This is a genomic window from Spirosoma profusum, from assembly GCF_014699005.1.
Taxonomy (GTDB): domain Bacteria; phylum Bacteroidota; class Bacteroidia; order Cytophagales; family Spirosomataceae; genus Spirosoma; species Spirosoma profusum.
Window position 1 is genome coordinate 1 of sequence record NZ_JACWZY010000027.1, and the last position, 115,343, is coordinate 115,343.

The window sequence follows — 115,343 nt, forward strand, 5'->3', positions numbered from 1 at the left end:
CACGACCTTTTGCTGTTCCAACTACGTCAACGAAGTCAGCTTCAACAAATATGTCGGCTACCGTGAGGGTTTCGCCCAGATTCAGCTCTTGCTCGAATTCTTTGAATTCAACCAGTTTGCGTTTAGGCGTAGTACCGGCCTTTTTGAAGTGGCCCAACTCCGGCTTGTTGCTGTGCTTTTCATTCTTTTCGCCATAACCCAGTTGCACAGCTTTGTAGCCATCTTTCTCGACGCTACGAACTTGTGTTACGACACAGGGACCCGTTTCAATCACTGTACATGCCAGAGCCTGCCCGTCCGCATTGTACACGCTGGTCATCCCGATTTTCTTGCCAATTAAACCAGACATTTGTGTTTGTTTAAAGTAAGCAGGTAAAAAAAAGGTACTTATTTCCAACCCAGACCTGCTGTCTGAATCGGGCCGCAAAAGTAGGAAATCTTTCGGACGATTCCTATATCTGCTTTACAATCAGACTCGAAAACAACATAAAAAAAGGTCGGGCGCGCTGCACCTGACCTTTCGTAGACAAACAATACCTTACTAATACAAGGCTTGTTTGCCAAAAGTCAGATGTGGTTTCCGCAGCAGCAGACCTTCACCCTCGTATGTCGTTAACTCGCGTTCCGAGTTTGGGAGTGCAAAATTAGAGAATTCTCGACAGAAATGAAAATTTTATTTTGAAGAAGTTTTTCTTTGTCATGCTGACGGAGGAAGCATCTTAAATTTTCCTTATTTGAGCATTAAGTAGCTTTAACATGCTTCCTTCGTCAGCATGACAAAAGTTACTCATTTTTGAATGTTTGAGCAGCTTTAAATCTATCCTATCCGCTCAATAATGGTTGCCACACCCATTCCACCCCCAACGCAGAGCGTAACCAAGCCAAATTGTTTATCTGATCGCTCCAGTTCGTCAATCAACGTAGCAGATAGGATAGCACCGGTTGCGCCCAACGGATGACCTAGTGCAATAGAGCCGCCATTTACGTTCAACTGACTGTGATCTACACCGAACTCATCCATAAATAATATAGGTACCGCTGCAAATGCTTCGTTTACTTCAAACAAATCGATGTCAGAAATTTGCATACCAGCCCGCTTAAGCACTTTTTTCGTAGCGGGAATAGGCCCTGTAAGCATAATGGTAGGTTCTGAACCGACCATTGCAAACGCTTTGATGCGAGCGCGAGGTTTCAACCCTGTTTTTTCGCCAAACTCTTTGTTGCCAATTAATATAGCTGCGGCACCATCGACAATCTGCGATGAATTGCCAGCGTGGTGAACGTGGTTAATAGCCCCAAACTGGGCGTATTTCAGTAAAGCAAGTCCATCTAAACCCATTTTTCCCATCGCTTCAAATGCGGGTTTGAGTTTACTAAGGCTTTCAACGGTAGTACCGGGCCGAACGCCTTCGTCACGATCAAGCAACGTAACGCCGAGGTCATCGAGTGCTGGTATAAGTGTGCGCTGGAAACGTTGATTAGTCTGTGCGTCGACGGCCCGACGGTAGGATTCAGCGGCAAAACGGTCTACGTCCGAGCGAGAGTAGCCGTATTTAGTCGCAATAAGGTCAGCGGAAATTCCCTGTGGCACGATGTTGTGACGGGCGACAATCTGCGGATTCATAAATAATACACCACCATCAGAGCCCATCGGTACCCTCGACATTGATTCCACCCCACCAGCTACAATCGCATCGACCTGCCCCGACATTAGGTAGGCACTAGCCATGTTAATAGCTTCCAGCCCCGACGAGCAAAATCGATTCAGTTGAACACCCGCCACTGATTCAGCGTAACCAGCTTCAATTGCCGCCGTACGAGCAATGTCAGCGCCCTGTTCGCCGATGGGCGTAACACAGCCCATTATTACGTCATCTATGAGCGACGTATCAAATTCGTTGCGATCGCGTAGGGAACGTAGCACGCTGGTGAGTAGCTGAATTGGCTGTACGTCGTGGAGAGCACCATCGCTTTTCCCACGCCCTCGGGGTGTTCGCACGGCATCATATATTAATGCTTCTTGCATGATCAAGGAATTAGGATTCTTTTCTTTGAACTCAAATGTGAGGGAGATAAAACTAAGAGTAAAGAGTTTGGGTTAATTTTCTCTACTGAAATGCAAAAGCGGATGAACTTCTACGTTCATCCGCTTTTTGAGTAATGCGGACAAAATGTCCGCATTACGTTAATTTTAATTCAATACGCCCATTCTTCCCGCTTGGAAGTCATTGAAAGCTTCAATCAACTCTTCTCGGCTATTCATCACAAAAGGCCCGTAAGCGGCCAAAGGCTCCAGAATGGCTTCACCAGCCAAAATCAGCAGTTTAGCAGCGATTGTGGTTGAAATTGATACGGAATCACCGTCAGCATTCAGTAGCGCAATTTGTCCTCGATTCAGTTTTTCGCCAAGCAGGGTTGCTGAACCAGCCAGTACGTATATCATTGCATTGTTATCAGCCGGAATCGAAAGCGTTTCGGTTTGATTTTCGGTTAAAGTCAAATCAGCCACGACAACTGGGCTGAATGTATTAGCCGGGCCTTTACTTCCATTCAATTCGCCAGCTATCACCCGTAACTGACCGCCACCTGGTAATATCGTTGTCGGAATTCTTGACGAAGCAATATCCTGATAACGGGGTGGCTTCATTTTGTCTTTTGCAGGCAAATTCACCCAAAGCTGTACAAAATCCAGTTGACCGCCCCGGCGCGAAAATTCCTTTTCGTGTTTCTCTTCGTGAATGATCCCGGATGCAGCCGTCATCCACTGGACATCGCCCGCGAAAAGTTTCCCATAGTTGCCTGCCGAATCACGGTGTTCTAGGGCACCTTCATAAACTATAGTTACGGTTTCAAATCCACGATGCGGGTGTTCATCGACACCTTTGGGCCGTTCAGACGGCTTCACCTGCATTGGACCATGATGATCCAGCAGTAAAAACGGATTGAACGGACGAGACCCTTGAGGGTGAAAAGAATTCAAACCAATAAAACCGTCGCCTACACTGTTAGGTGTTGCGTTACGTATTTCGGAGATAGTGCGTAGCGTGCCCATAATTCATGTATCTACATGTAATTTTTAAACGAATCAACGTAGCAGTAAGTTCATTTGAGCGTATTATATTGTCTATCAATACGTTCTCCTCAATTCTAAAAAAATAAACCTCACTGAAAAATTGTATTCGATGTCGCTATTACAGAAGAACTTGCTCTTCAGGACAGTAGAATGTGGTACGTCCACCTATAACTGATCGTTCGATACGTGTTTTACAGCGAGGGCAAAACTTGTGCGCTTCTACGTCGTCGTAAGGCGAATCGTCCCACTCACGAACGTGGATAAGGAAACCAATAGGGAAGTCGCGGTACGTTGCTTCGTAGCGAATAGCCGTTTCAAGTACAAACCGAAATGCGTCGTGCAACTGGCTCATTTGCTCATCTGCCAACGTATCGGCTCGTTGTTCGGGATGTATATATGCCTGAAACAAAACTTCGTCAACAATCCAGTTGCCCAACCCAGCCACTACGTTCTGGTCGAGCAGAACTGGTTTGATTAAGGCTTTTTTTCGGCGAACGCGCTCTGTCAATTCTTCTAACGTAATCGCTAAACCATCTTTGCCAATTTTCTTCCGTTGCAGGAACGTATCAATATCATCGATTAAACCAACCCGCTCGAACTTACGCGGACACAGAAAACCAAGGTTAAAGCCGTTTTCAAACTCAAATACAATCCGGGCAAACCGCGGCCGGTTGATCGAATTATGGTAATATTCCAGATCACCAGTCATGCCGAAATGCATGTGTACAATAACGTCCGGCTGGTCGGTTAGTACAAATAGATTCTTCCCAACTCGTTGTGTTCCGATAAACTGACGGTCAACTAACGTAGTGAGCAACGTAGCATAATTCGTGGTCAGCAGCTTATTGTCTTCAACGTCAATGTGGCTAATTGGCTGATAAAGAGAGGATGTTTCGAGGTATTGGCGTCTAATTTCGACCTCAGGTAGTTCTGGCATTCGTAACAGATATTTGAGCAATAACTATGTGTGGGTGCTGGTTGTTATTCTATTAGATTTAATCTAGCTGATGAATGGATTATCATTCGTGAAATTTAAAAATTTATTTTATGGTCTATATTATTGATAATCAATGGCGATTTTTGGGTCAGTTAGAGAGGTCAAAAAAAACCTTTTTTTAATCACATTAGTTCTTTGCTACAATACCACCGGTTTAACTAGCGTTCCGATAAATAGTACAAGTCATACTGTTCATTCAGGTAGACATATTATCACTTTACATTCACTATTAAAACGTTCAATGCAACAACCTCTACACAACCGCGAAAGCGGCTTATTTACAAGTTTGTGCATGTTAAATTGTTAAACTGAAAAATTGAAATGGAAAATAATTCGCAAAAACCAAAGACAAGTGGTGCTCTTCTAGCGGCTTTAATCATCATGACTGGTCTGGCCGGCGTATCAAGTTATCTATACTTCGATCAGAAGAAGGTTTCAGAAAATCAGGAAGTAACTATTTCCGAACGTGTTGAAGAACTTTCAACAACTCGCGTAAAACTAGATTCGATCTCGACAGCACTCGACGCTAAAATTGCCGAAGTTCAGAAATTGGGTGGCGACGTTACCGAGCTCACGAAAATGAAAGCTCAGTTAGAAGACGATAAAGCCGCTTTGAAAAGAGGCAATCGGGTTTCGATTGCCAAATACGAAGCTAAAATCAAGCAATACGAAGCGTTTCTGGTTGAAAAAGATACGCTTATCGCTAATCTTCAGCGCGAGAACGTAACACTGGCTACGAACGTAAAAACGCTGGATGAGGAAAATTCCACGCTGAAAGTAAAAGGTCAACAGTTCCGTGATTCAATCACAACGGTTGTAGCGGATGTGCAAACCAAGAACGAAGACCTGGCAAACAAAGTTACGCGGGCCTCTGCCTTGAAAGCACAGAACGTGAAAGTGTTTGCGGTTAACGCAAAGGGTAAAGTAAAAGAAGACGATTCGTATAAAGCAAAACGTCTTGACAAAATCAAACTGGTTTATACGCTGCTGGATAACCCGCTGACTAAAGAAGAACCAAAAGACGTATTCGTTCGGGTTCTTGACCCATCGGGCGCTGTAGTTTCGGATATGGCTAATGGTTCAGGAACGTTTACGGTTGATGGGAATGAAACCATTTACACCACCAAACAGACTGTAAACTACACCGCCAACGGACAAAATGTTGAATTGCTGTATAGCCGTGGTATTCCTTACAAACCAGGCAAATACACTGTAGAACTGTATTCAGAAGGTTTCCGGATCGGTTCTGGTGAGTTTGCAGTACGTTAATCCAACTGCATAAAATCTAAAAAGGGCGGCCTTTCCAATGAAGGGCCGCCCTTTTTGCTACGCTGTAAACCATACTACAGCGATACGTAATACGCTTATTCTTTGGAACCTGTAAAATTCAGGGAGTTCTGCGCATCGATTTGGTAATTCAGACGTAACAACTTTCCCTGTTTCTCCATGCCATTATTGGTAAATACCCGGTCGGTTTGTAACGTACCAATATCGGTGTTTCCTAATCGCAAGAGCACGCCATCGTTCTGACGAATGACAATTACATGGTTCAGCGATAAATTGACCCTGGAAGAAGCTTTTGTGTAGGTAATCGTTACGTTACTATCTGTCTCTGCCTTTATCTGGATGTAAGGCAACTGCCCGATTGGAGCCGCTACGTTGGAAGGGTCAAGAAAAAAGTTGGTTTGATACATACCATCCAGTTCTCCGGCCGTTGTCACGAGCGAAGGTTGGATATCACCTTCCTGCTGACAGGCCGACAACGTACCCAGAAAGGCACAGAACATCAGTTGTTTTTTCATACTACGCCGTCGGTTTGTTGATTAGACCCAACTGATGCTGAAACAGTTGGAGCCTTCTCAGCTTTTTTCTCACTTTCGTTCATATCAGGTTGCGCCAAATCGACCCAGACTTTCATCTCATTGAGCTGCATTGGCCCAAACTGGGTCGTAAATGCTACGTCGGCGGCATCACGCCCGTAAGCAACCGTAATCCGATTTCCACGCGGTTGCTCCTGCGTAGCATCGAACGTAAACCAGCGGCCATCTACATACGCTTCGAACCAGGCGTGCAAATCCATTGGATCGAGTTGGTACAAATACCCAACGACCATCCGGGCCGGAATATTCAATGACCGGCAGAGAGAAATTCCCAAGTGGGTAAAATCGCGGCAAACACCGACACGTTTACTGGCCGTATCGACCGCCGACGTACTGGCATCGCTGGTGCCGTATTCATACTTTATATTGGTATGAATCCATTTGCGAATGGCTTCTGCCTGATCGTAGCCTGGTTCTACTCCATCCGTAATCTGTTCAGCCAAATCACCCAACTGGTCAGATTGACAATAGCGACTTGGCAGCGTATAATGTAATACGTCGTCGGGAAGCTCCTGAACGGGCGTATAAGGCGCACCAGGTGAAACATCGATCAAATCAGCCGTCTGAACAGTTGCCGAAAAATGGATGGAAAAAGGGCCTTCGGGAGCCAGAACCCGTTGACACAGATTACCATAGAGGTCGGTAAATTCGGTGACGTTAACGGCGGGTGTAATCTGATATTCTTCGCGGATAATCCACTGTCCGGCGCCGGAGCGCGGACGTAGCATGAGCACTAAAGGAGTAGGACTCTGAACGTCGAACGTCAGTTCACAGCCAGCATTGAGTTGCATAGTTTATGAGTTATTGATGGCGATGATGGTTGTATCAATCCATTAACTCAACGAGAAACTATTGGTTGAAGTATTTGCCGTTTTTGCAGAAAAGTCCTTACTTTTTTACAATAACAAACTCAACCCGACGGTTTTGCTGGCGTCCATCTTCGGTATCGTTGGTTGTTATAGGCTTGGTTTCGCCAAATCCTTTACTGGCAACACGGTCGGGTTCAATACCCTTACTGATAAAATACTCCCGAACGGCATCGGCGCGATCTTGTGAAAGCTTATTATTGATTTCGTTCGATCCCGTGTTATCGGTATGCCCACGCACCTCAATCGTCATCTTGGGCGCTTCGTTCAACGTCGTTACCAAACGGTCAAGTTCTGGCCCTGACTCAGGCCGCAGTTCTGACTTACCTGTATCGAAGAAGATGTTATTGAGACGTACCACACTACCGGGTACGATAGGAACCATTTTCAGTTGTTTCCCTGTAATTTCCTGATAACCTTGAGTTTTGGTCAGATCGATATTATCACCCTCAGCAATAAAATCTTTGGCTACAGCGCGCATGGTGTATTTCTGTCCATAAGGCAGCACTATTTTATATTCTCCCGTAATCGGGTCTGAGGTAGCTTCGCCAGCTTCAGCGCCGTCGGGCAACGTCTGGTAGATAATCCGTGCTTCAACAGGTTTGCCCGTTACCTGGTCAATTACTTTACCACTGATCAGTGCAACCGGATCTGGGCGGGTAACGTCGTTATTTTTCGCTACGTCGTCACCGCTACCCACTTTGCTAGGTTCATTCGTTGGACGGTCATCACTGAGTTTAACACGCACAATGTCTCCTTTACCCAATGTATTTTTGAACGTAGTGAGATACGCGTAATCACCTGATGCCGACAGCGAGTAATAAGCATCATAGCCATCGGTATTGACTTTCGTACCCAGATTGGTCGGTTTCGACCAGTGTTTCCAGGTTTTGTCGACCCGTTTGCAAACGTAGATATCATTGCTACCCAAGCCACCTTCACGGTCGCTTGAGAAATATAACGTAGCACCGTCGGGAGCCAGAAAAGGAGTGGTCTCTGTAAATTTTGTATTTACCTCAGGGCCAAGATCCATCGGTTTTGTCCACGAGCCATCTTTCTGTCGGAAACTAACGTAGAGGTCATCCTCCTTACTATTTTTCTTCTCGCTGAAAGCCATTATAAGCACCTTTCCATCAGCCGACATAAATCCACAGTCAAACTGACCTTTGCTCATGTTAACGTAGCCAGGAATGTCTATTTTCTGGGGTGGCGACCAGCCATTAGCCGTTTTTTTACTGAATGAGAATCCACGTGTTTCATAATTTCCGTTGCTGTACTGCCCTTTGATGAGCATCGTATTACCATCTGGAGTAATGCTGTATGCGCAGTTGTATTCGTCTTTATTCAGCGGAAAACCCATACGCCGGGCCGGGCCCCATTTGCCACTCGCTACGTCGACATCAGAAAACCAAATGTCCTGACTGCCTTTAGCACCGTGTGTATTGTTCGGATGGCTAATGCGGGCGAAATATAACGTTTTCCCATCCGGCGCTATCATTGGGTTAATCTCATTGTATTCTGAATTAACCTGATTTCCAAGGTTTTCAACGCCTGGCTTAGTAACTATGGCGGAATCTGGACGGGGCAAATTTGGGCTGGTTATACTACCTAACTCAGGCTGCTTTACGGCCGTCGTCGCGTCAGGCTTAGACTGCGCACCGACTGTCAGAGAAAGCAGCGAAAAAATCAGGCTGGTAGCTATAGCACCATTCATATTCATACGGTAAGGCAACAGCGCGTGGAATTTTATGTATTAAACGAGGAAATGATTAAGTTTTGTATCAATAGCTTTGACCTCAAACTTCGACGTATTGTTTCGCTGTTACTATTACTCCGCAACATTCACGCCACCACACGCAGTTTTGCGAAGCTTAAAAGTAATACCTTCTCTCCTGCCGTTTCAAACTGGATAGTCGCTTTACGATCAGTGCCATTGATATCTACCTGTTTCACCGTACCAAAACCAAATTTAGCGTGTTCAACACGTTGGCCAGCAGCCAGTTCGGCCGTACTGGTAGGCGCAAAATCGGGCGAAGGCGTATGTGATGCGGCTGTCTGTGGATTCTGCGTACGTGCCGTTCGCTGCGCTAACGACCGGACAAACGACATAGAACCTGTCGATGTACTTTCGCTACGATCTCGTTCAGGCTTGTCGAAATCCATTCGGCTGGGTGCCGAACGTAGCTTCGATAGTTTCAGATACCGCTGATCCATTTCCATCAGGAAACGACTCGGTTCACACATTTTCAGTCGGCCATAATGATAACGGGTTTCGGCATATGACATTGTCAGTCGTTTTTCAGCACGAGTGATAGCAACGTAGAACAACCGGCGTTCTTCTTCCAGGTCATTACGGCTTTCGAGCATCATCTGGCTGGGGAATAGGTCTTCCTCCATACCGACAATGTGAATATTCTTGAATTCCAGCCCTTTAGCCGCGTGAATGGTCATCAACGTAACTTTATCGTTGTCACCGTCATCTTCTTTTTCATCAGCTGTGGTCAGCAGCGAAACTGACTGTAGAAACGCGCCGAGACTTTTTTCTTCGTTATCCGGATTATCGACAAACTCTTTGATGGCGTTCAGCAATTCCTGTACGTTCTCGTACCGGGCAAGCCCCTCTACTGTTTTATCTTCGTAAAGCTCTTTCAGCAGGCCCGATGCTTTGGCAATATGCGAGGCTACTTCAAACGCATCTTTCTGGTCGAGCAGGAGTTTAAAACTCTTGATCAAATCGGCAAAGGCTTCAATGGCAAGTGCCGCCCGACCCGTTACGTGCTTGTTTATCTCGGCAACAATTTCCCAGACAGAATCCTCCTTTTCAGCCGCAATCACGCTGATTTTAGCAACAGTAGTATCGCCAATACCTCGTTTTGGGAGATTAATGATACGTTTAAAAGCCTCTTCATCCTGCTGGTTCACGGTGAAGCGCAGGTAAGCGATCAAATCCTTGATTTCCTTACGTTGATAGAACGACAATCCACCAATGATCCGGTATTTGATACTCATTTTCCGCAAGGCTTCTTCAAAAGCCCGCGATTGCGCGTTGGTTCGATACAGAATGGCGAAGTCGTTATTAGGTAGCGACTCGTTCATTTTCGTCTCGAAAATGGCAGAAGCCACCAATCGACCTTCCTCGTTATCTGAGGAAGCTTTAATAACTTCAATCAGCGGCCCGTCTTCGTTATCCGTAAAAACATGCTTCTCCAACTGATTTTTATTCCGTGCAATAATCGAGTTGGCCGCTTCGACAATGTTTTTAGTTGAGCGATAATTCTGCTCCAGCTTCACGATTTTGACATTTTCCTTGCCGTAATCTCGCTGGAAATTCAGAATGTTTTCAATGTTGGCGCCCCGGAATGCATAAATACTCTGCGCATCGTCGCCCACCACGCAGATGTTCTCGTGAACAGCCGCCAGTTTGCGGGTAATTAAGTATTGTGATACGTTGGTATCCTGAAACTCATCGACCATTACGTGCTGAAACTTGTGCTGGTATTTGTTTAGAATGTCCAGATGATCACGAAACAATACGTTGGTGTTGAACAGCAAATCGTCGAAATCCATCGCATTGGCCGCAAAGCAACGTAGCGCATATTGCTTATAAATCTTGCCAATGTGCGGCATACGAGCCGATTCGTCATCAGCCTGGATGATGGGATTATTGAGGTAATCGTCTGGGCCAATCAGTCGGTTTTTAGCGCCCGAAATCCGTCCAAATACGTGGTTAACCCGATAAATTTTATCATCGAGCGCCATTTCTTTAATGATGCTACGTAGTAGTGATTTCGAATCGTCGGTATCGTAAATCGAGAAGTTGCTGCTATAACCAATAGCTTTGGCTTCGATACGTAGTATTTTGGCAAATACCGAGTGGAACGTACCCATCCAGATGTTCCGGGCTTCTGTTCCAACCACTTTTTCGATACGGTTACGCATCTCACCAGCGGCTTTGTTGGTGAACGTCAGCGCCAGAATCCGGAAGGGATCTACGCCGTTTTCGATTAAATAAGAAATTCGATACGTTAAAACGCGGGTTTTCCCGGAACCGGCTCCCGCAATAATCATCAGCGGACCATTTCCGTGCATCACGGCTTCCCGCTGGGGTTCATTTAAACCAGAAATATAATCAACCATTCAGCTCGTCTCTATCCTTCTATAACAATCAAAAGTACAAAATAATTTGGTTGGGATGGGCCGAAAAAAGAGGGGATTATCTAGTTACTAATGTAGCTTTATGATTGTGGCGTTGTTATAACATCGGGCCTAAATCGACCCCCATCAATTCAGAAAATGAAGAAGCTGTGGCCACTCCTCCATCGCCTTTACGGTAACGAAACCACTCGTGAGTATAATAATTATAAACGAATCCCTCAAGAATCCCATAGTCATCATCTTCTATCAGACGAATAATTTTCGTTAAGTCCCGCTTAGCCGTTCGGGGATGAGTTATTTCGATAACAATACGAGACAACTGGGCCTCATTATCAAACAAAAGTACGTCTGAAACTTGGTGACCCGGCCCTTCACCCAATGGAGTTTCAGGAAGGGGTTCGAGCGTAATGGCTTGCTTATGATAAAAAAGAACGCCTAGTTCAACGGTTAGTTTGCTAATAACACGCTGATGATCAAGCGGAGAGTTGGTACCGTCGTCGTGAACCAGAGAGAGCGAAGAATATGGTGTCTCGTACATACTAAGTTGAGCGCTATATTGAGTGCGTAATGTAATGAAAAAGAACACTTTAAAACAGTGAAGCATACAAACGCCGACTTTTTCTACATTATTGTGCAACATTCGTTAAATTCCTGCATCTTTCTTTCAGTTACAACCTAAACCACCCCGAGTTGCTGAATCTGTTGGACTCGAACCAAAACGCCGGACCTACGTACCCGGATCGCCATGCTGACCTCGTCAAACGCTGCCAACAGGGCGAGCGACGAGCGCAGTATGAGCTGTATCAGCAGTACGTGAAGGCGATGTATAACGTTTGTCTACGGATTCTAAATCATGAGGCCGAAGCGGAAGACGTTCTGCAAGAGGCTTTTATGGACGCGTTTACGCACATTGGGTCGTTTCGGGGGCAGAGTACGTTTGGGGCATGGCTCAAGCAGATTGTAGTTAATCGGGCGATCAACCATTTGCGGGGCCGACGGTTAGAGTTAGTAGATATGGAATCGCATCGGTTGGGCGAAGATGATGGCCCCGACTTTGCCGATACGGAGCCGTACGATGAAGAAGGTGTACAATTTGAGGTCGATCGGGTACGACAGGCCATGCAAAAGCTTCCAGAGGGGTATCGGGTCGTGCTATCGCTGTATCTGTTCGAAGGATACGACCACGAAGAAATTGGGCACGTCTTACACATCAGCGAAACAACATCACGAACACAATACTTACGAGGAAAAAAACGATTACTTGAATTACTAAACTAATGGTGAATGCATGAATCTATAAGTGAACGAATAAATCCTTGAAACAGGATCAGCCGTTGCATCAATGATTTGTGACTTCGCGTAGTAGATAGTACGTATGAAAAAAGATAATCTTGAACGCTTCGTCCGCGATAACCGGGAAGCATTCGACGACAAGGAACCTTCGGGTAACCTCTGGCGAAAAATTGAAGCTGGGCTGGATAATTCTGGCCACGATGGAGGGGCAGATGGCATTAATGGATTACCAAATCCAATTATGCCGTTCCGCCAGATTCATACCAATATAGGTCGTGCCGACCGTCGGTCGACTGGCTGGCTGGGAAGTCGACAAATCGGCTGGCCTATGCTCGACTGGCGGATAGCAGCTTCCATCGCCGTGTTGTTACTGGCAGGAGCATTTCTATACATGAATGGGCAGTACGGCGTTACCCATCAACCCGAAATTGTAGCATCTTATCCAACCTATGCCAAAGAGGTTGTTCACTACACAAAACTCATCGACGATAAGCGAACCGAGCTGAAACAAATGACTGAAGATAACCCTGCTTTGTATAAGGAATTCGCAACAGATCTCGACCGACTCGAAAATTCGTACCGTTCGCTTAAAGCCGATTTACCGCAAAACCCGAATCAGGAAGTTCTGATTCAGGCCATGATTCAGAATTTGCAACTTCAGATAAACCTGCTCAATGAGCAGCTCCGTGTTATCCAACGCATAAAACAGCAAACAAATGAAACTACTCCTGTATAGCCTGGTGCTCTGCCTGTGCCCACTCCTCATGAAGGCCGAAGAGCAAATAGGCATCGGCGATATAGAAAAGAAAAAGACCATAATCAAACTGTTTGATGTGGACCCTAGCGATAATCTGGTTGTCGATAATCAGTTTGGTCAGGTGTCGGTTGGGTTGTGGGACAAAAATGAGATTCGGATTCAGATTACGATTGTTGCTAATTCCGATTCCGAAGAAAAAGTACAGAATTTCGTAGATGCCGTTTCTATTGAAGAAAAACGAACAGGCAACCAGATTACGGTACGTACTAACTTCAGCCAGAGTTCAATATCAAACTGGAGTCTGGGTAAATGGAAAAATGGGAGCGAGCGTAACTTCGTAAAAATCAATTATGAAGTGATGATGCCCCGCCAGAACGCACTAACTGTTCGTAATAAATTTGGCAATACGAATATTCCAGCGTTCCAGGCTCCTCTCACCGTGTATAGCCGATACGGAAATTTTAAAGCCGATGAATTATCCAGCCGTCAGAATGATATTGACGTAGCATATGGAAAAGCTGATATCGGAAACCTAGGTCAGGGGAAAGTAGATGTAAAATACGGCGACCTCGCCTTGACCAAAGCCAACGTACTGATACTGACCAATAAATTCGGAAAAATGACCATTGGTGATGTTGGCAAGCTCGATGCTGATATCAACTATTCGGGTGCCAAAATCGGTACGTTACGTGAATCTGGAAAGATCAAGCTCGAATTTTCGGGAGGGTTTCGGATTGAACAGCTTCCCAAAACGGTCGAAAATGTAAATATTCAGGCGGCTTATTCGTCAGTAGCTTTACCTTTCGATGCGGATAATGACTGCGATTTCGACGTAACGGTAAGCTATGGAAACTTCAATTACCCATCTAGCTCGCCCATGCACTTCCGGTCACAGCCGGGTGATGGTGATAACAATCGGGGCGTTCGCCTGACTAAACAGTACGTCGGTAAAGTTGGCACTGGTTCAGGAACGAAAGTGCGCGTAGTATCGAAGTTCGGAAATGTGAATTTTAGGTAGTCAGAACCGGGATTTAGCTGATTGATGGATTAAAAAGTCAACATCTCAATCACATCCCTATACTCCGGAAATTCGGCCAGCAATACGTTCCGATCGGCCATTTCGAAATCAGCAAAGTCGAAACCAGGTGCTACTGTGCAACCTACCAGTGAGAACGTAGCATCAGCTAACGTAGCGTTTGGAGCTGGTTTGGAGCCGAACCAACAACCTGCTGGTACCACAGCCTGAAACACCTCCCCCTGCGCCAGATTATTCCCCAAACGTATCACCGTCAACGTAGCGTCGGGTGCGATGACGAAAATTTCCAGTGGCCTGCCCGCGTAGAAATGCCAGATTTCATCGGATTTGATACGGTGTAGAGCCGAAAAATGATGGCTTTCGAGCAGGAAATAAATAGCCGTTCCAAATGAACGCTCCCCACCAAACCGACTATGCAAAGCCGAAGCCGTCACCGTCTCGTCAGCACGATACGTCTCCGCAAAATAGCCACCTTCCGGGTGCGGTTGTAGGTTTAGCGCCTTCGTGTAATCAGCCGCAGTCATGGGTAATTTTTAAAGAGCGAAAGAATGAGTGAAAGAGCGCAGAAATCACTCGCTCTTTCACTCATTCTTTCGCTCTTTTATTGATTTGCCTGTACAACAATCGTAAATTCTTTGGCTTTGAGCGACGCACCGCCAATCAAACCGCCATCTACGTCGGGTTGAGCGAAGAGTTCGGCGGCATTTTTCTCATTGGCACTACCGCCGTATAGAATCGTGGTGTCCTGAGCTACTTCAACACCGAATTGGCTGGCAATGTGCTGACGGATTTCAAAATGCATATCCTGCGCCTGTGCTGATGAAGCCGTTAAGCCCGTTCCGATAGCCCAGATGGGTTCATAAGCAATCACTACGTTGGCAAACGATTCGGCAGACAGATGAAATAAACTTTCGGTGATCTGATTTTTCACGAAAGCAATGTAATCGCCGTTTTCACGCAGGTCGCGCGATTCGCCACAGCAAAAAATTGGTTTTACGCCATTTTCCAGCGCGATGTTCACTTTCTCGGCTAGTTGGGCGTTGGTTTCCTCAAAATATTGTCGCCGTTCGCTGTGGCCCAGAATAACGTATTGAACCCCAATAGAACGCAACATAGGAGCTGAGATTTCGCCTGTATATGCGCCTGACGCTTTTTCGTGACAGTTTTGAGCTCCTATTGAAATTCGTTCGTAGGCCAGAGTCGATTGCACCGCAATCGGCAAATACAGTGCTGGTGGACAAAGTACTACCTCCACTTGACCCGTGACTTCGTCGTTAATTAGCGCTATTACTTCCGACAGCAGCGTTTGAGCTTCTTCTGCCGTTTTATTCATTTTCCAATTACCAGCAACAATTTTTTTACGCATGAGAAATTAGTAAGGTGTTCGAAATCAAATTTTTAAGCTAACTTCGTTTGGGCGGACAGGGTCATTTCGGGGCGAAATTAGGGCTTTTCATCCGAACGATTTCTGCTGTTGGACTAAATTTTGCCAGTAGGTTAGTATATACATTCTACAGTTCTGAAATTGAGACAATTACTAAACTAACCCACATATAATGAGACAAAATGCATTATCTGATAAATACGCAAACGTTAAATAAGAAACTTGTGTTATTCGGTTAAAAAATGCGTAATTTCAATGCTACAATCGCTGATGGAGGATGAAGACGCTGGTATGGGTAATCGGACTTTTATGCACTTTTCTGACGGCGCAGGCAGATACTCCAAAAAAGACGCCTGACAAAGATCGTTACGGTTTTTATATTGCCAATAACCGTAACTGGACACGTATTCCGTTTCAACTTCACTCAAATCTTATTATTGTACCCGTTCGGATCAATGAATCCGATACGTTGCATTTTATTCTGGACACGGGTGTTAGTAATACCATTATTACTGATCCATCGGCTTTTCGTAAGCAATTACTGACTGTAGGGCGCAAAGTTAAACTGTCAGGCGCCGGTGAAGGTGGTAGCCTCACAGCCTCGGTTGCCATTGAAAACAGCTTGAGCATGGGCGGATTGCGAGCCGCTCACCATAATCTGGTTATTTTAGATGAGGACGTATTGAAATTGTCGGAGTACGTCGGTACGCCGGTACATGGCATTTTTGGCTACGAGATTTTTGCCAACTTCGTCGTAAACGTCGATTTTCAGCGCCGGGAACTTACAATTACCAAGCCTGAAAAATTCAAGTATCGGAAAGGTAAAGGCGACCGCTATCCAATTACGATTCAGAATACAAAAGCTTACACCGACGCCTTTTCAGTGTTCGATGGTGAAAAAACGATGCCGCTACGTGTGGTGTTGGATACTGGAGCTGGGCATGCCCTGCTTCTCGACCGGTCACGTAGCACAGCTGCTATGCCCCTGCCGACTAAAAATATCCGGGCACAATTAGGCCGTGGATTAAATGGCATTATCAACGGCTGCATGGGACGTATCCAGAAGGTTCGATTTGGGCGGTATGAGCTTGATAACATTCTGGCTTCGTTTCCCGATAGTATGGCTTTTGGCATGAAACTGATCGATATGCCTGAGCGTCAGGGCAATGTGGGCTGCGAACTGCTACGTCGGTTCAACGTTACGTTCAACTACCCCGATCAATACGTTGTGATGAAGCCTATCAAGCGGCTTATGCGCGAAAGCTTCGAACACGACATGAGTGGCATGGAGCTAAAGGCTAAAGGCGAGCACTATAAAAATTACTACGTTGATAAAGTCCTCGAAAATTCACCCGCTGAAATGGCTGGACTAGAAGAGGGCGACGAGCTAATGTTTGTCAATAACAACTCGGTTAATGACATGACAATCAGCGATATTTACAAAATTCTTCAGAAGGGCGAGGGTCGGGAAGTATCCTTATTAGTACGACGTAACGGTCGGCTCATCGTTGCCAGTTTCATCCTCAAACGACTTATTTAGATGGCAGAGGGGTTGGGGCATAGGGAATGGATTTTCCCCTATGCCCTTTGCTACTCAATCCATGCGTTCGAGTTTGAAACGAAACGTAGTGCCTTTATCGACCTTACTCATTACGGTTATTTTGGCTTTGTGAGCATTCAGGATGTGTTTTACAATAGCCAACCCGAGTCCAGTGCCGCCCCGGTCTTTGGAGCGGCTTTTTTCGACCCGGTAAAAGCGTTCGAAAATCCGGCTTAAGTGTTCGGGAGGAATACCAGGACCATCGTCACGTACTGATACCATTACGTGTTTTTTGTCTTCTTCCAGGCTGACCGTAACGCGCCCATTCTCATTGCCGTATTTCACCGCATTTTCAACTAAGTTGGTCATTACCTGATTGATACGTTGCGGATCGGCTTTTACCCATACAGGCCCCCCGGGAGACGATTTGAGCTGTAGCGATGTACGTTTTGCGTTAGCGACTTTTTCCAATTGTTCGAAGACCTCCTGCGTTACGTGCGTGAGGTTGATACGTTCGAAACTCATTTTCACCTCGCCAGTTTCTAACTGCGACAGCGCAACCAGGTCCTTCACGAGCGCATCCAGACCATCGAGACTGCGGGCGGCTTTCGCCAGAAATTTATCACGTACCTGTTCGTCGTCGATAGCGCCGTCGATAAGTGTATGAATGAAGCCCTGCGCGGCAAAAATGGGCGTTTTTAATTCATGTGATACGTCGGCCAGAAACTCCCGCCGAAACTGCTCCAGTCGCTTCAGTTCATCGATTTCCTTTTGCTTCCGGGCGACATACACAAAAATCTCATCGTTCAGTTTCTTAAACGGATTGCTATTTTTAATGATCGATTTTCGCGTAATGGTAAAGTCGCGGATACGTAGCTTATGGATGGTTTTATACATTTTGTTTACCTCGCGGAAAACGAGGAGTTCAATAGCATAAAACACCAGAAAAAACGAAATAACGAACGACGAAAGCCCCACCACAAATACCATCGCATTCGTAACGCCTTCCACAAACGTCAGAAACGTTATGGTAAGCGCCGAAATGAGACTGGCCAATAAAAGAGCAATAATGCGGGGACTGAGGGACATGGGGCAAAATTAATGAGCGAAAGCGTGAATGAGTGAAAGAGCAAATGGCTGACGCAACCTAATTTCGCTTTTTCACTCATTCACGCTTTTGCTCATTCAGTACCATCGGTAAACATATACCCTACACCCTTAAGAGTCCGGATATGGGTGTCGCCGATTTTTTCGCGGAGCTTACGAATGTGAACGTCGACGGTACGTTCGAGGACGTAAATATCGGCTCCCCAGATTTTCTGAAGCAATTCTTCGCGACTGCAAACTTTATTGGGGTGCTGAGCCAGAAAGAAAAGCAGTTCAAACTCTTTCTTGGGTAAAATCACCGACTTGTTATTCTGGGTAACTGAGTAATTCTTACGGTTGATGATTAAGTCGGCAATAGTAATCTGCTCACCGGGATCGGCTTTTTGCGCTTCACGCCGGAAAAGGGCGTTGATGCGACTCATCAACGCACGGGGCTTAATGGGCTTGGTCAGATAATCGTCGGCCCCTACGTCGAAAGCAGCCACTTCCGAATATTCTTCCGAACGTGCTGTCAGGTAGAGAATATAAGTTTGCCGGAGTTCTGGAATTTCGCGCAGTTGCCGACCCGTTTCGATGCCATCCATAAGAGGCATCATGATGTCGAGCAGGACCAATTCAGGTAAATATGTCCGGGCTATATCAACAGCTTTACGGCCATCCGTGGCGGTTTTTACATCGTATCCCTCTTTGATGAGGTTGTATTCCAGCAGTTCTACGATGTCGGCGTCGTCGTCGACGACTAAGATGCGATGTTGGGGTTGAGCAGCTTTAGCAGCACTCATACGAAGTGTAGTTGGTGAAAATGTCTTGGCTTATTAGTAAGTTGCCAGTACGTTGGTTGACACGAAGTTACGTGGCTTAGCCACAACGTTACCAATCAAGTATGCATCCTTAACAAAAACTTAATAACACTTCCAGAAAAAAGTCAGGTTGTTTCACGCTGAAAATGAGCCTATTTCTGGCATGTATTTTTCGAACAAGGTTGAAATAAACGAGTTGTTAATACTTCTTACAAGTAATCTATTGATTCAAAAACTGCCTCAATAACATCCAAAACACAGCTAAAGAAATACCCTCTTCACTCACTTCTATGAATCGTCACCTGTCAGAGGTTGTACTTCCCGCTTACGCAAAACTTGTTTGCGTATTGCTTTCATTGGTTATCATCGTTTACGGCCTTCATGCGCTCGAAGGCTTACTGGTACCTTTAGTTTTTGCTATCTTATTTTCGGTCTTACTGTTTCCATTGGCTCGTCGACTCGAAAACTGGAAGGTACCGCGCGTTATTTCCATCGTAATATGTCTGTTGCTAACCTTAACGGTGTTGACGGGATTGTTCTACGCCATTTCCATACAGATCAGCAGTTTTGTTGAAGTTGTTCCGAAATTCACGCAGCGCGGGAGGGAGTACATTAAAAGTTTACAAACCTTTGCCGACGAACGATTAAATATTGACCGACAACGCCAGATTGATGAAGTAGGCAAATACCTGGATCAGGCAATTTCCGAAGCAGGTAATATTATCACCAGTACGTTATTAACCACCACCAACATCATCAGTAACTTATTGTTGATACTCCTGTTTGCTTTCTTCTTCCTGTTATACCGCGATTTTTTTCGATCATTCTTTTACAAAGTTTTCAACGATACGCGCCGGTCAGTTATAGACACGATTATGTCGGGTATTTATAACGTAGTGAAAGATTACATGGCCGGTTTGGTGCTGGTTATTTTGATCATTGGTACGTTAATGACCGTTGGTCTACTGATTCTGGGTGTCGATTATGCGGTTTTCTTTGGTTTTTTTGGCGCCTGTCTAGTCTTAATACCCTATTTCGGACTTTCGCTTGGCTCGTTGATCCCGGCGGCTTATACACTTGTTACACAGGACAATCCGCTCAAAGCGCTGGGCGTTATTGGCGTGTTTCTGTTTGTACAGGCGCTGGAAGGTAATTTCATTACGCCCTACATTATTGGGTCAAAAGTGAGTATCAATCCGCTGGCGGTCATTATTGTGCTGATCATCTGGGAGAACGTCTGGGGCTTGGCCGGGCTGGTATTAGCCTTACCAATGACGGCCATCTTAAAAGTAATTTTCGACGCCCTCGATGAGTTCAAGCCATACGGGTTCCTGCTTGGCGAAGCCGAGAAACCGCGTCCACCTATCAAAAACCTTCAGGAGTTGGCCGAACAATTACCGAAACGGGTAAAAAAAGTAGGCAAAATAGAAGAGAAAACGTAGCACGTATCAGGCAGGAAATTCCTGAGGTAGTGCTACGTTGAAAAGATGGGTAAATGCATACGTTCATACACTTTTGATGTATGCTAATCAGTTTTTTGACTCGGTGTTACGTATGCCATTACTTGGAGTTGGCATACGTAACACCGAGTCAAAAAACTGCCAATCCTTAATCCTTCACAGCATGACACCTCAGGTTAATCGCCGGGATTTCCTGAAACAGAGTAGCGCGGCTGCACTCAGTATGGCTCTGTTTCCCAGCATGAAACGTAAAGTCGCGCCCAGCGACAAGGTACGTGTAGCGCATATCGGCATAAACGGTATGGGTACAAATCACCTGAACTGGTTTGCCAAACTACCCGAAGTAGACGTAGTGGGTTTATGTGATCTTGACCAGACTCATCTCGATAAAGCCCTTGCTACGTTAAAAGGAATCCACCCCGATACAACAGCGAAAACTTACAACGATTTCCGCTATCTCCTCGACCGTAACGACATCGACGCCATCACCTGCGCCACACCCGATCACTGGCACGCGCAAGTTGCGATTATGGCGTTTCAGGCCGGAAAGGATGTGTATGGTGAAAAACCGCTCTCCTACAGCGTTCGCGAAGGACAGAAAATGCTGAAGGCGCTCAACCGCTACGACCGGATTTTTCAATTAGGCACACAAATTCACGCGGGCGACAATTACCACAGAGTGGTCGAAATTATTCAGTCGGGAGCGATTGGGAAAGTGCATACGGTACGTCTCTGGAAAACCGGTTTCCCGCCCGTGCTTGGCCCGGCTAATTACCAGACACCCCCCGCTACGTTGAACTGGGATATGTGGCAGGGGCCCGCACCGGTTTCGCTTTATACGCCTGAACGTTGTCATTTCACGTATCGCTATTTTCTGGATTATTCGGGCGGGATATTTCAGGACTTCTGGTGCCACATTGCCGACGTAGTGTGGTGGTCGATCAACCCGACCGGCTTGAAACGAATAACGGCCAAAGGAGAAGCGCCCGAAGGTATTGGCGACGCCCCAAAATGGATCGACATCGATTACGAATTTGACGGATTAAAACTGCACTGGACCAGCACGCCACCCAACGTAGCAGGTGCCGAAAAGCGAGGTATCGGGGCTTATTTCGAAGGCGAAAAGGGTACGTTACTGTGCGATTACAATACCCGAGAAATCACGATCAATGGCGTGGTTATGAACGACGTAGCAGAGGTACCTATTACGCTACAGCGGTCGCCGGGGCACCAGCAGAATTTTATCGACTCGGTAAAATCGCGCAAACAACCTGAATCGAATCTGGCTTACGCCCGCCAAATGACGATGCCTATGCACCTCGGCCTGATTTCGTACCGATTGGGCCAATCGCTGGAGTGGAATCCCCGAAAAGAGAAATTCAGGCATAATTCGGAAGCAAACGCTATGCTCTCGCGGCCCTATCGAAAGGGGTGGAATTTGATCTAGATGATATAAAAACTGATTAATTTCAAGACACTTAGTCCGCTACGTAGTTATTTCTGAAAGTCTGTGTACAGGCCAGGCTGGAACGGTCCGCCGTAGCGGCTTGGCCCGGCTTGCTAATTTCTACGACCAAGCTCCAGCTTGGCCCATACAACTATGAGCGACCAATCGAAAAACCTCGACCAACGTAGCATTGATACCATCCGGCTCCTGTCGGTCGATGCAGTTCAAAAAGCGAATTCCGGCCACCCCGGATTACCTCTCGGTGCGGCTCCAATGGCCTACGTACTGTGGTCGCGCTTTTTGCGCTTCAATCCAAAAGATACCCACTGGCCCGACCGCGACCGGTTTATTCTATCGGCAGGACATGGTTCGGCACTGTTGTACAGCCTTTTGCACGTGTACGGTTATCCTCTCTCGCTCAATGATTTAAAGAAATTTCGCCAAATCGATTCGATAACACCGGGACATCCTGAATCACACCTGACCGAAGGCATTGAAGTAACAACAGGGCCGCTTGGTCAGGGATTTGCTAATGGCGTGGGAATGGCAATGGCTGAAGCGTTTCTGGCTGCTACGTATAATAAGGAAGGACATAACATAGTCGATCACTACACGTATTCAATTGTCAGTGATGGTGATTTAATGGAAGGGATTGCGTCGGAAGCGGCTTCGCTGGCCGGGCACCTCAAACTAGGGAAACTGATTTATTTATACGACGATAATCTGATTTCGCTGGATGGCCCAACCAACCTGGCTTTCACCGAAGATCGAATGGCTCGCTTTGATGCTTATGGCTGGCACACCCAACACGTAGCTGATGGTAACGATCTTAACGCAATAGAAAAGGCCATTCGGGCGGCACAGGACGAAACCGAACGGCCATCCATTATTGCTGTACGTACCATTATCGGGTATGGAAGTCCGCAGGAAGGCACCAGTAAAGTACACGGCAGCCCGCTCGGGGAAGAAAACGTTCGCAAAACGAAAGAGTTTTTCGGCTTTGACCCCGACAAATCTTTTGTTGTTCCCGACGACGTAAAGGAACATTTGCATGAACTCGGTAAGCGCGGAGCCGAAACGCAGGCCGACTGGAAAAAGCGATTTGCTACGTATGCCGAACAATTTCCGGCCGAAGCTGCTACGTTCAACCACTCATTTTCCGGGAAGTTGCCAACCGATTGGGCCGATGACCTGCCTACATTCAAGCCAGAAGATGGGCCACTCGCGACACGACAGGCATCGGGAAAAGCGCTGACTGCTTTGAAGCAACGTATTCCGTTTTTGTTCGGCGGTTCGGCGGATTTGGCGTCCTCGAACGATATGCCAACTAAGGGAGATGTCAGTTTCCAGCCGGGGCATTACGAAAATTCGAACATCTGGTTCGGTGTGCGCGAACACGCAATGGGGGCTGCCATAAACGGCATGGCGCAGCACGAAGGTGTGCACCCCTACTGTGGTACGTTCCTGAATTTCTCCGATTACATGCGTGGCGCCATTCGCCTGACTGCTCTGGCGGAATCACCTGCTACGTTCGTTTTCACGCATGACAGTATCGGTTTGGGCGAAGATGGCCCGACGCACCAACCTGTCGAACAAGTGGTTTCGCTACGTACCGTTCCTAATCTGATTGTGATACGTCCGGCCGATGCCAATGAAACCGTAGAAGCCTGGCGGGTAGCCATGCAGCAACCCAGAAGTCCGGTTGCGCTGATTTTAGGCCGTCAGAAATTACCAGTCATAGACCAGACTAAATATGGCTCGGCGAAAGGACTTGAGAAAGGCGCCTACATTCTGAGCGAAGCCGACGGAGACCCTGAACTCATTCTGATTGCCACTGGCTCAGAAGTGTCACTTGTGTTGGAAGCACAAACTGAACTCAAAAAACAAGACATTGCCGCCCGCGTAGTTAGTATGCCATCGTGGGAGTTGTTTGATCAACAGAGTACGGCCTATAAACACAAAGTGTTACCTCCCAGCATTCGGAAGCGGCTGGCTGTGGAAGCGGGTTCGCCCCTCGGCTGGCATCAGTACGTAACAGACGAAGGTTTTGTAATAGGATTGAATCGATTCGGCTTATCCGGTCCCGGCGAAGAGGTAATGGCTTACTTCGGTTTCACCGTTGAGAACGTGGTAAAACAGGCCAAAAGCGTTTTGAAAGGCGTTAGTAGTGAGTAACTATGGCTAAGTCACCGGACCGCTGACGAAAAAAGTTGTGATACAGACCGGGCCGCCGGAGCGGATGCACAGAGGATAAGTGAGCTACGTAGAGAATTAGTCTTTGTGTAGCTCACTTATCCTCTGTTTGTCCAATTTTACCTGACGGTGTACAGCATATTGGCTATGGTTTCCAGTAACCGACTATTCTATGTAGGTATAGAGTAACCTGGAGAGGAAATTGTATATTTACAGGCTATAAATAATGTATTGTCAACTCTGCAAACGGTCGAATTAGTGTCCACATAGAATGGGTGATTTACCAAATAATGAGCGTTCGTTAGCTGAAAATAACCGAGCAATTGCCACAGGGAAGGCGAAATTCATTGTATTGAGTGAAGTGATTATTGATAAAATAAAACAGGGGGAATTACAACCCGGCGACCAGATTCCGTCAGAAAACGAGCTTATCAAAACCTTCAACATAAGCAATACCACCGCCCGGAAAACGCTGCTCGAAATTGAATCGAAAGGGTGGGCTCGACGCATTAAAGGTAAAGGTACGTACGTATTGAACCGTACGGAAGACCATCATCTGCTACGTACACTAGGCTCGATTTACGCCACCCGGCGCGGCTTTCACGATAGCCTGATTGCGGAGGGATTCACGCCCAAGAATATTGTTCTGGAGAAAACCGTTTTGCCAGATGGAATTTCGTCTGAAATTAACGGCCGCCATTTTATTATTGAAGGGCCGGTGTTGAAATTGCACCAACTTCGCTACGCTGATGAGCTTCTGATCAAAGACGAAGTCAAGTACATCTCCCTGACGATGTGTCCGAAAATCAACCGGATACCAACGGAAGTTTCCTATTTTAAAGTTTACGAAAATACGTATCACCTGAAAATTGCGGAGGTACAACAAACGCTGAGTGTAAAAATTCTGGAGCCAAACACTACCAATTTTGACCTCAGCAAACCAACGCCCGTTTTTGTGTTGGATAGTGCTGTAATCTGCACAGGTGATAAAATCGTTGAAATTGAGCAGTCGTACTATCACGGCGACAAATACAAATTCGCCGTTATCGCCAACCCTGAACACGCTCAACGGGAGAAGTAATAGCTATTTCTTAAGCCATTTTACAATTTCATCCGCAATGATTTCATGCCCCGCCTGATTCGGGTGATTGACGTGGGACATGTACTTTTTTAGTTCTCCCTGTTTGCCGACCTGTTGAAATTTTGGATACGGATCAGCCAGACCAATATGGTATTGCTGAGCCAGTTGTCGAATCTGTTGAATGTGCGGCTCAAGTGGATTCTTTGAATCGGTAATATCTATTCGCTGATCCGGTGAGGGAGTGAGCAAAATAATTTTTACACCTTTATTCAGGGCCGCCTGAATCATTTTCTCCCAGGCTTCGCGGACTTTGGTAATATCGGAAAAGCGGTCGTTCAGGGCGTAATCAATAAATAGTACGTCGGGCTTGTGAACGAGTACATCTGACTCAAACCGGGTTTGCCCTTTGATGGCGTTCTCTCCTCCGATAGCTGTCACAATTACGTTAATCACCGCGTAAGGATACTGCTTTTTCAACTTAGCCAGTACCAGATTTGGATACGATTCCAACGTATGTACTTCATGGTCGTGCCAGAAACCAGCTGGTACGGAGTGCCCATGAAACACCAGATTGACCGTGCGGTTTTTCGGCCAGACCGTGTTCAGTTCGTTCCTGACATCGGCCAGATACGTAGTGGAATCAGCCTGTTGAGCCAGACATACGCCTGAAAGATTGAGTAGGATCAGCGTCAGTATGGTGTTCATGGCTAATCTGTTTTAAGTTTTCGACAAGAAGTGGAGAATGAACACTTTTGTCATTCTGAGGAACGAAGAATCTTAAAGTATCCTTACTTGAGAATTAGGAAATCTTAAGATCCTTCCTGCGTCAGGATGACAAAAGTAACTACCCATAATCCACGTTAATAAAGCTATTTTTTCGGTAGGTATTTTTCGAACCAATCGGCCACTACGTTCAGGTCTGATTCCCAGGTTTCGTCCCAACCATGCGCTCCGCCTTTGTGGATGATTAACTCAGCCGGTACACCGGTTTCCTTTAATTTGGCAATGAATCGTTCTGACTGCTCGAGCGGCACAATGGGGTCTACAGTTCCATGTAAAAGCAGCGTCGGGGGCGTTTCTTTAGTGACAAAGTTGATGGGTGATAACGATTGCATCAGTGTTCGTTTCTCTTCCCTTGATTTACCGTCCACGCCAAACTGTGGCCAGTAGCGCCGTACCGTATCACACTCGACAAACAACCGGCCCGGATTCCCGTAATTGACCAGATCAGCAGGTGGGAAAAAACAGGCAACAGCCTGCACCCGACTGGAAACCTTATTGACCGGGTCAATGGACGTACTGGTTTTGGTTGTATCGGGAAAGGCAGGGCGACCAACACCAGTACCGATTGAAATTGACAAGTGGCCACCCGAACTCATCCCCGATACGCCTAGTCGATTCGGATCGACCCCGTATTCAGCCGCGTGATACCGAACGTAGCGCACCGCCCGATGGATATCCTGGATTACTTCCGCTACGTTGTACTTCGGTGCCGACCCATGCAGAATCAGGAAAACCGTTTGCCCACGATCGGTGAAATAGTGAAAATGTTTCTCCCGTTTTTCGATCATGCTAAAGTCGGAATGCCAGCCACCACTGAGTAAGTAGATGACCCCGATACCATTGGGTTTAGCAGGTTTCAATACGTCCATCGTCAGCGACGTACCAAACTTACGCCCATAAACCACATCCCGAATATGAGTGACACCGGTAGAAATCGACTGCCCTGTTGACTGACTACCCGAAACGGGCTGACTTACACGCGAACAGGCACTAGCGATAGCCAGCAGAAAGAGGTACCCGATGTACTTTTTCATAACTAAGATTAGTCATTTTTTGTCATCCTGAGGCACGAAGGATCTTAACGTATCCTGATTCTCTAGTAAAGACGCTTTAAGATCCTTCCTGCGTCTGGATGACAAAAGTATTCGTAAGGCATTGATGATAAATCAATTAACCTCAAATCGCCTTACTCACAATACTACGTTAGCGAGAAGTTTGAATCGTCACCGGACCTAACAAACCAGATTCAATCAGCGGTAATTCGCCCCAGGGAACCAAGTTTTTATTCGCTTTCGTGATGTTCGTTTTGGTGAATTTCTGGCCTGTGATGGCATCACCCGTCAGCCGGTTCGACCAGGTGTTTGCTACGTCAATTTTTAGTGAATTAGCACCTGGTTTAAGCGCATTTGTGATGTCAACACGATAGGGTGAAGTCCAGATAATGCCCATTGGTTTATTGTTCAGCCATACTTCCCCGATTTTTGCCACCGAGCCTAAGTCAAGATAAACCGGTTGATTTTTAGACGTATTACTTTCCGGTTTGTATTGAAAGGTTTTCTGGTACGTTGCAATACCCGAAAAGAATTTTATACCCTTCTGATCTGATTTTGTCCAGGAAATTAGCCGAGGCAACGTAGCAGATTCAGGTGCGCCCCAGCCTTTGGGGAACGTGAGTTGCCAGGAGCCAGTCAACGTCATTACGGGTTTTGTATTTCCTAAATTTATCCCGTCGACATTCGCTACGTTCTTAGTAGGCGACGTAGCGGTTTTGCTGAAAACCACAAAGTAAGCGCCATACGGTGGAAGTGTAACCGTCATACTGGTACGTCCCCCCGCCTGACTGTACCCGGTTATGGGCGTAACCTCTCCCGAAACTGGATTCCAAATCTCTGGCGTTTTGCCCTGCTGCCGGAATTGACATGGTTTGGAAACCCACTGATTGGTGGTGTTACGTATCAGGTAAAAATCCAGATCACTACGTTGGTAATGAATATAATCGATGGGCGTGTGTCGCTGATCAGCTTTTTGATCGGGATAGCTGAAATCAGGCGAAATTTTCAGCGATTGTAAAGTTTCCAACGGCGATGCTGTTGGTTCGACTAGTCGCGCGCCCTTTGCCATTAACTTCGCTAGTTTCGCCCGGACTTCCGCCGGAATCCGTCCCTCCCTACCCAGATGCAAAACCCCGTATCGACCCACGCCCGGCAATACCCACTGGCCATTTTCAACCGTCAGATCACGTAGCAGTACTTCGGTATTGATGACCTCGTAATCATAGCCCGGCCCGACAACGTAGCGTGTATTTTTCGGTGGAATCAGATTCGGAATGTTGTCCCCGTAATAATGCAGTACGTCGGCCACGAAGTCCGTTTTTTGCAGGATGTGCGAAATACGGCCAAGGTAGTCGTTGAACGGTTTGCTCTTGGGCCACCAGCCGTTCCGGTCATTGTAATGCGTACCCGCAAAGTAGGCAATTCCCGGATACCCCATGTTCGACGGATTATGCGTAAAACCGTGAATCACAAGTCGGTTTAGCCCTTCGCAGAAAGAACGGTCGGCCAGCGGTTTCAGATCGGAAGGGCCTTCCTGCCAGTCCCAATAGCTTGTAAATGACTCCTCTTCGACGATCCCGCGTTTGTAGATGTGTGACGCAGCGGCAATTTCCTTCACCAGATAAATCATATCGACCAGACTATCCTTATCATTCTCCATGAAGAAGGTACGATTATACCAGAACTCGCCACGAGGTACGTCCAACGCACCCAATGCTTTCAGCGTTTCAACCGGAATATGGTGCAAATGCCCCGGCCCTCCCGACTCCGAAATGATCTGTAAACCATAGCTGTTGCAGATTTCTTTCGACTTCCGATAATGATTGTTGATCATCAGTTCGGAAAGCGTTTTGTCGAAATCGAATAGAAAGCTTTTGGCCATTTCTGGCTGGTACCAACCTTTATTAAAAATAGCGGGCAAAAACTTGTACAGGTCGTAGCCGTGCAGTTTTCGGAACGTAGCAGGAAGCGTAGGCGTCCAGGTAAACTCTTTGGCTTCGTAACTGGCCAAGTACAGATTTTTGAGCGGACTCTTGCTGAAATCTCCGATGAGGGGCTTCAGCTTGTTAATGAAATACATCACGTGCATCCGCGTAGCTGTCGAATCAAAATGGTCGATGATGGGGCCAACCGAATTCGGCGTCGGACGTATCAACTGCTCGCCCGAATTGGAGCAGATGTAGCGGTAAATATCCCAATCGCCCGCTGGGGCTTTCCAATTTAGTTGCTCGGTTTTCGGATCAAAAAAGGCCGATACGTTCACAATTTTGGTCGTATCTAACTGCGATTGCTGGCCTGCTGGTAACGCGATGATGGCAATTTCTTGGTAATAAGCCGGTTTACCATCCGGCCCGTAAACAATCGGACGTTTATTTCCTTGTCGGTCAGGAGTAATAGCCGGAAACGGTAAGTTGACCGTCTGTTGACTAGCGCCCTGATGCGTCGTTTTTGAGAAATATATCGTTTTAGCGGCATGTTTGGGCGTAACCCACGTACCACCTGCATTCCAGCTACTAGCCAGATTCAAGCCCACTTCAAGGCCCAGTTTACCAGCTTCTTTTATCGCCATATGAATCGTTTTCACCGACGCATCGCTCATAAAAGCTGGTCCCGCCGGAATTACCTGATTTAGATCGCTGGCTGGTGGTAAACCAATCTCAAAAATATCGACCCCACCCAGCCCGGCATTCTTGATCGATTTCAGTTCTTCTTTCAATCGAACCGTATCGACGTAGCCATTCAGCCACCACCAATACACCTTGGGCCGAGCAGTGATGGGTGGATTTTTGAAAGCTGCTTTTAACGTAGCGTAGTTAATTGGATCGGCCTTCGGCCTGGTTCCAAGAAATGAAACTAAAGTAACTAACAGTCCAAGCCCTAACAAGTAGGATAAGAGTTTCATGGGAAGGGAAATTTAAGATCGGAGGTTTTTGTCATGCTGACGAAGGAAGCATCTTAAGGTTTCTAAACGTGTCAGTTAGGATGCTTTAAGATGCTTCCTTCGTCAGCATGACAAAAAAGTACGACAAAATCTACTACCAAAACACCACCAGATCGCCCGTTGCGTTTTCGACAACGTAGTGATTGCCATACTTTTTGTCGCCGGATTTGAAAGGTACTTGCGGCTTTTTACCCCACGGATAACCGGTATTGGCATACACGTGGAGTCGCTGTTCCGTAACGTCCTCATCGGGGTAGATACGTACCGTCGCGTTCTTCAAGCCCGTCAGTCGGACGCACCGTTTCATGTGCTGCACCCCCGACGTCATCTCCTGGCACGACACAATACCATCCTGTTGGTCAATGAAGAACCGACTTTCCCGGTGCCAGGCTTTGGGCATATGGTACACCGAATAGCCATTCTCCAATTCTGTTTCGTAACCAGTTAGAATCGGTGTCCCTTGCGGCATTTTGAACCGATGGGTGAGGGTCGTATTGGGGCAATAGCCCGAGAAGAAAAACCCGTTGCTGCCGCGCGAAATGGTGAGAACCGGGTTTTTGACAGATGGATTTCGTTTATCAATCCGGTAATCGACACCAAACTCTTTAAGAACGTACCGCATCAGTAATGGTCCGGTAAACAGTTGTTCGGGATCGTCGGGAGTCAGGAGTTTGCCGCCTGTAAACTTGCTCGAATTGGTGCCCCGCACGTAAGCTACTTTACCTCCTTTCCAGTCGGGTTTTTCGCGCACCCATACTACGTCACGGCTGTTAGTGCCCTGCGTCATCGTCGCCAGTACGTTGGTGTTAGCCGATTTATCCTTCACCTGAGTTGTCAGGCCACCACCCGAAAACAAAGCCCGGTGCGTGATCTTATCCGGGTAAGCTTTGGCTAGTTTATCGACATTAATGGAGGATTTTAATTGAAAATCACCTTCCAATGCTGAGGTATTCTGAAGATTTAACAGATTCAGAAAGGCGGTTCCGGCGTGATCGGCAGGTCCGTAGACGAGTAGTTTACCACCGTTCTGCACGAAATCAATTAGCGATTTTTCAAGGGAGGAATTAGCTTCAGGAACGATCGAAACCAAAATAGACTCGTTGAAATAAGCGGGTTTCGACGTAATGACTTTCTGGAATGAATTCGTAGAGACAATGGTATTCAGCGGAAAGCCGTTGTTGATCGCCTGTCGGATGAGCCAGTCGCCGTAGTAGATTTCCGGTAGCCGGTCGGGTTGTTTGTATGCCCAGCTATGGTATTCGTCGAACGGATAAACCCAGACGAGCGGGCCGGGTGCTGTCGGTGCATCGTAACGCGCTTTCAGAATGTGGGGTGTCACCTCATCGGGTACTTCAGCGGGCATTTCGCCGTAGGTATTGTCTGCGGTCAGAAAGTTCAGGTGCGTAGGTAGCTTGACTTCACCCTTAGCATTGATACGTGCTACGGCCATGGGCAGGTAAATATCGTGCGGTTCCTGCCCGTAACGATCCAGCCAGGGACTATTTACCCACCACGGATCGTGCGTGTAGTAACGAAACAGGTAACGCTCATCGGGAAGCTCCGCCATACGTGACATATACCCGACCATTTCCAGTCCAAAATCGCCATCCAGCGCAGCCCAAGGGGAATTAGGTGGCGGTAGCATGTTGTATTTACCGCCGTAAATCTGCTTCAAGTCCACACCATCACGCGCTAAATCGGCTCCGGTCGACAAATTGGTGCCCCGCGTCTGGATCTGAAAAGCAGGGCATTCTTTCCGAAACAGGTTCCAGAAGCCAGCAATCAGCTCTCGGGTATTCGCCAGTTTTTCGGGAGCGAAAGCCTTCCCGTTAAAGATGGCTCCAGTCGATGACCAACCTTCTACGCCAAAGCCAAAACCATTACTCAACCAGATGTAATCGTACCCCAAATCGGTGAGAAAATGCTGACTCTGCCGCCCCAGGAACGTACCAAAGGGGGTGCTGGCGGGAATACCTTTAGGGAAGCCCGCGTAGGCTTGATTATCCGCATTCAGTGTTGAATAACAGCTCACCATGGTTTTATGACCCATGGCGTTGCCGCCCAGAATTTCCGGATGTTTTTTGTACTTGAACTCTGATTTGGCAAACTCCGGCCCCGGATCGAACGTAGCACCGATGCGGATGGGTTTTCCCGTAACCTGTTTACCAGCTTCCTTCAGCGTTTGGATAATGAACTTCAGATCGCCGTACGTAAAAGCGGGTGGATTCTCCATGTACAACAAGGCGCGCTGATGCAACGAAAGATCGGCTGGCCCCGACCCGACTTCATGCTCGGTGTTTGGATTGCCCATGTATTTGGCCCATTCGAGCGGCTGACTCATCTTGCCGGTATAATCCAGAATTTCAGAGCCATCCGATGTCCAGAGCATCACCGAAACGGTATCCGTATGACGTAGCAGCGACGACCACTGCGTAAAGAGTTCGGTTGCTACCTGCTGGATGTAGGCTTTGTCGTTCTTTTTAAAGGGTTTGAGCGACAACTCCAGCGTGATGTTATTGAACGATTTGCCACGTAGCGTTGAGTTGTCCAGGTTCGGCATATCGGTACTGTTAGTAAAGCCGAAAACAGCTATACTCAATACACAGATAAAGGCTAGGAGTTGAGCACGCATAAGTTAAAAAGGTTAGGTACTTCCTTTTTTTGTCATGCTGTGGCACGAAGCATCTTAACGTGTCCAAACTTGAGGGTAAGGAAATCTTAAGATGCTTCCTCCGTCAGCATGACAAAAACGCTTCTAATATCCTGTATTCTGCTTTAGGGCGGGATTTAGGTCAATTTCGGTTTGTGGGATGGGGAATAGTAATTCGAAATCCTGCACCGAAAAATTGAGCTTTTGACTAGCGTAGTGAGCGTTCAGTACCGTTTGGGCCCGGCCAGTACGTACCAGATCGAACCAGCGGTGACCTTCGTACAGAAACTCGACCCGCCGTTCGCGCTCAAGTGCTAGTCGTGTGTCCGCCTGAGACAATCCTGCTAAAGCCGTTAGTTTAGACCGTTGTCGCACCTGGTTGAGGTAAGGCAGCGCATCCGACGTTTTACCCTGCTCATTCAGCACCTCGGCGTACATCAGCAATACGTCGGCGTAGCGAAGAATGGTGAACGCAACCGTGCCGTCTGACAAATCAACGGCTTTAAAATCAACGAACTTCAATCCGTAGCGACTGTATGATTTTCGGCCACCAATCAACGTAACGGAATCATTGACGGATATGGCTTTACGTGCATCAGCCGCTTCATACGAACGTATCAAATCAAGTGTAGGAACGATACGTCCGGAACCTTGCAGGTTGTTTGGGAAAATGGCCATGCTTGTAATCGCAGGGGTAAACACGGCTGAAAAGTTATTCCCCAATGATTGTCCCGACAGAAAATCAACTTCCAGAATCGTTTCGGCCAGATTCGTATTCCCATTCGTCGAAAGCGCTTTGTAATCAGCCACCAGCGAATATTGTTTGGCGTCGATCACTTCTTTCAGCTTCGTAGCGGCCAGATCGTACGATTTTTGCGTCAGGTAAACTTTAGCAAGCAGTGTTTTGGCCGTCATCTGCGACGCCCGTGTTTTATCCGCATTCAGCGCGACGGGTAGCAGACTTTCAGCGCTGGTCAGATCAGCGATAATCTGCTTATAGACTTCTTCCTGTGGTTTTAAGGTCAAATCGGCCGATGATACCTGAGCCGGACTACTGAATGTCTGATTGGTAATGGGCACATTGCCGAACAGACGTACCAGATAGAAATAACTGGAAGCCCGTAAAAACTGCGCTTCCCCCTTGATCCGGTTTTTAGCCGTTTGATCGAAGTTGACCGCGTCGATTCGATTCAGGATATTGCTACTCTGCGAAATAGTATACAGACAGCTACTCCAGACGGCCCGCACAAACGCGTTGGTTGGCGTTACGCCATTCTGATCCATCTGCATCTCGTCTGCCGAGGGCGATGACCATTGGATTTCCGCATTGTCGGTCGTCAACTCGGTCATGTATTGGATATTGCTGGAGCTGTACAAGCCTCGCGTGGTGCTGTACACACCGACCAAAGCTGTTTCAAAATCATTCTGATTCTGGTAAAAACTCTGGTCGCTGATCTGATACTCTGGTTTCAGGTTCAGAAATTCGCTACAGGAAGATAGGCTGGCTGTTAGAAATAATATCGCCAATAGTCGATTTTTCATGGCAGGTAAAGGATTTATAATCAACAGATTGATTAAAGAGTTATCCGTAGGCCAAGGGTGTAGGTACGTGGGTTCGGATAGGCAAAAAAGTCAATGCCGCTCCGAGCCAGGTTATCGCCACTCGTACCACCTTCTGGATCGTATCCCGGATATTTCGTGAAGGTGTATAGATTCGTTACGTCCGCATAAACCGAAAGACCCTGAAGTTTGATCTTGCTCAACGTAGTGGCCGGGAACGTATAGGATAGATTTACGTCCCGAATGCGCGTAAACGAGCCATCGAACAGATACTTAGTCGTACCCGCGCTGAAGCCAAAAGCGTAATCGTTTCGAATCGCTCGGGTATATAACCCTGCGCCAGGATTGTCGACTGAACGCCAACGATCGGCAATGACCGATAGCTGATTTTGTACGCCAGCATCGTTGAGCGAAACCTCACCTCCCTGAAAGTAAACCTGGTTTCCATACGTACCGTTAATGCTCACACTCAGGCTAAGATTCCGGTAGCTGAATCGGTTACCGAAACCCCACGTATATTTTGGCCAGGGACTTCCAACAATGGTTCTGTCGGACGTATTAATGGTACCATTTCCGTCCACATCCTGAAACTTATAATCGCCCGGCTGAACGCGAGGGTTTTGCAGAGGGCTTTTACTGATTTCTTCCTGCGTCTGGAAAATACCTTGAATATTGAGCAACCGGAAACTGGAAATTGGGTAGCCAACCTGCGCAACCTGATAATCGGACGTAACGATACGTGCCGCTTCGGAATTGAGTGCCAGTACTTTATTGCGATTCCAGCTAATATTAAAATCGGTGTTCCACTGGAAAGGACCTTTTACAATGTTCTGCGAATTGATGGTCAACTCCAGCCCTTTGTTCTCGACTTCACCGATGTTCTGCACCGAACTCCCAAAACCCGATGCCGAAGGTAACGTAACGTTCAGTAGCAGGTTCTTTTTATAAGCTTGATATGCATCGAACGTAACCGATAGCCGGTTCTGAAACAGCGAAAGATCTATGCCCAGATTCGTTTGTTGCGACTGTTCCCAGGTTAGTTCGTTATTCGCCAGACTGGTTGGTATAATCCCCGATACGATCTGTCCATTCGACACCGTACGTGATACGCCCAAAAGGCCCTGCGTAGCATAGTTCGGGATCAGGTTGTTACCGGCGATCCCGTAACTAGCCCGGATTTTCAGGTCACTGATGGCTGAAACAGATTTCATAAACGGTTCGTCCGACAATCGGTAGGCCAGTGAAACAGACGGGAACGTACCCCAGCGGTTTTTGGCACCGAACCGGGAGCTACCATCCTGCCGAATGGTTGCCGTAAGCAGGTATTTGTTCGCAAAACCATAATTGACCCGTGCCAGCCACGACATGATTGCCCATTCGCTGATGAAGTTTGTACCCGTCGAAACGGTTCCGGCAGCCAGGTAAGGGACATAATCTGTCGAGAAACCCGTAGCGCCAGCCTGTAAAATTTCATCCGAGTTTTTCTGAATGGTGTATCCCACCAACGCATCTACATCGTGTTGCCCGAACTTATGCCGGAAATTGAGCGTGTTTTCGTTCAGCCAGTTCAGGCTTTTGATTTCCGTAGCTCCAGCAGTTGCAGCTCCCGTTCGGCTGGTAGCTAGTCCTACTTTTGATGATTTCCACAGGCGTGTTACGTTGTTGGAGTAGTTGACACCAACGGACGTTTTTAGCACCAGACCTGGCATCAGTTCATACTGTAAATAGTTGTTAGTGAATACATTAGTATTGTTACGTTTATCTGAAAATTCAGCAGCTATCACCACTGCATTTTCGACTGGAATACCCGTTGGGCTGGAAAATTCAGAGTAGGGCGTACCGTCGGCGTTATACGCCGGGATTGTTGGATCACTGGCCAAAGCCGCTGAAATCAATCCACGGAATTGCAGGTGACCCTCCGCGCGGGCGAAATTGCCGTAAGAGTGCGCTCCCGAAAATGATGCACCGATTTTGAGTTTTTCTGTAAGGTGTGCGTCGATATTGGTACGTAGTGTAAACTTGTTGAAGTCGGAGCCAATGATGATTCCTTTATTGGTGAAGTAGCCGCCCGATACGTAGTAGCTGACATCCTTAGCCGTTCCACTGGTTGAGAGTTGATAGTTCTGCACCATACCTTTCCGGAAAATAACATCCTGCCAATCGGTGCCGTAGCCTTGATCGGCAAATTGGCTCAGGTTCCGAAACTCTGGCTTTACCTGCGTAGCCGTGCTCCGAACGCTGTTGGCATCCGTAGCTTTCCCTCCTCCATAGACCCAGGCATTGTCGCGCCCTTCTGCTACGTACTCTGCATATTGACGTGGGGTTAGCAGTTTCAATTTTTTAGCCAGTTCCTGCATGCCAACCGAATACTCGAAGTTGATAGTTGGTTTGCCCAGCTTGCCGCGTTTGGTTGTAATAATAATTACACCATTGGCCCCACGCGACCCGTAGATAGCCGTAGCTGATGCATCTTTCAATACCTGAATTGACTCAATATCAGCAGGATTGATCACGCTTAGCGGGTTAATTCGATTCGTTGTGCTACTGCTGGCGATACCATTGGCGGAGTACGAATTAGATGCAAAATTACTCAGATCAGAACCTCCTCCCCCCGTTCCAATAGCGTATCCATCCACTACGTATAGCGGTGAGTTCCCGCCCGTAATCGAGCTGATTCCGCGTACAATAACATTGACATTACCGCCCGGTGCCCCCGAGTTCTGTGTAATCTGTACACCAGCTATTTTTCCCTGCATCATCTGATCGACACTGGTGGCTGAGGGTACCGGAACCAGTTCTTTGGTCGTTAGGTTGACGATAGAACCCGTCAGGTCTTTTTTGCGCTGTGTACCATATCCTACAACAACGACATCCTGCAATTGCTGCTGATCCGTTTTTAGCGAAATGTTGATCGTAGAGCGACTCCCGACTGGAATTTCCTGGGGAGCGTAGCCAATAAAACTCACGACCAACCTAGCATTCGAATTGACGTTCAGTTTGAAATTGCCGTTTACGTCCGACGTAGTACCGTTGGTAGTGCCTTTCTCGGTTAGGGTGGCTCCCACTAAGGATTCACCATCTTCCGACGCCGTTATTTTCCCGCTGACCGTAACTTTTGCCGACTGAGCAAAGCTAGTGGTTACGGTAGCCAGTATACTCAACATACTGCCAATCACCAGGAGTCGCAGTCGATGAAATAAAAAATGGTCCATGATTAAAAATTAAGGTTTAAGATGGCTGTAATGGGTAATGAATAATGGACAATGTATAGGCAATAGAAGGCTGGTTTTCAATGAATAACTGAGCTAGGTGATCGCTGCATTATCCATTCTACATTACCCATTATTCATTAGATAATGACTGATTCGATTTTAAGGTAATCGGCAATTTTCTGGATCGTAGCGGCATGATGGCCCACACCTAATGCAAAATGGTGCGTTGGTCCGGCACTGATCCAGCGTTTCAGAAAGGTTCGAACGTCAGGTTTGAAGAAACCACGGGTGTTGGTGTTTCCCGTTGGCGGAATAGGGCCCGCAATGGATTCGCCCTCTGCAATGACAAATTTCATCTTCCCCTCGAACGTAGAACTAATACTCAGCATGGTAATCGGCCCTTCCTTAATCTTGAATTCGACACCAGCGCCAAAGCCTGGTTTGCCGTGATATTTTTTCAGACTACGTAGCACCGGCTGGCCTTCGGCAATGGCGATGTTGTGCGGCCCGTCGTGGCCAACGAGTACAAAATCCTCCTTGAAATCAACCGGGTGAAACTCCGCGAAACTGCCCCCGATGCCCAGTCGTTCCATGATGAGCATCGCAATACAGGTTTTCAGGTCCGATTCGCCACACATGGGGAAACCAGCTCCCTGAAGCAATGAATTACCCACGATCAGATTCGACATCACAACGCGTGTATCACTGCCGTCGGGACCATCGTAATAGTAGGCCAGGCCATCCAGTTTTTTCACTTTGATGAATTTCTCCAAAGCCACAGCCGCTTGAGCCGCAATGTGTAAGTCAGAGTCGCGGAGTTTTTCGGAAATAGGATCAGAAACCGGGTCTGGTGTATCGAAGAAATCCAGAATCCGCTCTTTTACGCCGTCAACCTCGTCTTCAGTAGCCTGCTGATATTGCGTTACTATTTCGTGCGCTTCGCACTGAACAATGTGTACCCCAAAGTGCGCCGTCAACATAGTCGAATCGGAGTGCATGTCGAGCATGGCTTCGATGGGGTGACCGATATGCCCAATTCGAGAGGTTTTCAGGTCATGAAGTACAGCTGCTATCCGGCAATATTCTTCGATTTCAGCGTCGGCGGCAGGGTCGTCATGTAAGGTACCAATAATCATTTGCGGCACTTTTTTCCCCATCCGAACGGCCACCCCGGCAAATTCAGGTAGCGAGCAAATGTCATCGTTGTACAATTGCATGTACGTCGATGCCCGGCTGTAATCCATCGCTTTGTCGGGTTGCAACGCCACCAGCACTATGGGTACATCAATACTTTTGATAATGACACCGAACGTACTGGACGTAGCGTAGGTGAGCATATCACAGAAAATCAGGTCAAGGTTAGCCGCGTTTAGCTTTGGTACCATTTCGTAGGCCTTCGATACGTCGTCTACCAACCCAAAGTCAATAATCTCTGCGGCATCGAGCGCTTCGATTTTCTGGATGAAAATGTGCTGTTTCTGCATCATGTCATCCAGTAATCCCTCGAACTGCCCCCAGTATTTGAAATAACCAACGCCGAATACGCCAATTCGCGGCCGAGTCTTTTTTCGTTTTACCAGTTCAGGCTGTTTGAGGGCCAATCCATTTAACGGTTGATCTTTCATATTTTTCAGTTTATGCCTTGATATGGTTTGCTTAGTGCACTAAGTTGATTTTTGAACAAACTCACCCTTAAACTTTCGGTAATCTAAAGGAGAGCGTTTTTGTCATGCTGAGGAACGAAGCATCTTAAGACATCCTAACTATTGAGTGATGATACGTTAAGATGCTTCGTTCCTCAGCATGACAAAAAGCTAGGAATAATCCGGTATGACTTTGGGAGCTTCTGTAGCCTGATTATCAGACAATAACAAAGGTTTGATTTTGGGAATCAAAACGATTAACAACACAAAAGCGAGTGGATATAATAAACCCGACGCAACCCATAATGGTCGATATGAATACTGTTGGATGACAACACCCATCAGTGGATTGAGCAACAAGCCAGACACAGCTCCCGCCGTTCCTGACAAGCCGACGACCGTAGAAGTCGCTTTTTGCCCAAACATATCCGATATGGACGTAATGTAATTCGTGATCCAGAAGCCATGTGCAAACATGAATACCGCCATAAGGGCAACTGCTACGTTAACCGACGATACCCATTCGATAGCTGGGGCCGCTAACGTCAGGAAAGCCGCAATGCCCATAACCGTTTTGCGAGCTTTGTTAACAGAATAATCACGTGCAATGAGTTGCCCTGAAAACCAGCCACCAATGATGTTGGCAATGCCTAGCGCCAGAAAGGGTATCCAGAATAAACCGCCAATCTGCTCAAACGAAACATGCCGGACAGAACTAAGGTATTTAGGTATCCAGAACATCATGAAATAGAAGACCGGATCGAGCAGAAAGCGAATAACAATAAATACCCAGGTCGCCCGTAGTTTGAGTAATGTCAGAAAAGGAACGGTTTCTTCTATCTCCGATTTGACAGCCGTATCAGCGGCCATTGCTTCTTTTTTCCAGGGAGTGAATACCCAAACCAATACCCAGACAATACCAATCAATCCTGGAATTAGAAATCCTCCTCGCCAGCCGTAATGTGCCGATAACCAGATAGTTAACGGAGGAGCTACTACCGCACCAATAGCTGAGCCACCAATGGCAATCCCGTTGGCCAAGGCACGTTCTTCTTTGTCGAACCAGCGATATACCGTCCAGGCTGCCCCCGGAAAGCAGCCACCTTCTCCAATTCCCAGAAAAAACCGGAAGGTTAACAATTGCGAAAAGTTAGTCATTACGGCGTGCAGACTGTTGGCTACGGACCATACACCAACTGAAATAGCCAGCCCAAGTTTACCGCCCACCCGATCAATCAACCAGCCGCCCAGCGTGAACATAATGGCGTAACTGATCAGAAAACTGGTGTTGATCATGCCATATTGGACATCCGTAATCTTAAATTCTTCCTGAATTTTAATAATGGCAATCGACAGTACCTGCCGGTCTAGGAAGCTGAGACCTGTAGCTATAAAGAGAAGGAAAACAATCAGCCAGCGTACGTGTTTTTGCATAAAGCTTAACGCACTAAGTTAACGCTTGCAAAGATATAAGAGCTGAGAGTAGAAAACCTATGATTATGGTACTTTTTTTTTGTTAAATAGAAATATCCCCTCGTATTCTCCTGATTACCATCTGGCTAATTACGGTGCCTGGTTTTCCAGCGTTCATACTTTCCCCGTAATAAATGTACCGCATTCATACCTCCACGCTTCTGACCAAAAAACTCCAGGAACAAAGTGGATTTATTAGGCTTCTCAGTAGGGATAGCCATTCGGATAAACGCGCAGGTAGCTCGTTGCTCACCACAACGTTTGTCGCCACCAGCTTCCGAACCTGCCTCCAGAGCCAGCATGAGAATTTCTGCCATCGGCATTTCCTGAGACTGCGCTTTTACCACCGCCTGCATCACAGCGGTTAATACAGCTTCATCAGCTAACGTATTGCCCTGAATAGAAACACCCGTCGCGGTTAAACTACCACCAGAAGGACTCGTTGCCGTTCCGGTGTAAGTTCTGGGTTGGCCCAGATGTTGACACGTAACGACAGCGTACTGTTGGTGTTCTGGACCAAAATCTGGGTGTTGCAATGCTTCTATAATCGCATCCGGAGAATAGCCTGCCTGAATCATCTCAGCCCCTTTGCGCCGGGCATCTGCATTACTCATTGCCTGGACAATGATAGCTCCCTGACCAGGAATGATTCTACCAATACCACTACAGTTGTGAGTACAGGACGCCCCAGCGATGCCGATTTCACCCGTTTTTTGATTAATAATGATGATTGACCAGGTGGCCCAGCAATAGCCAGACGTTAGAAGAAGAGCAAAACAGAGGAAGACGTATTTCATGCAAACATTTCAGCTTTTTCTTTCAGATGCGATTGATGGGCAACGAGTTGCATCCCACCTTCGTTTCGCGGGATGTCTGACCTAGGACCAGCACATCAGTTACCTGCTTAATTTTTCCAACGAAACCGAGTCCATTTCGTTATCTATTGAGGGTAAAGGCTGGCAGAAACTAATCGATTCGGCCGAGCCGCAGTGGCTGCTACGTCTGTCGACTCTATATCTATGAATGACTCAATGATTTTACCCACTGAAATGCTGATTATCTACTACCTATCTCATGAATAATCCGGTTGCTACGTATCGAATTCAATTTCATAAAGAGTTTACATTCAGTCAATTTGAACGTATCATTCCGTATCTGGATAAGCTTGGTATTCGAACGATTTATGCGTCTCCCATTTTGGGTTCGGTTGCGGGTAGCCAGCATGGCTACGACGTAGTGAATCCAGAGCGGATCAACCCTGAAATTGGCACCCAGGCCCAGTTGACCCGCATTCATAAGCAATTGTCGGAACGGGGCATTGGCTGGATACAGGATATCGTACCTAATCACATGGCCTTTGATCCGTCTAACGGCTGGCTAATGGACGTACTGGAAAAAGGAGAGCGGTCGATTTTCAACTGCTTCTTTGACATTGACTGGACCAGTCCGGTTTACGAAGGCCGACTGATGGTTCCGTTTTTGGGTAATCCGCTGGAAGAAGTGATTCAGAACGGCGAACTGGCTGTAGCCTGGCAGGATAAACGACTGGTAATGACGTATTACGACACCGCTTATCCGATCCATCTGCGCTCCTACACCAGCTTTTTGCAAGCGACTGAAGATAAATCCAGTAAGGCCATCCAGCGCCTGATGGAACAATTGCCCGAACTGGATCAGGTGAACGATGCCACTACGTACAGCCTTCGTAGCCAGGAATGGCAGCTAAAACTGGCTGAACTGCTCAACGATGCTGAGGCTAAATCCTACCTGCGTGCCTGCCTGAAAACCGTGAATACCGATTCTGCTTTGCTTCAGCAAGTGCTTGATGAGCAGGTGTATCGCTTATGCTTTCACGGCGAAACCGATTGGCAGATTAACTACCGACGTTTCTTTACGGTCAACAGCCTGATTTGCCTGAATATCCAGAACCCAGTTGTTTTTGAGCATGCCCATGAGCACACGAAAAATCTGCTGAAAACAGGCGTAATTCAGGGATTGCGCGTCGATCATATCGATGGCTTACACGATCCCAGCCGGTATCTGGAACAACTTCGGGAAATGGCGGGTGAGGATGCCTATATCGTAGTTGAGAAAATTCTGGAAGCAGGCGAAGCCCTTCCCTCCAACTGGCCCATTCAGGGTGAAACGGGATATCAGTTTCTAGCTCAGGTTAATAACCTGTTTACCCAAACGGGCAGCCAGCAAAAGTTCACCCAGTTTTATACGAAGTTATTGGGCGAAAAGCAGGTTATCTCACGCGAGTTGCACGACAAAAAAGCGTACATTCTTGATGAACACATGCGGGGTGAGCTGGCTAATCTTACTCGGTTGTTTCAGGAATTGAACCTAATCGAAGAGAAAGAGTTAGCCGCTTTACCCGATGATACGTTGAAAGGCGCCATCCGTGAGTTTCTGATTCAGTGCCCAGTCTACCGCTACTACGGCAATTGCCTGCCGCTGGAAAAAAGCGAAACAGACGCAATACAGGCCATTTTGGAGCGGGTTCGTACCCGTAAACCAAGTCTTAAACCAGCAGCTGACCTACTGGAAGACGTATTACTGACCAAGCCACTAGCGGGCGATGGCGACTACAACAGCCGGGCACTACGTTTCTATCAGCGCTGTATGCAATTTACCGGTCCGCTGATGGCCAAAGGAGTGGAAGACACGCTCATGTACACCTATACCCGCTTTATTGGGCATGACGAAGTGGGTGACTCCCCGGAGTTCTTTGGACTGAATGTCAAAGACTTTCACCAGCATATGCTTGATCGACTGACTAATTGGCCGTTGTCGCTGAACGCTACGTCGACCCACGACACCAAGCGGGGCGAAGATGTACGCAGTCGGTTGAACGTACTGACCGATTTGGCCGACGAATGGTTTACCGAAGTTGAAGCCTGGCAGCAACTCGCCCGCGATCTTAAGAAAAAGAACGTACCTGGAATGGATGGGACCGAAGGAGATGCCCCCGATGTGAACGATGAGTATTTCATTTATCAAACATTGGTAGGTGCTTATCCAATGCCTACGGTCAACTCTTCGGGTGACTCAGAACGTAGTGCTTTTTTACCCGGTCAGGACGAACAAAACTTCGCAGAGCGGCTGGGCGAATATTTGCAAAAAGCGCTACGTGAAGCGAAACGTAATTCGACATACACCGAACCCAATGAAGCCTACGAAGAAGCGACCAAAGCATTTGCCCGTCAGTTACTAGAGCAGAAAAAGCCTTTCTGGGAGCGGTTTGAGCCATTTTGTCGACGTATAACCGACCTGGGAATTATCAACTCTTTAGCGCAGGTGATACTAAAATTTACCTGTCCCGGCGTACCAGACGTGTATCAGGGCTGCGAAGGCTGGGACTTGAGTTTGGTCGACCCCGACAATCGGCGGCCTGTCGATTATGATCAGCGTCAGGGTTGGCTGGAGGAGTTGACAGGACGTGACACGGTCGATCAATGGGACGACTTATGGAAACATCGCTACGATTCCCGGATTAAACTCTGGCTGGTACATATACTCCTGAACGAACGGAAGTTACAGGCCGACCTGTTTGCGAATGGGCACTACGTTCCTCTCCAGATCGAAGGACGTTATAAACAGAACGTATTGTCCTTTGCCCGGCGCTATCAGCGAGACTGGTACGTAGTAGCGGTTCCATTAGGAATTGCTCAACTGTGTCAGGAGCAGAAAACCGACGTAGTATCGCTGAATTGGGGGAACACCCGAATCGTTTTACCCGACAAAGCGCCTGTTCAGTGGTGGCACCGACTCATAGACGTAGCAGGTAGTGCTGAAAACGGGATTTTATTGACCGACCTGTTTACCTTTTTGCCCCTGGCTATTATCAAACTAAACTAGCTACTTTCTGAACGTAGCGCTGGCACTCCGCGGAACACGCTCAAAATCGATTTATAATCCGATTTTCGAGTAGGGTATCCGAATTCCTTTGACCCGATAAAAATAGGGATCAAGAAACCCGTTCAGACATTCCTTGACTCCACAAGCTGAGTAATTTAGGCAATACGTAACTAGCAACTCGTTCCGACCATTAACTGCTTGTGGGTGAATAGCGGGTGTATAGTATCTGGCATACTTACCATATAGATACTCTTTAATACTATACACCTTTTTACGAGCTGTAAAGGGCCCTGTTGGACTGTTAGCTGTAGCGATATATATAGCGCGGGAGGAATCACAATTGAAACCTTGGTCCATTGTCACCAGGATGTATTTTCCATTCAGGTACGCCACATAGCTGCTACCCAAACCATCCGTTATGCGGGAAGTAGTGCCGGTAACCGGTTTGCTATCCCAGGTAGTACCATTCCAGAATGTCCAGGATTGAGGATTGCTTAGCGGAAAACGGGCTACATACAGGTTCGAGCTATAACCAAACCCTGTATAGTGCGAACCAAACGAATAGATATACCCATCGGTTGCTTTTACCATACCATTTGCGTAATTAATAGCAGCCTGGCCACTCATTCCGGCGGGCGTAGTTCGGATTACCGACCACTGGTTTCCAGTACTTTGAGTGAGAATATAAAGCGATTGATTGGTAGGATCCAGCCCTCTTCCTTCACTACACTGTAGGTACACGAGGTTATCTATTTCAACACCGGGACCGGGCCAGGCAAAGGTGTTGTTGGGCTGGATATTACAAATCTGTTTGGGGCGCCCCTGAGCGCTATTGTTGATCGTCATGCTGGGCGTGGCGGTGTTGTCCCAGTTCGTTGCCGATGGCTGAATCAAAATGGAGTTTCCATAACTAAAGAAATGATTACAGTCGAATTTTCCATTGGCCTGTAACGAGCTGCCGTCCCAGGCATCCTGAGTTACCCAAAGCACTTTTCCTTTGTTGGCACCCCAGGTAAGTGGTATGCTGGTGCCCTCGTCAAATGCGACGGCTCCCTGCGATTTCTGGTTCCGATTAAAGAACCGTACGATCTGGTCGTCGCGATACGTATCGGCTGTTTGGGGCGTAAATACCCATTTTTGTTTATCGCCGGTACCGGCGATTTCCTGGACAATAGCCTTACCGTTATGGGTCGAAGCGTCAGCATTGGTTATGGCCAGACCATTGCTTTTGTTGATAATACGAGTGCAACAGGTATCAATCCGCTCCAATCGCCAAAGCTGTTTATCGGCCACAGTAGACGATTCTGAAGCCTGCTGGAGTTGTGTGCCGACTACCGTTGTACCCTTAGGAACTTCTAAGACTTTTCCGCTGAATACATTGCGAATGTGGTAATACCTAACATCGCCAACGGTCAATTTGTAGATAACGTACCATTGCTGCCAGCCATCTGTTTCACCCGTTGTAATGGATGCGGCATTTTGCCCAATCTTGCGCTGGTCATTAAATTTCTCGTTATAGAGCAGATTACCTGTCACTTCCATGAATTTGCCACCGGTTACACAGGAAAGTGTGTACATGCCGTAATCAGGAAGTTGAACCGCTGTTTGGGCTGAAGCCGTGTTTTCTACCAGTGGAGCTGACTGAAAGCTATCTGAATTTTCATTTCCGGGCAGGAACAGCGGTATACCCGCAATTAAGCAGAGAAATAGACTTTTTTTCATAGCCAGTTAGGGTTACGGATTGACTAAATGACCTATTCTTAACCGAAGCCGGTGACTTTCATGAACTGCGAGCAACATTCTCTCAACTCTTCCATAGATAGTTACCCCTACTCTACGGGAGTTAGAGGTGAGTCTCTTTGGGGCTTAATTTACTAATTTCACCTAACCTGCGAAATATCCCGGTTAAGAAGCAGATACATGAAAACTCTTTCATTTTGAGGAGCATCATGTGAGAGTCTATAACCACCTGATAAGAAATAAAGTCTACTGAAGTTGCATCTATCATAGCAGAAATCGAAGAGCTGACGGAAGTATGTCCGCTCTTTTCGGTATAAATTGGCCTTTCTCCGACCAATTTTCGTCTCTTGAAACAGTAGTCCACCTTTTTGGCACCAGAGTCCACCTCTTTCTGTCTGCCGTCGGCTAGACTTGCAGAGTGGTTTAGCCTCACTTTGGTTAATCAGTTTTCGATGATCTGAAGCGGTTTCCCGAACTCCTCTTTTAACCTGATGCCTATGGACTCGTTTAACGTTACTGGCCAGTTCCACAGGCCCACTCTTGTACATTCATTCCCAAGTCGAAGAAACGACCAGTACCTGGTCGTAACGCTAGATGGACAATGGCGACAGTCAGGACCGGCTCATTTAGCCTCATCTCAAGTCTATTTACGATAATAGTTCCTCTTTCAGGCATGAAATCGACTCCTCACTTAAAACCTCATATACCCGATGGCACACCCCAGGTGAGCTGGCTGCTGGCAGAAGGCAACTATACCCATCTGCATTTTCATAACGGCAGTCAGTATTTGTTGGCCATCACCCTGTGCAAAGTCTGCCAACGCTATCCCTATCTGTTGCGGCTCAACAAACAGTTGGCGGTTGATCCTACATTGATCGTGGGTTGGCAAAGGCTTGCTGCTAAACAGATGATTGTGGTACTGGAACGCTGGGGCAATAGGCAGACTGTGGTGGTTTCACGTCGGCGCATCCGTGAGGTAAGACAGTTGTTACGCCAGATTAAAGGCTAATCCAGGTTTGGGCGATCAAGGATTTGTCTACCAGTCTAATAGAATGCAATGATCTTGCTCTGGCAGACAAGCCGTTGCGTTGCTAGCTGTATGGTACCATTCACTTTAGCCTTGACTAAATCCTAAAGACTTTTAGTCAGGGCATAAACTAACCCCTGGTAATTGTTGACTTTTTTTATGACTAGTCCCTGTTTGTTAACCAAACTGTCATTCGCTCCAGCGGTGATTTTACCTATCAATTTATCATTTTGACGCTTTGGATAACCTCATAAAGCAATTTAAGGGACTGGTATCAAAACCGAGATGACTGTATCCTCTCATTAATAAAACCAGGAACATCGCTGCTGGTAACGTATCGGCAGCGATGCTTTTTTATAGCCATTTGCAACAGAAAACACGTCGAAAACCGAACTTTTAGGCCATTCCTCTCCGTTGCCCGATAGTCCGATTAATCGTTTTCATTCGTCCTGCTTTCTTACGCTATTGACTAATTCTACACCTCCGTCATCCGATCAAAACTCACCAACTCCAGAACAGGCCTTACCCCGTCGGCTGACTTTATTACAGGGCACGGCACTGAACATGATTGATATGGTGGGCATTGGCCCTTTTGTGGTATTGCCACTGGTTATCAAAACGTTGGGCGGGCCGCATTTTCTGTGGGCCTGGATATTGGGGGCCGTGGTTTCGATAATCGACGCGTTTATCTGGGCCGAGTTGGGAGCAGCGTTTCCGCAGGCCGGGGGCAGCTATAATTTTTTGAAAATCTCCTACGGTGAGCAACGCTGGGGGCGACTGCTCTCATTTCTCTACGTCTGGCAAACGCTGATTCAGGCACCGCTGGTCGTGGCATCCGGTGCCATCGGATTTGCCCAATATGCATCATACCTGATTCCACTGGAAGAGTGGCAACGTAAAGCGGTATCGGGCGGTATCGTACTGGTAATCATCGTTCTGCTCTATCGAAAAATTGACTCGATTGGAAAAATAGGGCTGGTGATGTGGGGAGCAGTACTGCTCACGCTGGGCTGGATAATTGTTGGCGGATTGAGTAATGCCCGTATTCCGCTCGCTACTACGTTCGAGGGTATGAGTTCGGTGAGTGGCGGATTGCTGGCTACGGGATTAGGCCATGCTTCTGTTAAGACTATCTACTGCTATTTAGGCTACTACAACGTTTGCCATCTGGGCAGCGAAATCAAGCAACCGGCCCGTAACATTCCGGCAAGCATGTTTATTTCTATCGTTGGCATTGCGGGACTGTATCTGCTCATGAATATAAGCGTAGTAAGCGTAGTACCCTGGCAAATTGCTCAGAATAGTGATTTCATTGTCAGTACGTTCGTTGAAACGTTGTATGGACCTGGTGCGGCCCGACTGGCCACAGTACTCGTTTTATTAGTGGCTTTCTCGTCGCTGTTTGCCGTATTGCTTGGTTATTCGCGGGTGCCGTATGCGGCTGCGGCCGATGGGCAATTCTTTCCGATTTTCGCTAGACTACATCCTACCCGACAGTTTCCGTACGTATCACTGCTTTTTCTGGGCGGATTAGGCTTCCTATTTAGTTTGCTGTTTCGGCTGGGCGACGTAATAACGGCGATTCTGGCCATGCGTATCCTTATCCAGTTTATTGGTCAGGCTATTGGATTGCTCATGCTTCACAACCGTCGTGCCAATACTACGTTCCCGTTTCGGATGCCCCTTTATCCCTTGCCAGTGCTACTGGCTATCAGCGTATGGCTGTTCATTTACTTCTCAACCGGTATCGCGTTTATGACATCGGGGCTGATTGTGATCGGTATCGGAACGGGCGCTTTTCTGGTTTCATCAGCCATCCGAAAGCGATGGCCCTTCACAACAACGTAGCGGTATCAGGGAATTACCCGTAAATCTATCCAGGTCACATCGTCTTCGCCATTCAAATTATTAGCACTGGGATCGGCGGCTCCGGGTCGGGAATCAGGATCTGGCGTATCGACAGACCATATTTGAGCGGCATTTCGGATATAACCTTCAGCTTTGACGATCGCTCTAAATACGATGTCTACTTTCGAATTTGCGGCAACAGTATCGATTGCTGCTTCAATGATTGTATAGTTTGGCCCACTCCCCACAATAGATACATCCGCAAAACTAACCAGCGGCATTAAATCAAATAGCGTATCACGCACCACTACGTTCCTGGCCTCAACCCCACCCCGGTTACGCACACTAATTGTAAAGCTAACCCGTTGATTAACAGAAACAATCCGTCGATCAGCGGCCATTACCAACGATAAATCGGCCTGTGTTGAATCAGGTTCAGGCAGATTCGACATCACCGCCGGAAGGGGAGTTTGATTAGGGTTAGGCGACGTGTACAACGTATCGGATAAAGCAGCCGTTCGGAAATCAAGCGTAGCCGTATCATCCTGACCATCACCCGTTCCTGAACCAGGCTGGCTGTCGGGATCGGGCTGATCGCTGCTCAGAATCTGCACCGAATTTCGATACGTACCGGGCTGCGTAACCTGAACCTGATACGTCATCGTAATACCTTGCCCGGCTGCCAGCGAAATACTGTTGGCAGAACGTAGCACATTTGCTGAAGCCGTTACGTTCGGAGAACCGCTCAAAAACGTCATCCCGGGGGGTAGCTGATTCTCCCACTGAATACCTGTTGCGTTATCCGGACCATCGTTACGTATAGTTAACGAGTAACTAACTGGCTGATTGTCAAAAGCTATACGTGTATTTGTATTCAGCACCAAACTTAGATCGGCAACGGGTGGGCTATCTATTTTAAGCAGATAATCTTCGGTTTCGCCCCAGTTGTAGGCACCACATGGATCAGCCGGAATGGTATTATAATTCACCACAATGCGGAGTGGTATAGTACCGCTTGTCAGGCTGGCGGGTAAGGTTAGCGTTCCTGCAAATTGATTGCTTTGAGCGGCTATTAATATCTGATAGACTTTCTCTTCATTTGAATCGAATTTACCATTCTGATTGAAGTCGGCCCAGATGGTAACGCCTTCTTTATACGATGCCGATAACAACGTTCCCGAAAATGGATACGTTTGACCGGGCAATACACCCGTTACGGTTGTAAATGAGGTATAACTACCAGAATTACAGCCAGAATTTTGGCTCAGAGTGATGTTATTAAATCGAAATTTAGCCAGTCCATCACCCGACGAACAACCCGATGAAAAACTTGGCCGACAGGTAGGCGTTTTGATGCTGACAATCGTGCTAAAACCAGTTGTAGTATTATTGGATGGCTTAATCCGGTAATAATACGTAACAACGTTACCCGTCTTCGTGTCCGAAAAAGTGGTTATGTTAGCGGCCACTCCCCCGATTGGTAAAAAGCCACTCGTTGGCGACGTAGAGCGTTCGATAAAATAGCCCATTTCATTCGTAGCGTTATCCTGCCAGGTCAGCGTCACGACACCGTTGAGCAACGTAGCAGCCAGATTGGTTGGAGCGGCAGCGTTGGCGGGCGGATACGTCAGCGAGTAGGCCGTATGTCCCTGACGTAGCGCCAGTGCGATTTGCATTCGGTCGTATTGGCCGGGGGTGAAATCATGCGTGCAGGCAAAATAATAGGACATCAGGTTCGTAATCGACGGCGAGTACGGTTCATTATTGGCGTCACGCGCCGTACTGGCCGGGTCATATTGGGGGCAGCCATTACCATCGTAGATGACCCTGGCACCAGACGTATTGTTTGGGTCGGCAGGTGTATCGCAAAGCAAATCACCGGTTGCCGTACAGTTGGCTCCCTGACCTCTCGTGACCAGTTCGTTAGTGAGCGTAGTGCCGTCCGAATTTCCGAACGTATGAATCAGATTGAAGGTATGACCCAGTTCGTGCGGCACCAGCCGATACCCCATATCATCTATATTCGAGGGTTCGTTAAGCACAAATGAGCGGGTCGACTGGATGTTGTTGGCCGGGTAATAAGCGAACCCGCCTGCCCCAGACGCAAATTTGTTGACGTAGTACTGATTCAGTGCCGTAAAATCGTCGTGCCCCAGAGTAACAATCCGTTCGTCGGTGAAGCTATTATATTGGTCGGTATTATCGACATAATCGGGTGTACTGCCCGCAAAGTAAAATTGAATTCCATATCCATTGTAGAGATAATACCGATTGGTGATCGCAATAACCTGATTGATGGTGGCGATAGTGGCTCCCCCAGTTCCGTCACTCCGGCGCAGAATGTGCGGCCGGATGGGCACATACGTAATTGTGTTGAACGCATTATGCGTAGCCTGTTTTGCACGAAACGAAATGATTGCCTGTCTCTCAACCTCTTGCCGGACGGATGGTATTAATTCAACTACATCGCATTGCGCTATTGGCGACTGCTTCCGCTGAGCCAACAGTTGTCCATCGATTTGCGTGCATAGATATAAAACAAGAATAAGTAGCTGTTTAAGCATACGTAAATGTTACTATTATTCATCAAATAGCCCATAAAACAAGTTATTTATTATCAACAAGTTACGTATAGTTATCTAATCTGCATAAATACTAAAAATACTAAAACTAAAAGCTATCATTTATTATTAGGTACGATCTTTTTATAAAAATAAACTACGAACGTTTTAGCTGATACGATTCCTATTCTTTTCGCAACGTAGTGTCTCCTGTCGGAACAACTAGTAAATTCGACGTCTTAATCGCTTTTCATCAGGCAATTCTCTTAATCAAAATTTTCTATAGATATGACCAACGAATCGAATCAGGACCGGCGGGACTTTCTGAAAACCTCTGGTCTGCTGACGGGCAGCGCACTCCTGAGCAGTTTGCCCTTCCAGACAAAAGCTGCACCGGGCTATCATTTCTCGGCAAACGATACGATTAAAGTAGCCCTGATTGGCTGTGGGAACCGGGGAACCGGGGCCGCTCAGCAAGCTATGAGCACCAAACAGAACGTACAGATTGTGGCGATGGCCGATGCATACCGTGACCGTTTGGATGAGTCGTATCAGAACATGAACAATTTCCTGACGGCAAAAAACATAAAATCGCCGGATGGATCGCCGAAAGTGAACGTACCAGAAGACCATAAATTCGTTGGTTTCGATGCTTACAAACAGGCAATGGCGCTGGCCGACGTAGTGATTCTGGCAACACCTCCCGGTTTCCGGCCCAGCCATTTTGAGGAAGCCGTTCGGCAGGGCAAGCAGATTTTCATGGAGAAACCAGTTGCCACCGATGCGCCGGGCGTTCGTCGGGTTTTGGCCGCTGCTGAAGAAGCCAAAAAGAAAAAACTAAACGTAGTGGTTGGTTTACAGCGTCATTATCAGTCCAACTACCGCGAAATGATCAAGCGTATTCACGACGGTGCCCTGGGCGACATCGTTGGTGGTCAGGTTTATTGGGTGAGTGGTGGCGTGTGGCACAAGCCCCGCAAACCAAACCAGACCGAAATGGATTACCAGATGCGCAACTGGTATTATTTCAACTGGCTCTGTGGCGACCATATCAACGAGCAGCATATTCATAACATCGACGTAGCAAACTGGGTGAAAAAGGGGTATCCGGTTTCGTGCCAGGGTACAGGTGGCCGTCAGGTACGTAACGGCAAGGAAGACGGTGAAATTTTCGATCACCACATCGTTGATTTTACCTACGCCGATGGCACCACCATCAATAGCCAGTGCCGCCACTACGAAGGTACGTACAGCAAAGTCGATGAAATGTTTCTGGGTACGAAAGGCCGGGTCGATTCCTTTGGCCGGAAAAGTGTACTCATGGGATACAATGGACAGCCGATTTATACCCACAACGTTAAAGCTGACGGCGACCCGTACCAAATTGAGCACGACGAACTATTCGCAGCCATTGCCAAAGGCGAGTATAAATTTGCCGATGCCGAAAACGGCGCCAAAAGTACCATGACGGCCATTATGGGCCGCATGGCAACGTATTCGGGCAAGGTGGTGACCTGGGAAGAAGCACTCAATTCGCAAATCGACCTTTTCCCAGCTAAACTTAGCTGGGATGCCCAACCGAAAAGCCTACCCGACAAAGACGGTTTCTACCAGATTGCCGTTCCAGGTAAAACGATTGCGGTGTAGGGAATAAAATAAATTCCGTTAAAACGGGGCCGATTGCCATTTGCGCAGTTGGCCCCGTTTGTTTTCCAGGATAATTAGTTTAATTCCCGGAAAACGCTTCAGCAGTTTGCGGCTCCGACGTAGTCCCGCCACGCTAAACACTTTCGTGAGTGCATCGGCCTGATAACCTTCTGGCGCCAGCACTGTCGCCCTCACAAAATGCTTGAGTCCGAGTCCAGAACGGGGATTCATGATGTGCGAATACCGTCGACCGTTGATTTCCAGAAAACGATACGTATCACCCGACGTAGTGATGGCCGCATTTTTGAGTAAGATGGTCATCGTATCCGCATCTGCTACGTTCCCAGAACCAATCTGAACCCGCCAGCCTTCGCTACCCGGTGGTGGATCGCCCGCCAGAATATCGCCCCCAATATCGATTAGTGCGGCACGAATACCGAATTGATGCAAGGCACGTAGTGCTTCGTCAATCGCAAACCCCTGCCCAATTCCACCAACATCCAGCCGCATTCCAGCCCGGTGCAAACGTACTGAATGTGTTGTGCCATCCAATTCCATGAACTTATACCCAACCGTATTACGTGCCTTCCGGCGAACGGTCGCATCCGGGAATTCTTTCCGCCGAACAGCCCTTCGCCAAAGCAGAGAAAGTTGTCCAATCGTAGGGTCAAAATGGCCTCTGGAGAGTTGAGCAATGGTTTTGGCCTTCTGTAATACGTTAAATAAATCAGCGGAAACTGGCACCCACTTTCCTTGTCCTGCCGTTGCCGACAATCGATTGATTTCAGAACCATCCAGGTAATCGCTCATTACCTGATTGAGCGTATCTATACGTACCGAAACCGCTACGTAGGCGCGTTGTGCGATCAGGCTATCGGGTGCATAGAACAATACGTTAAACTGCGTTCCCATCAACCCTCGATGGAATGTGAACCGAGTTTGCCCTGTCGTTACGTTGGTGATCAGGATGCAAAAGGCGCAAAAAAACCGCTTGTGAAGGCACAAACGGCTATATATTCTGAAAGTTTGAATCAATTTAGGCGTTGAATAAATCGTTGATGGTAAACGAAAAATCAGGAGCAACGGGTGATGCCGAACAAACATCCTGCCCTTTGAAAACCTTGATATCATCCGGCGATGTGTAGGAAAAGATTTTCTGCTGCTTTGGCGCTATGTACCAAACCAGTTGTACGCCCGCATCGAAATAATCCTGCACTTTGTCGAGTACGTCGTTTTGCGATTCGGAGTCGGATAAGATTTCGATAGCTAATGGCGGCATGAAACGTTTACCATTTTTTGCTTCCCGAATTTGTTCATCCGTAAAAACGGCCAAATCCGGAATACGCTTACGAAACGTATCGACATAAGCATCCCCTTCTGACAGCATTTCGGCACCTTGTTTATATAATTGCGTCTTAGCAAAGGCTCGCATCAAAAATCGGGCAATAAATAACTCTTCCTGCTTCATGGGCGGTTTACGGATGATTCTTCCCCGAACGAATTCGTAGTTCGCATCCGTTTTCCGGCGAGAAATCCATTTCTCAAATTCAGTTACCGTCTGCGGGGCCGACCGGCTTTTTCGTTGAGCGGATGAACGTATCGTCGTGTCCATATTAATTGGCTAAAAAGAGGTTATTCCTGCCACAATTGCTTAAGTACTTGCGCATTGACTTCTTCATCAAACAATGCTTTTACTGGTAGTTGTAAGCCAGTAATTGCTACACATTGAACAATACCATCGGCAGCTTTCATTTTCAACTCATAAAACTCACCGTCCAGCACGTATTGTTCAAGTATCTGTTTTTCAGGATCAACAATCCAGTATTCTCGAACGCCGTGCGACTCGTAGTCCTGATATTTTATCTCCCGGTCGTTTTCGGCAGTCGATTCTGAGAGGACTTCAACAACAAAATCAGGAGCCGGAAATTGAGCCTGTTTTTGTTGAAACAGCTCAGCTTTCGCACTGTCCCAAAAACAGACATCTGGTTCGTAGTCGTTACGTGTTAGTGAGACCAGCAATTTCTCAATACCAACCTGTCCTAATTTTTTCTTACGAACATACGTGCGAAGCAGTTCGTAGATATTTCCGGTGATCTGATTGTGTCTGAGACGTACTGGTGAATGGTAATAGATTTCGCCATTAATGAATTCCATTTTCTGGTTTTCATCAATGATTTCGTAAAAATGTACGCGCGTCGCTTTCTCCAGCTCCAAAGCCGCTTGCAGGCGATCAATGAAAATGTAGGCATCCGGCATTTGTAATGCCTGTTTCAGCAAGGATGCTTGCATGGAGGTTTCAACAGATTGTTGGTACATAACAAATTTACAAAATTCTGACCTCCTTTTTTTCGGCCTGGGCCACTTTATTGCGGAGATACATATCGGCCAATACGAGAGCCGCCATCGCTTCCACAATCGGGACGGCACGCGGAACTACGCAGGGATCATGACGGCCTTTGCCCGAAACCGTCACCGGTTGGCCGTGAATATCTACACTGTCCTGATCCTGCATGATGGTCGCTACGGGTTTGAACGCCGTTCGGAAATAAATGTCTTCTCCGTTGCTGATGCCCCCCTGAATACCGCCCGACTGGTTGGTTTTCGTCCGAACGCGATCGTCGCTATCGGTGTAAAACTCGTCGTTGTGCTGCGAGCCGTACAATTCGGCTCCGGCAAATCCGCTACCGTATTCAAATCCTTTTACGGCGTTGATACTCAGCATAGCCTTCCCCAGTTCGGCGTGCAGTTTATCGAATACGGGTTCTCCCCAGCCAGCCGGTACGCCCGTCACTACGCAGTCGACTATACCGCCAATAGAATCGCCCCGTTTTCGGGTTTCGTCGATGTACTGGAACATGCGTTCGGCGGTTTCGGGGTCGGGACAACGAACGGCGTTTTCTTCGGCGAGGGCCAGATTCAGTTCCTGATACGTTTTGGCGAGTTTGAGCGTACCAACCTGCGATACGTATGCCTGAATCTGAACCCCCTGCTGAGCCAGCAATAGTTTAGCTACGGCACCAGCGGCCACCCGCGCGGCTGTTTCCCGCGCCGACGAACGTCCACCGCCCCGGTAATCGCGGGAGCCGTATTTGGCGTGATACGTATAATCGGCGTGGGAAGGTCGGAATTGCTCGGCAATGTGGCCGTAGTCTTTGCTACGTTGGTCCGTGTTCCGAATCAGGAGCGCAATCGGAGTTCCCTGCGTTACGTTATCAAATACGCCTGAGAGTACCTCAAATTCATCGGCCTCGCGCCGTTGGGTCGTAATGCGCGACTGTCCAGGCTTCCGCCGATTCAGTTCGTGCTGAATAAATTCAGTTTCGAACGAAAGCCCCGCCGGACATCCATCAATCACCACACCAATGCCCGGCCCATGTGACTCGCCGAACGTAGAAATTCTGAATATTGTGCCGTATGTACTACTCATGCTAACCGACGCTACGTAAATAAGACCTCAAAAATAGTGAAGTCTTACGAGGTAGTGGCTTAAAACGTACCGACTTCGTTCACTATTCCTGTTTTTGGTACGTATATGTGTTTACTACGTGTGCCGTGTTTTGCAGATTGGGCATACGTAGCACGTTTTCGGGAGTAGGCTCAACCGACGTAAATGCTACGTTACGTCGGTATGATTACCCATTCAAAATTAGCCTAAACAATACCAAGGCGGGCTTGCGCTACCTCCCGCTTCAACCCCCAGATGGCCAACCCATAGAGTAGGGCTACGCATAAGGGAATGAACGTAAAGCGATCATTCGGGAACAAATACCAAAGAGCCGTTGCCAGTAAAGTGCGACCGATGGCATGAATTAGGCAGGTGCGACTGTTGAACAGCCAGCCAATGACCGGCCAGTATAAACTCATCCCAATGGCTAATGCGAGTGGCACCAGCGACTTATTTACGCCCGACGCTGCAATCGTGACCGGCCAACTGAGCATCATAGCGATCAGCGCCGGACCGATTAAGCTTGACAAAGGTGATTTGGTTGTGATACTTGTTTTGAGGGGTTTTTGCAGCGCCAGCCCCAGCGGAAAAATGAGGCCGCTAGCTATGAAAGCCACCAGCATCCACCGACCGGGAGAAAGCCAGAAGCCGGCGATGCCAAGAGCAAGCCAGTAAAGGGCTCCTGCGGCCGGTAGTGAAATACCACCATTACTTTGAATAAGGAATCGTCGCCGTTCCTGATCGAGTTGTTGGGCAAAGTCCATGAGTGGGTGCGGTTAACGTACCTTGATGGGTTGTGGCGCATTTTTGAAATGCTCGTATTTATTCAGCAGTTTACCAATCCGATACACCACGGGCATAACTACTTTCTTCACAAAACCCGGTATCTCAGTCATATCGTACTCGCTTGCGTAGCGAGTCATCAGGTAAGCTCCGTCGAAGAGTTCGGGTTGAGGTTTGCCGGATTTGTTCTGAGCCGCGTAAATGCTGCTGAGGAAGAAAACAATGGTATTAGCCGGTTTCAGCCAGGCAGCGCAATGCAGTACGTCGGAGCCGGCGTTCCAGAACCGGTGCGGAACTCCGCGTTTGAACACCAGTGATTCGCCGGGATTCGCGTACTGAACGGGTTGGTCGGCTATCTGGTAGGCGATACGTCCTTCCAGCACCATAAATCCTTCGTCCTGTAGCCAGTGCGTGTGCATGGGTGGTCCGCTGCCAGGCTGCACAAAATTTTCTCCATACAATACGTCGCCGTCTGACTCGTGGCGGATGCCTTTGAAAATGATTTTTTCACCAGTGTGATTTTCGATGGTATGCGGCAATGTGTAGTTCATAATGGTAATTGATTTGTTGTTTCTGTTTTATTGACTGTCTGTTGAAAGACTAATTTGCCCGTTTTATTCTGAAATGGCCCTCAATACGTACGGTACCGACCGAACCCTGTTCGTTGAAACCTTCACCTTTTCCGATCTCAAACTTGCCGATAACATAACCGCCCGCTTTGCCAAACTGATAAAACGTAATGCCGCCAGGGCTAGGATAAACGACCTTCCCGACGTGATAAAAGTGCTTGTAATTCGTTCGGGCTTTCGCGTCAGCCAGATTGAACATGGCTCCTGAACCATCGGGTGTCCAGGGCATATTCATACCCGAATAGGTAATCATGGAAAGCTCATCCGACTCTACCGGCGGTTGAAGCGACTGAATGGTTACACCCAAGTTGTTTCCGTCGGCAGTTATTCCACTATTCATGTTCAGCAATTTACCGGCGGGTGTGTTTAGCACCTGAACACCCTGTGGCGAAATTGTATGTACCCATTTGCCGCCATTGATGCGATACATTAATCCTTCTTCACCAACGTAGATAGTCGATACCAGCCACAATTCTCCGAAAGGTTTACCGTCGATGGTGGTTGGACCGTTTAATTTGATACTCACAGCAACCGGATTTCGGGCAGGAACCGTCGCGGGAGCCAGATAAGACGCTTTCCAGATGGCAGGAGTTAACGTACCCAGGCCAGCCAGTTTCCAGCTACTCACGTCTACCAGTTGCGTGGGCGATTGATACGGCGCAGGCACTTCGGTATCCGTAGTCATGGGTACTAAAAGATTGTCGTCCAGCACCATCACCTCAAGACCCAGTTTCTCGCCGGGCTTCACAAAACCAATTTCGGGAAGCAGTTTGGCCCGTTCCAGTATGGCCCAGTCGCTGAAGTGCGTTGTTTCCACACTAACCGTGTGCGCCACGGTGTCTACCTTGCCTTTGGCCGCCAGCATCCAGATACCTTTCTCATTCTGGTAAGCCAGCGCCAGCACCTCGGCCACCGTTCCCGACAACGTAGCAGGGTCGTACGTAACACGAAGAGTTACAGGTTTTTTGAACGTAACACCGTGTGGTGAAAGTCGAAACGCGTTTCCCAACGACTGTGGTCCGGTGCTACTAATTGGCTGAATACTAAACTGCTGCGCCGTCTCGACCGCACCAGCCGGTACGTTGATGGTCAGCCGTTTGTCGGCAGAAGTGAGCATTCCGCCTGCCGGGCCGATGGTGGTTGTAATGGGGGTTTCCAGCGTTTTTCCTACTGGGTATACCTGACCGGGACGGTTCTGATTTTGGGTCGGTACGTTACCTGGCTGCCCAAGCGTTACTACGTCGATCGTTTTCTTGCAGGAAGCCAGCGAAAGCAAAATCAGCAAGCCAAAAAGTAAGGAAGCAGAACGTAGTGACTGATACGTATTACAACTTATCAGCCGAACGTAGCTAGTGAAAGTTGGGGTTTGTGTGATTGTTTTCATGACCGTTTGTTTAGCATTTGTTGCGCTACAAAGGTCCGAAGCACCTACCCCCAAAACTTGTATTTAACGGACATTCTCAAACAGGTGCCCGACAAGTTGACTTTTCCGGTTACGGTATTCGCGGGGAGTTAAACCGGTGAACGATTTGAAAGTCTTGTTGAAATGCGACTGGTCGGTAAACTGGCAGGTGTACGCAACCTGCGTGAGCGACAGGGGCGAATGGTGGATTAACTCAAGAGCGTGCAGGTATTTTTTGTACAGCAGATTTTCCTCAGTGTTCAATCCGGTCAACGCCCGAAGCTTGCGGGATAGCTGCCGGGGCGAATAGCACAGCAAATCCGCTACCTGAGCCACCGACAACGTACTGTTTGTGTAACCACTGATAAAGCGATTAAAAGCCTGTTCCTGCGCATCGATACGCGTCATTCGCCGGGTAAAAACATCGGACAAAATCTGTACCCGTTCTGCAAACGTCGATTGATCAGCGAGCTGGTGCCAGAGCGAATTGAGCGACGTATCAACCAGCGTCATATCGGTGCAGGAGTCGGCAAAATCGTCGGCAGTAATATTAAACAACCGTTTGACGGCTGTTGTGTGAAGCGCTACGCCAAAGAAAGTCTGATGGCCAGGAATCTGCTGTTCAATAGGCTGGGTATTAAATCCATTAATGAAGCAGCGGGGCAGCTGATAGTACTTTTCACCCACCTGCGAATGGATAGAAGCACTGTTGAGATTAAAAATGATTTCAACAACGCCCGTCGGAATGATGGTTTCGCTTACGGGAGCTGTGTTACTACGTTCAACCTGCCAAAAACCCTGAATCATATGGCCAAGGCCCGGCTGTGGTGTTGTATAGTTCGACTGTTCCATTGACAGGGGTAACATTTGATACGTAGCATGAAATTGCGCTACGTTTCAGACACGACCAGTGCCAAATCGGTTGAAACGGAAAAAGTTACCGTTGAAATGAGTTGTCAGGAATATAACCCACTCAACAGCAAGGATTACTTCCTGATAAAAACGACAATCATTCCCAGAAGCATTATGATAATCAGTACGTTCGCCACCGCCCGAATCAGTGCCGAAACAGGTATCGATTGCTGCGTACTATCCATCGTTTCGATACCGGCGTACAGCGAATTTCCGGAGGCAACTACTAGCGGAGCTTCCCCATTTATACCCGCTACGTTCGTAGCTGATACGTCCTTACCCGATGCTGCTACGTCGCCACCGCCCACCTGCAACCGGAACTGAGGAAGTAACGTATCGTAGCGGGCTTTTTTCGGATCGAAATAAATCCATTGAAAGCGATTAGCCAGCGGTAACGAGCCATTCTGATGCGGTACCAGAAAATACGTAAACGTCTTCTGACCAGTTATTTGATGCCCATTATGATTGATAGTGTGCCGCTCTTCGGGTGGAAATATATCGAGTTCGGCGTTCGGGTTCAGAAGTGTCGGAGCGGATAACGTAGCAATATTTCCTTCGCCCGCAATGGTAAAGGCGTAACGCACACTTTTGCCAATTGCCATATGTTGCCGCTCCAGACTTTCCTCCAGCCGAAATTCGCCAACCGGCACCCGACCACGTAGCGGATGTTTAGGCAATAATTTAACAGTAACCTGAACGGGTTTATTGGCAAACGTAACCATGTCGGTCTTTGGCGATGGTGGTCCGATAACTGGTCGTGGGCGAGCCAGTTGCAGCGACACCGACGGTATACGTAGTGACTGGTTAGACAGCGGAAAAAAGACCGATTGATAGAGTCGAAATTCCCGAAACTTCTTTCCTTTAATCGTTACTGGAATTGGTTTTAAGTCATTAATTGGCAGATTTTCTTCCCAGGCATTAGTCGGGCGAATTTTTTTGGTGATTACCTGCAATTGCCGGTCAAGCGCTACAAAATTGAGGACATAAGGGTAATTATCTGCCACGAAAAACGATAAAGTCATGGCAACGCCTTCGCCGGAGAAGATAGTATTCTTCGAGGTACGTAGCGACAAAAAAGCGGCTCCGTTAGGCGTAATATCCTTGGTAGTCAGCTGGCTACCAGCGACATTCTGGGTTCCGGCTGCCGGTTGTACAACCAGGATTGCTCCTTCAGATTCAACGGTTTTATCATTAACAGTAATCTTAAATGGAGGCAGCCGAAACCGGCCGGGAGCGCGGGCCTGATAGTTCTGCGTAATAACCTGAGACACTACGTTTTCTCCAGCCACTTCGCTCGACGTAGTACTCGTCAAAATCCCTTTTTTGGTGAAGCCATCGATGTCTGGAAAGTGGACCGTAGCCCGGGTTTCGCTATTGGGAATGATGACCGAAATCGCAAAGGGCCGTTCAATCGGAAAAGTAGTTGTTCCTAATTCGATAGATGGGCCATTATCAGACACTTGCGCCAGAGAAACTAGCACATTAAAAAAATATAATACAAATGTTTTGCGGAATATTACAAGAAACATTACTAATTTTGAGCAACAAAACAGGCCACAAATCGTTACGAATTAAAGTACCACACCAGGAATAAACCACTCAACCTCATTTAATATCCCTGGGTTTCTTTAACCAAAAAAATTACTAGTTTATGCTCTCTATGCTCGAGTACATCAAAACCATCCTTCAGAAGGTGAGTTTTGACAAAGGCCTCTTTGAGAAAGAACTAATCAAGGCGATTAAATTACTCATCCCTAAAGAACTAAAGCAGTTGAAACGTTGGTGTTACGCACAATTTGGTAAGATGTACCGGGTTGTGTTAAACCGATGCTTTACGCGCGTACCGCGTTTACGATTCACATGACAACATAACGTATCAAGCGAGCCCCGGTTGCAAAGCCGGGGCTTTTTTATTTTTAATCGATAGTCGTATCAGGCCCCGACAGCCAGAACCTGCCGGGGCCTAACCTTTTACATCACCACCTTCTCCCCCATCGCTGGAATTTCGACATGGCGGAAACCAGCGTTGTGCAGATGCTCTTTCCAGATGAGCTGTTTTTCGTATTCGCCGTGAACCAGAAAAACGGTTTTTATTTTCGTAGCGTCCTGACAGCTTAAAAACTGCAACATTTCCTTGTAATCGCCATGCGCTGAGAAAGAGTCCATGATTTCGATACGGGCAACAACCGGGTAACGTTCGCCGAAAATTGTCACCTCTTTGTCACCTCGTTTCAACGCACCACCTAAACTGGTTGGAGAGGCATAACCCACCAATAAAATAGTGGTGTTTGGCTTGGTAATGTTGTTTTTGATGTGGTGTTTGATACGTCCGGCTTCGGCCATACCGGAAGCCGATATGATAATGCACGGCTCTTTACTATCGTTAATGGCTTTCGAATCTTTTACGTCCGTTACGTAGTGCAGGTTCGGAAAGTTGAACGCGTCGCCATCTTTTTTGATATAGCTCAGAATGCTCGGATTGAAATCTTCCTCATGGTCACGCATGACATCGGTAGCCAGCACCGCCATTGGACTGTCGATGTAAACGGGCAGCACCGGCAATCGGCCTTCGCTCGATAGCTGGTCGAGCGCGTAAATCAACTCCTGCGTCCGGTCGACAGCGAAGGCGGGAATGATGAGTTTTCCGCGATTCTGGACACAGGTTTTCTGGACGATACGTAGCAAATGCGCTTTCACGTCCGGCTCGGCTTCGTGCAAACGGTCGCCGTAGGTCGATTCGCAGATGATGTAATCGGCTTGTGGAAACGGGTCGGGCGAGCGTAGAATCTTGTCGTCGGGACGACCAATGTCGCCACTGAAAAACAGTTTTTTCTCTCCACCGTCTTCCTGAATGGTTAAACTCACAGCGGCACTGCCGAGCAAATGTCCCGCATCGGTCAACATTCCCGTTACTTCATCACAGATGACAAATTTTTGACCATATTCAACGGGCCGCATCTGGTCGAGTGCCTTCTGTACATCGTCTTCGTTGTATAGTGCTTCGAGTTCAGGCTCACCCCGGCGGGTACGACGTTCGTTTACCCGTTCGAGATCGCGCTCCTGAATACGGGCACTATCCATCAGCATGACCTGGCAGAGATCAATGGTAGCCGAAGTCGTATAAATCGGGCCGTCGAAACCTTTACGTACCAATCGGGGAATCAGGCCGGTATGATCGATATGGGCATGCGACAGCACCATGTAATCGACCTGCGCCGGATCGAAACCGAATTGCTGGTTTAGTTCGTCGGTATTGATGCCCTGAAACAGGCCACAATCGAGCAGGATTTGTTTGCCGCTGGCGGTAGTGAGCAGGTGTTTGCTGCCGGTAACGGTACGGGCAGCGCCAAAAAATTGAATGGTCATCGTTTAACGTTTACCGGCGAACCGGACGGGTTTTGTTGAATGGCTTATTTTAGTACTGTCGGTCAAAAGTAACCGACCAATAAGTGACCCCACAGCTAACTATTTTTGATTACACATTTTTTATTACTTGCAGCCATGCAAGGGCCAATATTGGGAAACGTTCGTGGTATTATCAACCGGATGTGGAAATCACGTGTGGTTAAAACTCTGATTGGCATCGGATTGATTGGTTTTGCCCTCGATTTTTTCTTTCCCGTCCCAACCAACGTCCCCTACTCGACACTCATTGCCGCTCGGGATGGCTCTATTCTGCACGCTTTTTTGAGCCGCGACGATAAATGGCGCATGTACGCCGAACTGGACGAAATTACGCCCACGCTTCGCGACGCCATTCTGTTCAAAGAAGACAAATATTTTCGGTATCACCTCGGTTTCAACCCGGTAGCGATGTTGCGTGCTACGTTCCGAAACCTGCTCAAAGGGCGTCGTACGTCGGGTGCATCGACCATTACGATGCAGACGGTACGTTTGCTGGAGCCCCGCGAACGTACCTACGGCAGTAAATTTATCGAGTTGCTACGTGCCATCCAGTTGGAGTTGCACTATTCCAAAGACGAAATTCTGCAACTGTATTTAAATCTAATCCCATACGGCAGTAACATCGAAGGGCTCAAATCAGCCTCACTGCTTTATTTCGGTAAACCACCGGTTTTATTGAGTCTGGCCGAAATTACTACGTTGACAATCATCCCCAACCGTCCGTCGAGTCTGCGATTGGGGGAACGCAACGCGCTCGTCGTTCAGGAACGTAACAGGTGGCTGACTCGCTTTCGTACGGCAAATCTCTTTAATGAAACAACCATTACTGACGCCATCGACGAACCCTTAACGGTACGTCGGCGGGCGGCTCCGCAACTAGCTCCGCATTTATCGCGTCGGCTCCGGGCCAGTTTTCCGGGCGAGCCGGTTATTCATGCTACGTTACGTCCGGCGGTACAGGCGACGGCCGAGCGAATTGTCCAGAATTACGCGAATCGAATTCGGGCGCTGGGTGTCCACAATGCGGCTGTGCTGGTTGTGGATAATCAAACGCAGGAAGTGGTCAGCTACGTTGGTTCGGCCAATTTCAATGATGTATATGACGGAGGCCAGGTCGATGGCGTTCGGGCGGTACGTTCGCCGGGGAGCGCGCTAAAGCCGTTGCTGTACGGGCTGGCCTTCGACGCGGGATTCATCACCCCAAAAACCAAACTCGCCGACGTACCAACCAATTTCGCCGGCTACGAACCCGACAACTACGACCGACGTTTCAACGGCCCCGTTACTGCTGAGTTTGCGTTAGGGAATTCGCTGAATTTGCCTGCTGTGGCATTACTTCACGAAATTGGCGTGACTCCGTTTATTGCGACCCTCCGGCGCGCTAGCTTTTCGACTATAAAAAAGCAGGCAAAAGGGCTTGGCCTTTCGATGATTCTGGGTGGCTGTGGCGTTACGTTGGAAGAAATGACCCGGCTCTACGTTGGTTTTGCGAATAACGGTGAGGTGAAACCCTTGCAATTTCGGATGGCTGTTGATGCTACGTTATCACCCAAAAAACAGACTGGAGTTCCCATTCTCTCGCCCGCTGCGGCCTACCTCGTTACGTACACCCTTACGCAAATCACGCGGCCTGATTTACCAAACAATTTTGACAACAGTTACCATTTACCACGTATCGCGTGGAAAACTGGTACGTCTTACGGGCGACGAGATGCCTGGAGCATTGGCTATAATCAACGATACACGATTGGCGTTTGGGTGGGCAATTTTTCGGGGGCGGGCGTGGCCGAGCTGAGTGGTGCCAATACCGCTACGCCCCTGCTGTTTCAGTTATTTAATGCACTTGACGATAACTCATCGAATGGCTGGTTTCGGAATCCGAAAGGGTCGGCGGCCTTGCAATTGAGTTCACGGCTCATCTGCCCCGAAACGGGCGATATACCGGGTGAGTTTTGCCCAAATCCCGTAACCGATTATTTTATCATGGGCGTGTCGCGGTATCGGCGTTGTCAGCACCGGAAAGCCGTTTTCACGAACGCAGCCGGTACAATTTCCTACTGCGCTCACTGCCGACCCGATTCAGGTTCGGTACGTCGGTCGTATCCGAATCTGGCGCCTGAAGTAGCGGCTTTTTATCAGAGCAGTCATGTCCCCTTCGAGCGAATACCTCCGCATAATCCGGTTTGTGAGCGTATTTTCGGGGGTAGTGAAGGGCCGCTGATTACAAGCCTGAACGAAGGCAGCGAATATTTTATCAATCCGAAACAACCCGCTGAAATGGAGTTGGGTTGCCAGGCGGCTAACGACGTGCAGGAAGTTTATTGGTACTTGAATGATAAATTATATCGCAAAGCGCTGCCCACCCAAACCGTATTTTTTCGTCCACGACCGGGCCGTCTAAAAATCTCCTGCGCCGATGACAAAGGGCGTCATAGCGATATGCACGTAGTGGTAAAAAATGAGTAATTAAATGAATTAGTTTGTCCGGTCATATACTTATCGTTTATCAATGTTTGACCAAACGGATTGTGGTACCTGTCTGTGAAGAAGAGTCTATTTTGTAGTGGTATTGTATCTCGTCCGCCCGTCGTTCCATATTACTTAAGCCGTTACCCCGTTTTTGTTGATTCGGGTCAAAACCTGTACCATCGTCAGAAATATCAACTAATAGCTTCCTGTTTTTCCACACAAAGGAGAGAGTTATGTGCTTAGGTTGAGCATACTTTATGCTGTTATTAATGGCCTCTTTTATAATCAGATACAGGTTTCGTTTCTCTTCTTTCTGGAAAACATGATCTATTAAAACAGGATCAATAGAATACGTAAATAAAATCTTATTCACACTACAAAGAGGGCTGGCGAATTGATTGATTCGCTCAGCTAATTGGGTAATTGTATCTTTCTGATCATCCAGAATCCAAATAATATCACGTATACTGGCTATGGATTCCTGCGCTCCCTGTTTAATATTCGTTAAATAATGATTGGTACCGCTTTCCATAATGGCCATATTCGTATAAATATTAATGCTATTCATGGTGCTACCCAAGTCATCATGCAGATCTCTGGCTAAACGCTGACGGATGTTGTGCTCATGCTGCAATTGCCGAATCCGAAACCGGTAGAATTGATAAATAAGAATTCCAAGCAGCAACACTACCAAAAATCTGAACCAGATGGTTTGATACCATTTGGGTTGAAAGTAAAGCTGTAACTTTATCGGTTTGCTAAAAACGCCTTCTTCATTTGCTGCTTTTACTTCAAGCGTATAGTTCCCTGGTGGATGGCTAATAAGTGCTAAAGTAGCTTGATTACCATTTTCTATCCAGTTATTACTTTCCTCTATAATGCGGTACGCATAACTTGTGCGTTCAGGATTGGTATAATTAAGACCTGCGAAATGAATTGTTGTTTGGATTACATCATTTGGAATCTTCAATGCGTCCATTAATATATTACTTGTATCCGTTTTGCCGGTCGCGGTTTTCATTTCGACACCGGTAAAGTAAAGTTTCGGTGGCGTTGTATTTGTAGAAAAAGCGGCTGGATTAATAACTGTAAAACCGTTGACACCTCCAGCGTAAATTTTACCTTCAGCCATCAAACCGCTCACCTCTTCAAACGCATTCGAATGCAGGCCGTCACCGAGGTAATATCTGCTGATTTTGGACGTGTTAAGGTTAATTCGGGACAACCCATTATTACTCGTAACCAGAAGTTCATTACCACGTAGTGAATATATCTGGTACACGCCATCATTCGACAATCCGTTTTGGGTATTAAAAACACGCTTAACACTAAAATCTCTATTCACTTGCAAAATGCCGAAACCATAGGATGCAATAAAGTAAGAACCGTCCGTTTCACACATATCAAAAAATAGCCTGTAAGGTGTTCCGCTACTTTTGTCTTTTAATTCTATTTCTTTTTTTGAGCGTAAATCAGCAGACAGGATTGTAATTACATAATCGGATAGAACCCAAATACGACCCTGTGTATCCCTAAAAATGTTGTTGACAATGCTGGAGGCAAGTGAAGGTGATCCATTTACATCAATGCTTCTTACTTTCTTTTTTACCGGATTCCAAAGAAGTATCCCTTTGTTTATTTCTGTACCTAGAACGGTTAGTGTGTCGTTAATAAATAAGTGGCTGTTGATCGAATAGAACCTATAAGGCAGAAATTCAGAATATATTTCATGAATCGGAGTGATCTTACCTTTTTGATAAATAAACAAGCCATCCGGGCGCGAAATGTGTATCAATCTTTTTGAATCAGTAAATATGTGTTGATACAAATGGCCTTTATCAAACTGAATGTATCTACCATTATTTTTATTAATTTCCACTAGACCATTCCGTAAGCCAACCAAAATATTATTACCATCAATTGGGTTTACGGCAAAAACATGATCTAGTTTAATATTTGAAGTAAGTTCATATCCATAAGGGTTAAAAGGGGCTTTATTTTTATCTATGTAACCTAGACCTTCCTGACAACCAAGCCATGTATTGCCGGATTTATCTTTATAAACACACAATACTGCCGAGAGCCAGTTACCTTCACCAGTTCGTGATACCTCGTTAATTATTTGGCACTTATTTAATGCATAATTAAATCGATAAAGGTTATTGAACCCTGAAATAAGTAATGAATTTCCAGCGTCAACTGTAATCCAGTCAATATTCTCGTGATTCATTCTCGACACTGACTCACACGGAGAAATATTCACATTTATCTGATAATTTTTATTATAATATATTTTACGCAGCCCTTGAGTTGTGGCAAACAGAACTTCTCCACTTTTCAAAAATATACCCTTAGGAATGCGAATTTCCTTGATACCCTTTTGATGACTTAATTGTGGTAACCTTATCGTCTTTAAAATTGCTTTAGTAGAAGCCTGGTAGATAACAATACCATATCCCCCATAGCATACCCATACATTCTTATACTCATCCTGCTGGATTGAACGTGCGGCAAAATCAATAGTGTTATTGCGATTCTCGGGAAGGGGTAGATTTTGAATAAACGAGTTTTTTTGACAATTGTAAATTCGAACACCAGTTGAAGAACCAATCCATAGTTCGTCCCCATACTTCAGCATAGAGAGGTTATAGTCTTCCTGCCCCTGGGTTGGAATATGTATCGTCCGTTCTACTTTAGCGTTTACTGTACTAATTGCATCTACTCCACCCTCAGAGGACAAGGCCCAGATAACATGTAGACTGCTGTCTTCAATAACTTCCCTGACTTCGGACCCACTAATCTTTTTGCCGGGTGAACTATTTTTTGAGTAATTAATAAATGATTTCCCATCAAAACGACTGATACCATCCTGAGTAGCAATCCAAATAAAGCTCCATTTGTCCTGAATAATCTTTCGGATATTATAGCTGCTTAATCCATCTTTCTGTGAATTTTTTTTTACAATAACCGTATCTTTTGGCTGGCAAAATATATCTGCCTGAATAAAGCTCATAAAAATCACTAACACACAAAGGATATGTCGCATATAAAAGACAAATGGGTAATCGTCTTTCTAATCTATGCAGATTTTAGAAAAAAAGATAAGGATAAACCGAAAGATGCCTTAACTATGACTGAGCAGATGAAAGCGGAGCTTAACTCCATGTTCAAAGACATATTGACGGTACCGCTTGATTCAAACCGGGCACGGATGTATGTAATCATGAATACTATAGATTACAAAGAGGAAGGGAGTTGTAAAACGGAAGCTAAGACGTTGTTCTATGAAATTGGCAATCCCAATTATTTAAAGTATAATCAAATTACGGCTTGCAAGGTCATTAGTAATGAAATAGGTGATATAGATAGGCCTAATCCGGGCAATCCTGTTCAAAAGCCAGAAATTCTAAAAAAAATATTAAAAGATCATATACAAGTTCAAAGAGAAGAAGAAGTGTTCTTTATCACATGGGACCATGGATCTGCCTTTGGTATATTTCGGGAAGTAGACCACGGTGTAGTCATGGCAGAATTACGTAAACCGATTCATCATAACCTTGAGCGCTATCCCTATTTAGCAGAGTTCTGGAATAAAGCTTTAGAAAAAGACTTTGAGTTAACAGAACTAGTAGATCAGAACAATCATAAAAAAATTCCTGATGTTATTCAAATAGGCCATAATCTTTTTCGTCTGGAAAATATTTCCATTGAACAAGGTTTTCTTGAAAAGTCAAATTTAATTACACAAACCAAGCTCAAAGTGATTCATAAAGATAGCGTATTTAATGGTAACAAATTTCGTTTAGTCTATAATGAAAGTAGTGAAGAATTTGAAGTACATATCGATAACCCCCTTGATTCGCTAACATTTTCAAATAATGTTATTGCAGAATTAACCGATGTAGACGTAAGAGAAATATTAAGTAATGATGAATTAGCCACCGTTTTTAAAGAGTGGATAGGGGCCGACAAAAAAGTAGCAGTATTATTAATGATGAACTGCTGGATGATGAATTTACATACTATGTATAGTCTTCATGAAACAGTAAAATGCCTTGTTGCACCACAGGGTAATATCGGCACACCTGGTTATAATTATAGAGACATACTAAATTATCTATTTAACCCTAGAAGTATTTTCAAGTCGCCAGAAGAATTAGCCATTAGGTGCGTTTCCACTAGTGAAAATAAACGAATGCGAAGAAGATCTATAAAATTAAGGGCTGATAAGGAGGATATGATTGACAAGTGGAAAATCTTTGCTGTTGATTTGCAGAGAGAAGGAGACAACGGAATAATATTAATAGATCACTTAAATAAGATTAATCAATTTGTAGATAAATTAATACCTAAAGATATTAGTGCTCATGAGGTTCAAGAGTTAATTTCTTTATATAAATCCGTGCGTCTTGTATGTTTTGATTTCACTTTACAAGGCAGCTTTGGGGGAAAATCCTTTATTGTAGATATTATAAATTGGTTTAATATTTTGACTGATATTGGTCTAAGAAACCCTGAAATTCTACCTATTGATCACACTAATTTGTCAAATATAAAGAACTTAGTTAATACAGTTCGTCCTCAAAATGTTCGAAAGCACTTAGTTTTAAAGGAGTCAATAGGTAAAGATATTTATAATTATAATGGAACTCCAGCTGGCCTTGATCGAGCAGTGGTTGGATTTCATCCAACGGGTTATGGTTTATTTTTCCCTAACGAAATCAATAATAATCAAAATCTAATTAATAACGTTAAAAATGATTCTCTGTTGCAAGAGTTTCTTTTAAATTGGAAAAAGTTTATACAATCTGTATATGATAAAGAAATATGGAAAGTGTTTTTTGATTATAAATAATTATTCTTGAATTTTTAAAAAGATTTAAGAATATATTGTTTCAAGTAATGGAGAGTCGTACAATTGTACGACTCTCCATTACTTGAAACAATATATTCTTTTGCTCATAAGAACCTTATTGTCTTTCTTATATATTATATAGTTATTTGCCGGAAATTAAATTGGACAAAATTTCCCGTAATCGGCGATTTTCCGCTTTAAGTTGCTCCAGTTCTGATGCAAAACTTTCGCCATGTTCTCGCTTTTCACCGTCTGTGTCTAGCCTTAACAAATTCGCAGGGAAAATTCTTACTTCACCAGGCTCAGTACCTGTGTATAATATAAAATCCGTTATTTTCTCACCAGTAAAGTGATTTGAATCTCCTATTTTGAATACGCCTATTGGTGTAGGATAATCATCTCGCCCATCACCAACTATAACATTATCATTTTTGTTGAATGTCAGCGATAAATGCATAACCAGTTGATCGTTGATTAACTCGAAACGAAGATTTGTTTTCTTAATATCTGGAATGAGTGTACTAGCGTCTACAATGCCGAATTCGCCTTTTGCCAAAGGTTTTTTTTCCATGATAATTGATCGTTAAAATTTATTTATAATGAATGTTGCCAACTTGGCTTCTTACATACTTTCTATAAGCATGTATAGTTTTGTGTACTTCACCCTATATGCACAATCCGATTCTTAATCGCAAACAACACTAAACCAATCCTGCTTTTTACGTCCAACTTTTCAAAAAGCGTTTCGCGATAACCGTCAACAGTACGGGGACTTACGTACATTTCGTCGGCAATTTCTTTATATGTCAGTTCGGTGGAGGCTAGCTTTAAAAAATGGAGTTCCCGGTCGCTCAGGTTAGCTACTTTTCCTGCATCCTCATCCTGATAGTTAGCTCGGAATAACGTACCAGTTACCATCTCCGAATAGTGAAATCCTTTGGCGTACACATTATCTATGGCTCTCCTTAGGTCATCGGCTTCGGCAGATTTTAACAGATAACCACGGGCTCCGCTCTTCAACATACGAATAATAGCGCCTTCGTCGTCATACATACTCAGGGCTAATACCTTTATAGTAGGGTGATGCTTCTTTAACCAATCAGTAGTAGCGAAACCATCCATTTGTGGCATGTTGATGTCCATCAAAATCACATCAGGTAAGTTATCATTATTTAGGCTCTGTATTAGCTCTTTTCCGTTACTACCTTCAAAAAGAACCGTATAGCCAAGCATTTTAATAAGCAGGGCCAATCCATTGCGTAGCGCAACATGATCATCTGCAAGGGCTATTTTTATCGTTTCGCTCACGGTGGTGTAATTTAGAAAAATCATTTTTCATTAGGGAATAAACAAGAAGTAAGAGTTCTTATTTTGTAAAAATTCGATTTGTGGTAACAGCATAGCTGAATGCAAAGGTACTTTCGGTATGGCTACGGTGGGCCGAGTCGCCCCCGTAAGCAAGTGTTAGCCAACCACCCAAAGCGGGAACGTTAAGTTCGGCAATAGCAGCAAAATGTGTCCAAGTTTCATTCAGGCTGGTAGATTTACTATAATTCGCCCATAATTGAGCAGCTTCAACGGAAAAAGCCAAATTGTTGTTCATAAAAATACGGAATCTCCCACCTGCTACGTACCGGCTTGTTTCACTTTGTTCGGTCGTTGGTCGAATGCTGTGCGTAGCCTTACCGGTTACGTTAAACTGGGCATTTTCACCCAATGGTATACCTGTAGCTATCCAAACTCCCCATCGATCTCCTTTCAGGCTGTCTGAGCGGTAACTACCGTTGATGGCACGGGCCATGAACGCCACTCCCATGTCGAGCCGAAACTTATTCCAGCTGTTTTTATTGAATAATTTTCGTACACTATCAGCGCTAATCATACCTTTCTTATTCACCTGAGCTGCTCGTTGGGCTGCCTGCTCAAGTGTCATGCCTAAAGTAGGTGGGGGCAAACTAGCCAAACCTCTTGCGTAGGCACTACTTAAGCTATCGGTATACGCTTTATTAGCCCTTGGGTCGCCTTTGTCAATAATTGATGTCCGTAGGCCTGCGCTCAGAAAAGCATCGTTTTTTGTGGTGGGATCAGCGGCTGTCCCGATGGCGAGTACAGTGCGCCATAAAGCCTGTTTCCATTTCGCTTTACCCTGATATTCTGACAGGGATGCCTTTACCAGATAACTAAAGGGTCTGATGTCGGCGGCTACACCGGTTTTCACTCTATCCTTGCTGATAAAAGTCGGTACGCTTGCCATTATATCTTTAGGCGTGACGAGACTGGTTACTTCAGAAGGCTTACCGGGCAATAGTTCAAAGGCGGGCGACACAGGTACGCTATACCCAATGTTGTTCGCCAATTCTTCGGGCGTTACCTGTGAGAATACAGTCAGTGGCAGAGCCGTGCAAAGCACGGACATCCACCACCGCTGCGTGTGGATAGAAAGCACTTTCATTATGATACTAATTGAAATCGGTAGAGAAAAGGAACATTGTCTGTACCAATTTTGCCTGAACCATTTTCGGAGGGAACTTCTGTATGAATGATCTTACCATTCTGTGTTATGGTCACTACCACCTGATACGGTGTAGGCGGATTGTCATTATGATGAATCACCGCACCTTCTACAAGAAAGATTTTATCATCAACAACACTTGGTGCACCCAGCGGTACCTCCCCAGCCGTAGTGGTGAAAAGGCCTGCTTTTACATCGAAGGTCTTATCAGCATTAAACCGCCAAACCACTCCGCCAATACTTTGTGGGAAGTTAGGAATAGCAAGGGTTACGGATATAGGCTCCCCATTAGCGTTGATTGGAATAATTGTGATATTACTCATGAGTGTGGCAGTTAAATGCGTGAAAGCTCTAAATCAAACTGGGGAGGAGCCAACGTAGACATTCTATCCATAACAGTTCTGTCTAACGGGCGACGGGCCGCGTTGCCGCTGTCGAACGTGGTTAATCCTTCCTTACTTGCCTTTTGCCGATACGATAGACCCTCACTCGCTTTTCGCTGCGTTTGAACTTCTTTTACAGCTTTCGTATAACCCAACAGGTTACTCCAAAGGGAAGAGCCACCACTGGCTAAAAGGCCAACAAGCAGCACATTTAGATGTAGCCCTTTGGCTCGATCACTTCCTATTACTATAGTACCGTAAAGGTCATCAAGCCCCCAGTCGCTATCCACTAAAAAAGATGCGGTAAAACAGGCGGAAACAAAAGCTATTGCTAGTATTAGTAAACGTCTTCCTTTATCGGCCACAAGATCAACCTCCTGAGCACCCGTTTTCTTCTCATTTGCCAACCACACAGGAAATGCGGTTTTGGCTATAGTCACTATCCGTTCGCTTGCAAGACTAATCGCAAATAACGTAGCTGCCATTTCACTGAGATCATCGATATTCATGGATGCTTAAGTTTAAGTGGAAGGATGCGTAGGCGTAATTAATGGACTTCATGTTTTTACCTAAAGGCAACCCGCTGTTGTTTTACGTCATAAATTTCAGTGCTTAACGCCTGACTGACGCTGGGAAATTTCCCATGTTTTATACCGCTTTTTTCGGTCGGCCACTGTTCTGCCTATAGATTACTGCCATGCACATGCCGATGATTCTCAACCAGAACCGTTTATGATGGTAAAAAATAATTGCCATACTACGTAGCAAATCTATACCTGGCTGGCATTTCACTCCCCCGGGAAATCTCCCCCATTTTTTCAAGAAAAATCCCTTCGATTCAATAGTCAACAGTTGAACGTATCATTCGTGAATTAAAAAATTGACGTCACAATTGAAAACTGAACAGTAAAAAGGAGCGATTACTCTATCTTTCTGACAGTAAACAAATTAGCGTATCACTACCGGTTGCTATGTCCAACTGCCGCTCAGTAAGTTCACCCAGCGTCTCCACAATTTTGAATAGATATTTTCGTCTATATTCGGCTTCTCACCTTTACATACATGCAAACGAAACCACAGTTTTTTCAACGTCTGTTTCTTCTTTTTGGATTGCCTTTACTAGTATTATTCGGTTGTTCGCGCCTGTCGTTCAACGAAGTAGCCGTGGTTAGCCGCAACTTCGGCGACGAAATACAACAGACACAGAACCTGACGTTTACCTTCAACAAAAACATTGGTCCCGCGAATGGCCTGGATGAATGGGATTCGACCCAGTACGTTCGTTTTAAGCCCGCGATGCGGGGGAAATTTAAATGGGCTGCCCCCAACGAACTGGTTTTCTCACCCGCCGTCGCCTTTGATCCCGCTACCGATTACCGCGCCGAACTCACCGATGATCTGTTGAAGGAATCGGTGCAAAAAGATTTAAAAGTATCGGGCGACGACATTACGTTCCATACGCCCTATCTGCAACTGGCTTCGACCGAAAGCTGGTGGGGGCGTTCACGCGAAAACGGGCAACCCGTGGCGAAAGTCCGGCTCAATTTCAATTATCCGGTTAATTCGTCCGAAGTATCGGGCAAACTGGCTGCTACGTCCGAAGATAAAACGCTGACAACGCAGACGATTCAAAGCGATGCCCAGAGTGCCGTTACGTTAGCTCTGACCAACGCCCCTGCTGAGAAGAATGAGCAACCGCTGGCATTCAAAATTGACAAAGGGCTGAAAGTGCCGAATACGGCCTACGTGAGTCAGGAAGCTATTGAAGAAAACGCTACGTTGCCGTCACGTTATCAGGTCGATGTAGCGGACGTAGTGACCAGCTATGAAAATAATCAGGGTGTTGTTCGGGTCATCACGACGCAGGAGCTTCAGCCAGGTAATCTGGCGCAATACTATACGATTCAGCCGCAGGTTGAAACGACAGCCGAACTTACCGAAAACGGCTTCATAATCCGGGGCGATTTCAACGAAACCGATACGTACGTACTGACGCTCACCGACCAGATCCGTGGCGTATTAGGTACGAAGCTGAACGAAGCCATCACGCGAGATTTGTTTTTCGGCAAAATGCCCGCCAGCATTCAGTTTGCAGCTAAGAAAGCGCTGTATTTATCCTCGAAAGGGTCACGTAACGTCGGGCTGAACATTGTCAACGTACCGAAAGTGCAGGTAAAAATTGCCAAAGTGTACGAAAACAACATCCTGAATTATTTCCGTACCAACCGCTACGAAGAATATCGGGAAGATGCCTCAGGCAATTGGGGGCCGTCGGGCGCTTTCAGTTATGGCAACGACGAACAGGGCGATCTAAGCGACGTTCTGGTGAACAAAACCGTTGAAACAGCAGATCTGCCCAAAGTCAAAGGGGTTTCGGCGCTGAACCTTTCTTTGCCGGATCAGAATAACAATTTTCGGGGCGTCTATCTGGTGTCGGTCGATTCGAAAGATGAAGCGTATCTACAGGCGAATCAACTGGTATCCTTGTCCGACATTGGACTGGTAGCCCGCCAAACGAAGGATGAAGTACTGGTTTGGGCAAATTCCATCCGCACCGCCGAACCCATTCAGGGTGTCGACGTAACGCTGGTCAGCAGTAATAATCAGTCAGTATTCACACTAAAAACCGACGGCAGTGGCTTCGTTAAGTTCGAGAAAGTGGGCGAGAAAGCTCCGGGTTTCAAAGTGGCGATGCTGACGGCACGTACCGACGATGATTTTAATATCCTGTTTTTGCCCGATACCGAAGTTGAAACGTCGCGTTTTGAAGTAGAGGGGAAACGCGATAACGAATCTGGTTTCGATGCCTTCGTATATGGCGACCGTGACATCTACCGCCCTGGCGAAACGATTCATTTCAATACGGTCATTCGCTCGCAAAGCTGGAAAAGCGTGGGCGAAATTCCGGTGCTGATACGTATCCTGATGCCCAACGGCCACGAATACCGAGCGCTTCGCAAAACGACCAACGCGCAGGGAGCCGTCGAAACCGACGTAGCACTCGACCCGGCCGCCGTAACCGGTACGTACACCATCGAAGTCCTGAACGCCAATAAAGTTCTGCTGACGTCGCAGCCGGTGAGTGTGGAAGAATTCATCCCCGACCGTATCAAAGTCGACGTAATGACCGACCGTACTACGTATAAATCGGGGCAAACGCTGACCATTTCAGCAACGGCCATGAATTTATTTGGGCCGCCAGCCGCCGACCGTTCGTACGAAATCGAACTTCAGTTAAAACGTAAAGCATTCGCACCCAAGGGTTTCGAGGAATACGATTTCGATATTCCAAATCTTTCCGCCGACGCCAAAGACGCGTTCCCGAAAGACTTACGGCAGGGACGTACCAACGCCAACGGACAAGCTACCGAGCGATTCGAACTTCCGGCTTTGTATCAGGACATTGGAATGCTGGAAGGGAAATTATTCGTTACCGTTTTTGATGAAAACGGACGTCCGGTCAATCGGCTTCGACGATTCGACGTACGCACGCAGGAAACATTTTTTGGGGTTCGCCTGCCCGACCGCTACGTAACGACCAACGCGCCCATTGCCGCCGATCTGGTAGCGCTTGACCCAACCGGCCAGCTTCGTCCGTCGGCAACGGTGAACGTAGAAGTGATACGTTATGACTATCAAACGGTTATCGAGAAAAAAGACAACCAGATTAAGTACACAACGCGCAAGCGGGAGAAATCGGTTTATACCAATACGCTGACATGTAAAGCCGGAAAAGCCGGATTCCGCTACGTTCCGACAGTTTCGGGCGAATACGAAATCCGCACCCGTCGGCCCGAAGCCACCAATTACGCAGCCACTACTTTTTATGCGTATGGTTATGGCAGTACGTCGGCTTCGTCGTTTGATGTAAGTCAGGAAGGACAGGTTTTAATGACGCTCGATAAACCAGTTTACCAGACCGGTGACAAGGCGAAAGTCTTGTTCAAGGCTCCTTTCGATGGCAAGTTACTGGTAACGATTGAGCGAAATCGGGTGCTGGAATATCAGTGGCTCACGACCAGCAACAAATCGGCAGAATTGAGTTTTTCGGTTGGCGACGAGCACCTGCCCAACGTATACGTAACGGCGACGCTCATCCGGGCTATGGACGAACGGTCCGGCGCTCCGGCGAACCTGCCGTTGACCGTTGCGCACGGTTTCACGCCATTGGCTGTGCAGGACGATGATACCAAGATTCCAGTAACGATTACGGCTACGACGCAATCTCGCTCGAAAACCAAACAGACGATTCAGGTCAAAACGGCACGTAACGCGCAGGTGACAGTCGCTGTCGTGGACGAAGGGATTCTTCAGTTGAAGAACTTCAAAACACCCGACCCACACGGATTTTTCTACCAGAAACGGGCATTAGAAGTCGGCAGCCACGATTTGTACGCGCTCCTTTATCCCGAATTGTCGCTCAAATCTTCATCCAGCGTGGGTGGTGACGGCTATGATCTGGAACGACGGGTGAATCCATTGAGCAATGGTCGTGTACGGCTAGTCGCGCTCTGGAGCGGAATTCTGGAAACGGGTATGGATGGCGAAGCGGAATTTACAGTCGATATCCCACAATTTTCTGGTGATTTACGGGTGATGGCCGTTGCTTATAAAGACAACGCCTTCGGTTCGGCCAACACGAACATGAAAGTGGCTGACCCGATTGTGATTAGCACAGGCGTTCCCCGCTTCCTGACGCCCGGCGATCAGCTCGAACTGCCCGTTAACCTGAGCAATACCACGAAGAAAGTAGCCACTGTCACCGCCAAACTGAACCTGACCGGCCCGCTGCTGGTCGACAGCATCAGTACGAAACAGGTAACGATTCAGCCCGGTCGCGAAAGCCGCACTACGTTCCGGATTTCGGCGAAACAAGCTATTGGTACCGGCGCTATAACTATTTCGGTGAACGGTCTGGGCGAGACGTTTACGGAGAAAACCGACGTAACGGTACGTCCGGCGGCATCGCTGCAAAAACTCACGCAATCGGGGGTAGTGGCTGGGGGTAAAAATCAGGCCATTACGTTGGCGGGGAATAATTTTCTGCCCGGTACGTCGCGGGCCAGCATGACGTTGAGCCGGTCACCGGTGACGCAGTATGGTCGTGAATTGTCGTATCTGCTGGGCTATCCGCACGGCTGTATTGAACAGACGATTTCGAAAGCGTTCCCACAAATCTATTTCGCCGATTTGACCAAACAGCTCTCGGCCAATACGTACTTCGTCCGGGCAGGTGAGAGCGATTTCAATCCAGCCACCAATGTTCGGGAAGCTGTTCAGAAGGTAGAAGGATTGCAGGTGCCGGGCGGAGGTTTCACGATGTGGCCGGGTATGATTACGGCGACGCAGGATGGTAGTTCGCGGGATTACGTGGACGATTGGGCCAGCGCCTACGCCGTTCATTTCCTGACTGAAGCGCAGGAAGCCGGTTTCGCGGTTCGCTCGTCGGTGCTGAGTTCGGCTGTTGATTACCTCACTACGTTGACTAGTACACCCGCTACGGAAAATGCCTACATTTTCGATGAAACCGGCGGACGTACCGTTCAGAAAGTGGCCAGTCGCACCAGTTTGTACGCGCTCTATGTATTGGCGGGCGCAGGTAAGCCGAATCGGTCGGCGATGAACTATTACAAGCAAAATGTGAAACTGCTCACGCAGGACAGCCGTTACCTGCTGGCCGCTACGTATTTCCGATTGGGCGACACTCGCAGCTATACGGCCCTGTTACCCAAACGCTACGTCGATAATACGACAGGACGACAATCGGGCGGCAGTTATGCCTCTCCGCTACGTAACATGGCCCTCGTACTGGACGCCCTGGTCGATACCGACAAGGATAATTTACAGATTCCAGTCCTCGCCCGTCAACTTTCGACAGCGCTACGTCAGTCGGCCTACGTCAATACGCAGGAAGCCGCTTTTGCTTTCCTGGCACTGGGTAAGTTGGCGAAGCAAACTGCGAATAGTACGGCCACCGCTACGTTGCTGTCGGGCGGAAAATCGCTGGGCACGATGAGCAACGCGTTTCTGAATGTGAAGCGCGTACCTGTCAATCAGCCACTTCAGCTCAATACGCAGGGATCGGGCAATGTGTACTATTTTGCGCAGAGTGAAGGCATACCGGGCAGCGGCAAGATTGCGGAAGAAGACAACGGGCTAATCGTTCGGCGGGAATATTTGACCCGCGACGGACAGCCAGCAACCGATATTCGCCAGAACGATATGGTGGTGATAAGAGTCACGATAGAAACCGCGACGGGACTGAATGTGGAAAACGTAGTCGTAACGGATTTACTACCAGCGGGTCTTGAAGTAGAAAATCCCCGCCTGACTGAGCAACGCGATATGGACTGGATTAAGAAACCCAGCACACCCGACCACCTCGATCTGCGCGATGACCGAATTAATTTCTATACGACCGCAACAGGAACTCCGAAAACCTTCTATTACCTGGCCCGGGCCATTTCGAAAGGTCGTTTTGTGTTAGGCCCAGTTTCGGCAGATGCCATGTATAACGGCGAAATTCGGAGTTATAACGGAGCGGGCACAGTTTCGATTCGGTAGGTAATCTACTCCATAAATTTGAATTATGGGTAGTTAATTTTTGTCATCCTGACGCAGGAAGGACCTTAAGGTTTCATAGCACTCTAGTGAGGAAACCTTAAGATCCTTCCTGCGTCAGGATGACAAAAATTCTCAATAATACATTATCAATCAAATGTTTACCCCATCACTTCCAAATTAGGCAAGTTAAAGATGCTTCGTCTCTCAGCGTGACAAAAACGGCTCTATACTTCCTGCTCAACGTAGCGCCGTTGGATGATGACGACGAATAAAATAATCAAGGCAAAACAGAAACCCAATGTGGCCGAATAGCCCATGTGGTAATACTGAAATGCCTGTCGATAGATGTACATGACCGCCGAAAGCGTCGTGTTCATCGGGCCTCCACCGGTCATAATGTAAGGCTCCACAAACAGCGAAAATCCGCCGATGGTCGACAGAATCACTACCGTAAAAATGGTTGGGTTAATCATCGGCAACGTAATGTGTCGAAATTTCTGCCAGCTCGAAGCTCCTTCTAAATCAGCCGCTTCGTAGTACTGAATGGGAACTGATTGCAGCCCAACCAGAAATAGAATGGTGTAGAGTCCTACATTTTTCCAGGTTGCCATTACCGCAATCGAATACATCGCTACGTTAGGATCATCGAGCCAGGCCACACGCGGCAGGCTTAAATCGGTCAGCAGCCGGTTGAGAATTCCCGAATTGTAACTTAAAAGCTGCTGCCACAGAATTGTAACAACTACACCCGAAACAATGACCGGCAGAAAAAAGGCCGCCCGAAAAAACGACGCGCCACGTACCGTCCGATTTAGTAACTCAGCCAATGCCAGTGCCAGGCCAATCTGCAACGGAATATGAACGATTAGAAAACGTACGGTATTCCAGACGGCCTGCCAGAACAACCGATCCTTAAACAAGTGCTCATAATTCGCCAGACCAACGTACTTCATGGGCGAAATGATGTTCCAGCTGTGGAACGTCAGTACCACCGAGAACACAACCGGAAACGCAACAAATACCGCAAAATGCAGGATATAAGGCGAAACCAGCAAGTAAGGCGTCCATTTTTTCATAATGAGCGAAAGAGTGAAAGCGCGAAAGAGTGACCGGCTACGATAGCCATTCACTCTTTTGCGCTTTCACTCTTTAAAAGTACATCTACTGCCTTTGCTGCATCGGCGATGGCGGCTTCAGGTGTTTTTTTATTGAAAATGACACAGGCTTCGTATTCCTGCGAAATAATATCGAATACTTCCACAATTACGGCGCAGTTATCCACACCTTTGATGTAACGGGCCTGTTCGGCAAAAGGCTTTAATCGTGGGTTCTGCTTCAGGAACGTAGCGAAAAACGGGTCGGCATCCACGTTACGTCGGCGGGGGAATTGATTGGTCAATTCCATCAGTTTCAGATCACCAGGTTTATCGACCATCGTTTTTACGAACTCCCAGGCCGCCTGTGGATCGCGACACGTATTGAAAATCACAATGTTTTTGGGGTCGCCATACGTATAAACCGGCCCGCGATGGTTGTCGGGAACGGGCATGGCAAACGTACCATATTCGAAGCCTTTGTCTTTATATTTTTCCAGAAAAGAAACCGTCCAGGGGCCCGTAAACTGCGATGCGATACGTTCAGCCAGAAACGGGTCGCGGGTAGCCGAGAGACGTTCACGGGCAAAGTAGTTGTCTTTATAGAGCGTCTGTAAAAAACGAAATACCTCGATGGCGTATTGATTGTTGAAAGCCGCCCGGTTATTGGCAATCAGCGGAGCCCCATTGGAAGCTGCTAAATAGAGCGGGTAAAAATTGAAGAGCCGTTCGTACCAGATCGCCTTTACCTCCGTATAGCCCAGCCATCGATCAACGTAGCCGTCACCATTTTTATCTACCGTAAACTGGCGACCGGCATTCATATAACCAGCGTAGGTGTAAGGGGGTTGGGCGTTACGTAAACTATTGACCGCGCGCGTATTACAAAGCAACATAATCGGATTCACTTTCCACGGAACCTGATAAATATGCCCGTCGGACGACGTAATCTCCCGAATCACAGCACTGTCGCAGCGGGTCTTTATGAATTCCGTAAACCCTTTCAACGTATCGAGCGGCACCAGAACGCCCGCTTTGGCGTACATCTCCACACTTCCCTGCCACATGTTGGCGTAAATATCGGGCGTTGTTTTACCCACCACCGACGCCAGAATAATTTCTTCGCTCGACTGTCCTTCGGGTATCGGCTGGTAACGTAGTGGTTTATCGGGTCTGCTACGTTGCCATTGCTCTGAAAACGTTTTCGCAAAAGCAATCTCTCCGGCATTGTTTGAGCACCAGAACGTTAGCGGCCGATTGGCCTCCTGCTCACGGCTACAGCCTGCCACTAAAATGGCTAAAACCAATAATCGAAGAATCATGCAAAGCGAATTAACCTTTAATAATACAGATAAATCTATAAATAATGGTACGTATTAGTACATGAATTCTATGGAAGCGGATGGCTCTGGAGTTGCTTTTCTCTGTACGGAAATCCGTTTCAATCGGTCTGCTCCATTTGAAATCCAAGCCGACCTTGCTAACTTTGAGTATGGAAAATTTTGTGGTTTCGGCCCGCAAGTACCGCCCGGCAACCTTCGATACGGTCGTTGGTCAGGAGCACATTACAACAACCCTTAAAAACGCCATCAAAACCAACCATTTGGCTTCGGCGTTTCTATTCTGCGGGCCGCGTGGTGTGGGCAAAACCACCTGCGCCCGTATTCTGGCCAAAACCATTAATTGCCAAAACCTGACTGCCGAGGGCGAAGCCTGCGACCAATGCGAGTCGTGCGTGAGCTTTTCGCAGAGTGCTTCCTTTAATATTCACGAACTGGATGCGGCCTCCAACAACTCGGTCGAAGACATTCGTAATCTGATTGATCAGGTTCGGTATCCACCGCAGTCGGGGAAATACAAGATTTACATCATTGACGAGGTTCACATGCTTTCGTCGGCGGCTTTCAACGCGTTCCTGAAAACGCTGGAAGAGCCTCCCTCCTACGCCATTTTTATCCTGGCGACCACCGAAAAACATAAAATTCTGCCGACGATTTTATCGCGTTGTCAGATTTTCGATTTCAACCGGATTCAGCCACAACACATTGCTAATCACCTAGCTAAGATTGCAGGTAAAGAAGGTATCACGACCGAAACAGAAGCGCTTGATCTGATCGCCCAAAAAGCTGATGGCGGTCTGCGCGATGCGTTGTCGATGTTCGACCTGAACGTAACGTTTTCGACTGATCGGACCATTCGGTACAAGGAAGTGCTTGACAACCTGCACATTCTCGATTACGATTACTACTTCAAACTGACCGATTTACTACTGGCCGGAAACCTACCGCAAAGTCTGTTGACGGTGGATGAGATTCTTCGGAAGGGTTTTGACGCACATCAGTTTGTGGTTGGACTTTGCCGTCATTTCCGCGATTTGCTGGTTTGTAAAGATGCCGCTACGGTTCAGTTATTACAGGTCACTGAAAACGTTCGTCGGCAATACCTCGATCAGGCAGCGCGGTCGCCCATGTCTTTTCTGCTGTCGGCGCTGAGTTTAGGAGGGCAGTGCGATATGAACTACAAGCAGGCCAAAGATCAGCGGCTGCACGTAGAACTGTGGCTGATGAAGCTAGCGAACCTACGTAACGTATTGAACTGGGACTCGTTAGCTGATCTCCCGCTTCCTAAAGCCTCTGCCGGTGATGCGAATGGCAGTGCTACGTTAGCATCAGAAAAAAAAAACGGCACTCCACAACCTCAGCCTGAATCCAACGGCCAGCTAACCGAAAACCACCCAGTCACGAGCGAGCCCGTAAACGGCTACCATCCAACACTTACGCCAACCAACGTAGCAACGCCAAACGGAACTACTCCCAGCGAGCCTACTCAAGCGAAGCAAAACGGCGTTTCGACCACAGCTAACGTAGCAGACGTAGCAACTGCGCCACGTAATGGTACGTCGACCAAACCGGCTCCTATTCCGCCCAGTCGCCCAGCCACCAGCCGACTCCGTTCCACTATCTCGCTGACAACAGGCCCCGTCTCGGAATCGGCCAATGCTGATGAAACCGTAGCCGTAAAAACCATATCCCGTCCCGACAGGCCCTTTGGTCTGGAAGATTTGCAGGATGCCTGGAATACGTTCGCTCGTCTTCGTCGGCAGCAGAATGATATTACCACAGAGCAGGTCGTACTGAACCGGGAACTAGTGTTGGATGGCACCATCATCCATCTGACCCTCGACAACAAACTTCAAGTCGATTTTCTGACCGAACTGAAGCCCGACCTGCTGGGCTACCTACGTAACGAACTGCAAAACAGCCAGATTCAGATTGAACACAAGGTGTCGGTGCAGGAAGTGAAGAAGATGATTTACAGCTCGCAGGATAAATTCAACTACCTCGCCGAGAAGAATCCGGTGCTGCACGATTTACGGAAGGCGCTGAATCTGGAGGTAGATTATTAGAAAGATGTTTGAACCGGGATTTTAACAGGATTGAAATGATTTACAGGATTGTCTGAACCAAGATTTTAACAAGATTGAAAGAATTAGAAAGATTAGTTGCTAGTAAAGTAGTAAACAAATCCTATAAATCTTTTGAATCCTGTTAAAATCCTGGTTCAGAAACAGTTCAGACTACAACGTCAGCCGTTGTTTATCCTTGAGCAATACGTCCTTAAGCTTGTCGTAGGGCAGTTTTTGGGGTGTTACGTTGTTGTTGATTGCCAGGACTGCTGCTGTGGCCGCTGATTGGCCCAGAATCATGAAAACCGGCTCCATACGTATTGATCCGAAAGCAATGTGTGAACTGGATAAACAAACGGGTACCAGCAGGTTTTTGCATTCGTTTTCTTTTGGTAAAATTGACCCGTAGGCGATGGAATAAGGCTTGTCGGGGTGAACGCCAATATCACCTTCGTTTTGGACGAAGCCATCTGCTTTAACAAACCGTTGGGCGTTGTGCGCATCCAGTGCATACGACCCCATGCCGATGGGTTGTGGTACGTCGGTTTTCCCCAACGCATCGATTTCTTTCATGACAAACACACCCAGCATCCGCCGGGCTTCGCGGATGTAGAGCTGGTGCGGCCAGTTGCCATTGTCCTTGAATTCATCTTTGGGCAAACCCCACTGCTGCATGGCTTCGTGAACGTCGGCAGGCACACGCGGGTCATTTTGCAGGAAATACATCAACCCTTTCTGATACAGTTCATGATCCTTGATAATCGCTTTTCTGCGCTCATACGTAGCATCCGGGTAGTCGTAATTCTTGCCTAGATAGTCGGTGCTGAAAGGGCCGTGGTTGTTGGTATCCGTTTTTCGGTTCGGGATTGGGTCGTATTTATCGAAGGTCTCGCGCCAGCCGGTCGCAAATACGCGGGCTAGCAATTCATAGCGATCTGCATTGTAACCAGCGGGTTTGGGGAAGGGAATTCGATTGTCGGGGTGATTGCTGAGGCACATCCGAAAGCAGTATGCCTGTATTTTCGAATCGCCGGAGCCATTCACACCGGGTTTCTCGGCCGATACTTCAGGTAACAGACCACTACTGGGATCGCCTGGTTTTTTGTAGGGGCTCACGTCTTTACTGAAGTAGTGTCTGTGCTGAAAAACGCCTACCTGCAGGCCATTATGCGTTTCGTTGTATACGCTGTTGGCTTCGCGCCCGACGTGGTATTTTACGCCCGCAGCCGCCATCAGATCGCCCTCATACGTAACGTCGATGAACATTTTCCCCTGATAGACATTGCCACTTAGCGTTCGGATGGATTGAATGACACCATCCTTTTTCTGTACACCTTTGGCCGACCGGTCGAGCCATTCGTCGCGGTAAATGGTCAGTTTATATTCTTTGACAAAATCTTCGAAAACCTGTTCGGCGGCATGAGGTTCAAAAATCCACATGGTCCGGTTGTTTCCATCGATGGCGGGGGTTCCCTGGCCTTTGTTGCCGTACTCTTCCCGCTTCTGCCAGCGCCACGCATCCGGTTTCTGGTAATGCGCGTACAATCGCTGGTAAAACTCACGCGACAGTCCACCAATTACTTCTTTATTGCCCGTATCGGTAAAACCTAAGCCACCCGATGAAAGTCCGCCCAGGTGTTTATCCGGCGAAACCACGATGACAGATTTGCCCATTTTTTTAACCTGCACAGCCGCCGTAACAGCGGCACACGTACCGCCGTAGATAATGACATCCGCCTGTCGCACGGCGGCAGTTGGCGTATTTGTTGGCTGAAAGGAGGACGTAGTGCCCGTAAGCGAAACCAGGCCACTGAGGAGGCCAAGAAATAACACGTACTTTTTCATAGTCAGGATTTAGTCAGATTCTGGAGATAGGCCGGATAATTCTGACCATCGCTATCTCCTTTGGTAATACTGTCGCCGAAGCAGACGATTTTATTTTTGAGTAATTGGTTCTGATTCAGGAATGTATAAATAGCTATTGCCATCGTTCGATAGCCATTGGCCGTAGGATGAATGCCGTCCGTTTTGCCGCTGTTCGCTTCGTTTTTGATAAGGCTCGCTACGTCCAGGCCAATCAAGCCGACGGTATCAAAAATACGATGCATATCGAGCAACGGCAATCGGTTATCGGCTGCTACGTTCCGGATTACGTTGTTCATGGCCTGTTTGCGAGCTGCGTGTCCTTCGGGTTTATAAAAGGCAGGATCGTGGCGGGTCATCAGATAAGGTTCGTAAACGGGCAGAATGGTCATCAGCACCAACTGGCTTTTTATGGCGAGTATTTTACTGACAATGGTACGAAGATTTCGCTCGTAGTCGGGTAGTGGAACATACTTTTTGCTGTTGACATCGTTCGTACCAACCATCAGAATGGTTAATTCAGGCTGGTGCGCCAGACAATCCGTATCGATACGTGCCAGCAAATCGACCGTATTATTTCCACCGACCCCCGCATTGATAATGGTAGGCGATACTGCCGACGCTACATTAATAGGCTTCGGCAGGCCGTAGGACGTAACGGCTAGCGCGGTTTGCAGAAAACTCCGACGTTTCATAAAAGGGAGTCATTTATGGTTTTTTTTTGTCATGCTGACGAAGGAAGCATCTTAAAGCTTCTTTATTCACAGGTTGGGAAGCTTTAAGATGCTTCCTTCGTCAGCATGACAAAAAATACTAATAACCAGGATTCTGATCCAGTGCCGGATTTACGTCACGCTCCGTTTGTGGTATTGGGTATAGGTAATGGCGGTCCTGCACAACAATAGTCGGATTCTGCGCTTTCATGGCGCTGATGAGCCGTTTGGTACGTGCCAGATCATACCAGCGATGTCCTTCAAACGCCAGTTCCAGTCGACGTTCCAGCAGGATGGCATCCCGGAATTGGTCCTGTGTCAAACCTGCGAGATCAGTCAGGCCCGCCCGCCTACGTAACCGATTGACGACTGCGTAGGCATCTGCATTGCCCGCTGACTGCTCATTGAGGGCTTCGGCATACATGAGTAATACGTCGGCGTAGCGGATAAGTGGATAGTTGTTGGCACCATCGTTGTTGCCCGTAGCGGTTGGGTCGAGGTATTTGTAAACGTATCCAGGAAACACGACGCTGGCCGGAGCCGCAGGATTAGTGGTTGCGGAGTATAACTTAATCGTTACGTCCCGGCGTTTATCGGCAGCCGTGTAGGTCCGATATAGGTTGTCGGTGACCGGATCGTCGCCAAAACCCGCTACGCCATTCACACGGTCGAAGTTAGGGCGCATGTAGCCCTGCATCAGACTACCCTCACCGACGCCCCCGCCTAGGGCCTGTATTTCAAAAACAGCCTCTTTCCCGTTTTTATTGGCCAGCAAAAAGGCCTCGTTGAAATTGGCCCAGAGGTCGTACACACCCAAATCCATTACTTCCTTCGCCTTGGCCGACGCCTTAGCCCATTCCTGCCGAGTCAGATATACTTTTGCCAGATAGGCTTTGGCCGCTCCTTTAGTGGCCCGACCCAGATCGGCGCCCGTGAACCGCAACGGCAACGTCGTTTCGGCATCTGTAAAATCCTGAATTACTTGCTTATACACATCCTCAACCGACGCCCGCGGTACGTTCAGGTTGTTAAGCGACGTTGTTTCGTTCACAATCAGCGGCACGCCACCAAACAAACGTACCAGCGTGAAATAGTAAAAGCCACGCATGAATTTGGCTTCCGCTACGTACTGCGCTTTCAGGTTGTTGTCCATCGCAATGCCAGGCACGCGGGCTATAACCGTATTGGCGCGGTTAATCCCCTGATAAATAGTGGTCCAGAGCGACTGGAACGTAGCGGTAGCAGGCGTAAATGCAAACTTATCCAGATCATTCTTGGGCTGATTTGCTGTTGATCGTCCGTTGCCCCACTCGGCATCGTCGGTGGCCTGATCCTGAAGAATCCACATGATCTGCCCATACATATTGGCCGAATTCATGGGATCATATACCGTACTGACAGCCGCTTTGGCATCGTCGGCGTTCCGGTAAAAGTTGTCGGGTGTAAAGTTCGATTCCGGGATTTTGTCCAGCACTTCGCAGGCGGTGAGAACAAAGAGCGAAAGCGTGAAAGAGAGAATGAGCGAAAGGTTTCGCCGGGCTGTTGCGGTTAATGCGATAAGTAATTTCATATCTGTATCGTTAAGGTATCGAGGAAAGCATCAAGGGCGATTTAAGCAACGTAAGAAATCACTCATCCGCTCTTTTACTCTTTCGCTCTTTAATCAAAAGCCAACATTAAGACCAAAGAGAATAGTTTTTGCCGCCGGATAGCTGCCGTAATCGAAACCCTGACTACGACTGTCCTGCCCGAACCGGTTAACTTCCGGATCGAAACCCGAATAGCTGGTTATGGTCAGGTAGTTCTGCGCCGACGCATACACACGTAGCGATTGGATTTTCAGACTTTTCAGCACCGATTGAGGCAAATTATAGGCAAGCTGAATGTTCTTCAATCGCAGATAAGAACCGTCCTCAATCTGCCGGGTCGAAATCCGGTTAGCCGGACGCGTGGTCGACGCACGAGGGATATCGGTATTGGTATTCGTGGGCGTCCAGCGATTCAATACGTCCCGGTCCTGGTTGGTGGTAGCGTTCAGATATTCCAGCTCAAAACGGTTGGCATTCAGGATATTATTGCCATAAACCCCCTGAAAAAAAGCTGTCAGTTCCAGGCCCTTGTACGAGAACGTATTGTTCAGACCATACACCAATTTGGGTTGTGCCCGACCGATAATAGTTCTGTCATTATCGTCGATCTTTTTATCGCCGTTCAGATCAGCGTACTTACGATCACCCGGTCTGCGCGCCTGTGGGTCAACTATGGTGTTTAGTTCGTCGGTAGTTTGATAGAGGCCGTCGGTTACGTAGCCATAAAACGATCCCAGCGGTTCGCCGACACGGATAATCCCCGACGTCAGGTTCTGCCCGATATTGGCTACCTGCCCGGCAAAAATCTGGGGTGCTCCGCCAATATCCAGCACTTTATTTCGGTTGGCCGCCAGGTTCAAATCTGTATTCCATTTAAATGCTTTGTCGATGTTGCGTGACGAAATACTAAGCTCAACGCCCTTGTTCTCAACACGTCCCAGATTTTTAATAGCGCTCGAATACCCTGACGTACTGGGAATTGTTACGTTCAGCAATAGATCCTTGGTACGTTTCAGGTATAAATCGGCGGATACGGTAATACGGTTGTTCAACAGACCGACATCCACACCGAAATCAGCCTGCGTAGTGGTTTCCCACGACAAATCTGGGTTGGCAATCTGGGCTGGACCGATACCCGTTGAGACTACGTTGTTGAAGACATAGTTTTGAGTACCCAGCAGCGAGTAAGCCGGGTAATTGCCAATACCATCCTGATTCCCGGTTGAGCCATACGTAGCACGCAGTTTCAGGTCGTTCAGGACGCTGGAGTTTTTGAGGAACTCTTCTTCACTCACCCGCCAGGCCAACGCTGCCGATGGGAAATAACCATATCGTTTATTCGAACCAAACCGCGACGAACCATCAGCCCGGAAACTAGCCGTTATCAAGTACTTATCTTTATAACCATAATTGATACGTGCCAGATACGACTGCAAACCCCAAGTTCCTATACCCGATGAAGGCACCAGCGGTACAGAAGCCGCACCCAAATTGCCCGAACCCAGGTTGTCATTGACAAAGTTACGAGCAGCAGCGGTTACATTCTCCGTGCGGTTGGCCTGCTGCGTATACCCTATCAGGGCGCTCACATTGTGGATACTGTTGAACGTACGCGTATAAGTGAGCAGGTTTTCGTTCAGCCAGGTAACCGCTTGACCGTTAAAAATGGAAGCGGCTCCACCCTGCGCCAACCCACTCGAAACCGAGCGCGGCAGGTACGAATCCTGTTTCTGAAGAACGGCGTCGATACCCAGCAACACACGTAGCGTCAGGCCGTCAATAATCTGATAATCACCGAATACGTTACCAAACGTGCGAAAAGCCGTATTTCGGTATTTACTGTCGCGGGCCAGCGCTGCCGGATTGTCGGCGGTGAAAGGCAGAGCCGGACTAGTGAGCACATATGTACCGTCAGGGTTGTAAACTGGCAGGATAGGCGGGAATTGCAGTGCTGCTATCGTTACCAGACCAGCGCTGCCCAGATCGCCATCACTACGCGACTGATTGGTAACGGTTCGGTTAACAGTCAGGCTGTTGCCGATTTTAAGGCGGTCGGTCAGTTTGCGGTCGAGGTTAACACGGAATGAAAAGCGATCAAAATCTGAGTTTACCACAACACCTCCCTGCTTAAAATAACCGCCCGAAATAGCGTACTGAGTTTTTTCATCACCCCCGCTGAGCGACAATTGGTAATTCTGGATGGGTGCCTGTTGAAAAATCTCGTTCTGCCAGTCGGTGCCTTCACCAAAGGCGTTCACCTGATCCTGCGTGTATACAGCCGCCCGACCTTCATTCGTGTTGGCATCATTGACGAACTGGGCGTATTCGCGGGCGTTCAGTACCGGATATTTACGACGAACATTTTGAATGCCGTAGTAGGAATCGAACGTAACGATTGACCGACCTGCCTTACCGCGTTTGGTAGTAATAATAACAACGCCATTAGCCCCGCGCGAACCGTAAATAGCGGTGGAAGAGGCATCTTTCAGCACCGAAATGGACTCGATATCACTAGGATTTAACGTGCTCAATACGTTAAAACTGGAACCACTACCAGCACCGTCATTCTTAAATGGAATACCGTCGATTACGTATAACGGTTCGTTATCACCCTGAATGGAGTTCCCTCCCCGAATCCGGATGGTAGTACCACTGCCTGGTGAACCAGAGTTTTGGGTAATCTGTACACCAGCCGCCCGACCCTGTAGCTGCTGATCGAGCGACGTAGCGGCTACTTTGCGGAGTTCCTCCATCGATACGGTCGCAACGGCACCCGTCAAGTCGCTTTTCTTCACCTGACCGTACCCAACCACGACTACTTCGTTCAGCGTTTTGTCGCTGACAGCTAGTGCTACGTTCACTGTGTTCCGGTTGCCAATAGCTACTTCCTGTCGCTCATAACCCACAAAACTGAATACCAACGTAGCACTCTGATCGGGTACGGCTAATTGGTAATTTCCGTTGGCATCGGTGGTCGTACCGCGTGTGGAGTTTTTTACCAGTACGCTCACACCCGGCAATCCTTCTCCTTTTTCGGCATCGGTAACTCGGCCCCGTATCTGTATATCAGCTCTTTGTGCCTGTTGCAGCGAGGAAAGCGGGCTAACTTCCTGGGCAATTGCGTTATGTTCCGGTTCGGCTGGATTATTTTCTGACTCGGGTTCGTTAAACCCCTGATTATCAGACGTGTGTTTGCTATTCTTCTCCGCTTTACGTTCGGTTACCAGATACGTACCGGCCTTTATTTTCTTATACCGTAATCCGGTTGGTTTTAATACGGCATCCAGATTTCGCTCGAGGGCGGCTGAAAAGTTGATCGGCTGCGAAACAGTCCAACCATTTACGGCACGATCAGCAAACAGGATGTCGACATTATAATGTGTTTTCAAATCAATCAGCACATCTTTCAATTGCCGAACCGCCGGGGCCGACTGAGTTGCGACTCCCGATGGCCGAACAGTCTGCATTCGCGCCATTGCCAGCGGCTGGGCAGTACCTGACAGACCGGTAATGAGGCAAATGGTCAGTAAAGGAGTCAAACGAAGTAGGTACGTTTTCTTCATTTTATGAGGGGGTTAAAAAGTATTGTCAGTTAAAACTACCTGGTCATCGTGTCGTACTACGTTGATTCCCAGTACTTCCGAAATAGCCTGAAGTAATTCATCTGCGTTTTCGGCATGGAATGAGCCCGTGAGAGTTTGGTGGGCTAACGTATCGCCGTTAATCTGAACGTGAATACCGTAATTTTCGGTCAGTAACTGGCCCACATCACGTAGCGTTGTATGGTCAAAAACAAACTGATTGCGTTGCCAGGCCGCATGATCGCTGGGTTGGCGGGTTGTGGAGCGTTTCAATCGACCGCGTCCGTCGAGGGTAATCAGGTCGCCGGGTTTAAGCATCAACTGACCGATTTGCTGCGTGGCAGTTGGGTAGTTGACCAGCACTTTTCCTTTAGCGAGTACCACCTTTGTTTCGCGGGGGCGGGTGAACACCGTAAATTCCGTTCCCAATACCACTACGTTCACGCCCTTGGTTGTATGTACGATAAACTGCTGATCGTCAGGCGTATGAATGACTGAAAAGTTAGCTTCGCCAGCCAGGTGTACATCCCGACGGTGTGTGCCAAATCCAAAACGGGGTACGCGCAGGGATGAATTGGCATTTAAAACAACCTTGCTGCCGTCGGCCAGTGTCAGCGATTGTGTTTCCCCATAGGTAGTCGTGTAGGTTTGATTCATCAGTTGTTCCTGGAAACCAAAAATCCCGAGGGTAATGAGCAACGATGCGGCTACGGCCAAACTCCACCACGGCAATCGATTCAGGAAGCTACGAGATGGTTCAGGTGTTTTGTCGGATTCAGTAACCGTCGACTGATTAGTATTCGGTTGACCCGCAAACAAAAAACTGTGGTATTTCTCTAGTTTAACTGACTGATTGGCAGCGTATTGAAGATGGCTCTGCTCCCATTCATCGAGCCAGTTATAGAACTGTTCTTCGTTCGTGGGGTCGCGGCACCATTCGTCAATCTGCTGTTTCTCTAAGGCGGTTGCTTTCCCGGCGAAATAATCGAAAAGTCGTTGTTTATTGATGCTTTCGTTCATGGATCGTCGTAGTTTCCAGGGTGATACGTACCCTGAGTTGAGTAACAGATTATCGGATCAGAATAAATACTGCGAAATGCCCAACAGCAACATTAACAGCCATTTGTCTTTCAGCAGATTCCGCAATTGATGACTGGCCTGACGAATCTGCACTTCCACTGTTCGCACCGAAAGACTGAGTTCCTCGGCGATTTCCGCGTATTTTTTTCCTTCGAATCGGTGCAGCAGATAAATACGTCGCCGTTGTAGCGGCAAAGTTTGCAGCGCCTGTTCTACGTCCTGATAAAGTTCTTCGTAATGCGTAATGGCGTCGGGCTGCTGGGCATCTGCTACGTCCTGATAGTGAGCCGTCTCTAAATCGGTGTCACGACGTAGCGTTTGGCGGAGATAATTATACGCCCGGTGACGTACCGTTTTGTAGAGGTAGGCTTTGTACGACGACGTAATGCTCTGGAAAATCTGCTTCGAGTAGAACTGCTCGAAAACGTCGGCTACCAAATCTTCGCCGATGGCTTTGGCGCCAACAAACCGTACGGCGTGGCTGCACAGCGGAACGTAGTAGCGCCGGAAAAGCAGTTCACACCCCAGCCGGGCGTCAGTCAGGAAGGCCTGCCGAATAAATTGTTCGGTATCCGAAGCAGAAGGCTCATTCGGAACAGGTGACTCCATACGCTGGTCTGGATGTGACTCGGTGGTCGTAAAGACCCGCAAGGTACCATTTTGCCGCATGTTTAGGAATTGAGTGCCAATGGTTAGTAAAGCGTATAAAAACGCGAATACAGGTAGACACATTCACACCGCAAAAACCCTTATGCGATTTGTAATAATTTCAGAAAAAATTTCACGCTGTCTGAACCGTGATTGAGCTGATTTGAGGATTTACTGGATTTTGTTAATTGATCAGGCGCTTCGAAGAAGCGAAAAACAAAATCCAGAAAATCCTCAAATCAGCTCAATCACGGTTCAGACAAAAGGCTTCCGCCGGATTCTCCATCAAAATCTGTTTCCAGTCTTTATTGGTAAAGCCGCGCTTGTTAAGTGTAGGCATGAGTTGCCTGAACAAAACGGTATAATCGCGACCAATGGAGCCGCCATTGGGCTTATCGGGGTCGTACCAGCCAGCGTCGTGCGAGAGTAAGGTTCGGTGCAGGAATTTGTTTTCTTTCATCAATAACAACGTCTCGGCATACGTATCGACATTGCTAGTATCGAGTCCGTCCAGACTTACCCAGCCCCCTTCCCGAACCATGCGTCCGTAGTGAACCATGTTGCTCCCCTGCGCATGAACCCACACAAACGCATCAGGCCGAACTCCTTCCTGTTTCAGCAAATCGAGCTGTTCAAAAGCTGGTACGTATGGACCCGTATGTGAGCAGATAGTCAGGCCGGTACGTTTGTGTGTACGTGCAGCCGCAATCACAAGTTTCCGATGCAGTTCAGATAAAGAACCCGGATTTACGCCGATTTTGATAAATCCCGGCCGGATGCCCGTTCCGTCAATACCGTTCTGAAAATCGGCAATCCAGCGATCAGCCAGTTGATCAGCCGTTTCGGTATGGGCAAAAGCGGGCAAATATTTATTGTCCGACGCCCCATAATACCCTGTGTTGGTCAGGAGGTGAATACCACTACGTTCGGATAACTCTTTTAAAAGAAGCGTGTCTTTCCCAAGATAAGCCGGCGTACAGTCGAGCAGCGTTTGGCAACCTAACTGTTTCAACGTTTGCAAATAAGGCAGCATTTTCGCCACTACGTCCTCGCGTTTCCAGCGATCCGCCGTGATTTTGTCAGCTCCAATAAAATCCACCAGAATATGCTCGTGAATGAGCGTCAGTCCCATTTTCGATGCGGGCATTGGGCCCGTCACCGTATGCACGATACGTTCCGGTCGACGTAGTAAGCTACAAGCTGCCAGCGAACTCCGCAGAAATGACCGACGAGACAACATGATGAATGATGAATGATGAATGATGAATGATGAATGATGAATGATGAATGATGAATGATTTACAAAATCATTTTTATTTTTCTATTATTCACAGATCATTTTCAAATCATTAAATACTCAAGCAACTTCTATTAATCTCACTTTCCTCTCTTGAAAACAAAATCCAGAAAATCAATAAATCATATAAATCCAGGTTCAGACTATTTATACGCTTTCGCTTCCTTAATCAGCGACTTGTATTCGCCCACGGAAAGTGCTTTTTTATAATATAGTTTGGCCTGAGTTCGGTCGTTAGCGCGGGCGGCTATACGAGCTAAACCAGCATAGGCAAAAGCCTGATATTCTTTAGTATACCCTTCATTGAAAGGTTGTTTAAGAGCCGTCTGGTAATACGTAGCAGCTTCTTTGTCGTCTTTTTCGTCCTGTTCGGCCAGCATTCCTGAGAACGTATTAAACGCCAACGGCACTAATTTATTCGGCATTGTTTTAAGCCGCTGCACATACGGGCGGGCTTCAACGTAACGGCCAGCCAGCATGAGCGATTCGACGTAAGTCATAGCAAAAAGCGGATTATCCGGGTATTTATCCACCAGATACTTCGTGTATCCTATGGCCCGCCCAGCATTCGTCTCATGTTTCAACAAAACATGAGACAGGTAGTAATTGGCTACGGGTCGCATAAACAGGGCCTTGCGTGTTGCTACGTCCATCTGTTTAATACCCAGCGCGATATCGCCATCAGCAAAGAAAAACATGAACGGACGTACAATCGGGTGATCGATGGGGTAGCGTTCTACGTAGTAATTATAAAGTCCGGTGGTGAAGTAAAAATCCGGGATTTTTTCCATCAATTTGGAGCCGTCGCGCAGGTAGCTATACGCCTTTTTCGATTCGCCCACCGCTTTCAGTGATTCCCCCTGGTTGTGGTACTGTGCAGCCAGATAGCTATGGCAGGTCAGCATAAAAAATTTGGCTTCCGGATTGTTTTCGTCCTTGTCGAGCATCTTTTTGGTGAACTCCATAGCCTGCGCAACCGACTGCATAAACTGGGACGTAGCAGCCTTATTTTCGGCCAGCGGCAAATACTGAATATCAAGCTGCGTTGCCCGCAGGATAGGTCCGATAGGGTGTTGCGGATACTTGATCTGAAGCTGGCGAATCAGGATATCGGCCTCTTTAAATTCCAGGTTATAAATACTGTCCAGCACTTTCAGAATAGTCTGCTGTGTTGCCGGATCGTTGATCACCTGCGCTGGTGCCAGTAGCGGAGTCAGCATGACAACAAGAAACAGCAGCGTTTTTTTTACAATAGACAAAGCGGTATCTAACATTACGTCGTTTGATTCTATACGCCCGGAAGCGTACTTTTGTTCAATGTGCATAGTCCATATCGACTAGCTGGATTCTTTTTTATGATTCATTACGAACAGTTTGTATTAGACAATGGCCTCCGCGTATTCGTTCATGAAGACGAAACGACCCCGATGGCTGCCGTCAATATTTTATATAACGTCGGTTCACGCGATGAAGACCCGGCTAAAACGGGTTTTGCGCATTTATTCGAACACCTGATGTTTGGCGGCTCCCAAAACATTCCGTCTTACGATGAGCCGCTTCAGAAAGTCGGGGGCGAAAACAACGCTTTCACAAGTCCCGACATCACCAATTATTACATTACGTTGCCGTCGGCCAACCTGGAAACCGCATTCTGGCTCGAATCGGACCGGATGCTGAGCCTCTCGTTTGACCCGCAATCGCTCGATGTGCAGCAGAAAGTGGTTATCGAAGAGTTCAAACAACGATACCTGAATCAACCTTACGGCGATGTCTGGCTCAAGCTCCGCCCCCTGGCGTATCAACAACATCCCTACCGCTGGGCCACAATCGGCAAAGACATCAGCCATATCGAAGATGCTACGCTGGATGATGTGAAGTCGTTCTTTTTCAAATATTATCTGCCCAACAACGCCATTCTGGTGGTGGCGGGCAACGTAACGGTTGAGCAGGTAAAACAGCTGTGCGTCAAGTGGTTTTCAACCATTCCAGCAGGTGAGCCATACGTTCGCGAACTACCTTCAGAGCCAGTTCAGCAGGAAGCCCGCAAACTGGAAATTTCGGCCAACGTACCGTTGAATGGACTGTATAAAGCGTATCACATGCCCGGCCGTTTTGACCCCGATTTTCATATCGCCGACTTGATGAGCGATATGCTGGGACGTAGCAAATCGTCGCGACTGTACCAGAAACTACTACGTGACAACCCCATTTTCAGCAGCATCACCGCTTACCTTACGGCATCCATCGACCCCGGTCTGCTCGTCATTCAGGGGATGCTCAATAACGACGTAACACTCGAAGAAGCTAATGCCGCCGTTGAAGCACTCTTGCAGGAATTTATCGACAATCCGGTTTCGGAGGAAGAACTGGCGAAAGTGAAGAATCAGGCGGAGGCCACGCACGCATTTTCGGAAGTTGAGCTGCTGAACCGAGCCATGAATCTGGCGTTTGCGGCCAATGCCGGAAATCCGGATTTAGTAAATCAGGAAGTTGCGCAGATTCAGGCTATTACGTCAGCCGATATTCAGGCGATGGCCCAAAAAGTGCTACGTAAGGAAAACTGTTCGACCTTATATTACCGGCGTGCGGAAGAGGTTGCAGCTTAAATTGACCAGTCATGGCTACAGAAATCACCTATCAACCCAAACCCCTGACCAATGCTGAACTTCAGCAGTTATCACAGGACGTAAAGCTAGCCTTAACGGAATTGTATGGCGACCGGCTCGACCGGATAATTCTGTATGGTTCCTACGCGCGGGGTGATTTCCATGCCGAGTCGGATGTGGATTATATGGTGGTGTTGAAGGATGATGAGGTAAAAGCAGGGCAGGAAATCAGGCATATGGTTGATAAAATTTATGACGTTTTAGACGACCATTACATACTAGTTTCTGTAAAGCCAGCTTCGCTGAAAAAATATATGGAATCAGGTTTGTTTCTTTATCAGACTGTTCGGCGTGAGGGGAAACAGATATGAATGAAAATGTATCTGCTTACATGCTTATGGCAGAGGAGTGTTTGCGGGACTCTCGGTATTTATTACAAATGAAAAGTTACCGCAGTGCTGCCGGTCGGGCCTATTATGCCTATTTCGACGCGGTACGGGCATTACTTGCCAGTAAAAATATAACTACGAAATCCCATTCATCTATTAAAATGCTATTTGGCCAACACTTTGTTCAGGCAGGTCCATTCACCAAACCTGATGCAAAGGCCTTTCAGAGTTTATTTCTCTTACGCCAGAACAGTGATTACGAAATAGATGAGAATGTTTCGGAAGAAGATGCAACTGATGCGGTTGCAACAGCCACCGAATTTCTACACCAGGTCGAAGCATATTTACGGGATAACAGTTTTGCAGCATGAAAATTCGTGTAGGACAAGGTTATGACGTTCACCGGCTGGAAGAAGGTCGACCTTTCTGGTTAGGGGGTATTCAGATTCCCAGTACGTTTGGGCCGGTCGGCCATTCCGATGCCGATGTAGTGTGCCACGTGCTGTGCGATGCCCTGCTGGGTGCGGCCAACATGCGGAACATCGGGTACCATTTTTCGGATAAAGACCCGCGCTGGAAAGGTGTCGATAGTAAATTACTGCTGGCGGAAGTGCTACGTATGGTACGTAGCGAAGGCTACGAAATCTCGAATGTCGACGTAACGGTGGTGTTACAGGAGCCGAAATTGAATCCACACATTCCGGCCATGAAAACCTGTCTGGCCGACGTAATGGCCATTCCCGAAGAAGATATTTCCATCAAAGCCACTACGTCTGAACACATCGGTTTCGTCGGGCGTGGCGAAGGCATTGCCGCGCACTGCGTAGCCCTTATATTTAAGGATTAGTTTCATAAATACCACCTGACAATGAGAAGTCTACTGTACTTACCAGCTCTCCTGCTTTCGGGCGTTATAGCGTGCGGTCAAGGTCAATCCGCCAAATCGACCCAACCAGAAATGCCACTGGGTTTTGAAGAATACGACCCCGTTTCGACGCTGAAAGTGCCGGAGCACAAACTAACCAAGTCCAAATACCCGTTCATCGACGTCCATAACCATCAGTTTCAGATGGACAAGGAAGATTTGAACAAACTCATCGGGCAGATGGACGATCTGAACATGGGGTTGATGGTGAACCTAAGCGGTCGGGGGTTTGCCAATGACGAAGCCGAAAGCACAAAATTTTTGGACAATGCGCTGGCTAATGTCAAGAAAACCAGTCCGAAACGAATAGCTCTGTTTACGAACATTAACTTCTCGAACGTAAACGATAAAGGCTGGACGGAGCAGGCTGTAAAAACACTCGAAGAAGATGTAAAGAAGGGAGCGAAAGGACTGAAAATTTATAAAAGTCTGGGTTTCAGCGTAAAGGATGACAAAGGAAAACGCGTTCGGGTCGATGACCCACGTCTTGACCCTATCTGGGCAAAATGTGGTCAACTGGGCATTCCAGTGTTGATTCACACTGCCGACCCAAAGTCCTTCTGGGACCCGATGGACCGTTACAACGAACGCTGGCTCGAACTCAAGCTTCACGCCGGTCGCAAGCGCGGCCCCAATGATCCAGTGCCCTGGGAGCAACTGCTGGCCGAGCAGCACAGCGTTTTCCGCAAGCATCCGAAAACCACGTTCATTGCCGCCCACATGGGCTGGTACCCCAATGACCTGAAAAAACTGGACAGTTTGATGAAGGTTTTTCCGAACATCAACGTAGAGATTGGGGCCGTCATCGCCGAATTGGGTCGCCAACCGAGAGCAAGTCGGGCGTTTTTCGAGAAATACCAGGACCGGATTCTGTTCGGAAAAGATAGCTGGGTTCCATCGGAGTACGCTACGTATTTCCGCGTGCTGGAGACCAACGACGAGTATTTTCCGTATCACAAGAAATACCACGCTTTCTGGCGTATGTACGGCATGGGCTTACCCGATGAAGTCCTGAAGAAAGTGTACTACAAAAACGCGTTACGTATCATTCCAGGGCTAGACAAAAGTCAGTTTCCGCAGTAATTGGCCGTAACAGGCTCCGGCTGTTACTTAACTTGGTGTAAATATTGTAACAGCCGGAGCCTGTTACGGCCAGTCATGAAAATCACCGCGATCAACCTTTATCGCTTCGACATTCCGCTCAAAGCGCCCATTGCCATTTCGCTGGGTACGATTGAAAACGCCCGGAATATTCTGGTTGAAATACAAACTAACGAGGGAATTACGGGTTGGGGCGAAGGTTCACCTTTCTGGATGATTGTTGGCGAAACACAGGCGTCTGGAATGGCCGCTGCGGAAGACATGGCCCGGCTACTTATCGGCAAAAATCCGCTTGACATTGAAGGTTGTCTGAACGCACTGCTACGTTACCTGCCAGCCCATCCTACGACGCGTTCGGCCTTCGACATGGCGCTTTACGACATTGCCGCCAAAGCCGCCCGGATGCCGCTCTATCAGTTTTTGGGAGGTAGCAAACGAACACTCATAACCGATGAAACCATCTACATCAACACGCCCGAACGGATGGTTGAAGATGCGCTACGTATCCAGGAGAAAGGTGCCGACGCCATCAAGGTAAAACTCGGCACCAACCTGCGCGACGATATTGCACGTATCGAAGCGATACGTTCGGCCATTGGCCCGAATACGCCGATACGTACTGATGCCAATCAGGGATGGGACGTAGTGACGGCATCGGGCGTGCTACGTGTTATTGGCGGAATGAATGTGCAGTACTGCGAACAGCCCATTAAGCGGTACGACATTGCCGGTTTGCGGCAGATTCGGCAGCAATCGAACGTACCGATTATGGCGGATGAGAGCCTGTTCGATGCCGTTGATGCTATCCGACTCGTGCGTGAAGAAGCCGTCGATTATTTTAACATCAAGCTATCGAAAAGCGGGGGTATTTTTGAAGCGCTCAAGATAAATGCTATAGGTGAAGCCGCTGGTATTCCCTGTATGATTGGTTGCATGTCAGAATCGCGGCTGGCGCTGACGGCTAATGCTCATTTTGCTTCAGCCCGGCAAAACGTTCGTTTTTACGATCTAGACGCCTGTTTCGAACACGCCAACGACCCGATTCATGGCGGCATTACGTATACTGGTTACCAAATTGAATTACCCGAAACGCCCGGCATCGGCGCCGAAGTAGACCCGGCTTTTTTGAAAAAATTACCTGTATTAACCATTTCCTGACGATTCCCGCTTCCACGGATCAGCTAAAGTCTATTTAAACCGCTACGTATATTTGGCCACTACTACGCTTTATAAGTGGTAACTATTGCAATTCATGAAACTAACTGACTGCCAACCCTTTCAAAGTTTTTATCGCTTACTTCTATCGACAATCGCACTTCTGACATGCTCGTATTCCTATGCGCAGCATGAATCAAACGGTGAGAAATTATTTTCCCTGCATTGTGAGACCTGTCATACGTTTAAAGAGGATGGCATCGGGCCACAGCTTGGTGGTTTGAAAGGCGTACTTGACCAGAAATACTTAACGGCGTTTATCAACAGCCCTCAGGCAATGATTAACGCAAAGAACCCTCGCGCGCTGGAGAAGTACAAAAAATTTGGCACCATCATGCCGAATTTCAATCACTTAAAGCCCAAAGAAATTCAGGAATTAATCGCCTTTATTCTCGAAAAACCAGCGCCCAAAGTGACGGCGGCAGCGCAGAAAAAGGGATTGACTAACCCAATTCCTGCACCCATTCAGATGGCCACTATTAGCCTGAATCTGAAGAAAGTAATCCAGTTTCCGGCGACAAACACCATCAAGCCCCGTACCCGCATCAACAAAATGGGCGTCCATCCCATCACGAAGGAAAACCTTGTTGCCGATTCGCAGGGGAAAATTTATATTCTGAATGCCAACAATGAGCCGGATGTTTTCTTCGACGTAATGAATCACTTTCCCAAATTCACCAACGTACCGGGTCTGGCTACTGGCTTGGGCAGCTTTGCCTTTCACCCTGATTTTGCTCAAAACGGGCTTTTTTACACGACTCATACCGAGCCCAACAACCAGGTAAAAGCTGATTTTGCTTACGCCGACAGTATTCCGGTCAAGTTACAATGGATTATTAATGAATGGGTTATCGACAATAAAACGTCACGTACCGTAACCGGAAAACCTCGCGAGCTACTCCGCATCAACGTAGTGACGCAGATTCACGGCTTGCAGGAGATTGCGTTTAACCCGTATGCTAAACCCGGCGATGAAGATTATGGTCTGATGTACGTTTGTGAAGGCGATGGTGGTGCCGTTGAGCAGGGTTATGCGTTTATTCCAAAGCGTAAAAACCACGTTTGGGGTAAGGTACTTCGGATAGATCCTACCGGTCGCAACAGCAAAAATGGGCAGTATGGTATTCCAAAATCCAATCCGATAGGTCGTTTCGGGCTGGACGAAATATATGCTGCTGGCTTCCGAAACCCCAACCGAATTTCGTGGACGAAAGATGGTAAAGTCTTGGTTACCAATATTGGGCAGCACGAAATCGAATCGTTGTATCTGCTCAAACCCGGCAAAGATTATGGCTGGCCCAATCGGGAAGGGGCATTTTTGATCGATTCAACCGGCACTATAAATACCGTATTTCCGCTACCTGCCAACGATGCCCAATTTGGTTATACCTATCCGGTAGCCCAGTTCGATCACGACGAGGGCAATGCCATTATGGGCGGATTTGAATATATAGGTAGTCAGGTGCCCGAATTGAAAGGAAAATACATCTTCGGAGACGTAGTTAAAGGGCGCGTTTTTTATGTCAATTTGAATGAAATTAAGGAAGGTTCGCAGGCTACTATTCACGAATTTCCAATTATGCTCGACCACAAGCCCACTACGTTGAAAGAGCTTTGTAAAGTAGTTAAAGTCGATTTTCGTATTGGGCAAGATGCCAGTGGCGAGTTGTATATATTCACCCGCTCCGACGGAATGATGTATAAAATTGCCAAATAACGTAGTAGCCCATTTTCTTTCAGTTATTCATGCTCCATATTACCACCGTTCAATCTGAAGCTGACGTACAGGGAATTCTGGATTTACAGCAGGCCAATCTGCGCCGGAACGTATCGACAGATTTACAAGCCAGTCAGGGTTTCGTAACGGTTGAACACGACCCGGCCGTACTGCTACGTATGAACCAGGCCGCGCCGAGTGTTATTGCCAAAGATGGTGATACGGTAGTCGGTTATGCACTGACCATGCTGCCCGAATTTGGAAATGATATTCCTGAATTACTGCCGCTTTTTGCCTTAATCGATACGTTGTCTTATGAGGGGAAACCGCTAAAAAATTATACCTGGTACGTGATGGGGCAGGTTTGCGTGGCTGAAGGTTATCGGGGTCAACGGGTGTTCGACCGGATGTTCGAGCATCACCGCGAAGTGTACAGTCATCGGTACCAATTGCTGATTACGGACATTTCGGCCAACAATGTCCGTTCGCTACGTGCCCATGCCCGCGTTGGGTTTCAATCGATCCATGAATTCTACGACTCGGCCATTGGTGAAACCTGGGTCGTCGTGGCCTGGGACTTGCAGAAGTAATTATGTCTGGTACGTGGTAATTAGTGTATCACTACGTCTTGTTAATAAGCAAAGCTCGGTGTAAGCAGTCGACCAACTGCTGCGTTAGTTTTCCGGTCGGGTCTAATTTCGGATTAAAGATGGTAATGGATAGTCCGCAAGCTTTAGAGGTTTGTAGTAAAGATTGTAGAATCTCAGTGGCCTCGTCAAACGATATACCACCCGGAATGCGATAATCAACGGCCGGCATAATGCTATCAGCCAATACATCTACGTCAAAATGAACCCAATAGCCAGCTAGTTCAGTTACCGTTAACTGTTGAATCGCTTCGTTCAGGACCGCGCTTATACCCTTGCTCTGAATGGCTGCGAGATCGAAGCAGTGAATTGCAGAGTCTTCGATTCGTTGACTACCCGCCCGATCAGCTTCATCAGCGTCTCGCTGACCCAATTGCACTACATGATTTTCCTGTACATAGGGTTTTAATTGATGAATATCCGTTAATAAAGCAGGCCCCCGGCCTACTACTAACGCTAAATCCATAGACGCGGCTTCACCATAAGGTTCAGCCTCCGGTTGATAAAAGTCGGCATGCGCATCTACGTGTGCCAGCCCATAAACGCCGTCCTTTTTTAGCGCTAACATACAGCCCAACAGAATACTGCAATCACCTCCCAGCACTACCGGAAACAGCTTCTTTGCGCGAACTTGTCCGATAACCTCCGCTAGCTGAATCGTGTACTCAGCTATTTTGTCTGCGTTCAATACATCATATTTAGATGCGCGTTTATCAGAAAAATCAGTTACTTCGGTGGGAACTAACAGGGGAGTAGGTGACTCTTTCAAAAATCCGTTACGTTGCAGGGCATACGGCAACAGTTCCACGCCCAGCGGTTTAGGTCCCAAAATAGAAGGTGCCTCAATTAATTGATAAGTGTAAGTCATACTTTTAACAGCTTGTAGTTGAATAGACAAACCTAATTTTTATATTGTCCGGTTAAAGCAATTTCCTATTCTTCTATTGACAATCAGTCTACCATGCGTTTTCTCTTCCTTGCTCTTTTTGTTACGTCTTCGCTTCTTGCCCAGCCCCTACCCCAGTCGTTTACGCCTGCGAAATCAGCTGCCGACGCGGGTTTTTCAGCCGATCGACTCAAGCGTTTGGATGCCTGGCTTCAGGAAATTGTTGATAAGGATATTGCGCCGAATGCTGTTACGTTTGTGGCTCATCGGGGTAAAGTTGTTCATTACAAAGCCGTTGGCTACAGCAATTTACAGAAGAAAACGCCACTGAAACGCGATGATTTGTATCGGATTGCCTCGCAGTCGAAAGCCATCACGACCACTACGTTGATGACTTTGTTTGAGGAAGAAAAATTCCTGCTCGACGAACCCATTTCGAAGTATATTCCGGCGTTTAAGAATCCGAGAGTGCTGGTTAAATACGATAAAAACGACCCCGCTGGTGGTACGTTCGATACGCGACCAGCCAAGGGCGAAATCACCATCCGACAACTGCTGAGCCATAACGCGGGCATCCCCTATGAACATCCGCTAGATAAACGACCTGAGTTTAACGTACCGTTTTTCAATTCGACCGCGCCCGACAAACTCGAAGACGTCATCAACAAACTGGCCAAGCGCCCACTGCTACGTGATCCCGGTACTGACTCCACCGGCGCGGGTTTTACGTATGGCCTGAATACAGATATTATTGGCCGATTGGTTGAAGTTTTGTCGGGAAAGCCGCTCGACGTAGCCATGCGTGAGCGTGTACTCGAGCCGCTGGGCATGAATGATACGTATTTCTATCTTCCTGAAAATAAAGCTGGTCGGCTGGTTGAATTGTATAGCAAAGCGAAAATGGATCAGCCGCTGAGCCTGCATACGAATGAAGCGTATCGAAACTCTGCTACGTCGGGAGCGAAAGCGTATTTTTCGGGAGGGGCCGGCCTGATTAGTTCGGTGGAAGATTACGCCAAATTGTGCCAGATGCTGCTCAACGGTGGTACGTTCAACAACAAGCGAATTCTGGGACGTAAAACGGTGGAGATGATGCTACGTAATCAAATTGGTAACGCCGAAGTCTGGGATCGAAAAGACAAATTCGGACTTGGTTTTCAGCTAATTACGGAGAATTCACACTACGGTGATCAGGCATCTCCCGGCTCGTTTACCTGGGGTGGTATGTACTGTTCCGAATTCACCATCGACCCCAAAGAAGAACTTATTCTACTGATTTTCACGAACGTGCATCCGTATGCTTATTACTCAGATTTTGTAAAGAAATTCCGAATTGCTGTGTATCAGGCACTGGAATGATACGTTGAAAATCAGAATTTTACGGGCAACCCGTAAGCAACACTTACGCCAATCACGCCACTGCCGCGCTCGAAACTCGTTACGTAGTAGGCCATTACGTCCAGGAGTTTATCGTTTGGCAGCGGCAACGTAATGCCTGCTCCCGGCGATACGTGCAGCGACGTAACCATGATTCGCGAAGCCGCCAGATCGGCTCCTACGTTCAGATCGACGTGGGCACCGTTACGTAGTGCAGGCAAATACAGCCGTGGCCCGACGGCAAGAGGTATACTCACACCATATGTTTTTTCACCGGAAACACCACCCGGAGCGGAATAAAGCGTGTTAAAACCAAAACCGGAAATGGGATTATAACCATATCCCAGATACGTGGTGGTCATGTATCGATATGCGCTAATAAAGTAATACTCAATACCTGCCTTGGCAGTCACGGCCAACTGAGGAAGGATCGGATAATGCAACCGTATGTTGACGCCCGCGCCGTAGTCGATAGCGTTATACTTACCAACACCAAGTAGTACGTCCCCGGCCACATACAAAAGTTTCGAGTTCGCCTGCCCGAATACAGTTGGCAGCAGCGTTATACTAATCGTAGCAGTTATCAGGAGGATTATCAGTTGCCTTTTCATACGTCGATTCTTTTAGCGTGAGATCCGAAGCAAAAGTCCGCACACAACCACCCTCAATCAATACTGCATTTGTATGATTTTTAGCCTGCTCAGCAGTTCATTACTTTTGTAAAAACTTTGCGAAATACGCTTCCAACTAATGTTCAAAAAAATTGCTCTGGGTATTGTAGGGGTATTGGTTGTGCTGGTTGTCTGGCAATGGGAGCTGGTTCAGTACGGGTGGATGCAGGGACGTGGGCAGCTTCGCATTTTGTGGAATACGAAACCAGTTGCCGACGTATTATCCGACCCAGTGTATCCAGATTCATTGAAGCGAAAAATTGAACTTATCCGCGAAATCAAGCATTTTGCAATCGATTCGCTGAAGCTTGATGAATCGGGGAGTTACGAATCATTTTACGATCAGCAGGGAAAGCCAATTTTGTGGGTTATTACAGCCGCTGAACCGTATCAACTGATTGCAAAGCAGTGGCATTTCCCCGTAATTGGTACGTTCTCGTACAAAGGATTTTTCGAAAAAGATTGGGCTGACTCAACCGTTTCGGGGCTTAAAAGAGAAGGTTATGATACGCGAACCGGCGAAGTATCGGCCTGGTCGACGTTAGGATTTTTAAATGATCCGATTCTGTCGAGTTTTCTGAGCAGATCGGAAGGGAGTCTGGCGGAATTGATTATCCATGAATTGACGCACGGTACGTTGTTTATAAAAAATAACCTGGAGTACAACGAAAACCTGGCCGATTTCGTAGGGGAGTATGGCGCACTACGTTTTCTGGCGCAGAAGTACGGCAAAGACGCTGTACCCTATCGAAACTATCTGGCTACAAAAGCGTTTTATGAACGATACGATGACCATGTTTTGCGGGGTACAAAGTCGCTGGATAGTTTGTACAAGAGTTTTAAACCTACTACGTCGATTGTGGTCAAAGATTCGTTAAAGTGGCAAACCATCCGGCAGATTGTGGTTTCATCGGATACGATAACTGACCAGCGAAGCTCGAAACCGGTACGTTCAGTAAATAAGCGTCGGCTCGACAAACTAAACTTACCGAATAACGCGTATTTTATGGGTTATTTAACGTACCGAAAACAACAGAATCGTTTTCGGGAGGAATTCGAGAAAAAATTTGGTGGTGACTTTCAACGGTATCTAACGTATCTAAAACAAACCTATCCATCGTTTTAACGAAACGAAGTCTGATTATCAGGCGGCTGTTCTTATGAAGAAAGTAATTTTAGGCATTGGTCTCATTTCGATTCTGGTTGCTGGTTTCAGCACGATGGACACTTACCGACGGGTGGTGAACAACAGTTTTGGACCGGGCGAACACCTGGAATACCGCGTGCATTATGGTTTCCTGAACGCAGCCGAAGCCGTTGTGGACGTGAGCCCAACGCTTTACAAAGTGAATGAACGGCCCTGCTACCGGGTCAATGTCGATGGCCGAACCGTGGGCGCTTTCGACCTGGTAACACGTATTCGTGATACGTGGCGATCTTATATTGATACGTCGGCGATTCTGCCGCAAAAATTTTATACCAATCTTCAGGAAAACAGCTACCGAAAAGAAGAAAACGTTACGTTCAATCACGAAGCCAATACGGCGAAATCAGAAGAAAAAACGGAGAAAGACATAGTTAAAGTGCCTGATAATGTGCATGATTTAATTAGTGGTTACTATTTTCTGCGAACCATCGAGTTCGAACGGCTGAGCCCCGGCCAGATGCTGGAAGTACCGGCTTTCTACGACAATACCATTTATAATATGAAGATTCGGTATCGGGGGAAAGCGGTTATCAAAACCAAGCAGGGCAAGATTAACGTCTTTAAACTGAACCCCGTTCTGCCGCCCAACAAGCTTTTCAAGGAAGAAGAATCCATCCGCATTTTTGTGTCCGATGATGCCAACAAAGTTCCGGTTAAGGTAGAGGTTGACCTTTGGGTCGGGGCAATGGTGATGGATCTTAAAAAGAACAGCGGGCTTAAACAGCCGTTACGTTTCTTTTAGCAACAGTCAATTTCTTGACGATACGTAGCAAAGCCTGAACGATGGGATGTAGATGGTTCCAGCGCACTTCCCAAAACGTAGTTTCTATGGCGCCAAAGCTCTTATAAAATGATCGAATAGATTGTTTTTCAGGGCTTTCAAAATCCAGCAAAAAAGATTTACCACCGTAATATCTTCCGGTATATTCCTGAATAAGCTGGTCAATCAATAGCGTTCGGGCATTTCCTTTTCGTCCCACTTCCGAAGCCGCATTGAAGAGATAAATAATTCGGTTGCCCTCACACACAAACAAAGCCCCGGCTTCGATACGTTCGGCCCGCGTTGCGTAACGTAACACGGCTACGTTCCGCTTTTGCAAGACTTCCGTCAAATTCTGAAGAATTGCGTATGCCCATTCACCTACCCCGCCAGGAATGCCAGCCGCATGATATTCACGAAACAAGTTCAGCAATGGACCTGAATCTGTTGAATCTATTACGTGCCAATTAGCTCTTTGAGCACGTAATAGATTCATTTTTCGATCGGTAGTATAATTTTGATAAATCGTCTCATAATCAGGTGATAGATGGAGAATATGTGTGGATAATTGCTGGATACTGTTGATAAGTTTGGCATCTGGTTTCTGCTCCAGACGTAGCACGGCCCCATAGCGAAAATGCTTTATCAGCAGTTCATAAAATGGCTGAAAGCTGAACGTATCGTCGCGACTGAAAACTGGTAGAAACTGACAGAAAAAAGGTTGATGCACTACCCAGGCGAACGTAACGCCCGCCCAATGTTTCCGACGTAGCGGAACTGCCATAACTGCCTGATACGTATTGGATTCGTCTACGAACACAATGCCCATCCACTTCCACATGGGCGCAGGTAACACGGCATCCAGATACCACGAATATCCATAAACGATACGTTGTGCCGCTGCTGCTACGCAGTCGTTCCAGGCGGAAGCATCAATTTCGTGACGAGGAAGAATTTTCAGCATTACTCATGCTGACGCGGGAAACAGAGGAAAGTCTCAACGTAGTACTTGAAAACTATTTAAGTCAGCGAGTTTGGTTGTTTCAGGAATTTGCCCGAAAACAAATTAACCATTTACTCAGAAATTGCAATCCTCAAGCTAGTATTCTTGCTCATTGTCAGCCTATTAACTACTTTAAAGTTCAGAATCCGTACCCGAGCAACTTCTACTATTCCCCTGCCTATGAAAACTGCTTTGACTACCACGCTACTAATCTCGCTCCTGATTCTCGCCTGTGAACGGAAGTCTGGTCAATCTGAGTCAGCAAATTTAACCGAGGATTCCACAGGAAATGCGGTTTTGGCTAAAGACAAAGTGCCTCTTTGCGGTACGCCTACTAATGACAAAGCCTGGTACACCTCTTCTCAAAAAGCTCCTTTATTGAAAGGGCTCGATGGTATTCACTTTCCCATCACAACTAAAAGTGAGGAGGCTCAGCGGTATTTTGATCAGGGTCTTATGCTGGCGTATGGCTTCAACCATGCCGAAGCAGCCCGTTCCTTTTACGAAGCTACCCGGCTTGACTCTACCTGCGCAGCCTGCTATTGGGGGTTCAGCTACGTATTAGGTCCTAATTACAATGCGGGGATGGAAGACGACAACTATTCCAGGGCCTACAACGCCGTACAGAAAGCCCGACAGTTAGCCCCGAAATCTTCGCCCAAAGAACAGGCGCTCATTAACGCCTTAACCAAACGTTACCCCGCTCAGCCCGTCACCGACCGATCTTCGTACGACAAAGCCTATTCCGCGACAATGAAGCAGGTTTACGAACGCTTCCCGGATGATGCGGACATGGGTGCGCTCTACGCCGAATCGATTATGGACCTGCATCCCTGGGATTTGTGGCAAAAAAGTGGAAAGCCTCAATCGTGGACGCCGGAGATTATCACTACGCTGGAGCGGTTGCTTAAAAAGTATCCCCGGCACATGGGCATCCATCACTTCTATATCCACGCGGTAGAGGCTTCTCCCACTCCGGATCGGGGCATGGTCAGTGCCCGTTTTCTGGAAAAAAAGGTTCCTGGGGCGGGTCACCTCGAGCATATGCCTTCGCACATATACATCCGTACCGGCAATTATCACGAAGGTACGATAGCCAATCAGCGGGCAGTAGAAGCCGATTGTACGTACCTAAAACAACTTCATGCGCAAGGTGCCTATCCTTTGTCCTATTACCCGCACAATGTTCACTTTATCGCTGCTACGGCTACGCTGGAAGGCAATCAAAAAACGGCGCTGGAAGCGGCTCAGCAGATGGCTCGCAGAACTGATCGTAAGGTTATGAAAGAGCCAGGTTGGGGCACACTTCAACATTATTACACCCAGCTTTATTACGTAGCCATCAAATTTGGCCGCTGGGACGATATTCTGCGGATGAAGAACGAAGAGCCAGACTTACCCTATCCGACCGCCATGTGGCATTACGCCCGTGGTATGGCTTATCTGGGCAAACACGATAGTCAAGGCAGTAAAGCTGAATTAAAGCAGTTAACCACGCTGGCAAATGATACAACGCTGAAGCAGCTTACTATCTGGAACATTAATTCTTCGTACGATCTGTTGCAAATCGCTCGCCGAGTACTGGAAGGTGAAATAGCCGCTCAGGAGAAAAATTACATGCAAAGTGTGTCGCTGCTCCGGGAAGCTGTAGTGCTGGAAGACAAACTTAACTATAACGAGCCACCCGACTGGCTTTTCTCAGTGCGCCATCACCTGGGAGCCGTCCTTCTGGAAGTAAAGCGGTGGAAAGAAGCCGAACAGGTTTACAACCAGGATCTAAAGGTTTTTCCACGTAACGGTTGGTCGCTATACGGGCTTTACAAAGCGTACCAGGGAAATGGCAACGCCGTCGGCGCACAAAATGCCAAGGCAACGTTTGATGAAGCCTGGAAATGGGCTGATACCAAACTGGTTTCGTCAAGGATCATGTAAACTCCGCGAACTATATGGCTTTACGGCGTAGCCTTTAAAACTGCGCTTTCAGCTTTTCCATAATATCGCGCGTTTCAGCATTTTTGGCCACTAAGTCGCTGATTGTCTGGATGGCGTGAATAACCGTGCTGTGGTCGCGGCCGCCGAAATGATAGCCAATGGATTTGAGAGAAAGGTCGGTTTTCTCTTTAGCCAGATACATGGCAACCTGCCGGGGATGCACCAGTTCGCGCTTGCGGCTTTTGGCCTTTAAATCAGCAATTGTTACGTTATAATAATCGGCCACAATCTCCTGCACGGTATCGATAGTCACCTCGCGATCTGAATCGACTACGATGCTACGTAGCGTTTGTTTGGCCAGTTCCAGGTCGATGTCGCGCCGGTTGAGCGACGCCTGAGCCATCAGCGAAACAATCACACCTTCCAACTCGCGCACGTTGGTGTTCACGCTGTGAGCCAGGTATTCGATCACGTTAACATCAATATAAATACCTTCGGTTTGTAGCTTTTTCTGGATGATGGCAATACGTGTTTCCAGATCAGGCGTCTGTAAATCAGCCGACAAGCCCCATTTGAAGCGCGACAACAGACGGTCTTCAAGACCATCTAAGGCTCGTGGTGCCCGGTCGGAAGTCATGATAATCTGCTTACCCGACTGGTGTAAGTGATTGAAAATATGGAAGAAAATTTCCTGCGTTTTCTCTTTCTTCTGAAGAAATTGTACATCGTCGATCACCAGTACATCGACCTGCATGTAGAACGACGTAAAATCGCGGATGCCATCGGTACGTACCGCGTTCAGAAACTGGTTCGTAAACTTCTCCGACGTAACGTAAAGGACAAATTTGTTCTGGTTGTTATTCTTGATAAAGTTGCCGATAGCCTGCACCAGGTGCGTTTTACCCAGTCCAACCCCGCCATAAATCATCAGTGGGTTAAACGACGTAATACCAGGTCGCTCGGCCACGGCGTATCCCGCCGAACGGGCCAGTCGGTTGCAGTCGCCTTCTACGTAATTATCGAACGTATAACTCGGATTCAGGTACGAATCGAGCGAGAGCGAATCAAGGTCTTTGAGCTGAAACGGGCTTTTTAAAATATCAGGGTTAACGTTGTCGGGCTTCGACGTCTGGGGTGTTTTTGTGGTCGTTACGTTAACGGTAAGGGGTTTATTCTGTTCATTTCCTTTATCGACAATAATAGAATATTCCAGCTGCCCATCGCGCCCGATGGCCGTATCGAGTGCCTTACGCAGCGCATGTACAAAATTATCTTCGATGAATTCGTAGAAAAACTCACTCGGCACCTGGATTGTAAGCACATTGCCCGTTAATCGCAACGGTACAATTGGCTCAAACCAGATGTTAAAGCTTTGTTCGGGCACAATTTCCCGGATAACATTCAGACAGCGATTCCACACCGCCATTACCTCACGCTGCATGCCTGGCTGGAAAATTACACGTATGAAGATGAATTAAGCACATTCAAGGTTACGGTTGAGGTTGCCGAAAAAGGGAGGCAAATGTAGGAATTATCTAGCCAGCTCAGGCAGATTGTGCTACGTTTTTTTTACGGAAATCATACTTCAGGATTGGGCTGCGAGGTTAATGTTAAGTTAAAATTAAGTGATTCAACTTGAACGTCAAGAGCAAAATGAAATCCCTTTGAATAATGCAACGGCGAGTGCGCTGTACCGAAAAAATGCGGTTTGTCTCCCGAAAAAAGAAAAAGCGTACTTTTAGGCCGTTTGGTCGCGTACCGGTTTTCCGGATGACGTTGACTTAACAAATAGAGTAATTTGGCATAAAAAATTGCCTTCACAACACGTAACGTACCAATAAAACTATACTTAATCATATATCTGATGGAGCCGTTTTCGTCATCGACATTTCCTCCCGCCGATACGTCGACCTGGCAGAAGCAGGTTCAGCAGGAACTCAAAATCGACAACGCTTACGAAACGCTACGTTGGTATACGGCTGAAGGTTTTACGCTGGAACCGTATTACACTGTAGACGATCTGAAAAAGCTTCCGTTACAGACGATTCAGTTGGCGCAGAAACAAATACCCGGCTGGCTCAATACGCCCGAATACGTAGTGACTGACGAAAAAGCGGCCAATTTCCTCCTGCGTGACGCCATTACCCGTGGCGCCGATGCCTTGCTGCTTACTCTGAATACAAATACAGATTTATTGCGGCTTCTGAACGGCATCAAACTCAGTGATATACCTATTCTTTTCCGGCTTCAAACCGAAGCAATTAACGCAGCCGAGTTTGCGCAGCAGCTCAAAACTGTGGCTCCGTACCAACTCAAAGGCGGCTTGTTACTATCAGACGATAATTATATTGCTGAAGTAACTCGCCTGACGACCGATTCGCCACTGTTTCGCACGGTTTATGCCAGCAGTCAACCGTTTCATAACGCAGGGGCCAGCGCCACGCAGGAACTGGCTTTTACGCTGGCTTCTCTGGCCGATACATACGATAAACTCACGGATGCAGGTTTGCCCATTGAGCAATTAATTCCCAAAACAATTCTGTCGGTTTCAGTCGGGACCAGCTATTTTCTGGAAATCGCTAAACTCCGTGCGCTACGGGTTCTCCTTCAACGGTTTTTGCAACATTATTCATCAACCATTATTCATTATCCATTTATTCACGCCCAAACCTCTACGTTCTACGACGCTACTGCTACGCCCTATACGAATCTGCTACGTGCCACTACCGAAGCGATGGCCGCTATCGTCGCCGGCTGCGACGCACTAACGGTAAATCCGTATGATACCGTTCTCGGAGAACGTAGTGATTTTTCGGAACGTATCGCCCGGAACGTATCGCTCTTGTTAAAAGACGAAAGTCTGTTTGGTAAAGTAACTGACCCCTCGGCGGGTTCGTACTACGTAGAAACTGCTACGTATCAATTGGTCGAAAACGCCTGGGCATTGTTTCTGAACGTAGAGAAACAGGGCGGTCTAACGAAAGCATTCGCCAACGGATACGTTCAGGCTGAAATTGAGCAAGCATATCAGGCCAAAGTAGAAATGGTACGCCAGGGCAACGTCATTGTTGGCGTAACGAAATTCAGGTCGGATGAGCAAATCAACACGTTACCTAAATCAGTTTCTTCTGATATAACAGGCCAATTGCCCGACCGTCGACTGGCGGAGGTGTTTGAGTAAATTCGTAACGTAGCATGAGACCTGATTTC

At 47.4% G+C, this 115,343-nt stretch carries 85 protein-coding genes and 1 pseudogene (1 of these 86 running past the window's edge); 32 read left to right on the forward strand and 54 right to left on the reverse strand.

Annotation, left to right across the window (positions count from 1 at the left end):
• From IC229_RS25340 to IC229_RS25355, 4 genes and pseudogenes are all read right to left on the reverse strand, one after another.
• A pseudogene (locus IC229_RS25340) lies at positions 1–349 on the reverse strand (50S ribosomal protein L3); the annotation flags it as partial.
• 468 nt (positions 350–817) lie between these two features.
• Positions 818–2,026 carry an acetyl-CoA C-acetyltransferase gene (locus tag IC229_RS25345; RefSeq protein ID WP_190890202.1) on the reverse strand — a complete coding sequence of 403 codons (1,209 nt, stop codon included), beginning with the start codon at positions 2,024–2,026 and terminating at the stop codon, positions 818–820.
• Between the two features lie 165 nt (positions 2,027–2,191).
• Positions 2,192–3,052, reverse strand: a complete 861-nt coding sequence (locus tag IC229_RS25350) for a pirin family protein (RefSeq protein WP_190890204.1) — start codon at positions 3,050–3,052, stop codon at positions 2,192–2,194.
• A gap of 139 nt (positions 3,053–3,191) precedes the next feature.
• On the reverse strand, positions 3,192–4,010 hold the full coding sequence (locus tag IC229_RS25355; RefSeq protein ID WP_190890206.1) for an Fpg/Nei family DNA glycosylase: 819 nt from the start codon (positions 4,008–4,010) through the stop codon (positions 3,192–3,194).
• 381 nt (positions 4,011–4,391) lie between these two features.
• On the opposite strand from IC229_RS25355, the gene IC229_RS25360 reads away from it, so the two are divergent.
• Entirely contained in the window at positions 4,392–5,339 is a 948-nt protein-coding gene (locus IC229_RS25360) for a hypothetical protein (protein ID WP_190890208.1), read from the forward strand.
• 95 nt (positions 5,340–5,434) lie between these two features.
• On the opposite strand, the gene IC229_RS25365 is transcribed toward IC229_RS25360, so the two are convergent.
• The 5 genes from IC229_RS25365 to IC229_RS25385 form a co-directional block, all read right to left on the reverse strand.
• Positions 5,435–5,872: a hypothetical protein gene (locus tag IC229_RS25365; protein WP_190890209.1), complete on the reverse strand. Its 438-nt coding sequence runs from the start codon at positions 5,870–5,872 to the stop codon at positions 5,435–5,437.
• Positions 5,869–6,741 carry a transglutaminase domain-containing protein gene (locus IC229_RS25370; RefSeq protein WP_190890211.1) on the reverse strand — a complete coding sequence of 291 codons (873 nt, stop codon included), beginning with the start codon at positions 6,739–6,741 and terminating at the stop codon, positions 5,869–5,871. The genes IC229_RS25365 and IC229_RS25370 overlap by 4 nt, the downstream gene beginning before the upstream one ends.
• A gap of 97 nt (positions 6,742–6,838) precedes the next feature.
• Positions 6,839–8,536: an OmpA family protein gene (locus tag IC229_RS25375; RefSeq protein ID WP_190890213.1), complete on the reverse strand. Its 1,698-nt coding sequence runs from the start codon at positions 8,534–8,536 to the stop codon at positions 6,839–6,841.
• A gap of 122 nt (positions 8,537–8,658) precedes the next feature.
• A complete protein-coding gene (locus tag IC229_RS25380) occupies positions 8,659–10,953 on the reverse strand; it encodes an ATP-dependent helicase (protein ID WP_190890215.1) in 2,295 nt (764 codons plus the stop codon).
• A 115-nt stretch (positions 10,954–11,068) separates the two neighbouring features.
• The gene (locus tag IC229_RS25385; RefSeq protein WP_190890217.1) at positions 11,069–11,509 is read right to left on the reverse strand and encodes a hypothetical protein; all 441 of its coding nucleotides are present in this window, start codon (positions 11,507–11,509) and stop codon (positions 11,069–11,071) included.
• Positions 11,510–11,673: 164 nt separating this feature from the next.
• On the opposite strand from IC229_RS25385, the gene IC229_RS25390 reads away from it, so the two are divergent.
• The 3 genes from IC229_RS25390 to IC229_RS25400 all read left to right on the forward strand — a co-directional run bounded on the left by IC229_RS25390 (position 11,674) and on the right by IC229_RS25400 (position 14,039).
• Complete coding sequence (locus IC229_RS25390) at positions 11,674–12,249, forward strand: RNA polymerase sigma factor (RefSeq protein WP_190890219.1); 576 nt, start codon at positions 11,674–11,676, stop codon at positions 12,247–12,249.
• A gap of 97 nt (positions 12,250–12,346) precedes the next feature.
• Positions 12,347–13,000: a hypothetical protein gene (locus tag IC229_RS25395; RefSeq protein WP_190890221.1), complete on the forward strand. Its 654-nt coding sequence runs from the start codon at positions 12,347–12,349 to the stop codon at positions 12,998–13,000.
• The gene (locus tag IC229_RS25400; protein WP_190890222.1) at positions 12,981–14,039 is read left to right on the forward strand and encodes a DUF4097 family beta strand repeat-containing protein; all 1,059 of its coding nucleotides are present in this window, start codon (positions 12,981–12,983) and stop codon (positions 14,037–14,039) included. Before IC229_RS25395 ends, IC229_RS25400 begins: the two co-directional genes overlap by 20 nt.
• 29 nt (positions 14,040–14,068) lie before the next feature.
• Here IC229_RS25400 and IC229_RS25405 read toward each other — a convergent pair whose 3' ends face one another.
• Positions 14,069–14,581, reverse strand: coding sequence for a cupin domain-containing protein (locus IC229_RS25405; protein WP_190890224.1), 513 nt, complete (start codon positions 14,579–14,581; stop codon positions 14,069–14,071).
• Between the two features lie 77 nt (positions 14,582–14,658).
• Positions 14,659–15,423 (reverse strand): triose-phosphate isomerase, encoded by a 765-nt coding sequence (tpiA, locus tag IC229_RS25410; protein ID WP_190890226.1) that lies wholly within the window; start codon positions 15,421–15,423, stop codon positions 14,659–14,661.
• A 295-nt stretch (positions 15,424–15,718) separates the two neighbouring features.
• On the opposite strand from tpiA, the gene IC229_RS25415 reads away from it, so the two are divergent.
• The gene (locus IC229_RS25415; RefSeq protein WP_190890227.1) at positions 15,719–16,981 is read left to right on the forward strand and encodes an aspartyl protease family protein; all 1,263 of its coding nucleotides are present in this window, start codon (positions 15,719–15,721) and stop codon (positions 16,979–16,981) included.
• Between the two features lie 54 nt (positions 16,982–17,035).
• Here IC229_RS25415 and IC229_RS25420 read toward each other — a convergent pair whose 3' ends face one another.
• Together IC229_RS25420 and IC229_RS25425 are read right to left on the reverse strand one after the other, a co-directional pair.
• Positions 17,036–18,070 carry a sensor histidine kinase gene (locus tag IC229_RS25420; protein WP_190890229.1) on the reverse strand — a complete coding sequence of 345 codons (1,035 nt, stop codon included), beginning with the start codon at positions 18,068–18,070 and terminating at the stop codon, positions 17,036–17,038.
• A 92-nt stretch (positions 18,071–18,162) separates the two neighbouring features.
• Positions 18,163–18,870 carry a response regulator transcription factor gene (locus IC229_RS25425; protein WP_190890231.1) on the reverse strand — a complete coding sequence of 236 codons (708 nt, stop codon included), beginning with the start codon at positions 18,868–18,870 and terminating at the stop codon, positions 18,163–18,165.
• A gap of 308 nt (positions 18,871–19,178) precedes the next feature.
• Between IC229_RS25425 and IC229_RS25430 the strand changes: the two genes are divergently transcribed.
• The 4 genes from IC229_RS25430 to IC229_RS25445 all read left to right on the forward strand — a co-directional run bounded on the left by IC229_RS25430 (position 19,179) and on the right by IC229_RS25445 (position 25,069).
• A complete protein-coding gene (locus IC229_RS25430; RefSeq protein WP_190890233.1) occupies positions 19,179–20,330 on the forward strand; it encodes an AI-2E family transporter in 1,152 nt (383 codons plus the stop codon).
• Positions 20,331–20,511: 181 nt separating this feature from the next.
• The gene (locus IC229_RS25435) at positions 20,512–21,795 is read left to right on the forward strand and encodes a Gfo/Idh/MocA family protein (RefSeq protein ID WP_190890235.1); all 1,284 of its coding nucleotides are present in this window, start codon (positions 20,512–20,514) and stop codon (positions 21,793–21,795) included.
• A 153-nt stretch (positions 21,796–21,948) separates the two neighbouring features.
• Positions 21,949–23,970, forward strand: coding sequence for a transketolase (gene tkt / locus IC229_RS25440; protein ID WP_190890236.1), 2,022 nt, complete (start codon positions 21,949–21,951; stop codon positions 23,968–23,970).
• 289 nt (positions 23,971–24,259) lie between these two features.
• Positions 24,260–25,069: a GntR family transcriptional regulator gene (locus IC229_RS25445; protein ID WP_223834191.1), complete on the forward strand. Its 810-nt coding sequence runs from the start codon at positions 24,260–24,262 to the stop codon at positions 25,067–25,069.
• A gap of 3 nt (positions 25,070–25,072) precedes the next feature.
• On the opposite strand, the gene IC229_RS25450 is transcribed toward IC229_RS25445, so the two are convergent.
• The 9 genes from IC229_RS25450 to IC229_RS25490 form a co-directional block, all read right to left on the reverse strand.
• Positions 25,073–25,774, reverse strand: a complete 702-nt coding sequence (locus IC229_RS25450; protein WP_190890238.1) for an SGNH/GDSL hydrolase family protein — start codon at positions 25,772–25,774, stop codon at positions 25,073–25,075.
• A gap of 164 nt (positions 25,775–25,938) precedes the next feature.
• A complete protein-coding gene (locus IC229_RS25455) occupies positions 25,939–26,886 on the reverse strand; it encodes an alpha/beta hydrolase (RefSeq protein ID WP_190890240.1) in 948 nt (315 codons plus the stop codon).
• A 169-nt stretch (positions 26,887–27,055) separates the two neighbouring features.
• A complete protein-coding gene (locus IC229_RS25460) occupies positions 27,056–29,806 on the reverse strand; it encodes a glycosyl hydrolase (protein WP_190890242.1) in 2,751 nt (916 codons plus the stop codon).
• Between the two features lie 133 nt (positions 29,807–29,939).
• Positions 29,940–32,477, reverse strand: coding sequence for a hypothetical protein (locus tag IC229_RS25465; RefSeq protein WP_190890244.1), 2,538 nt, complete (start codon positions 32,475–32,477; stop codon positions 29,940–29,942).
• Between the two features lie 123 nt (positions 32,478–32,600).
• A complete protein-coding gene (locus IC229_RS25470; protein WP_190890246.1) occupies positions 32,601–34,037 on the reverse strand; it encodes a RagB/SusD family nutrient uptake outer membrane protein in 1,437 nt (478 codons plus the stop codon).
• Between the two features lie 32 nt (positions 34,038–34,069).
• Positions 34,070–37,267 carry a SusC/RagA family TonB-linked outer membrane protein gene (locus IC229_RS25475; protein ID WP_190890248.1) on the reverse strand — a complete coding sequence of 1,066 codons (3,198 nt, stop codon included), beginning with the start codon at positions 37,265–37,267 and terminating at the stop codon, positions 34,070–34,072.
• A 137-nt stretch (positions 37,268–37,404) separates the two neighbouring features.
• Positions 37,405–38,892: an L-fucose/L-arabinose isomerase family protein gene (locus IC229_RS25480; protein WP_190890250.1), complete on the reverse strand. Its 1,488-nt coding sequence runs from the start codon at positions 38,890–38,892 to the stop codon at positions 37,405–37,407.
• 189 nt (positions 38,893–39,081) lie between these two features.
• A complete protein-coding gene (locus tag IC229_RS25485; RefSeq protein ID WP_190890252.1) occupies positions 39,082–40,344 on the reverse strand; it encodes an MFS transporter in 1,263 nt (420 codons plus the stop codon).
• 125 nt (positions 40,345–40,469) lie between these two features.
• Positions 40,470–41,180 carry a DUF1028 domain-containing protein gene (locus IC229_RS25490; protein ID WP_190890254.1) on the reverse strand — a complete coding sequence of 237 codons (711 nt, stop codon included), beginning with the start codon at positions 41,178–41,180 and terminating at the stop codon, positions 40,470–40,472.
• A 277-nt stretch (positions 41,181–41,457) separates the two neighbouring features.
• Here IC229_RS25490 and treY point away from each other — a divergent pair, with 277 nt between their 5' ends.
• Positions 41,458–44,244, forward strand: a complete 2,787-nt coding sequence (gene treY / locus IC229_RS25495; RefSeq protein ID WP_190890256.1) for a malto-oligosyltrehalose synthase — start codon at positions 41,458–41,460, stop codon at positions 44,242–44,244.
• Positions 44,245–44,295: 51 nt separating this feature from the next.
• Here the strand turns inward: treY and IC229_RS25500 are convergent, their stop codons facing one another.
• On the reverse strand, positions 44,296–45,966 hold the full coding sequence (locus IC229_RS25500) for an RICIN domain-containing protein (protein ID WP_190890257.1): 1,671 nt from the start codon (positions 45,964–45,966) through the stop codon (positions 44,296–44,298).
• 691 nt (positions 45,967–46,657) lie between these two features.
• Here IC229_RS25500 and IC229_RS25505 point away from each other — a divergent pair.
• On the forward strand, positions 46,658–46,993 hold the full coding sequence (locus IC229_RS25505; RefSeq protein ID WP_190890259.1) for a LytTR family transcriptional regulator DNA-binding domain-containing protein: 336 nt from the start codon (positions 46,658–46,660) through the stop codon (positions 46,991–46,993).
• 483 nt (positions 46,994–47,476) lie between these two features.
• Complete coding sequence (locus IC229_RS25510; protein WP_190890261.1) at positions 47,477–48,859, forward strand: APC family permease; 1,383 nt, start codon at positions 47,477–47,479, stop codon at positions 48,857–48,859.
• Positions 48,860–48,864: 5 nt separating this feature from the next.
• On the opposite strand, the gene IC229_RS25515 is transcribed toward IC229_RS25510, so the two are convergent.
• The gene (locus IC229_RS25515; RefSeq protein ID WP_190890276.1) at positions 48,865–51,423 is read right to left on the reverse strand and encodes a GEVED domain-containing protein; all 2,559 of its coding nucleotides are present in this window, start codon (positions 51,421–51,423) and stop codon (positions 48,865–48,867) included.
• Between the two features lie 285 nt (positions 51,424–51,708).
• Between IC229_RS25515 and IC229_RS25520 the strand changes: the two genes are divergently transcribed.
• Positions 51,709–53,067 (forward strand): Gfo/Idh/MocA family protein, encoded by a 1,359-nt coding sequence (locus tag IC229_RS25520; protein WP_190890278.1) that lies wholly within the window; start codon positions 51,709–51,711, stop codon positions 53,065–53,067.
• Positions 53,068–53,085: 18 nt separating this feature from the next.
• On the opposite strand, the gene IC229_RS25525 is transcribed toward IC229_RS25520, so the two are convergent.
• The 9 genes from IC229_RS25525 to IC229_RS25565 form a co-directional block, all read right to left on the reverse strand.
• The gene (locus tag IC229_RS25525) at positions 53,086–53,979 is read right to left on the reverse strand and encodes an FAD:protein FMN transferase (protein ID WP_223834192.1); all 894 of its coding nucleotides are present in this window, start codon (positions 53,977–53,979) and stop codon (positions 53,086–53,088) included.
• 124 nt (positions 53,980–54,103) lie between these two features.
• Entirely contained in the window at positions 54,104–54,679 is a 576-nt protein-coding gene (locus IC229_RS25530; protein ID WP_190890282.1) for a Uma2 family endonuclease, read from the reverse strand.
• Between the two features lie 20 nt (positions 54,680–54,699).
• A complete protein-coding gene (locus tag IC229_RS25535; protein WP_190890284.1) occupies positions 54,700–55,356 on the reverse strand; it encodes a Uma2 family endonuclease in 657 nt (218 codons plus the stop codon).
• Between the two features lie 34 nt (positions 55,357–55,390).
• The gene (gene aroC, locus IC229_RS25540) at positions 55,391–56,494 is read right to left on the reverse strand and encodes a chorismate synthase (protein WP_190890293.1); all 1,104 of its coding nucleotides are present in this window, start codon (positions 56,492–56,494) and stop codon (positions 55,391–55,393) included.
• A gap of 224 nt (positions 56,495–56,718) precedes the next feature.
• Complete coding sequence (locus IC229_RS25545) at positions 56,719–57,276, reverse strand: DUF7010 family protein (protein WP_190890295.1); 558 nt, start codon at positions 57,274–57,276, stop codon at positions 56,719–56,721.
• Between the two features lie 12 nt (positions 57,277–57,288).
• Positions 57,289–57,846, reverse strand: coding sequence for a cupin domain-containing protein (locus IC229_RS25550; protein ID WP_190890297.1), 558 nt, complete (start codon positions 57,844–57,846; stop codon positions 57,289–57,291).
• A gap of 49 nt (positions 57,847–57,895) precedes the next feature.
• Complete coding sequence (locus IC229_RS25555; protein WP_190890299.1) at positions 57,896–59,308, reverse strand: hypothetical protein; 1,413 nt, start codon at positions 59,306–59,308, stop codon at positions 57,896–57,898.
• A 63-nt stretch (positions 59,309–59,371) separates the two neighbouring features.
• Positions 59,372–60,178: a helix-turn-helix domain-containing protein gene (locus tag IC229_RS25560; protein ID WP_190890300.1), complete on the reverse strand. Its 807-nt coding sequence runs from the start codon at positions 60,176–60,178 to the stop codon at positions 59,372–59,374.
• Positions 60,179–60,312: 134 nt separating this feature from the next.
• A complete protein-coding gene (locus IC229_RS25565) occupies positions 60,313–61,719 on the reverse strand; it encodes a BatD family protein (protein WP_317171634.1) in 1,407 nt (468 codons plus the stop codon).
• A 170-nt stretch (positions 61,720–61,889) separates the two neighbouring features.
• Here IC229_RS25565 and IC229_RS35445 point away from each other — a divergent pair, with 170 nt between their 5' ends.
• Positions 61,890–62,102, forward strand: coding sequence for a hypothetical protein (locus IC229_RS35445; protein ID WP_223834193.1), 213 nt, complete (start codon positions 61,890–61,892; stop codon positions 62,100–62,102).
• 107 nt (positions 62,103–62,209) lie between these two features.
• Here the strand turns inward: IC229_RS35445 and IC229_RS25570 are convergent, their stop codons facing one another.
• The gene (locus tag IC229_RS25570; RefSeq protein ID WP_190890304.1) at positions 62,210–63,604 is read right to left on the reverse strand and encodes an MBL fold metallo-hydrolase RNA specificity domain-containing protein; all 1,395 of its coding nucleotides are present in this window, start codon (positions 63,602–63,604) and stop codon (positions 62,210–62,212) included.
• Between the two features lie 135 nt (positions 63,605–63,739).
• Between IC229_RS25570 and pbpC the strand changes: the two genes are divergently transcribed.
• Positions 63,740–66,109 (forward strand): penicillin-binding protein 1C, encoded by a 2,370-nt coding sequence (gene pbpC, locus IC229_RS25575; RefSeq protein WP_223834194.1) that lies wholly within the window; start codon positions 63,740–63,742, stop codon positions 66,107–66,109.
• A 40-nt stretch (positions 66,110–66,149) separates the two neighbouring features.
• On the opposite strand, the gene IC229_RS25580 is transcribed toward pbpC, so the two are convergent.
• Positions 66,150–69,158 (reverse strand): ligand-binding sensor domain-containing protein, encoded by a 3,009-nt coding sequence (locus IC229_RS25580; RefSeq protein WP_190890306.1) that lies wholly within the window; start codon positions 69,156–69,158, stop codon positions 66,150–66,152.
• On the opposite strand from IC229_RS25580, the gene IC229_RS25585 reads away from it, so the two are divergent.
• Positions 69,150–70,967 carry a hypothetical protein gene (locus tag IC229_RS25585; RefSeq protein WP_190890308.1) on the forward strand — a complete coding sequence of 606 codons (1,818 nt, stop codon included), beginning with the start codon at positions 69,150–69,152 and terminating at the stop codon, positions 70,965–70,967. The genes IC229_RS25580 and IC229_RS25585 overlap by 9 nt on opposite strands.
• A 142-nt stretch (positions 70,968–71,109) precedes the next feature.
• On the opposite strand, the gene IC229_RS25590 is transcribed toward IC229_RS25585, so the two are convergent.
• From IC229_RS25590 to IC229_RS25610, 5 genes are all read right to left on the reverse strand, one after another.
• Positions 71,110–71,538: a hypothetical protein gene (locus IC229_RS25590; protein WP_190890310.1), complete on the reverse strand. Its 429-nt coding sequence runs from the start codon at positions 71,536–71,538 to the stop codon at positions 71,110–71,112.
• Positions 71,539–71,627: 89 nt separating this feature from the next.
• Positions 71,628–72,275 carry a response regulator transcription factor gene (locus tag IC229_RS25595; RefSeq protein ID WP_317171635.1) on the reverse strand — a complete coding sequence of 216 codons (648 nt, stop codon included), beginning with the start codon at positions 72,273–72,275 and terminating at the stop codon, positions 71,628–71,630.
• 58 nt (positions 72,276–72,333) lie between these two features.
• Complete coding sequence (locus IC229_RS25600; RefSeq protein WP_190890314.1) at positions 72,334–73,419, reverse strand: hypothetical protein; 1,086 nt, start codon at positions 73,417–73,419, stop codon at positions 72,334–72,336.
• Entirely contained in the window at positions 73,419–73,802 is a 384-nt protein-coding gene (locus IC229_RS25605; protein ID WP_190890316.1) for a hypothetical protein, read from the reverse strand. Before IC229_RS25605 ends, IC229_RS25600 begins: the two co-directional genes overlap by 1 nt.
• An 11-nt stretch (positions 73,803–73,813) precedes the next feature.
• Complete coding sequence (locus IC229_RS25610; RefSeq protein WP_190890318.1) at positions 73,814–74,371, reverse strand: hypothetical protein; 558 nt, start codon at positions 74,369–74,371, stop codon at positions 73,814–73,816.
• Positions 74,372–74,924: 553 nt separating this feature from the next.
• Between IC229_RS25610 and IC229_RS25615 the strand changes: the two genes are divergently transcribed.
• The gene (locus IC229_RS25615; protein WP_190890320.1) at positions 74,925–80,426 is read left to right on the forward strand and encodes an alpha-2-macroglobulin family protein; all 5,502 of its coding nucleotides are present in this window, start codon (positions 74,925–74,927) and stop codon (positions 80,424–80,426) included.
• 224 nt (positions 80,427–80,650) lie between these two features.
• Here IC229_RS25615 and IC229_RS25620 read toward each other — a convergent pair whose 3' ends face one another.
• Both IC229_RS25620 and IC229_RS25625 read right to left on the reverse strand, forming a co-directional pair.
• Entirely contained in the window at positions 80,651–81,502 is an 852-nt protein-coding gene (locus IC229_RS25620; RefSeq protein WP_190890322.1) for a carbohydrate ABC transporter permease, read from the reverse strand.
• 50 nt (positions 81,503–81,552) lie between these two features.
• Positions 81,553–82,842, reverse strand: a complete 1,290-nt coding sequence (locus tag IC229_RS25625) for an extracellular solute-binding protein (RefSeq protein ID WP_190890324.1) — start codon at positions 82,840–82,842, stop codon at positions 81,553–81,555.
• 170 nt (positions 82,843–83,012) lie between these two features.
• On the opposite strand from IC229_RS25625, the gene IC229_RS25630 reads away from it, so the two are divergent.
• Positions 83,013–84,926, forward strand: coding sequence for a DNA polymerase III subunit gamma/tau (locus IC229_RS25630; protein WP_190890326.1), 1,914 nt, complete (start codon positions 83,013–83,015; stop codon positions 84,924–84,926).
• 171 nt (positions 84,927–85,097) lie between these two features.
• On the opposite strand, the gene IC229_RS25635 is transcribed toward IC229_RS25630, so the two are convergent.
• The 8 genes from IC229_RS25635 to IC229_RS25670 form a co-directional block, all read right to left on the reverse strand.
• Positions 85,098–86,771, reverse strand: a complete 1,674-nt coding sequence (locus IC229_RS25635) for an FAD-dependent oxidoreductase (protein WP_190890328.1) — start codon at positions 86,769–86,771, stop codon at positions 85,098–85,100.
• Positions 86,772–86,773: 2 nt separating this feature from the next.
• On the reverse strand, positions 86,774–87,484 hold the full coding sequence (locus tag IC229_RS25640; protein WP_190890330.1) for an SGNH/GDSL hydrolase family protein: 711 nt from the start codon (positions 87,482–87,484) through the stop codon (positions 86,774–86,776).
• Between the two features lie 118 nt (positions 87,485–87,602).
• Complete coding sequence (locus tag IC229_RS25645; protein WP_190890332.1) at positions 87,603–89,072, reverse strand: RagB/SusD family nutrient uptake outer membrane protein; 1,470 nt, start codon at positions 89,070–89,072, stop codon at positions 87,603–87,605.
• A gap of 93 nt (positions 89,073–89,165) precedes the next feature.
• Entirely contained in the window at positions 89,166–92,654 is a 3,489-nt protein-coding gene (locus IC229_RS25650) for a SusC/RagA family TonB-linked outer membrane protein (protein ID WP_190890333.1), read from the reverse strand.
• A 12-nt stretch (positions 92,655–92,666) separates the two neighbouring features.
• Positions 92,667–93,692, reverse strand: a complete 1,026-nt coding sequence (locus tag IC229_RS25655) for a FecR family protein (protein WP_190890335.1) — start codon at positions 93,690–93,692, stop codon at positions 92,667–92,669.
• Positions 93,693–93,749: 57 nt separating this feature from the next.
• Complete coding sequence (locus tag IC229_RS25660) at positions 93,750–94,421, reverse strand: RNA polymerase sigma-70 factor (protein ID WP_190890337.1); 672 nt, start codon at positions 94,419–94,421, stop codon at positions 93,750–93,752.
• A 223-nt stretch (positions 94,422–94,644) separates the two neighbouring features.
• Positions 94,645–95,640 carry a phosphotriesterase family protein gene (locus IC229_RS25665; protein WP_190890338.1) on the reverse strand — a complete coding sequence of 332 codons (996 nt, stop codon included), beginning with the start codon at positions 95,638–95,640 and terminating at the stop codon, positions 94,645–94,647.
• 200 nt (positions 95,641–95,840) lie between these two features.
• The gene (locus tag IC229_RS25670) at positions 95,841–96,971 is read right to left on the reverse strand and encodes a tetratricopeptide repeat protein (protein WP_223834195.1); all 1,131 of its coding nucleotides are present in this window, start codon (positions 96,969–96,971) and stop codon (positions 95,841–95,843) included.
• Positions 96,972–97,052: 81 nt separating this feature from the next.
• On the opposite strand from IC229_RS25670, the gene IC229_RS25675 reads away from it, so the two are divergent.
• The 8 genes from IC229_RS25675 to IC229_RS25710 all read left to right on the forward strand — a co-directional run bounded on the left by IC229_RS25675 (position 97,053) and on the right by IC229_RS25710 (position 104,240).
• Entirely contained in the window at positions 97,053–98,303 is a 1,251-nt protein-coding gene (locus IC229_RS25675) for a M16 family metallopeptidase (protein WP_190890340.1), read from the forward strand.
• Positions 98,304–98,314: 11 nt separating this feature from the next.
• The gene (locus IC229_RS25680) at positions 98,315–98,674 is read left to right on the forward strand and encodes a nucleotidyltransferase domain-containing protein (protein WP_190890343.1); all 360 of its coding nucleotides are present in this window, start codon (positions 98,315–98,317) and stop codon (positions 98,672–98,674) included.
• Positions 98,675–98,700: 26 nt separating this feature from the next.
• The gene (locus IC229_RS25685; RefSeq protein WP_223834199.1) at positions 98,701–99,063 is read left to right on the forward strand and encodes a HEPN domain-containing protein; all 363 of its coding nucleotides are present in this window, start codon (positions 98,701–98,703) and stop codon (positions 99,061–99,063) included.
• Positions 99,060–99,539: a 2-C-methyl-D-erythritol 2,4-cyclodiphosphate synthase gene (ispF, locus tag IC229_RS25690; RefSeq protein WP_190890346.1), complete on the forward strand. Its 480-nt coding sequence runs from the start codon at positions 99,060–99,062 to the stop codon at positions 99,537–99,539. The genes IC229_RS25685 and ispF overlap by 4 nt, the downstream gene beginning before the upstream one ends.
• 21 nt (positions 99,540–99,560) lie before the next feature.
• Complete coding sequence (locus IC229_RS25695) at positions 99,561–100,700, forward strand: amidohydrolase family protein (protein WP_190890348.1); 1,140 nt, start codon at positions 99,561–99,563, stop codon at positions 100,698–100,700.
• A 75-nt stretch (positions 100,701–100,775) separates the two neighbouring features.
• Positions 100,776–101,876, forward strand: a complete 1,101-nt coding sequence (locus tag IC229_RS25700; RefSeq protein WP_190890350.1) for a mandelate racemase/muconate lactonizing enzyme family protein — start codon at positions 100,776–100,778, stop codon at positions 101,874–101,876.
• 94 nt (positions 101,877–101,970) lie between these two features.
• The gene (locus IC229_RS25705) at positions 101,971–103,650 is read left to right on the forward strand and encodes a PQQ-dependent sugar dehydrogenase (protein ID WP_190890352.1); all 1,680 of its coding nucleotides are present in this window, start codon (positions 101,971–101,973) and stop codon (positions 103,648–103,650) included.
• Positions 103,651–103,679: 29 nt separating this feature from the next.
• Positions 103,680–104,240, forward strand: a complete 561-nt coding sequence (locus IC229_RS25710; RefSeq protein WP_190890354.1) for a GNAT family N-acetyltransferase — start codon at positions 103,680–103,682, stop codon at positions 104,238–104,240.
• Positions 104,241–104,271: 31 nt separating this feature from the next.
• Here IC229_RS25710 and IC229_RS25715 read toward each other — a convergent pair whose 3' ends face one another.
• Positions 104,272–105,165 (reverse strand): arginase family protein, encoded by an 894-nt coding sequence (locus tag IC229_RS25715; protein WP_190890356.1) that lies wholly within the window; start codon positions 105,163–105,165, stop codon positions 104,272–104,274.
• A 93-nt stretch (positions 105,166–105,258) separates the two neighbouring features.
• Between IC229_RS25715 and IC229_RS25720 the strand changes: the two genes are divergently transcribed.
• Positions 105,259–106,542 (forward strand): serine hydrolase domain-containing protein, encoded by a 1,284-nt coding sequence (locus IC229_RS25720; RefSeq protein ID WP_190890358.1) that lies wholly within the window; start codon positions 105,259–105,261, stop codon positions 106,540–106,542.
• An 11-nt stretch (positions 106,543–106,553) separates the two neighbouring features.
• On the opposite strand, the gene IC229_RS25725 is transcribed toward IC229_RS25720, so the two are convergent.
• Positions 106,554–107,171, reverse strand: coding sequence for a hypothetical protein (locus IC229_RS25725; RefSeq protein ID WP_190890359.1), 618 nt, complete (start codon positions 107,169–107,171; stop codon positions 106,554–106,556).
• A 139-nt stretch (positions 107,172–107,310) separates the two neighbouring features.
• Here IC229_RS25725 and IC229_RS25730 point away from each other — a divergent pair, with 139 nt between their 5' ends.
• On the forward strand, positions 107,311–108,357 hold the full coding sequence (locus IC229_RS25730; protein WP_190890361.1) for an aminopeptidase: 1,047 nt from the start codon (positions 107,311–107,313) through the stop codon (positions 108,355–108,357).
• 34 nt (positions 108,358–108,391) lie between these two features.
• A complete protein-coding gene (locus tag IC229_RS25735) occupies positions 108,392–109,180 on the forward strand; it encodes a DUF3108 domain-containing protein (protein ID WP_190890363.1) in 789 nt (262 codons plus the stop codon).
• Here IC229_RS25735 and IC229_RS25740 read toward each other — a convergent pair.
• Complete coding sequence (locus IC229_RS25740) at positions 109,155–110,162, reverse strand: GNAT family N-acetyltransferase (RefSeq protein ID WP_223834196.1); 1,008 nt, start codon at positions 110,160–110,162, stop codon at positions 109,155–109,157. The two genes, IC229_RS25735 and IC229_RS25740, sit on opposite strands and share 26 nt — an antisense overlap.
• A 219-nt stretch (positions 110,163–110,381) precedes the next feature.
• On the opposite strand from IC229_RS25740, the gene IC229_RS25745 reads away from it, so the two are divergent.
• Positions 110,382–112,133, forward strand: coding sequence for a tetratricopeptide repeat protein (locus tag IC229_RS25745; RefSeq protein ID WP_223834197.1), 1,752 nt, complete (start codon positions 110,382–110,384; stop codon positions 112,131–112,133).
• Positions 112,134–112,167: 34 nt separating this feature from the next.
• On the opposite strand, the gene dnaA is transcribed toward IC229_RS25745, so the two are convergent.
• Positions 112,168–113,574: a chromosomal replication initiator protein DnaA gene (dnaA, locus tag IC229_RS25750; RefSeq protein ID WP_190890364.1), complete on the reverse strand. Its 1,407-nt coding sequence runs from the start codon at positions 113,572–113,574 to the stop codon at positions 112,168–112,170.
• Positions 113,575–113,997: 423 nt separating this feature from the next.
• Between dnaA and IC229_RS25755 the strand changes: the two genes are divergently transcribed.
• Together IC229_RS25755 and scpA are read left to right on the forward strand one after the other, a co-directional pair.
• The gene (locus tag IC229_RS25755) at positions 113,998–115,314 is read left to right on the forward strand and encodes a methylmalonyl-CoA mutase family protein (RefSeq protein WP_190890365.1); all 1,317 of its coding nucleotides are present in this window, start codon (positions 113,998–114,000) and stop codon (positions 115,312–115,314) included.
• A gap of 14 nt (positions 115,315–115,328) precedes the next feature.
• Positions 115,329–115,343, forward strand: the start of a protein-coding gene (gene scpA, locus IC229_RS25760) for a methylmalonyl-CoA mutase (protein ID WP_190890366.1). 2,142 nt of this gene lie beyond the right edge of the window; only the first 15 of its 2,157 coding nucleotides appear in the window; it begins with the start codon at positions 115,329–115,331; its stop codon lies off the right edge, out of view.

Bases quoted from the DNA above. Each gene is read 5' to 3' on its own strand.
- IC229_RS25650 (WP_190890333.1), bottom strand. From the start codon at position 92,654: ATGAAGAAAACGTACCTACTTCGTTTGACTCCTTTACTGACCATTTGC.
- IC229_RS25445 (WP_223834191.1), top strand. From the start codon at position 24,260: ATGGGTGATTTACCAAATAATGAGCGTTCGTTAGCTGAAAATAACCGA.
- IC229_RS25695 (WP_190890348.1), top strand. From the start codon at position 99,561: ATGAGAAGTCTACTGTACTTACCAGCTCTCCTGCTTTCGGGCGTTATA.
- IC229_RS25685 (WP_223834199.1), top strand. From the start codon at position 98,701: ATGGCAGAGGAGTGTTTGCGGGACTCTCGGTATTTATTACAAATGAAA.
- IC229_RS25530 (WP_190890282.1), bottom strand. From the start codon at position 54,679: ATGGACACGACGATACGTTCATCCGCTCAACGAAAAAGCCGGTCGGCC.
- IC229_RS25665 (WP_190890338.1), bottom strand. From the start codon at position 95,640: ATGTTGTCTCGTCGGTCATTTCTGCGGAGTTCGCTGGCAGCTTGTAGC.
- IC229_RS25570 (WP_190890304.1), bottom strand. From the start codon at position 63,604: ATGACCATTCAATTTTTTGGCGCTGCCCGTACCGTTACCGGCAGCAAA.
- IC229_RS25415 (WP_190890227.1), top strand. From the start codon at position 15,719: ATGAAGACGCTGGTATGGGTAATCGGACTTTTATGCACTTTTCTGACG.
- IC229_RS25670 (WP_223834195.1), bottom strand. From the start codon at position 96,971: ATGTTAGATACCGCTTTGTCTATTGTAAAAAAAACGCTGCTGTTTCTT.
- treY (WP_190890256.1), top strand. From the start codon at position 41,458: ATGAATAATCCGGTTGCTACGTATCGAATTCAATTTCATAAAGAGTTT.
- IC229_RS25365 (WP_190890209.1), bottom strand. From the start codon at position 5,872: ATGAAAAAACAACTGATGTTCTGTGCCTTTCTGGGTACGTTGTCGGCC.
- IC229_RS25655 (WP_190890335.1), bottom strand. From the start codon at position 93,692: ATGAACGAAAGCATCAATAAACAACGACTTTTCGATTATTTCGCCGGG.
- IC229_RS25610 (WP_190890318.1), bottom strand. From the start codon at position 74,371: ATGAATATCGATGATCTCAGTGAAATGGCAGCTACGTTATTTGCGATT.
- IC229_RS25645 (WP_190890332.1), bottom strand. From the start codon at position 89,072: ATGAAATTACTTATCGCATTAACCGCAACAGCCCGGCGAAACCTTTCG.
- IC229_RS25525 (WP_223834192.1), bottom strand. From the start codon at position 53,979: ATGGGAACGCAGTTTAACGTATTGTTCTATGCACCCGATAGCCTGATC.
- aroC (WP_190890293.1), bottom strand. From the start codon at position 56,494: ATGAGTAGTACATACGGCACAATATTCAGAATTTCTACGTTCGGCGAG.
- IC229_RS25455 (WP_190890240.1), bottom strand. From the start codon at position 26,886: ATGAAAAAGTACATCGGGTACCTCTTTCTGCTGGCTATCGCTAGTGCC.
- IC229_RS25585 (WP_190890308.1), top strand. From the start codon at position 69,150: ATGTCGCATATAAAAGACAAATGGGTAATCGTCTTTCTAATCTATGCA.
- dnaA (WP_190890364.1), bottom strand. From the start codon at position 113,574: ATGCAGCGTGAGGTAATGGCGGTGTGGAATCGCTGTCTGAATGTTATC.
- IC229_RS25375 (WP_190890213.1), bottom strand. From the start codon at position 8,536: ATGAATATGAATGGTGCTATAGCTACCAGCCTGATTTTTTCGCTGCTT.
- IC229_RS25520 (WP_190890278.1), top strand. From the start codon at position 51,709: ATGACCAACGAATCGAATCAGGACCGGCGGGACTTTCTGAAAACCTCT.
- IC229_RS25355 (WP_190890206.1), bottom strand. From the start codon at position 4,010: ATGCCAGAACTACCTGAGGTCGAAATTAGACGCCAATACCTCGAAACA.
- IC229_RS25435 (WP_190890235.1), top strand. From the start codon at position 20,512: ATGACACCTCAGGTTAATCGCCGGGATTTCCTGAAACAGAGTAGCGCG.
- IC229_RS25370 (WP_190890211.1), bottom strand. From the start codon at position 6,741: ATGCAACTCAATGCTGGCTGTGAACTGACGTTCGACGTTCAGAGTCCT.
- IC229_RS25615 (WP_190890320.1), top strand. From the start codon at position 74,925: ATGCAAACGAAACCACAGTTTTTTCAACGTCTGTTTCTTCTTTTTGGA.
- IC229_RS25380 (WP_190890215.1), bottom strand. From the start codon at position 10,953: ATGGTTGATTATATTTCTGGTTTAAATGAACCCCAGCGGGAAGCCGTG.
- IC229_RS25630 (WP_190890326.1), top strand. From the start codon at position 83,013: ATGGAAAATTTTGTGGTTTCGGCCCGCAAGTACCGCCCGGCAACCTTC.
- IC229_RS25675 (WP_190890340.1), top strand. From the start codon at position 97,053: ATGATTCATTACGAACAGTTTGTATTAGACAATGGCCTCCGCGTATTC.
- IC229_RS25500 (WP_190890257.1), bottom strand. From the start codon at position 45,966: ATGAAAAAAAGTCTATTTCTCTGCTTAATTGCGGGTATACCGCTGTTC.
- IC229_RS25560 (WP_190890300.1), bottom strand. From the start codon at position 60,178: ATGGAACAGTCGAACTATACAACACCACAGCCGGGCCTTGGCCATATG.
- ispF (WP_190890346.1), top strand. From the start codon at position 99,060: ATGAAAATTCGTGTAGGACAAGGTTATGACGTTCACCGGCTGGAAGAA.
- IC229_RS25745 (WP_223834197.1), top strand. From the start codon at position 110,382: ATGAAAACTGCTTTGACTACCACGCTACTAATCTCGCTCCTGATTCTC.
- IC229_RS25740 (WP_223834196.1), bottom strand. From the start codon at position 110,162: ATGCTGAAAATTCTTCCTCGTCACGAAATTGATGCTTCCGCCTGGAAC.
- IC229_RS25715 (WP_190890356.1), bottom strand. From the start codon at position 105,165: ATGACTTACACTTATCAATTAATTGAGGCACCTTCTATTTTGGGACCT.
- IC229_RS25730 (WP_190890361.1), top strand. From the start codon at position 107,311: ATGTTCAAAAAAATTGCTCTGGGTATTGTAGGGGTATTGGTTGTGCTG.
- IC229_RS25545 (WP_190890295.1), bottom strand. From the start codon at position 57,276: ATGGACTTTGCCCAACAACTCGATCAGGAACGGCGACGATTCCTTATT.
- IC229_RS25625 (WP_190890324.1), bottom strand. From the start codon at position 82,842: ATGATTCTTCGATTATTGGTTTTAGCCATTTTAGTGGCAGGCTGTAGC.
- IC229_RS25405 (WP_190890224.1), bottom strand. From the start codon at position 14,581: ATGACTGCGGCTGATTACACGAAGGCGCTAAACCTACAACCGCACCCG.
- IC229_RS25550 (WP_190890297.1), bottom strand. From the start codon at position 57,846: ATGAACTACACATTGCCGCATACCATCGAAAATCACACTGGTGAAAAA.
- IC229_RS25600 (WP_190890314.1), bottom strand. From the start codon at position 73,419: ATGAAAGTGCTTTCTATCCACACGCAGCGGTGGTGGATGTCCGTGCTT.
- IC229_RS25420 (WP_190890229.1), bottom strand. From the start codon at position 18,070: ATGTCCCTCAGTCCCCGCATTATTGCTCTTTTATTGGCCAGTCTCATT.
- IC229_RS25360 (WP_190890208.1), top strand. From the start codon at position 4,392: ATGGAAAATAATTCGCAAAAACCAAAGACAAGTGGTGCTCTTCTAGCG.
- IC229_RS25475 (WP_190890248.1), bottom strand. From the start codon at position 37,267: ATGGACCATTTTTTATTTCATCGACTGCGACTCCTGGTGATTGGCAGT.
- IC229_RS25515 (WP_190890276.1), bottom strand. From the start codon at position 51,423: ATGCTTAAACAGCTACTTATTCTTGTTTTATATCTATGCACGCAAATC.
- IC229_RS25580 (WP_190890306.1), bottom strand. From the start codon at position 69,158: ATGCGACATATCCTTTGTGTGTTAGTGATTTTTATGAGCTTTATTCAG.
- IC229_RS25465 (WP_190890244.1), bottom strand. From the start codon at position 32,477: ATGCGTGCTCAACTCCTAGCCTTTATCTGTGTATTGAGTATAGCTGTT.
- IC229_RS25535 (WP_190890284.1), bottom strand. From the start codon at position 55,356: ATGCAAGCATCCTTGCTGAAACAGGCATTACAAATGCCGGATGCCTAC.
- IC229_RS25385 (WP_190890217.1), bottom strand. From the start codon at position 11,509: ATGTACGAGACACCATATTCTTCGCTCTCTCTGGTTCACGACGACGGT.
- IC229_RS25505 (WP_190890259.1), top strand. From the start codon at position 46,658: ATGAAATCGACTCCTCACTTAAAACCTCATATACCCGATGGCACACCC.
- IC229_RS25640 (WP_190890330.1), bottom strand. From the start codon at position 87,484: ATGAAACGTCGGAGTTTTCTGCAAACCGCGCTAGCCGTTACGTCCTAC.
- IC229_RS25735 (WP_190890363.1), top strand. From the start codon at position 108,392: ATGAAGAAAGTAATTTTAGGCATTGGTCTCATTTCGATTCTGGTTGCT.
- IC229_RS25710 (WP_190890354.1), top strand. From the start codon at position 103,680: ATGCTCCATATTACCACCGTTCAATCTGAAGCTGACGTACAGGGAATT.
- IC229_RS25470 (WP_190890246.1), bottom strand. From the start codon at position 34,037: ATGAAAAATCGACTATTGGCGATATTATTTCTAACAGCCAGCCTATCT.
- IC229_RS25450 (WP_190890238.1), bottom strand. From the start codon at position 25,774: ATGAACACCATACTGACGCTGATCCTACTCAATCTTTCAGGCGTATGT.
- IC229_RS25620 (WP_190890322.1), bottom strand. From the start codon at position 81,502: ATGAAAAAATGGACGCCTTACTTGCTGGTTTCGCCTTATATCCTGCAT.
- IC229_RS25430 (WP_190890233.1), top strand. From the start codon at position 19,179: ATGAATCGTCACCTGTCAGAGGTTGTACTTCCCGCTTACGCAAAACTT.
- IC229_RS25345 (WP_190890202.1), bottom strand. From the start codon at position 2,026: ATGCAAGAAGCATTAATATATGATGCCGTGCGAACACCCCGAGGGCGT.
- pbpC (WP_223834194.1), top strand. From the start codon at position 63,740: ATGCAAGGGCCAATATTGGGAAACGTTCGTGGTATTATCAACCGGATG.
- IC229_RS25395 (WP_190890221.1), top strand. From the start codon at position 12,347: ATGAAAAAAGATAATCTTGAACGCTTCGTCCGCGATAACCGGGAAGCA.
- IC229_RS25605 (WP_190890316.1), bottom strand. From the start codon at position 73,802: ATGAGTAATATCACAATTATTCCAATCAACGCTAATGGGGAGCCTATA.
- IC229_RS25460 (WP_190890242.1), bottom strand. From the start codon at position 29,806: ATGAAACTCTTATCCTACTTGTTAGGGCTTGGACTGTTAGTTACTTTA.
- IC229_RS25350 (WP_190890204.1), bottom strand. From the start codon at position 3,052: ATGGGCACGCTACGCACTATCTCCGAAATACGTAACGCAACACCTAAC.
- IC229_RS25705 (WP_190890352.1), top strand. From the start codon at position 101,971: ATGAAACTAACTGACTGCCAACCCTTTCAAAGTTTTTATCGCTTACTT.
- IC229_RS25680 (WP_190890343.1), top strand. From the start codon at position 98,315: ATGGCTACAGAAATCACCTATCAACCCAAACCCCTGACCAATGCTGAA.
- IC229_RS25555 (WP_190890299.1), bottom strand. From the start codon at position 59,308: ATGAAAACAATCACACAAACCCCAACTTTCACTAGCTACGTTCGGCTG.
- IC229_RS25480 (WP_190890250.1), bottom strand. From the start codon at position 38,892: ATGAAAGATCAACCGTTAAATGGATTGGCCCTCAAACAGCCTGAACTG.
- IC229_RS25425 (WP_190890231.1), bottom strand. From the start codon at position 18,870: ATGAGTGCTGCTAAAGCTGCTCAACCCCAACATCGCATCTTAGTCGTC.
- IC229_RS25660 (WP_190890337.1), bottom strand. From the start codon at position 94,421: ATGCGGCAAAATGGTACCTTGCGGGTCTTTACGACCACCGAGTCACAT.
- IC229_RS25400 (WP_190890222.1), top strand. From the start codon at position 12,981: ATGAAACTACTCCTGTATAGCCTGGTGCTCTGCCTGTGCCCACTCCTC.
- IC229_RS25755 (WP_190890365.1), top strand. From the start codon at position 113,998: ATGGAGCCGTTTTCGTCATCGACATTTCCTCCCGCCGATACGTCGACC.
- IC229_RS25635 (WP_190890328.1), bottom strand. From the start codon at position 86,771: ATGAAAAAGTACGTGTTATTTCTTGGCCTCCTCAGTGGCCTGGTTTCG.
- IC229_RS35445 (WP_223834193.1), top strand. From the start codon at position 61,890: ATGCTCTCTATGCTCGAGTACATCAAAACCATCCTTCAGAAGGTGAGT.
- IC229_RS25700 (WP_190890350.1), top strand. From the start codon at position 100,776: ATGAAAATCACCGCGATCAACCTTTATCGCTTCGACATTCCGCTCAAA.
- tkt (WP_190890236.1), top strand. From the start codon at position 21,949: ATGAGCGACCAATCGAAAAACCTCGACCAACGTAGCATTGATACCATC.
- IC229_RS25485 (WP_190890252.1), bottom strand. From the start codon at position 40,344: ATGCAAAAACACGTACGCTGGCTGATTGTTTTCCTTCTCTTTATAGCT.
- IC229_RS25725 (WP_190890359.1), bottom strand. From the start codon at position 107,171: ATGAAAAGGCAACTGATAATCCTCCTGATAACTGCTACGATTAGTATA.
- IC229_RS25490 (WP_190890254.1), bottom strand. From the start codon at position 41,180: ATGAAATACGTCTTCCTCTGTTTTGCTCTTCTTCTAACGTCTGGCTAT.
- tpiA (WP_190890226.1), bottom strand. From the start codon at position 15,423: ATGCGTAAAAAAATTGTTGCTGGTAATTGGAAAATGAATAAAACGGCA.
- IC229_RS25720 (WP_190890358.1), top strand. From the start codon at position 105,259: ATGCGTTTTCTCTTCCTTGCTCTTTTTGTTACGTCTTCGCTTCTTGCC.
- IC229_RS25590 (WP_190890310.1), bottom strand. From the start codon at position 71,538: ATGGAAAAAAAACCTTTGGCAAAAGGCGAATTCGGCATTGTAGACGCT.